The organism is Frigoribacterium sp. RIT-PI-h (genome assembly GCF_001297205.1).
Lineage (GTDB): Bacteria > Actinomycetota > Actinomycetes > Actinomycetales > Microbacteriaceae > Frigoribacterium.
In genome coordinates, this window is sequence record NZ_LHOZ01000076.1 from 56938 (window position 1) to 171567 (window position 114630).

Annotated in this window: 104 protein-coding genes, 2 tRNA genes, 1 other RNA gene and 3 pseudogenes (2 of these 110 cut by a window edge); 45 read left to right on the forward strand and 65 right to left on the reverse strand. The window is 71.0% G+C overall.

Annotated features, from left to right (window positions below; translation table 11 throughout):
• Positions 1–310 carry the final stretch of an acyl-CoA carboxylase subunit beta gene (locus AEQ27_RS10625; RefSeq protein ID WP_054146631.1) on the forward strand. Its footprint begins 1304 nt before the window's first position, so only the last 310 of its 1614 coding nucleotides appear in the window; its start codon lies beyond the left edge, outside the window; it ends in the stop codon at positions 308–310.
• On the forward strand, positions 307–588 hold the full coding sequence (locus AEQ27_RS10630) for an acyl-CoA carboxylase epsilon subunit (RefSeq protein WP_235451061.1): 282 nt from the start codon (positions 307–309) through the stop codon (positions 586–588). The genes AEQ27_RS10625 and AEQ27_RS10630 overlap by 4 nt, the downstream gene beginning before the upstream one ends.
• A 277-nt stretch (positions 589–865) precedes the next feature.
• Here AEQ27_RS10630 and AEQ27_RS10635 read toward each other — a convergent pair whose 3' ends face one another.
• The 4 genes from AEQ27_RS10635 to AEQ27_RS10650 form a co-directional block, all read right to left on the reverse strand.
• A complete protein-coding gene (locus tag AEQ27_RS10635; RefSeq protein ID WP_054146632.1) occupies positions 866–1912 on the reverse strand; it encodes a hypothetical protein in 1047 nt (348 codons plus the stop codon).
• Positions 1909–3216 (reverse strand): sensor histidine kinase, encoded by a 1308-nt coding sequence (locus AEQ27_RS10640; RefSeq protein ID WP_054146633.1) that lies wholly within the window; start codon positions 3214–3216, stop codon positions 1909–1911. The genes AEQ27_RS10635 and AEQ27_RS10640 overlap by 4 nt, the downstream gene beginning before the upstream one ends.
• The gene (locus tag AEQ27_RS10645) at positions 3206–3916 is read right to left on the reverse strand and encodes a response regulator (RefSeq protein ID WP_369813638.1); all 711 of its coding nucleotides are present in this window, start codon (positions 3914–3916) and stop codon (positions 3206–3208) included. Before AEQ27_RS10645 ends, AEQ27_RS10640 begins: the two co-directional genes overlap by 11 nt.
• A gap of 71 nt (positions 3917–3987) precedes the next feature.
• On the reverse strand, positions 3988–5229 hold the full coding sequence (locus AEQ27_RS10650) for a class I SAM-dependent RNA methyltransferase (RefSeq protein ID WP_054146635.1): 1242 nt from the start codon (positions 5227–5229) through the stop codon (positions 3988–3990).
• A gap of 26 nt (positions 5230–5255) precedes the next feature.
• Between AEQ27_RS10650 and AEQ27_RS10655 the strand changes: the two genes are divergently transcribed.
• The 4 genes from AEQ27_RS10655 to AEQ27_RS10670 all read left to right on the forward strand — a co-directional run bounded on the left by AEQ27_RS10655 (position 5256) and on the right by AEQ27_RS10670 (position 10562).
• Positions 5256–5945 carry a nucleoside triphosphate pyrophosphatase gene (locus AEQ27_RS10655; RefSeq protein ID WP_054146636.1) on the forward strand — a complete coding sequence of 230 codons (690 nt, stop codon included), beginning with the start codon at positions 5256–5258 and terminating at the stop codon, positions 5943–5945.
• A gap of 79 nt (positions 5946–6024) precedes the next feature.
• Positions 6025–7782, forward strand: a complete 1758-nt coding sequence (locus tag AEQ27_RS10660) for a biotin carboxylase N-terminal domain-containing protein (RefSeq protein ID WP_054146637.1) — start codon at positions 6025–6027, stop codon at positions 7780–7782.
• A 60-nt stretch (positions 7783–7842) separates the two neighbouring features.
• Entirely contained in the window at positions 7843–8676 is an 834-nt protein-coding gene (locus AEQ27_RS10665; protein ID WP_054146638.1) for a purine-nucleoside phosphorylase, read from the forward strand.
• A complete protein-coding gene (locus AEQ27_RS10670; protein WP_235451062.1) occupies positions 8673–10562 on the forward strand; it encodes a phospho-sugar mutase in 1890 nt (629 codons plus the stop codon). Before AEQ27_RS10665 ends, AEQ27_RS10670 begins: the two co-directional genes overlap by 4 nt.
• On the opposite strand, the gene AEQ27_RS10675 is transcribed toward AEQ27_RS10670, so the two are convergent.
• The 10 genes from AEQ27_RS10675 to AEQ27_RS10720 form a co-directional block, all read right to left on the reverse strand.
• Entirely contained in the window at positions 10501–10773 is a 273-nt protein-coding gene (locus AEQ27_RS10675; RefSeq protein WP_054146639.1) for a PTS sugar transporter subunit IIB, read from the reverse strand. The genes AEQ27_RS10670 and AEQ27_RS10675 overlap by 62 nt on opposite strands.
• A 28-nt stretch (positions 10774–10801) precedes the next feature.
• Positions 10802–11248: a PTS sugar transporter subunit IIA gene (locus AEQ27_RS10680; protein WP_054146640.1), complete on the reverse strand. Its 447-nt coding sequence runs from the start codon at positions 11246–11248 to the stop codon at positions 10802–10804.
• Between the two features lie 2 nt (positions 11249–11250).
• Positions 11251–12372, reverse strand: coding sequence for an adenosine deaminase (locus AEQ27_RS10685; protein WP_054146641.1), 1122 nt, complete (start codon positions 12370–12372; stop codon positions 11251–11253).
• A 135-nt stretch (positions 12373–12507) separates the two neighbouring features.
• Positions 12508–13803, reverse strand: coding sequence for a thymidine phosphorylase (locus tag AEQ27_RS10690; RefSeq protein WP_054146642.1), 1296 nt, complete (start codon positions 13801–13803; stop codon positions 12508–12510).
• Between the two features lie 87 nt (positions 13804–13890).
• Positions 13891–14328: a cytidine deaminase gene (locus tag AEQ27_RS10695; RefSeq protein ID WP_054146643.1), complete on the reverse strand. Its 438-nt coding sequence runs from the start codon at positions 14326–14328 to the stop codon at positions 13891–13893.
• Positions 14325–15614 (reverse strand): ABC transporter permease, encoded by a 1290-nt coding sequence (locus AEQ27_RS10700; protein ID WP_054146644.1) that lies wholly within the window; start codon positions 15612–15614, stop codon positions 14325–14327. The genes AEQ27_RS10695 and AEQ27_RS10700 overlap by 4 nt, the downstream gene beginning before the upstream one ends.
• Positions 15611–16885, reverse strand: a complete 1275-nt coding sequence (locus AEQ27_RS10705; RefSeq protein ID WP_054146645.1) for an ABC transporter permease — start codon at positions 16883–16885, stop codon at positions 15611–15613. Before AEQ27_RS10705 ends, AEQ27_RS10700 begins: the two co-directional genes overlap by 4 nt.
• Positions 16882–18402 carry an ABC transporter ATP-binding protein gene (locus AEQ27_RS10710; protein ID WP_054146646.1) on the reverse strand — a complete coding sequence of 507 codons (1521 nt, stop codon included), beginning with the start codon at positions 18400–18402 and terminating at the stop codon, positions 16882–16884. Before AEQ27_RS10710 ends, AEQ27_RS10705 begins: the two co-directional genes overlap by 4 nt.
• A 157-nt stretch (positions 18403–18559) precedes the next feature.
• Entirely contained in the window at positions 18560–19645 is a 1086-nt protein-coding gene (locus AEQ27_RS10715) for a BMP family protein (RefSeq protein ID WP_054146739.1), read from the reverse strand.
• A 167-nt stretch (positions 19646–19812) separates the two neighbouring features.
• The gene (locus tag AEQ27_RS10720; protein ID WP_054146647.1) at positions 19813–20931 is read right to left on the reverse strand and encodes a mannose-1-phosphate guanylyltransferase; all 1119 of its coding nucleotides are present in this window, start codon (positions 20929–20931) and stop codon (positions 19813–19815) included.
• Positions 20932–21027: 96 nt separating this feature from the next.
• On the opposite strand from AEQ27_RS10720, the gene AEQ27_RS10725 reads away from it, so the two are divergent.
• From AEQ27_RS10725 to AEQ27_RS10745, 5 genes are all read left to right on the forward strand, one after another.
• The gene (locus AEQ27_RS10725) at positions 21028–22170 is read left to right on the forward strand and encodes a glycosyltransferase family 1 protein (RefSeq protein WP_054146648.1); all 1143 of its coding nucleotides are present in this window, start codon (positions 21028–21030) and stop codon (positions 22168–22170) included.
• Positions 22171–22354: 184 nt separating this feature from the next.
• On the forward strand, positions 22355–22807 hold the full coding sequence (gene sdhC, locus AEQ27_RS10730; RefSeq protein WP_082059901.1) for a succinate dehydrogenase, cytochrome b556 subunit: 453 nt from the start codon (positions 22355–22357) through the stop codon (positions 22805–22807).
• A gap of 4 nt (positions 22808–22811) precedes the next feature.
• A complete protein-coding gene (gene sdhD, locus AEQ27_RS10735; protein ID WP_054146649.1) occupies positions 22812–23261 on the forward strand; it encodes a succinate dehydrogenase, hydrophobic membrane anchor protein in 450 nt (149 codons plus the stop codon).
• Positions 23262–23319: 58 nt separating this feature from the next.
• Entirely contained in the window at positions 23320–25128 is a 1809-nt protein-coding gene (gene sdhA / locus AEQ27_RS10740) for a succinate dehydrogenase flavoprotein subunit (protein ID WP_054146650.1), read from the forward strand.
• A gap of 1 nt (position 25129) precedes the next feature.
• Entirely contained in the window at positions 25130–25885 is a 756-nt protein-coding gene (locus AEQ27_RS10745; RefSeq protein WP_043594421.1) for a succinate dehydrogenase iron-sulfur subunit, read from the forward strand.
• A gap of 101 nt (positions 25886–25986) precedes the next feature.
• On the opposite strand, the gene AEQ27_RS17835 is transcribed toward AEQ27_RS10745, so the two are convergent.
• Both AEQ27_RS17835 and AEQ27_RS17840 read right to left on the reverse strand, forming a co-directional pair.
• Positions 25987–26334 (reverse strand): hypothetical protein, encoded by a 348-nt coding sequence (locus AEQ27_RS17835; protein WP_054146651.1) that lies wholly within the window; start codon positions 26332–26334, stop codon positions 25987–25989.
• Positions 26334–27446, reverse strand: a complete 1113-nt coding sequence (locus tag AEQ27_RS17840) for a DUF6177 family protein (protein ID WP_054146652.1) — start codon at positions 27444–27446, stop codon at positions 26334–26336. The genes AEQ27_RS17835 and AEQ27_RS17840 overlap by 1 nt, the downstream gene beginning before the upstream one ends.
• Positions 27447–27659: 213 nt before the next feature.
• Here AEQ27_RS17840 and AEQ27_RS10760 point away from each other — a divergent pair, with 213 nt between their 5' ends.
• Positions 27660–28403 (forward strand): hypothetical protein, encoded by a 744-nt coding sequence (locus AEQ27_RS10760; RefSeq protein WP_054146653.1) that lies wholly within the window; start codon positions 27660–27662, stop codon positions 28401–28403.
• A 55-nt stretch (positions 28404–28458) separates the two neighbouring features.
• Here AEQ27_RS10760 and ptsP read toward each other — a convergent pair whose 3' ends face one another.
• On the reverse strand, positions 28459–30108 hold the full coding sequence (gene ptsP / locus AEQ27_RS10765) for a phosphoenolpyruvate--protein phosphotransferase (protein WP_255349764.1): 1650 nt from the start codon (positions 30106–30108) through the stop codon (positions 28459–28461).
• A gap of 164 nt (positions 30109–30272) precedes the next feature.
• Between ptsP and AEQ27_RS10770 the strand changes: the two genes are divergently transcribed.
• The 9 genes and pseudogenes from AEQ27_RS10770 (at position 30273) to AEQ27_RS10810 (ending at position 40519) form a co-directional block, all read left to right on the forward strand.
• On the forward strand, positions 30273–31448 hold the full coding sequence (locus AEQ27_RS10770; RefSeq protein ID WP_152970316.1) for a YihY/virulence factor BrkB family protein: 1176 nt from the start codon (positions 30273–30275) through the stop codon (positions 31446–31448).
• A 10-nt stretch (positions 31449–31458) separates the two neighbouring features.
• Entirely contained in the window at positions 31459–32304 is an 846-nt protein-coding gene (locus AEQ27_RS10775; protein ID WP_054146655.1) for an exodeoxyribonuclease III, read from the forward strand.
• A 47-nt stretch (positions 32305–32351) separates the two neighbouring features.
• A complete protein-coding gene (gene trpS, locus AEQ27_RS10780; RefSeq protein WP_082383447.1) occupies positions 32352–33356 on the forward strand; it encodes a tryptophan--tRNA ligase in 1005 nt (334 codons plus the stop codon).
• A 2-nt stretch (positions 33357–33358) separates the two neighbouring features.
• Positions 33359–34063: a GNAT family N-acetyltransferase gene (locus tag AEQ27_RS10785; protein ID WP_054146656.1), complete on the forward strand. Its 705-nt coding sequence runs from the start codon at positions 33359–33361 to the stop codon at positions 34061–34063.
• Positions 34064–34101: 38 nt separating this feature from the next.
• Positions 34102–35103 (forward strand): bifunctional diaminohydroxyphosphoribosylaminopyrimidine deaminase/5-amino-6-(5-phosphoribosylamino)uracil reductase RibD, encoded by a 1002-nt coding sequence (gene ribD, locus AEQ27_RS10790; RefSeq protein WP_082383461.1) that lies wholly within the window; start codon positions 34102–34104, stop codon positions 35101–35103.
• A 17-nt stretch (positions 35104–35120) separates the two neighbouring features.
• Positions 35121–35741: pseudogene (gene ribA, locus AEQ27_RS10795) on the forward strand (GTP cyclohydrolase II); the annotation flags it as partial.
• Positions 35742–35955: 214 nt separating this feature from the next.
• Positions 35956–37302: an MFS transporter gene (locus AEQ27_RS10800; protein ID WP_054146659.1), complete on the forward strand. Its 1347-nt coding sequence runs from the start codon at positions 35956–35958 to the stop codon at positions 37300–37302.
• Positions 37303–37476: 174 nt separating this feature from the next.
• The gene (locus tag AEQ27_RS10805) at positions 37477–39429 is read left to right on the forward strand and encodes an ABC transporter ATP-binding protein (RefSeq protein ID WP_054146660.1); all 1953 of its coding nucleotides are present in this window, start codon (positions 37477–37479) and stop codon (positions 39427–39429) included.
• A 55-nt stretch (positions 39430–39484) separates the two neighbouring features.
• Positions 39485–40519, forward strand: coding sequence for a 3-hydroxyisobutyryl-CoA hydrolase (locus AEQ27_RS10810; protein WP_054146661.1), 1035 nt, complete (start codon positions 39485–39487; stop codon positions 40517–40519).
• Between the two features lie 111 nt (positions 40520–40630).
• Here the strand turns inward: AEQ27_RS10810 and AEQ27_RS10815 are convergent, their stop codons facing one another.
• The 14 genes and pseudogenes from AEQ27_RS10815 to AEQ27_RS10880 form a co-directional block, all read right to left on the reverse strand.
• Positions 40631–41683: a Gfo/Idh/MocA family oxidoreductase gene (locus AEQ27_RS10815; protein ID WP_054146662.1), complete on the reverse strand. Its 1053-nt coding sequence runs from the start codon at positions 41681–41683 to the stop codon at positions 40631–40633.
• Positions 41680–43157, reverse strand: a pseudogene (locus tag AEQ27_RS10820) (NAD-dependent succinate-semialdehyde dehydrogenase). The gene AEQ27_RS10815 and the pseudogene AEQ27_RS10820 overlap by 4 nt, the downstream one beginning before the upstream one ends.
• A gap of 11 nt (positions 43158–43168) precedes the next feature.
• Entirely contained in the window at positions 43169–43774 is a 606-nt protein-coding gene (locus AEQ27_RS10825) for an isochorismatase family protein (RefSeq protein ID WP_054146663.1), read from the reverse strand.
• Between the two features lie 38 nt (positions 43775–43812).
• Entirely contained in the window at positions 43813–45234 is a 1422-nt protein-coding gene (gene dacB / locus AEQ27_RS10830; RefSeq protein ID WP_235451063.1) for a D-alanyl-D-alanine carboxypeptidase/D-alanyl-D-alanine-endopeptidase, read from the reverse strand.
• A gap of 144 nt (positions 45235–45378) precedes the next feature.
• Positions 45379–46362, reverse strand: coding sequence for a Gfo/Idh/MocA family protein (locus tag AEQ27_RS10835; protein WP_054146664.1), 984 nt, complete (start codon positions 46360–46362; stop codon positions 45379–45381).
• Positions 46363–46430: 68 nt separating this feature from the next.
• Positions 46431–47159: a hypothetical protein gene (locus AEQ27_RS10840; protein ID WP_152970317.1), complete on the reverse strand. Its 729-nt coding sequence runs from the start codon at positions 47157–47159 to the stop codon at positions 46431–46433.
• Positions 47160–47369: 210 nt separating this feature from the next.
• Positions 47370–47445: transfer RNA gene (locus tag AEQ27_RS10845), tRNA-Thr, on the reverse strand.
• A 57-nt stretch (positions 47446–47502) separates the two neighbouring features.
• Positions 47503–48165, reverse strand: coding sequence for a TetR/AcrR family transcriptional regulator (locus tag AEQ27_RS18085; RefSeq protein WP_054146666.1), 663 nt, complete (start codon positions 48163–48165; stop codon positions 47503–47505).
• An 84-nt stretch (positions 48166–48249) separates the two neighbouring features.
• Positions 48250–49398 (reverse strand): DNA polymerase III subunit delta', encoded by a 1149-nt coding sequence (locus tag AEQ27_RS10855; protein WP_054146667.1) that lies wholly within the window; start codon positions 49396–49398, stop codon positions 48250–48252.
• Positions 49399–49438: 40 nt separating this feature from the next.
• Entirely contained in the window at positions 49439–52408 is a 2970-nt protein-coding gene (gene topA / locus AEQ27_RS10860; RefSeq protein WP_054146668.1) for a type I DNA topoisomerase, read from the reverse strand.
• Between the two features lie 535 nt (positions 52409–52943).
• Positions 52944–53234 (reverse strand): TadE family protein, encoded by a 291-nt coding sequence (locus AEQ27_RS10865; protein ID WP_152970318.1) that lies wholly within the window; start codon positions 53232–53234, stop codon positions 52944–52946.
• A gap of 92 nt (positions 53235–53326) precedes the next feature.
• Positions 53327–53587 carry a DUF4244 domain-containing protein gene (locus AEQ27_RS10870; RefSeq protein ID WP_054146670.1) on the reverse strand — a complete coding sequence of 87 codons (261 nt, stop codon included), beginning with the start codon at positions 53585–53587 and terminating at the stop codon, positions 53327–53329.
• Positions 53588–53689: 102 nt separating this feature from the next.
• Positions 53690–54751 carry a type II secretion system F family protein gene (locus AEQ27_RS10875; protein ID WP_054146671.1) on the reverse strand — a complete coding sequence of 354 codons (1062 nt, stop codon included), beginning with the start codon at positions 54749–54751 and terminating at the stop codon, positions 53690–53692.
• Positions 54748–55746 carry a TadA family conjugal transfer-associated ATPase gene (locus tag AEQ27_RS10880; RefSeq protein ID WP_255349765.1) on the reverse strand — a complete coding sequence of 333 codons (999 nt, stop codon included), beginning with the start codon at positions 55744–55746 and terminating at the stop codon, positions 54748–54750. Before AEQ27_RS10880 ends, AEQ27_RS10875 begins: the two co-directional genes overlap by 4 nt.
• Positions 55747–56198: 452 nt before the next feature.
• On the opposite strand from AEQ27_RS10880, the gene acs reads away from it, so the two are divergent.
• Complete coding sequence (gene acs, locus AEQ27_RS10885; protein ID WP_054146673.1) at positions 56199–58151, forward strand: acetate--CoA ligase; 1953 nt, start codon at positions 56199–56201, stop codon at positions 58149–58151.
• Positions 58152–58175: 24 nt separating this feature from the next.
• Here acs and AEQ27_RS10890 read toward each other — a convergent pair whose 3' ends face one another.
• Positions 58176–58691 carry a RidA family protein gene (locus AEQ27_RS10890; protein WP_054146674.1) on the reverse strand — a complete coding sequence of 172 codons (516 nt, stop codon included), beginning with the start codon at positions 58689–58691 and terminating at the stop codon, positions 58176–58178.
• Positions 58691–58849, reverse strand: coding sequence for a hypothetical protein (locus AEQ27_RS18090; RefSeq protein WP_167599048.1), 159 nt, complete (start codon positions 58847–58849; stop codon positions 58691–58693). The genes AEQ27_RS10890 and AEQ27_RS18090 overlap by 1 nt, the downstream gene beginning before the upstream one ends.
• A 50-nt stretch (positions 58850–58899) precedes the next feature.
• Here AEQ27_RS18090 and AEQ27_RS10895 point away from each other — a divergent pair, with 50 nt between their 5' ends.
• The 3 genes from AEQ27_RS10895 (at position 58900) to AEQ27_RS10905 (ending at position 62575) form a co-directional block, all read left to right on the forward strand.
• Positions 58900–61458: a transglycosylase domain-containing protein gene (locus AEQ27_RS10895; RefSeq protein ID WP_054146675.1), complete on the forward strand. Its 2559-nt coding sequence runs from the start codon at positions 58900–58902 to the stop codon at positions 61456–61458.
• Positions 61459–61502: 44 nt separating this feature from the next.
• Positions 61503–62423: a metallophosphoesterase gene (locus AEQ27_RS10900; protein ID WP_137846672.1), complete on the forward strand. Its 921-nt coding sequence runs from the start codon at positions 61503–61505 to the stop codon at positions 62421–62423.
• A 78-nt stretch (positions 62424–62501) separates the two neighbouring features.
• Positions 62502–62575 (forward strand) — tRNA-Pro (locus tag AEQ27_RS10905).
• A gap of 132 nt (positions 62576–62707) precedes the next feature.
• Here the strand turns inward: AEQ27_RS10905 and AEQ27_RS10910 are convergent.
• The 8 genes from AEQ27_RS10910 to AEQ27_RS10945 all read right to left on the reverse strand — a co-directional run bounded on the left by AEQ27_RS10910 (position 62708) and on the right by AEQ27_RS10945 (position 71991).
• A complete protein-coding gene (locus AEQ27_RS10910) occupies positions 62708–63313 on the reverse strand; it encodes a thymidine kinase (RefSeq protein WP_054146677.1) in 606 nt (201 codons plus the stop codon).
• The gene (locus AEQ27_RS10915) at positions 63313–64062 is read right to left on the reverse strand and encodes a response regulator (RefSeq protein ID WP_082383451.1); all 750 of its coding nucleotides are present in this window, start codon (positions 64060–64062) and stop codon (positions 63313–63315) included. Before AEQ27_RS10915 ends, AEQ27_RS10910 begins: the two co-directional genes overlap by 1 nt.
• Positions 64049–65221, reverse strand: a complete 1173-nt coding sequence (locus AEQ27_RS10920) for a hypothetical protein (protein WP_152970319.1) — start codon at positions 65219–65221, stop codon at positions 64049–64051. The genes AEQ27_RS10915 and AEQ27_RS10920 overlap by 14 nt, the downstream gene beginning before the upstream one ends.
• Positions 65218–66450, reverse strand: coding sequence for a sensor histidine kinase (locus tag AEQ27_RS10925; protein WP_054146679.1), 1233 nt, complete (start codon positions 66448–66450; stop codon positions 65218–65220). Before AEQ27_RS10925 ends, AEQ27_RS10920 begins: the two co-directional genes overlap by 4 nt.
• Before the next feature lie 199 nt (positions 66451–66649).
• Complete coding sequence (locus AEQ27_RS10930; protein ID WP_082383452.1) at positions 66650–67834, reverse strand: Rv2578c family radical SAM protein; 1185 nt, start codon at positions 67832–67834, stop codon at positions 66650–66652.
• 106 nt (positions 67835–67940) lie between these two features.
• Positions 67941–69422: a malate:quinone oxidoreductase gene (locus AEQ27_RS10935; protein ID WP_082383453.1), complete on the reverse strand. Its 1482-nt coding sequence runs from the start codon at positions 69420–69422 to the stop codon at positions 67941–67943.
• Positions 69423–69551: 129 nt separating this feature from the next.
• Positions 69552–70604, reverse strand: coding sequence for an aspartate-semialdehyde dehydrogenase (locus tag AEQ27_RS10940; protein ID WP_054146680.1), 1053 nt, complete (start codon positions 70602–70604; stop codon positions 69552–69554).
• A 121-nt stretch (positions 70605–70725) separates the two neighbouring features.
• Positions 70726–71991 carry an aspartate kinase gene (locus AEQ27_RS10945; RefSeq protein ID WP_054146681.1) on the reverse strand — a complete coding sequence of 422 codons (1266 nt, stop codon included), beginning with the start codon at positions 71989–71991 and terminating at the stop codon, positions 70726–70728.
• Positions 71992–72169: 178 nt separating this feature from the next.
• On the opposite strand from AEQ27_RS10945, the gene AEQ27_RS10950 reads away from it, so the two are divergent.
• On the forward strand, positions 72170–72979 hold the full coding sequence (locus AEQ27_RS10950; protein WP_054146682.1) for a DUF1206 domain-containing protein: 810 nt from the start codon (positions 72170–72172) through the stop codon (positions 72977–72979).
• Positions 72980–73040: 61 nt separating this feature from the next.
• On the opposite strand, the gene recR is transcribed toward AEQ27_RS10950, so the two are convergent.
• The 4 genes from recR to ffs all read right to left on the reverse strand — a co-directional run bounded on the left by recR (position 73041) and on the right by ffs (position 85876).
• Positions 73041–73640 carry a recombination mediator RecR gene (gene recR / locus AEQ27_RS10955; protein ID WP_054146683.1) on the reverse strand — a complete coding sequence of 200 codons (600 nt, stop codon included), beginning with the start codon at positions 73638–73640 and terminating at the stop codon, positions 73041–73043.
• 3 nt (positions 73641–73643) lie between these two features.
• Entirely contained in the window at positions 73644–76163 is a 2520-nt protein-coding gene (locus AEQ27_RS10960; protein ID WP_054146684.1) for a DNA polymerase III subunit gamma and tau, read from the reverse strand.
• 136 nt (positions 76164–76299) lie between these two features.
• Entirely contained in the window at positions 76300–85350 is a 9051-nt protein-coding gene (locus AEQ27_RS10965) for a hypothetical protein (protein WP_054146685.1), read from the reverse strand.
• Positions 85351–85779: 429 nt separating this feature from the next.
• Positions 85780–85876: signal recognition particle sRNA small type (ffs, locus tag AEQ27_RS16670), an RNA gene on the reverse strand.
• A 54-nt stretch (positions 85877–85930) separates the two neighbouring features.
• Here ffs and AEQ27_RS10970 point away from each other — a divergent pair.
• Entirely contained in the window at positions 85931–86611 is a 681-nt protein-coding gene (locus AEQ27_RS10970; RefSeq protein WP_054146686.1) for an SDR family oxidoreductase, read from the forward strand.
• Positions 86612–86744: 133 nt separating this feature from the next.
• Here AEQ27_RS10970 and AEQ27_RS10975 read toward each other — a convergent pair whose 3' ends face one another.
• Both AEQ27_RS10975 and pta read right to left on the reverse strand, forming a co-directional pair.
• On the reverse strand, positions 86745–87938 hold the full coding sequence (locus AEQ27_RS10975) for an acetate/propionate family kinase (RefSeq protein ID WP_054146687.1): 1194 nt from the start codon (positions 87936–87938) through the stop codon (positions 86745–86747).
• Complete coding sequence (gene pta / locus AEQ27_RS10980; protein ID WP_054146688.1) at positions 87935–90085, reverse strand: phosphate acetyltransferase; 2151 nt, start codon at positions 90083–90085, stop codon at positions 87935–87937. The genes AEQ27_RS10975 and pta overlap by 4 nt, the downstream gene beginning before the upstream one ends.
• Positions 90086–90169: 84 nt before the next feature.
• On the opposite strand from pta, the gene AEQ27_RS10985 reads away from it, so the two are divergent.
• From AEQ27_RS10985 to AEQ27_RS10995, 3 genes are all read left to right on the forward strand, one after another.
• Positions 90170–90661 (forward strand): GNAT family N-acetyltransferase, encoded by a 492-nt coding sequence (locus AEQ27_RS10985; RefSeq protein ID WP_054146689.1) that lies wholly within the window; start codon positions 90170–90172, stop codon positions 90659–90661.
• 127 nt (positions 90662–90788) lie between these two features.
• Entirely contained in the window at positions 90789–91436 is a 648-nt protein-coding gene (locus tag AEQ27_RS10990) for a LysE family translocator (RefSeq protein WP_054146690.1), read from the forward strand.
• 117 nt (positions 91437–91553) lie between these two features.
• Entirely contained in the window at positions 91554–92111 is a 558-nt protein-coding gene (locus tag AEQ27_RS10995; protein ID WP_054146691.1) for a hypothetical protein, read from the forward strand.
• Between the two features lie 71 nt (positions 92112–92182).
• Here the strand turns inward: AEQ27_RS10995 and AEQ27_RS18365 are convergent, their stop codons facing one another.
• Positions 92183–92377, reverse strand: coding sequence for a hypothetical protein (locus AEQ27_RS18365; RefSeq protein WP_235451064.1), 195 nt, complete (start codon positions 92375–92377; stop codon positions 92183–92185).
• A 55-nt stretch (positions 92378–92432) separates the two neighbouring features.
• Between AEQ27_RS18365 and AEQ27_RS11005 the strand changes: the two genes are divergently transcribed.
• Together AEQ27_RS11005 and AEQ27_RS11010 are read left to right on the forward strand one after the other, a co-directional pair.
• Complete coding sequence (locus AEQ27_RS11005; protein WP_235451065.1) at positions 92433–92951, forward strand: SDR family oxidoreductase; 519 nt, start codon at positions 92433–92435, stop codon at positions 92949–92951.
• Positions 92952–93068: 117 nt separating this feature from the next.
• Positions 93069–93695 carry an SDR family NAD(P)-dependent oxidoreductase gene (locus tag AEQ27_RS11010; protein WP_054146692.1) on the forward strand — a complete coding sequence of 209 codons (627 nt, stop codon included), beginning with the start codon at positions 93069–93071 and terminating at the stop codon, positions 93693–93695.
• 82 nt (positions 93696–93777) lie between these two features.
• On the opposite strand, the gene AEQ27_RS11015 is transcribed toward AEQ27_RS11010, so the two are convergent.
• Positions 93778–94356, reverse strand: a complete 579-nt coding sequence (locus tag AEQ27_RS11015) for a TetR/AcrR family transcriptional regulator (RefSeq protein ID WP_054146693.1) — start codon at positions 94354–94356, stop codon at positions 93778–93780.
• Positions 94357–94455: 99 nt separating this feature from the next.
• Here AEQ27_RS11015 and AEQ27_RS11020 point away from each other — a divergent pair, with 99 nt between their 5' ends.
• Positions 94456–95337 carry an SDR family oxidoreductase gene (locus AEQ27_RS11020; RefSeq protein ID WP_054146694.1) on the forward strand — a complete coding sequence of 294 codons (882 nt, stop codon included), beginning with the start codon at positions 94456–94458 and terminating at the stop codon, positions 95335–95337.
• A 220-nt stretch (positions 95338–95557) separates the two neighbouring features.
• On the opposite strand, the gene AEQ27_RS11025 is transcribed toward AEQ27_RS11020, so the two are convergent.
• Together AEQ27_RS11025 and AEQ27_RS11030 are read right to left on the reverse strand one after the other, a co-directional pair.
• Positions 95558–96058 carry a VanZ family protein gene (locus AEQ27_RS11025; RefSeq protein ID WP_054146695.1) on the reverse strand — a complete coding sequence of 167 codons (501 nt, stop codon included), beginning with the start codon at positions 96056–96058 and terminating at the stop codon, positions 95558–95560.
• Positions 96055–96771 (reverse strand): TetR/AcrR family transcriptional regulator, encoded by a 717-nt coding sequence (locus AEQ27_RS11030; RefSeq protein WP_054146696.1) that lies wholly within the window; start codon positions 96769–96771, stop codon positions 96055–96057. Before AEQ27_RS11030 ends, AEQ27_RS11025 begins: the two co-directional genes overlap by 4 nt.
• A 95-nt stretch (positions 96772–96866) precedes the next feature.
• On the opposite strand from AEQ27_RS11030, the gene AEQ27_RS11035 reads away from it, so the two are divergent.
• From AEQ27_RS11035 to AEQ27_RS11045, 3 genes are read left to right on the forward strand one after another with little or no spacing between them, the layout of a single operon-like run.
• Positions 96867–97607, forward strand: coding sequence for an SDR family oxidoreductase (locus AEQ27_RS11035; protein ID WP_152970320.1), 741 nt, complete (start codon positions 96867–96869; stop codon positions 97605–97607).
• Positions 97607–98509, forward strand: coding sequence for an SDR family oxidoreductase (locus AEQ27_RS11040; RefSeq protein ID WP_054146697.1), 903 nt, complete (start codon positions 97607–97609; stop codon positions 98507–98509). The genes AEQ27_RS11035 and AEQ27_RS11040 overlap by 1 nt, the downstream gene beginning before the upstream one ends.
• Positions 98510–98547: 38 nt before the next feature.
• Positions 98548–98754: a tautomerase family protein gene (locus AEQ27_RS11045; RefSeq protein WP_054146698.1), complete on the forward strand. Its 207-nt coding sequence runs from the start codon at positions 98548–98550 to the stop codon at positions 98752–98754.
• A gap of 95 nt (positions 98755–98849) precedes the next feature.
• Here AEQ27_RS11045 and AEQ27_RS11050 read toward each other — a convergent pair whose 3' ends face one another.
• Positions 98850–99476, reverse strand: coding sequence for a TetR/AcrR family transcriptional regulator (locus AEQ27_RS11050; protein ID WP_082383455.1), 627 nt, complete (start codon positions 99474–99476; stop codon positions 98850–98852).
• A 51-nt stretch (positions 99477–99527) separates the two neighbouring features.
• On the opposite strand from AEQ27_RS11050, the gene AEQ27_RS11055 reads away from it, so the two are divergent.
• Both AEQ27_RS11055 and AEQ27_RS11060 read left to right on the forward strand, forming a co-directional pair.
• Positions 99528–100406, forward strand: coding sequence for an SDR family NAD(P)-dependent oxidoreductase (locus AEQ27_RS11055; RefSeq protein WP_054146745.1), 879 nt, complete (start codon positions 99528–99530; stop codon positions 100404–100406).
• Positions 100403–101347, forward strand: a complete 945-nt coding sequence (locus AEQ27_RS11060) for a hypothetical protein (RefSeq protein ID WP_152970321.1) — start codon at positions 100403–100405, stop codon at positions 101345–101347. The genes AEQ27_RS11055 and AEQ27_RS11060 overlap by 4 nt, the downstream gene beginning before the upstream one ends.
• Before the next feature lie 101 nt (positions 101348–101448).
• On the opposite strand, the gene AEQ27_RS11065 is transcribed toward AEQ27_RS11060, so the two are convergent.
• From AEQ27_RS11065 to AEQ27_RS17310, 4 genes are all read right to left on the reverse strand, one after another.
• Positions 101449–101736, reverse strand: a complete 288-nt coding sequence (locus AEQ27_RS11065; RefSeq protein ID WP_054146701.1) for a hypothetical protein — start codon at positions 101734–101736, stop codon at positions 101449–101451.
• Positions 101737–102135: 399 nt separating this feature from the next.
• A complete protein-coding gene (locus AEQ27_RS11070) occupies positions 102136–102540 on the reverse strand; it encodes a hypothetical protein (protein WP_054146702.1) in 405 nt (134 codons plus the stop codon).
• A gap of 67 nt (positions 102541–102607) precedes the next feature.
• A complete protein-coding gene (locus tag AEQ27_RS11075) occupies positions 102608–103036 on the reverse strand; it encodes a hypothetical protein (protein WP_054146703.1) in 429 nt (142 codons plus the stop codon).
• Between the two features lie 209 nt (positions 103037–103245).
• Positions 103246–103599 carry a hypothetical protein gene (locus AEQ27_RS17310; protein ID WP_152970322.1) on the reverse strand — a complete coding sequence of 118 codons (354 nt, stop codon included), beginning with the start codon at positions 103597–103599 and terminating at the stop codon, positions 103246–103248.
• Positions 103600–103944: 345 nt separating this feature from the next.
• Between AEQ27_RS17310 and AEQ27_RS11080 the strand changes: the two genes are divergently transcribed.
• On the forward strand, positions 103945–104379 hold the full coding sequence (locus AEQ27_RS11080) for a hypothetical protein (protein WP_054146704.1): 435 nt from the start codon (positions 103945–103947) through the stop codon (positions 104377–104379).
• Between the two features lie 361 nt (positions 104380–104740).
• On the opposite strand, the gene AEQ27_RS17315 is transcribed toward AEQ27_RS11080, so the two are convergent.
• Both AEQ27_RS17315 and AEQ27_RS11085 read right to left on the reverse strand, forming a co-directional pair.
• Positions 104741–105031, reverse strand: a complete 291-nt coding sequence (locus tag AEQ27_RS17315; protein ID WP_152970323.1) for a hypothetical protein — start codon at positions 105029–105031, stop codon at positions 104741–104743.
• A 91-nt stretch (positions 105032–105122) separates the two neighbouring features.
• Positions 105123–106184 (reverse strand): hypothetical protein, encoded by a 1062-nt coding sequence (locus AEQ27_RS11085; protein ID WP_152970324.1) that lies wholly within the window; start codon positions 106182–106184, stop codon positions 105123–105125.
• A gap of 437 nt (positions 106185–106621) precedes the next feature.
• On the opposite strand from AEQ27_RS11085, the gene AEQ27_RS11090 reads away from it, so the two are divergent.
• The 3 genes from AEQ27_RS11090 to AEQ27_RS11100 all read left to right on the forward strand — a co-directional run bounded on the left by AEQ27_RS11090 (position 106622) and on the right by AEQ27_RS11100 (position 108256).
• Positions 106622–107173, forward strand: coding sequence for a phosphoribosyltransferase family protein (locus AEQ27_RS11090; RefSeq protein ID WP_082383456.1), 552 nt, complete (start codon positions 106622–106624; stop codon positions 107171–107173).
• Positions 107174–107258: 85 nt separating this feature from the next.
• Positions 107259–107771: a hypothetical protein gene (locus AEQ27_RS17320; protein WP_152970325.1), complete on the forward strand. Its 513-nt coding sequence runs from the start codon at positions 107259–107261 to the stop codon at positions 107769–107771.
• Between the two features lie 143 nt (positions 107772–107914).
• Complete coding sequence (locus AEQ27_RS11100; protein WP_054146707.1) at positions 107915–108256, forward strand: hypothetical protein; 342 nt, start codon at positions 107915–107917, stop codon at positions 108254–108256.
• A gap of 97 nt (positions 108257–108353) precedes the next feature.
• Here AEQ27_RS11100 and AEQ27_RS11105 read toward each other — a convergent pair whose 3' ends face one another.
• On the reverse strand, positions 108354–108665 hold the full coding sequence (locus tag AEQ27_RS11105) for a hypothetical protein (protein ID WP_152970326.1): 312 nt from the start codon (positions 108663–108665) through the stop codon (positions 108354–108356).
• 292 nt (positions 108666–108957) lie between these two features.
• On the opposite strand from AEQ27_RS11105, the gene AEQ27_RS11110 reads away from it, so the two are divergent.
• Positions 108958–109497: a hypothetical protein gene (locus tag AEQ27_RS11110; RefSeq protein ID WP_054146709.1), complete on the forward strand. Its 540-nt coding sequence runs from the start codon at positions 108958–108960 to the stop codon at positions 109495–109497.
• A 77-nt stretch (positions 109498–109574) separates the two neighbouring features.
• Here the strand turns inward: AEQ27_RS11110 and AEQ27_RS17325 are convergent, their stop codons facing one another.
• From AEQ27_RS17325 to AEQ27_RS11125, 4 genes are all read right to left on the reverse strand, one after another.
• Positions 109575–109772, reverse strand: coding sequence for a hypothetical protein (locus tag AEQ27_RS17325; RefSeq protein WP_152970327.1), 198 nt, complete (start codon positions 109770–109772; stop codon positions 109575–109577).
• Between the two features lie 360 nt (positions 109773–110132).
• Positions 110133–110720: a hypothetical protein gene (locus AEQ27_RS11115; RefSeq protein ID WP_054146747.1), complete on the reverse strand. Its 588-nt coding sequence runs from the start codon at positions 110718–110720 to the stop codon at positions 110133–110135.
• A 97-nt stretch (positions 110721–110817) separates the two neighbouring features.
• On the reverse strand, positions 110818–111462 hold the full coding sequence (locus AEQ27_RS11120; protein ID WP_054146710.1) for a DUF6226 family protein: 645 nt from the start codon (positions 111460–111462) through the stop codon (positions 110818–110820).
• A 172-nt stretch (positions 111463–111634) separates the two neighbouring features.
• Positions 111635–112408 carry a helix-turn-helix domain-containing protein gene (locus tag AEQ27_RS11125; protein WP_054146711.1) on the reverse strand — a complete coding sequence of 258 codons (774 nt, stop codon included), beginning with the start codon at positions 112406–112408 and terminating at the stop codon, positions 111635–111637.
• A 188-nt stretch (positions 112409–112596) separates the two neighbouring features.
• Here AEQ27_RS11125 and cynS point away from each other — a divergent pair, with 188 nt between their 5' ends.
• Together cynS and AEQ27_RS11135 are read left to right on the forward strand one after the other, a co-directional pair.
• Positions 112597–113049 carry a cyanase gene (gene cynS, locus AEQ27_RS11130; protein WP_054146748.1) on the forward strand — a complete coding sequence of 151 codons (453 nt, stop codon included), beginning with the start codon at positions 112597–112599 and terminating at the stop codon, positions 113047–113049.
• Between the two features lie 19 nt (positions 113050–113068).
• Positions 113069–113891, forward strand: a pseudogene (locus tag AEQ27_RS11135) (formate/nitrite transporter family protein).
• An 87-nt stretch (positions 113892–113978) separates the two neighbouring features.
• On the opposite strand, the gene AEQ27_RS11140 reads toward AEQ27_RS11135, so the two are convergent.
• Together AEQ27_RS11140 and AEQ27_RS17330 are read right to left on the reverse strand one after the other, a co-directional pair.
• Complete coding sequence (locus AEQ27_RS11140; protein ID WP_369813635.1) at positions 113979–114341, reverse strand: transcriptional regulator; 363 nt, start codon at positions 114339–114341, stop codon at positions 113979–113981.
• Positions 114301–114630, reverse strand: partial view of a hypothetical protein gene (locus AEQ27_RS17330; protein ID WP_152970328.1) — the 3' portion only. The gene runs 129 nt beyond the window's last position; 330 of the gene's 459 nt are visible here — the last part of the coding sequence; its start codon lies off the right edge, out of view; it ends in the stop codon at positions 114301–114303. Before AEQ27_RS17330 ends, AEQ27_RS11140 begins: the two co-directional genes overlap by 41 nt.

The window sequence follows — 114630 nt, forward strand, 5'->3', positions numbered from 1 at the left end:
GGACATCAACCTTGCCTGGCCGACCGCCGAGATCGCCGTCATGGGCGGGCAGGGTGCCGTCAACATCCTCTACCGCAACGAGATCAAGGCGGCGGCCGAGGCCGGCGAGGACGTCGCGGCCGTGCGCACACGGCTCGCGAACGAGTACACCTACAACGTCGCGAGTCCCTTCCTCGCCGCCGAGCGGGGCGAACTCGACGGTGTGGTCGAACCGGCGGCGACCCGGGTCGCGGTCATCAAGGCGCTCCGTGCCCTCAAGACCAAGCGGGCGAGCTTGCCCCCGAAGAAGCACGGGAACATCCCCCTGTGAGCGGGCGTCACGCAGCCGCGTCCCCCGACGCGACGGAGCCCTCCCCCGACGCGGACGAGCAGTCGACGGCGCCCCTGCTCAGGGTCGTCTCCGGAGACCCGACGCCCGACGAACTGGCGGCGGTGACGGCGCTGCTCGCGGCCGTCCAGGTCGGCCGGGCCGAGTCGGACGCGACGACGTCCTCCCGGCCCACGACGTCGGCCTGGACCCGTTCGGCCCGCGCACCCCGTCCGACCATCGCGGCCGGCGACGGCCGGTGGCGGGGTTTCGAGGGCTGACGCCCCGGGAACGGGGTGGACCTGGTCATCCTCCCCCACCTGTCCCCCTAAATGACTACTGCACACGCGGCCCCGACCGGCCATGCTTGCTGATGTTGGGTGTCTCCCTCGGAGCCACACCACCGAGCAGGGGCCGACCAGGGTGAACGGGCTCCTGCCGGGGGGAGTCAGGGCGGCATTCGGGTTGCCGCCCTGGCTCAGGGTCTCGGAAGGGCCGGACGATCGTCCGGCCCTTCCTCATGTCGTGGGGCCCGTCGCACCGGGGGCCGTCCGACGATCAGGGGGCCGAGCGAGGGATCTGCAGCCACAGCTGGACTTCGTCGCCGTCGTCGTCCTCGTCCGCGTCGGCCGAGACCCCCCGGCCGAGCGCGCTCGACGACAGGTCTGCCGAGCCGAGTCCGACGACCGTGACCGCGTCCTCTCCCCCGCCCTGGACGGTCCGGACGATGATGCGATCGGCGAGCGAGTCGCGCAGGGCCCCGGCGAGCACGGCATGGACCCGTCGCAGATCCGTCGGTCCGAGGTCGTCGATGCCTCCCTCGTCGAGGAGACTGACGACGGCTCCGCGACGGCGCGCCGCCATGACCTCGTGACGGACGTCGTCGTCGAGGAGGCGCCGCCCCCGGATCTCGTCCCGGATCGCTCCCTCGAGGTTGAGGCACTCCTGCCGCTCGGCCGCGGTCAGGTCGCCGTGTCGGCGGACGATGGTCTGGAGCATCGGCCGTGCCGTCCGACCCGTCTGCAGCAACCGGTACTGACGCTCGTTCACGTGGGCTTCCTGTGCGGCCTGCCAGTCCGCCGCCTCGTGCTCGGCGAGGATGAACTCGCGCGTCTCGCGCCCCGCCCGGGTGAGCGTGCTCGACATCGCGTGGCTGAAGGCGACCCAGACCCCGCTGCCGACGATGCCGAGGTCGGCGATCTGTTCGACGCCGGCCCACAGCACGCCGTGTACCGCCATGAAGCCGGCGCCGAGCCAGGCGAACCCCTGTCGACGCCTCGTGGACACGATCACCATGAGCGTGCCCACGGCGGCCACGTACCAGGTGGCGTAGCCGTTCTTGACCGAGCTGTCGAGCTCGGAGGTCACGACGAGCGGCAGGACGATGCTCACGGCGAGGCAGAACGAGGCCATCCACACGGGCATGATGACGTGCTTGCTGGGCCACAGCACGGCCACGGTCGCGGCGGCGTACAACGCCATGCACGCGACGACGGGCAGCGGATCGCTGAACCGGTCCAGCGACGCCGCGGCCAGGACCAGGTGGTACGCCGAGAAGACCGCGGCCAGCGACACGATCAGCCACCGCGGCACGGAGACCCTCACGCGGCGCCCCCCGAGGTGCCGGCCTCGTCGGCGGGGTCGGGCGAACGGTCGGGGGTCCGGCCTCCGTCGAGGAGCGCGTCGACGGGCCACCGCAGGCGCACGAGGGTTCCGTGCCCCGGTGCCGAGTCGATGGTCGCGAGCCCGCCGGCGTTGTGTAGCCTCTCGTGGATCGACACGCGGACCCCGAGACGCTCCGTCGGCACCGTCGTCGGTTCGAAACCCTTGCCCGTGTCGCCGACCTCGACGGTCGTCAGACCCGTCGGGTCACGGGTGACGCGCACCCAGCGCCTCACACCGGGCCCGTCGCCGGCGTGCTGCGAACTGTTGACGAGGGCCTGCACGGCAGCCGAGTAGAGCGCCTCGGCGGCGGTGGACGGGATGCCGTCGCCCTCGATCGGGCCCCGGCGCAGCTCGACCGCGACACCCAGGTCGGCCACGGCGGCCTCGATGCGGTCCACCATTCCGGCGATCGTGGTGTCGGACTCGTCGAACGGCGTGGTGCTCGCCGCGGCGGAGAGGTGGGACATGGCGTTCCGGGCCATGTTGGTCGACAACTCGCGCTCGTCGGGCGACCACGCCCTGGCCGCCTGGATGAAGGTCGTGAGGACGCTGTCGTGGACGATGGCGTCGACCTGCACCCGCTCGAGCTCGGTGGCGTGCTCGCGGATCGCCTCGGAGTACCGCGCGACGGCGGTCGCCTGGGCCTGGTCGACGTTCGCGGCCGCCTGGCGCAGGATCACCACGAGGATCAGGACGGCGCCGCCGAGCAGGATGGCGTAGACGGAGTCGAGGGTCGCCCGTTGCGGGGAGACCGCCCCGCCCGACGGCGTCAGGCGGATGAAGCCGTAGACGGCCGGAGCGACGAAGAGGTAGCCGGTGGCGATCCAGGTCGAGAACGCCGAGGCGGCCGAGGCCGTCGCGACGGTGCACAGGTACCAGAGCCACGGCACGCTCGACTGGACCTCGCTGGGGTCGTCGACGGCGAGGGGCCACGTGACGAGGGCGATCAGGTAGGCGATGGCGACGAAGGCCTCGACCGTCGTGACGCCGCGTTGCACGAGGCTCGCCACGACCAACGCGGAGAACCCGCCGAACATCGCCAGGCCGATGACCCAGGCCCAGGCGAGTTGCATGCTGTCGACCTGACCGATCATGCCGGGCAGGGCTTGCAGGCCGAAGACGAGTCCCGCCGCGGCGATGATCCGCCCCAGCACCTTGTCGAGCAGGGCGCGGCTGATCGGGTTGCGCGGGGGCCGGAGCGCTCCGAGCGGGATCGGTGCGCTCAGCCGACCCTCACCGGCCATCGCCGCCGTCTGCGTCGAGCCCCGGCAGGATGCCGTCCTCGACGGCGCGACGGAGCAGGTCGACCTTGGTGGGTGCCGGTCGGCCGACCTCGACGTACTTGACGCGGATGCGGTCGAGGTACTCGCGGGCCGTCGAGTAGCCGATGCCGAGCTGCTGTGCGGCCAGCTTGAGCGGCAGGCCCGAGGCGTAGAGGTGCAGGATCTCGCGCTCGCGACGGCCGAGCTGGGCCTTGGCGAAGTCGCGGTCGGCATCGATCGCGCTCGCCCATTCGAGGTTGTTCAGCACGTCACCCCGGGCCACCGTCGCGACGGCGGCCATGACGGTCTTCGTGGCGGAGGACTTCGGGATGACCCCGGCCGCCCCCGCGGCGAGCGCCTCACGCACCGAGGCGACCCGGTCGGCGATGCTGTGCACGAGGACGGCCGACCCCGTGGCCTGGACGCGCTTGACGTTGTCCGTGACCGTCGAGCCGTCGCCGAGCGACAGGTCGAGGACGACGACGTCGACCTCGCGACCGGCGAGGTTCTCGACGAACTCCTGGACACCGGCCGCGGTGAGGATCACCTCGAAGCCCTCGTTCTGACAGGCGGCCTGGATGCCGAGCCGCACCGACTCGTGGTCGTCGACGACGGCGACCCGGACGGGCGCGGTCTGGCGGGGGGCGGTGGGGGTCTCGGTCGTGAGGTCTGACACGGTGATCCTTCGGTCGGCGTGTGCCCTGGTCCCTGAACCCCGGGCGTGCACGGGGTACATCGTAACGGGATCGCGGCTCAGGCAGGCAGCAGACGCACCACCGTCTCGACGTGGTGCGTGTTCGGGAAGAGGTCGTACGCCTGCAGGGCGTCGAGTGCGTAGCCGCGCTCGGCGAAGAGGGCGACGTCGCGGGCGAGGGCGACCGGGTCGCACGCGACGTAGACGACCTGGGCGGGGCGCAGGGCCGCGATCTCGGACACCACGTCGCGTCCCGCGCCCGAGCGGGGCGGGTCGAGCACGACCGTCGCGGCGGCGAGGCGCTCGCGCTCGGCGTCGCTCGCCTGCGACGCGGTCTGCCGCAACCAGCGCTCCACGCGTCCGGTCACGGCCGACGCTCCGATCCACTCGGCCAGGTTCTCGGAGGCGTGCTCGGTGGCCCGCTCGTCGCTCTCGACGCTCGTGATGCGCGTCCCCGCGCCGAACCGGTCGCCCACGGCGGCGGCGAGCAGTCCGACCCCGCCGTACAGGTCGAGGTTGGCACCCTTCGGATCGAAGCGCTCGGGGTCGATCATGGTCTGCACGGCGGCGGTGAGCGTGGCGGCGGCCTCGCGGTGGACCTGCCAGAACCCACCGTCGTCGGGGCGGAACTCGCGGGCCCCGACGATCTCGGTGATGGTCGAACGGGCCTGACGCCCGATGATGAGACGCGCGCCCCCCACGCTCGGGGCGACGACGTCGACGTGTTCCTCACCGGGGAAGGCGTCGCCCAGCGGCGCCACCTCGGCGACCTCCGGGGACGCGAGCGGCAGGTCGGGCACGTGCACGACCCGGTGCGAACGCGCGGCGTACTGGCCGGGACGCCCCTCGGCGTCGAGGTGCAGGCGCAGGCGCGTGCGCCACCCGGTGCCGCCGCGCTCGTCGTCGCCCGGGAGGGCCTCGACCGTGACCCGGCCGTCGGCGTCGGCGACCCCGCCCATCCGGGTGAGCGCGTCGACCACCACGCGCCGCTTCAGCTCGCGCTGGTGGGCGAGCTCGATGTGCCCGAACTCGGCACCGCCGGCCCGGTCGGCCGGATCGACCTCGAGGGCGGCCGCGCCCCACACGTGCGGTCGGCGGTGCTCGCTCGCCTCGAGGACGCTCACCGTGTCGGCACGCCAGAAGGCCTTCTTGCGGTCGTCGGCGATGCGCGCCACGACCTTCTCGCCGGGCAGGGTGTCGGTCACGAAGACCACCCGCCCGTCGAGTCGGGCCACCGAGATGCCCCCGTGTGCGATGCCCGTCACGTCCAGTTCGACCTCGCGGCCCAGCATGTCTCCCATGCGTCGAGTCTGACAGGCTGGGCGGCATGACCGTCCCGCTCTACCTGGCCAGCACCTCCCCCGCCCGTCTCGCGCTGTTGCGCGCCGCCGGGATCGAGCCGGTGCTGATCAGCCCCGGCGTCGACGAGGAGGCCGCGGTAGCGACCGAGTCCGCACGCCTCGGCCGCGACCTCACGGCGGCCGAGACGGTGCAGCACCTCGCCCGGCTCAAGGCCGAGGCCGTGCTCGACACCGTGGTCGACGGCCGCCCCCTCGACGGGCTGGTGCTCGGGGGCGACAGCGCCTTCGAGTTCGACGGCGAGGTGCACGGCAAACCGCACGAACCCGCGCTGGCGCTCGACCGGTGGCGCCGGATGGCCGAGATCGGCCACGGCACCCTCTGGTCGGGCCACTGGCTGGTCGACCACCGCGGCGGCGCTCCGCGAGTCACCGCCGACACCCCGTCAGGAGGCGCGGGCCGGGTCGCGAGCGCGTCCCTCACCTTCGCGGACGACCTCGACCCGCGCGAGCTCTCGGCCTACGTCGAGACGGGCGAGCCGCTCGAGGTCGCGGGTGCCTTCACGATCGACGGCCGTGCGTCCGCGTTCATCACGCACATCGAGGGCACCCCGAGTGCCGTCGTGGGTCTCTCGGTGCCCGTGCTGCGGTCGCTCGTCCGGGGCTTCGGCGTGCCGTGGCACGAACTGTGGACCTCGCCGACCGCCGGGTCCTTGTAGGTTCCAGCTCGCGCCTCCTGGTCCTTTTTGTGCACGTCAGCCAAAGGCAGGCGCTGAGCGCGCAATAGGGTGGGGAACTATGCCGCGTATCAGCAAGGTCCTCATCGCCAACCGTGGAGAGATCGCCGTCCGCGTGATCCGGGCCGCGCGTGACGCCGGAATCGGCTCGGTGGCGGTCTACGCCGACCAGGACCGCGACGCCCAGCACGCCCGCCTCGCCGACGAGGCCTACGCCCTGGGCGGAACCACGAGCGCCGAGACCTACCTCGTCATCGACAAGATCCTCTCGGTCGCCCGCCGCTCGGGCGCCGACGCCGTGCACCCCGGCTACGGCTTCCTCGCCGAGAACGCCGACTTCGCGCGGGCCGTCCAGGCCGCGGGTCTGATCTGGATCGGCCCGTCGCCCGAGGCCATCGAGCAGCTCGGCGACAAGGTCTCCGCTCGCCACATCGCCGAGCGCGTGGGGGCCCCGCTCGCCCCCGGCACCCTGAACCCCGTCTCGGGCGCCGACGAGGTCCTCGAGTTCGTCGACCAGCACGGCCTGCCCGGCGCCATCAAGGCGGCCTTCGGCGGCGGTGGACGCGGCCTCAAGGTGGCCCGCGCCCGCGACGCGGTCCCCGAGCTGTTCGACTCGGCCACCCGCGAGGCCGTCGCCGCCTTCGGACGCGGCGAGTGCTTCGTCGAGAAGTACCTCGACCAGCCGCGCCACGTCGAGACCCAGTGCCTGGCCGACGCGCACGGCACCGTCGTCGTCGTGTCGACCCGCGACTGCTCGTTGCAGCGCCGCCACCAGAAGCTCGTCGAAGAGGCCCCCGCGCCGTTCCTCACCGACGAGCAGACCGCCAAGCTGTACGAGTCCTCGAAGGCGATCCTGCGCGAGGTCGGCTACGTCGGCGCCGGCACCTGCGAGTTCCTGATCGGCAAGGACGGCACCGTCTCGTTCCTCGAGGTCAACACGCGCCTGCAGGTCGAGCACCCCGTGTCCGAAGAGGTCACCGGCATCGACCTCGTCCGCGAGCAGTTCCGCCTCGCCGAGGGCGGCGTGCTCGACTACGACGACCCCGAGGCCCGCGGCCACTCGTTCGAGTTCCGGATCAACGGCGAGGACGCCGGTCGCGGGTTCATGCCGGCCCCCGGCCCGATCCACGTCTTCAAGGCCCCGGGAGGCCCCGGCGTGCGCGTCGACAGCGGCGTCCAGGCGGGCGACGAGATCAGCGGCTCGTTCGACTCGCTCCTCGCCAAGCTGATCGTCACCGGCTCGTCGCGCGAGGACGCCCTCGAGCGCTCGCGTCGCGCCCTGGCCGAGTTCGAGGTCGCCGGCCTGCCGACGGTGCTGCCGTTCCACCGCGCGATCGTCGACGACCCCGCGTTCGCGCCCGCCGACGGCGCACCGTTCTCGATCTACACCCGCTGGATCGAGACCGAGTTCGACAACACCATCCCCGCGTGGAGCGGCGAGGCCGAGGCCCCGCGCCCGGCCGACGCACGCGACACCGTCGTGGTCGAGGTGGGCGGGAAGCGACTCGAGGTCTCGCTGCCGGCCGGTCTCGGGTCGCGCACCGCGCCTCCTGCGGTCGCCCCCAAGCGCCGAGGTGCGCCCCGGTCGTCGGTCGTGACCGCGACCGGTGCCGAGGTCAAGGCGCCGATGCAGGCCACCGTCGTGAAGCTCGCCGTCGAGGCCGGTCAGCAGGTCGTCAAGGGCGACCTGGTGCTCGTGCTCGAGGCGATGAAGATGGAACAGCCCGTCGCCGCCCACCGTGACGGCACCGTCTCGGGCATCGCGGCCGTCGTCGGCGAGACCGTCTCGTCGGGCCACGTCCTGCTCAGCATCGACTGAGCCCGCGCCGGGCCCCGTGGCGACCGGGGACGCGGGTCGGCAGACCCTAGAGTGGACGCCATGTCTGAGACCACCACGCACCCGCTCGACGACCGCGCCGCCGACCCCTTCGAGGTCGCCCGCACCGCCGCCGCCGAGATCGCCGACAAGACCGGCGTCGCCCGACACGACATCGCCCTGACGCTGGGCAGCGGTTGGGCCAAGGCCGCCGACCTGATCGGCGAGACCGTGGCCGAGGTCCCGGCGACCGAGATCACCGGGTTCGCCGCGTCGGCCGTCGTCGGCCACACGAGTTCGATCCGCAGCATCGCCCTGCCCTCGGGCAAGCACGCCCTCGTCATGGGTGCCCGCACGCACTACTACGAGGGCCACGGCGTGCGTCGGGTCGTGCACGGCGTGCGCACGGCCGCCGCCACGGGCGCGACGACGATGATCCTGACGAACGGTGCCGGCGGCATCAGGGAGACGTGGAAGCCCGGCACCCCCGTGCTGATCAGCGACCACATCAACCTCACGGCGGACTCGCCCCTCGAGGGCGCGACGTTCATCGACCTGACCGACCTGTATTCCTCGCGACTGCGCGACGTCGCGCGTGGCATCGACCCCGACCTCGACGAGGGCGTCTACACGCAGTTCCGCGGCCCGCACTACGAGACGCCGGCCGAGGTGCAGATGGCGAAGGCGATCGGCGGCCACATCGTCGGCATGTCGACGGCCCTCGAGGCCATCGCCGCCCGCCAGTCCGGCATGGAGGTGCTCGGCATGTCGCTGATCACGAACCTCGCCGCGGGCATCCAGAAGACCCCCCTCAGCCACGCCGAGGTGCTCGAGGCCGGGCGCGACGCCGAGGCCAAGATCAGCGACCTGCTCGCCCGCATCGTGGCGGCCCTGTGAGCGGCGACGTGCCGACGCCCGGCAGCGACGGCCCCCGGGTCTCGCCCGACCTCGACGGTCTGATCGCGACGGCCACGGCCTGGCGCGACCAGGACCCCGACGACGAGACGCGCGACGAGCTCGACCGCCTGCTCGCCCGTGCCGGGTCCGACGACTCCGACGCCGTCCTCGACCTCGCCGACCGGTTCGCCGGTCGCCTGGAGTTCGGCACCGCCGGCCTGCGCGGCGCCCTGGGCTCGGGCTCGAACCGCATGAACCGCGTCCTCGTGGCTCAGGCCGCGGCGGGCTTCGCGGCGTTCCTCCTCGGCCGCGAGTCGCACCCCTCGATCGTCATCGGCTACGACGGGCGCAAGAACTCCGGCGTCTTCGCCCGCGACACCGCCGAGATCATGGCGGCGGCCGGCGTCTCCGCGACGATCCTGCCGCGCGCCCTGCCGACGCCGGTGCTGGCCTTCGCGGTGCGCCACCTCGACGTCAGCGCGGGCGTCATGGTCACCGCCAGCCACAACCCGGCGCAGGACAACGGCTACAAGGTCTACCTCGGGGGCGTCGACGCCGGATCGCAGATCGTCTCGCCGGTCGACGGCGAGATCGCGGCCGAGATCGAGAAGGCTGCGCAGGCGCCCGTCACCCGGCTGGCCCGTTCCGACGACTACCGCGAGGCCGGCGACGACCTCGTCATGGAGTACGTCCGACGCACCGCCGCCGTGGCCGGGACGGCGGCGACCGGTCGTCAGCCGCGCGTCGTCTACACCGCGATGCACGGCGTCGGGTGGGAGGTCGCGCGACGCGTGTTCGCCACCGCGGGCTTCGCCGAGCCGATCCCCGTCAGTGAACAGAGCGCCCCCGACCCGGCGTTCCCGACCGTGGCCTTCCCCAACCCCGAAGAGCCCGGCGCCATGGATCTGTCGTTCGCCACGGCCGACCGTGTCGAGGCCGACCTGGTCATCGCCAACGACCCCGACGCCGACCGGCTCGCGGTCGCCATCCCCGTCGACGGCGGCTGGCGTCGACTGAGCGGCAACGAGGTCGGTTCACTGCTCGGCTGGCGCGCCGCCGAGCACGCGCGTCGGGACGACCGCGACGGCACCCTGGCCGCGAGCATCGTCTCCTCCCCCGCCCTGCGCGAGGTCGCCCGGGTGCACGGGCTCGACTACGTCGACACCCTCACCGGTTTCAAGTGGGTCTCCCGCGTCGGAGGCCTGCTCTACGGCTACGAAGAAGCACTCGGCTACCTCGTCGACCCCGACGTCGTCCGCGACAAGGACGGCATCTCGGCCGCGGTCGACCTGCTCGCCCTCGCGACCGAGTTGCACACCGCCGGGTCGAGCCTGGCCGAGCACCTCGTCGCCTTCGACGAACGGTTCGGCGCCTACGCCTCGTCGCAGATCTCGATCCGGGTCGACGACCTCGCCACCATCACGGCACTCACCGACGGTCTGCGCCGGCGCCCCCCGGCGACGATCGGCTCGCACCGCGTCGACCGCGTCGACGACTTCCGCGACGGATTCGGTGCCTTCCCCGCAGGTGACATCCTGCGCTACTGGCTGACCGACGGCTCGCGCGTCATCGTCCGCCCGAGCGGCACCGAGCCGAAGCTCAAGGTCTACACCGACGCGTCGAGCCCCGGGGGCGCCGCCGGCGCCCGCGAGCAGCGGCCGAGGCGGCCGTGGCCGACCTCGACGCGGGCATGCGGGCCCTGCTGGCCTGACGGTCGGGGCGGTGACCGCCCGGACGACGGACGAGACCCCGGAGGCGCGACCTGCGCCTCCGGGGTCTCTGACGTCCGTGCCGTGGCGGCTCGCCCCGGTGCGCCCGCCGGGCTCAGCCGAGCGACTTCTGCAGCTTCTCGGTCAGCTCGGCCTGGTCGAAGTGGTTCTGGATGACGATGACGTCGGCGAACGTGGAGCCGATGGCCTCGACGAACTCGGCCGACGTGAGGATCACTTGCGCGTCGTCGCCGACCGAGGCGATCGAGCCGATGTCGGCCGCGACGACGTCGGCCTCGATGTCGAGCTTGGCCAGGACGCGTTCGGCGTTGGCCTTGAGGATTCCGCTGCTGCCGATGCCGGCGCCGCAGATGGTGACGATCTTCATGGGGCTGTCTCGATCCGTCGTGGGAGGGTCAGGCGGGGACGCCCATCAGCCGACGCACCTCGTCGACCGAGGTGGCGGCCGCGAGGGCGGGGATGACGGAGGCTTCGTTGAAGACGTTCGCGAGGTCGGCGATCGATTCGAGGTGGCCCCCGACCGTGACGATCGCGAGGCCGAGGACCACGCTGACGGGGTCGTTGTGCGGGTGCCCGAACGGGACGGGCTCGGCCAGGGTCACGACCGCCAGCCCGTCACGGACCACGTCGTCGCCCGGACGGGCATGGGCCAGCACGAGGCCGGGCGCGATGACCACGTAGGGGCCGTGCTCGTCGATCATGCGGACCATCTCGTCGCCGTAGCCCTCGCGGGCGGCACCGGAGTCGACCAGCGCGTGCCCCGCGACACGGACGGCCTCACGCCAGTCGGCGACCTCGGCACCGATGACGACCGCCTCGTCGGGCAGCGGGGGGAGCGCCATGCTCAGACCCCCTCGAAGCCGGCGGTGATGCGGTCGGCCAGTGCTTCACGGTCTTCGAGCGGGAGGAAGCACGACGCGGCGGCGTTGAGCTGGAACGTCTCGTGGTCGTCGAGGTCGTAGTCGAAGGCCTGGCTGAGGAGGGCAAGCTCTTTGCAGAGGCTCGTGTCGCTCATCAGGCGGTTGTCGGTGTTGACCGTCACGCTGTAGCCGAGCTGGTAGAGCAGGTCGAAGGGATGGTCGTCGAGGTCCGTGCCCCAGGCGGCGACGGCACCGGTCTGCAGGTTGGACTGCGGTGACAGCTCGAGCGGGATCTCGCGGTCGCGCACCCAGGAGGCGATCGGCCCGATCTCGACCGTCGAGGTCGACCCCTTGCTCGCGACGACGCGGATGTCCTCGGCGATGCGGACTCCGTGGCCGAGCCGGAGGGCCCGCCCGTCGATCAACGCGCCGCGGATGCTGTCGAGACCGTCGGCCTCGCCCGCGTGCACCGTGACGGGCATGAACTCTCGTGCCAGCAGGTCGAAGGCGACCTTGTGGTCGGCGGCCGGGTACCCGGCCTCGGGCCCGGCGATGTCGAAGGCCAGCACGCCGTTCTCGCGATGGCGGACCGCGAGCTGGGCGATCTCGAGCGACCGCTCGCCCTGGCGCAGCGCACTGAGGATCTGGCCGACCGAGATCTCGTACCCGTCGGCGGCCAACGACCGTACGGCCGACGCGAAGCCCGTCTGCACGGCCTCGACCGCCTGGTCGAGGGTGAGCCCCTGCCGCTGGTGCTGCTCGGGGGCCCAGCGCACCTCGGCGTGGACGACGCCGTCGGCGGCCAGGTCGAGGACGAACTCGTGGGCGACGCGGGTCAACTGCTCGGCGGTCTGCATGACCGCGACCGTGAGCTCGAAGGTCGCGAGGTAGTCGACGAGGGTGCCGGAGTCGGCGTTCTCGACGAACCAGCGGCGCAGCGCCTCGGGGTCGGACGCAGGGAGGTCGATGCCGGCCTCGACCGCCAGGTCGACGACGGTCTCGGGCCGGAGGCCCCCGTCGAGGTGGTCGTGCAGCGACACCTTCGGAAGGGCCGCGAGCCGCGGGCCCCCGTTCGGAAGCCGGTAGTCCTTGTCGGGAGCGCTCATGCCCTCAATCTACTAGCGGTCCGGCCGACGACTCTGGACGCGCGCCACGAGAGAGGTGCGCGCGCCTCGAGAAGCGGCACCGCGCCTCCTGGACGAAGGCGCGGTGCCGGCGGGACGTGCGTCGGACGAGGCCGGTCAGCCGATCCGCTCGGCGACGATGGTGCGCGCGGCCGGAGCCTCGTCGCCGATCGTCCACGCCCCGTCGACGGCGTCGATGGCACGCTCGAAGCGCCCGGGCTCGTCCGTGTGCAGCGTGAACAGGGGCTGGCCCTCGGTGACCCGGTCGCCCGGCTTCGCGTGCAGCTCGATGCCCGCGGCCGCCTGCACCGGGTCCTGCTTGCGGGCACGACCGGCGCCGAGACGCCAGGCACCGATGCCGAACGGCAACGCGTGCTGCTCGGTCAGATAGCCGGTGCGCTCGGCGGTGACGACGTGCGTCTCGCGGGCGGTCGGCAGGGCTGCGTCGGGGTCGCCGCCCTGGGCGCGGATCATGCGCTTCCAGGCGTCCATCGCGCGGCCGTCGTCGAGGGCGGCCTCGACGTCGGCGTCGGGTCGACCCGCCAGGGTCAGCATCTCGCGGGCGAGGGCGACGGTGAGCTCGCGGATGTCGGCCGGGCCGCCTCCGGCGAGGGTCTCGACCGACTCGCGCACCTCGAGGGCGTTGCCGATGGTCAGGCCGAGCGGCACGTTCATGTCGGTGAGCAGGGCGGTCGTCGCGACGCCGGCATCGGTGCCGAGGTCGACCATCGTGCGGGCCAGCTCACGCGACCGCTCGATGTCCTGGATGAACGCGCCCGAGCCGAACTTGACGTCGAGGACGAGCGCCGCGGTGCCCTCGGCGATCTTCTTGCTCATGATCGACGACGCGATCAGCGGGATGGCCTCGACGGTGCCCGTGATGTCACGGAGCGCGTAGAGCTTGCCGTCGGCGGGGGCGAGACCCGACCCGGCGGCGCAGACCACGGCGCCGCTGTCGGCCATGATCTCGCGCATGCGGTCGTTCGAGATCGACGCCTGCCACCCCGGGATCGACTCGAGCTTGTCGAGCGTGCCCCCGGTGTGACCGAGTCCCCGGCCCGAGAGCTGCGGGACGGCGACGCCGAACGAGGCGACCAACGGGGCCAGCGGCAGGGTGATCTTGTCGCCGACGCCACCGGTCGAGTGCTTGTCGACGGTCGTCTTGCCGAGACCGGTGAAGTCCATCGTCTCGCCCGACCGGATCATGGCCATCGTCATGTCGCGGATCTCGCGGCGCTCCATGCCGTTGAGGAAGATCGCCATGGTGAGCGCCGACATCTGCTCGTCCGCCACGTAGCCGCGCGTGTACGCGTCGATCAGCCAGTCGATCTGCTCGGTGCTGAGGGCGTCGCCGCCCCGCTTGACGCGGATGAGGTCGACGGTGTCGAACGGTTCGACGGCGTTCTGGGTCACGGTGGGGCTCCTAGCGGTGGTGCGGTGGGTGGTGCGGCCGTCGGCGCGACGCGGACGCCGCGACGGGGACGGACGAGGAGGCGCGGGTCAGCTCTGCGAGGCGCGGTACTGCTCGAGTTGGCGCGGCCCGAACGCGTCGGGGATCACCTCGTCGATGGTCTTGAAGCCCGAGACGGTGTCGAGCACCATGGCCTCGTCGGAGTGTTCGTAGAGCAGCTGACGGCAGCGACCGCAGGGCATGAGGACCCCACCGTTGCCGTCGACGCAGGCGAAGGCGACCAGGCGGCCGCCCCCCGTCATGACGAGGTCGGACACGAGCGAGCACTCGGCGCAGAGGGTGATGCCGTACGAGGCGTTCTCGACGTTGCAGCCCGAGACGATGCGTCCGTCGTCCGTGACGGCCGCGGCCCCCACGGGGAACTTCGAGTACGGGACGTACGCCTTGCGCATGGCGTCGCGGGCGGCCTCGCGGAGGGCGTCCCAGTCGGTCTCGGCGACGACCGACTCGCTGCTGCGGCCCGTCACGACTTGATGTAGGGCTTGCCCGAGGCCGCGGGGCCCCGGGACTGCCCGACCAGGCCGGCGACCGCGAAGATCGTCACGACGTACGGCAGCATCAGCATGAACTCGCTGGGCACCGGCGAACCGATGGCCCCGAGCACGTTCTGCAGGTTGCTCGCGAAACCGAACAGCAGCGCGGCGAGCGTGGCCCGGATCGGGTCCCACCGGCCGAAGATGACCGCCGCCAGGGCGATGAAGCCCGCGCCCGCCGTCATCTCTTTCTGGAAGTTGCCGAGCGAGCCGAGCGTGAAGTACGCCCCGCCGAGGCCGGCGATGGCCCCCGCGAGCGAGACGTTCCAGAAGCGGGTGGCGTTGACCTTGATTCCCACGGTGTCGGCCGCCTGGGGGTGTTCGCCCACCGAACGGAGGCGCAGCCCCCACCGGGTGCGGAACAGACCGTAGAAGACGACCGCGATCGCGATGTACATCAGGTAGACGATGATCGTCTGGCGGAAGAAGACCGGGCCCACGATCGGGATCTGGCTGAGCACAGGGATGTCGAGCTGCGGGAAGCGCACCCCGCGGTTCAGCGACTCGGACTTCGACAGCACCTGCGAGTACAGGAAGCTGGTGAGGCCCGTGACGAGCACGTTGAGCACGACGCCGACGATGACCTGGTCGACGATGTAGCGGATGCTGAAGACGGCGAGCACCATCGACACGAGGACGCCCGCGATCATCGCCCCGACCAGGCCGACGTAGGCCGATCCGGTCGCCGAGGCGACCATCGCCGAGACGAAGGCCCCGGCGAGCAACTGCCCCTCGATCGCGACGTTGACGACGCCGACGCGCTCGCTGATGACGCCACCGAGGGCACCGAAGATCAGCGGGGTGCTGAGCGCGAGGGCACCGAGCAGCAGACCGGGCACCGGGATGGTCTGACCGGCGCTCGCCCACGTGAGGAAGCCGAGCAGGAAGAGGACGCCGAACACGGCGATCAGCCAGATCGGCACCTTCTCGAAGCGGACGGCCCTCAGCACCGCGACGACGGTGATGACGGCCAGGAGCACCGTGAGCACGATGCCCGTGCCGGCCGCCGGCAGGACCGCGTCGGGCAGGGCGAAGAAGTCCGTCGCGGTCGACAGGCGGAAGGTGCTCTCGCCGTCCCGTGCCAGGCCGAGGAACAGCACGGCGGCCACGACGGTGAAGATCGCGAACGCGATCGGGGCCTTGAGGCTGCGGGTCGTGGCCCGGGCCAGGTCGGGCGACGGCGCGGCGGGGACCGCGGTGTCAGGGGTGAGCGTGCTCACTTGGTGACCACCGCCTCCTTGTTCGAGGCCTTGCGCACCGGGCGGAGGCCCGGGGCCGGCAGACGGAAGATCGCTCGGACCAGCGGGGGCGCGGCCACGAACAACACGATGAGGGACTGCACGACGAGCACGATGTCGATCGGCACGCCGTTGGCGGCCTGCATGGAGTACCCGCCGGCCTTGAGCGCCCCGAACAGGACGCCCGCTCCGAAGACGCCCCACGGCCGCGAGCGACCGAGCAGCGCGACCGTGATCGCGTCGAAGCCGATGCCGGCGTCGATGCCCGAGGTGAAGCCGCTGGTCAGCGTGCCGAGCACCTGGGTCGACCCGGCGACGCCCGCGAGCGCACCCGAGATGAGCATCGCGTAGAGGTAGATGTTCTTGACGTTCATGCCGGCCGTGCGGGCCGCGTGCGGGTTCTCGCCGACGGCGCGGAACCGGAAGCCGAGCGTCGACCGGTTGATCAGCCACCAGACGACGGCCGTGATCACGATGACCAGCACGAAGCCCCAGTTGAGGTTGTACCGGGCGCCGAACAGGTCGGGCAGGATCGCCGTGTCGAGCGTGGCGGGCGACTTCGGGTTCGCGCTGCCCGGGGCCTGCAGCAGGCCCTGCGTGCGCAACATGAAGGCCAACAGGTAGAAGGCGATGTAGTTGAGCATGATCGTCAGGATCACCTCGTGGGCGCCGGTGCGGGCCTTGAGCAGACCGACGATGCCGCCCCAGAGCGCACCCGCGGCGATGCCGGCGGCGAGGGCGAGGGGGAGGTGCACGGCGAGCGGCAGGTGGAACGAGAAGCCCACCCAGCCGGCGGCCGCCGACGCCATCAGCATCTGCCCACGGGCACCGATGTTGAACAGTCCCACGCGGAAGGCCACCGCGACGCCGAGACCGGCGGCGATGAGCGGCACGGCGTAGTTCAGCGTCTCGGTCAGCGGACGGATGCCCGCCGCGAAGCCGTCGACCCGGAAGTTGTAGATCGCGCCCTGGAAGAGCGACGAGTACGACCCGCCGACCGCGGCCCAGAACGCCTGGAAGAAGTCCGCCGGGCGCGAGAAGAAGTAGCCCAGCGTGCCCTGCACGGTGGTGTCGGTGAAGCCGATCAGCAGGCCCGAGACGACGAGGGCCAGCACGACGGCGAGCACCGAGATGACGGCGTTGCCGGTCGTGATCTCTCGCAGGAGGCGCGAGCCGCGTCCCTCGGTCGACTCCGGTGACGACGGGGCGGGTGGTGTGCCCGGGCCCTGCGTGGTGGTCGTGGCGTCGCTCACGCTGCCTGCTCCGTTCCCTGCGGCATCTCGCCGGCCATCATGAGCCCCAGCACGTCGCGAGGGGTGTCCGCCGGCACGATGCCGACGATGGTGCCGCGGTACATCACGGCGATGCGGTCGGCCAGGGCGGCGACCTCGTCGAGCTCGGTCGAGACGACGATCACGGGCACGCCCTGGTCGCGGGTCTCGACGATGCGCTTGTGCACGAACTCGATCGAGCCGACGTCGATGCCACGGGTGGGCTGGGCGGCCACGAAGAGCCGCAGGTCGCGGCTCAGCTCGCGCGCCAGCACGACCTTCTGCTGGTTGCCGCCCGAGAGGCGGCCTGCAGGGGTCGTGATGCCCTGGGTGCGGATGTCGAACTCCTTCACCTTGGCCACGGCGAAGGCCGCGAGTTCGGCGAGCTTCAGCGAGCCGCGCGTCACGAAGGGGCCGGACTGCGAGCGGTCGAGCATGAGGTTCTCGGCGACCGTGAACTCGCCGACGAGGCCGTCCTGGTTGCGGTCCTCGGGGACGAAGCCGACGCCGGCGTCGAGCACCTGGCGCACGCTGCGACCGGTGATGTCGCGCCCGTCGAGTGAGACGCGGCCCTCGACACGCGGCTGCAGGCCGAGGATCGCCTCGGTCAGCTCGGTCTGGCCGTTGCCCTGGACGCCGGCGATGGCGAGGATCTCGCCTCGACGGACCGCGAACGAGACGTCGTCCACGACGACCTGCCCGATCGGGTCGACGACCCGGAGGTTCTCGACCACGAGGGCGGGCTCGCCGACCTCGGCGGGGGCCTTCTGGACGGTGAGCTCGACGGCGCGTCCGACCATGAGCGAGGCGAGCTCGGCGTTCGAGGCGGTCGGCTCGGCCTCGCCGACGACCTTGCCCAGGCGGATCACCGTGATGCGGGTGGCGACCTCGCGCACCTCGCGCAGCTTGTGGGTGATGAAGACGATGGCGGTGCCGGCGTCGCGCAGCTGACGCATGATGACCATGAGCTCGTCGGTCTCTTGCGGCGTCAGCACGGCGGTGGGCTCGTCGAAGACGAGCACCTTCGCGTCGCGGGACAGGGCCTTGATGATCTCGACACGCTGCTGCACACCCACGGGCAACTCTTCGACCAGGGCGTCGGGGTCGATGTCGAACCCGAACCGGCTGCTGATCTCACGCACCTTGGCGCGGGCCGCGGCGAGGTCGAGCCGGCCGCCGGACTTGGTCTCTTCGTGGCCGAGCATGACGTTCTCGGCGACGGTGAACACGGGGACGAGCATGAAGTGCTGGTGCACCATGCCGATGCCGGCACCCATGGCGTCGCCCGGGCCCGAGAAGTGCTGGACGGCGTCGTCGAGCAGGATCTCGCCCTCGTCGGCCTGGTAGAGGCCGTAGAGGACGTTCATCAGCGTGGACTTGCCGGCGCCGTTCTCGCCGAGAAGGCAGTGGATCTCGCCGGGCTCGACGGTCAGGCTGATGTGGTCGTTGGCGGTCAGTGCGCCGAATCGCTTGGTGATGCCCCGCAGTTCGAGCTTCATCTCAGGTGGCTACCTCGGGTCTTGGCATTCGGGTGGGGTCGGACGGCACCGGGTCGGCGGCCCGCCCACGGGCGTTGAGAGGGCCGGGAGCGACGGGGTGACCGTCGCTCCCGGCCCTGGGTCAGTCGATGCTAATCGATGACGGGAGGTGCTTTCGTCAGCTGGTGAGCGCCGACGGCGACTCGACCTCGATCGAGCCGTCGATGATGCCGGCCTTGATCGTGTCGAGCTCGTCCTGCAGACCGGGGTCGACCTTGTCGGCGTAGTCGTGGAACGGGGCGATGCCGACGCCGTCGTTCTCGAGCGTGCCCACGTAGGGCGTGCTGGAGAACTTGTCCTCGCTGGCCTGCGTGACGACCGCGTCGGTCGCCTGCTTGATGCCCTTGAGCACCGAGGTGAGGAAGAGGTCCTTGTTGGCGCTGTCGGTCTCGTAGGTGTCGCTGTCGGCACCGACCAGGACGACGTCCTTGCCGGAGTCGCGGATCGCCTCGGCGGCGCTCTGGTAGATCGGGCCGCCGACCGGCAGGATGACGTCGGCGTCCTGCTCGATCAGCGTCTGGGCGCTCTGCTTGGCCGTGGTGCCGGCCTCGAAGCCACCGGTGAAGGTGCCGGTCTGCGAGTCGACGTCCCAGCCGACGACCTTGACGTCCTTGCTCTTCTCCTCGTTGTAGTACTTCACGCCGTCGGCGAAGCCGTCCATGAAGATGGTGACGGTCGGGAACTGCATGCCGCCGAAGGTGCCCACGACACCCGTCTTCGAGTAGCTGGCCGCCGCGTAGCCCGCGAGGAAGGCGGCCTCGGAGGTGTTGAAGGTGATCGGCTGCACGTTGTCGGCCGTGATCGACGCGTCGTCGATGGTGGCGTAGTTGATGCCCGAGTTCGCCTCGGCCGCCGACTTGGTGGCGTCGGCGAGTGCGAAGCCGACCGTGACGATCAGGTTGCAGCCCTGGTCGGCGAGGTTCGACAGGTTGGCGTCGTAGACCGTCTCGTCGGCCGACTCGACCGTCTTGGGGGTCGACCCGATGGCCTTGGCGGCCTCGGTCAGGCCCTCGTAGCCGAGCTGGTTGAACGACTTGTCGTCGAAGCCGCCGGCGTCGGAGACCATGCAAGGGACGAAGTCGCTCGAGGCGCCGCTGGTCGAGCCAGAGCCGCTCTCGGGGGCCGAGGCACAGCCGGCCAGGATGACGGCGGTGCTCGCCAGGGCGAGGCCGCTGAGCACGGCCTTGCGCGCAGTTGTAGTCAAGTTGTCCTCCAGGGTGCAGCCCGGCACGAGGCGCGCCGGGTGGGTATGGCTGACAGGTTACCTATTGTGACGAGCGCCGCCGACCGTCGGGTGGTAGTGATGCCGAGGCGTTACACAGTCGCGACCACGACTTAACGAACACGAAACGTCCACGACCCCGGAGGGGCTCAGAGGACGTCGCTGCGCCCGCTGAGCTTGAGGGCGTCCACGACGCTCTTGACGCGTTGCGCGTTCGCCGTCGTCGTGACGAGCAGCGCGTCCGGGGTGTCGACCACGATGATGTCGTTGACGCCGATCAGCGAGATCAGGCGGCCGCTGTTGCCGACGACGATTCCGCTCGAGCTGTCGGCCAGCACGCGGGCGTTCTCGCCGAGGATGGCCAGGTCGCTCTTCCGGCCGCCGGCGTGCAGCTTGGCGATGGACGCGAAGTCGCCGACGTCGTCCCAGTCGAAGTCCCCGGGCACGACGGCCAACCGGCCCGCCGCGGCAGCCGGTTCGGCGACCGTGTAGTCGATGGCGATCTTCTCGAGGCCGGGCCACACCTTGTCGACGACGGCACCGCGCTTCGGGGTGTCCCATGCGGCCGCCCGCTCTTCGATGCCCTCGAGCAGGGCCGGCCGGGTCTCGCCCAGCTGCTCGAGCCGCCGGTCGGCGCGCGAGATGAACATGCCGCCGTTCCAGAGGTAGTCGCCTCCGGAGACGTAGCGTTCGGCCGTCTCGAGGTCGGGCTTCTCGACGAAGGACTCGACCGTGCGGGCGCTCGGTGCCCCCTCGATGTCGAGGGGCGCCCCGACGTGGATGTAGCCGAACCCGATCGCGGGCTCGGTGGGGGTGATGCGGATCGTGGCGATGTATCCCTCGTGGGCGGCGACGATGGCCTCGCGGACCGCGCGGCCGAAGCCGGGGGTGTCGGAGATGACGTGGTGGGGGGCGGACGAGCCGATGATGACGTCCGGCTCGCGCCGACGGAGCACGGCGGCGGCCAGACCGATGGCCGCGGTGCTGTCCTTGGGCTCGCTCTCGAGGCCGCCGTTGTGGTCGGCGAGACCGGGCAACTGCGACTCCCCCGCGGCGCGGTGCGCCCGCCCGGTGACGACCATGATGCGCTGGTCGCCGTTGAGCGGGGCGAGGCGGTCCCAGGTGCCGCGCAGCAGGGGCGAGCCGCTGCCCGTGAGGTCGGGCAGGAACCTCGGCGCGTCGGCCCGGCTGAGGGGCCCGAGCCGGGACCCGATGCCGCCCGCCGGGATGATGCTGTAGAACCGGTCGAGGCTTTCCTGGATCGTCATGCGTTCACCTTATCGACGCCCCTCCTCCATGCCGCCGATCCCCTCCCGCCACCGTCGCCGGTGAGGCTCGCAGCACGAGCAGTCCGAGGAGGACCGATGCGAGTCGTGATCGTGACCGAGAGCTTCCTTCCCACCGTCAACGGGGTCACCACGAGCGTGCTGCGCGTGCTCGACCACCTGGCCCGACGCGGGCACGAGGCCCTGGTCATCGCCCCGGCCGGGCGCGGGACCACGAGCTACGCCGGCTTCCCGGTCCACCGGGTGCCGTCGGTGGCCTACCGTCAGTTCCCGGTCGGCCTGCCGAACCCGCAGGTCGCGGCCGCCATCGCCGGCTTCCGACCCGACGTCGTGCACGTCGCCTCGCCGTTCCTGCTCGGCGCCCAGGCCATCGCCGCGGCCGCCCGCCTGGGCGTGCCCTCGGTCGCCGTCTTCCAGACCGACGTCGCCCGGTACGCGGGGACGAACGGGCTCGGGCTCGGCTCGGCCGTCGCCTGGCGGCTCGTGCGCCGCATCCACGACCAGGCCACGACGACGCTGGTCCCCTCGCGCGCCTCCCTCCGCGACCTCGAGACGGCCGGCGTGGGCCGGCTCGCCACCTGGGGCCGGGGGGTCGACTCGGCCCTGTTCCACCCGAACCGCAAGTCGGGCGACGCGGTCCGTGCCCTGCGCGAGAGCTGGGGCGCACCCGACCGCGTGCTCGTCGGCTACGTGGGTCGTCTGGCCCCCGAGAAGCAGGTCGAGCGACTCGCCGCCCTGCGCCCCCTGCGGGAGGCGCGCCTCGTGGTCGTCGGCGGCGGCCCCTCACTGCCCGCCCTGCGCCGCCGCCTGTGGCACCTCGACCCGGTCTTCACCGGTGCGCTGCACGGCGAGCACCTCGCCGACGCCTACGCGGCCCTCGACGTCTTCGTGCACACGGGCTCGACCGAGACCTTCGGCCAGACCGTGCAGGAGGCCCACGCCAGCGGACTGCCGGTCGTGGCCCCGGCAGCGGGCGGACCCCTCGACCTGGTGCGGCACGGCGTCGACGGGTTCCTCTTCGACCCCCGCCACGACCATTCGCTCCGCCGGAGCGTCCGCAGCCTGGTCTCCTCGGACGAGCTGCGGGCCCGCTTCGGAGAGGCCGGGAGGCGCGTGGTCGTCGGACGCACGTGGGAGACCCTCGGCGACGAACTCGTCGAGCACTACCGACGCGCGGTGGCGGGCGTCCGCGACCGGGCCGAGCGCGCCTCCGTCCGCTGATCGCGTGCGGGCCGACGGGTCCGTCTTGTCTCGACGTCGAACGACTTCGGCGGGGCGGGGCGGCGGCCCCGCTCGGCGGGAACATAGACTGGACGGGTTCTGAGAACGCCACCAGCGGACACGGCTGTCCCTCGTACCGACCGAGCGAGAGCGTCGTCCGCCCCATCCGCGAGGAGAAGTGCTCATGGCCGAGCAGTCGACGGGAACGGTCGCATCACCGGCAGGCAGACCGGGTGCACCGAAGATCAGCGCGCCCAAGGCGCCCGGGAAGATCGCCGGCACCCTCTACCGGGGCCGTGAGGGCATGTGGTCGTGGGTGCTGCACCGCATCACCGGCGTGAGCATCTACTTCTTCCTGCTCGTGCACATCCTCGACACCGCCCTCGTGCGGATCAGCCCCGAGGCCTACAACGCGGTGATCGGCACCTACAAGAACCCGATCATGGGGCTCGGCGAGACCGGCCTGGTGGCGGCGATCCTGTTCCACGCCCTGAACGGCCTGCGGATCATCCTGATCGACTTCTGGGGTCCGGGCACCAAGTACCAGCGCGTCATGTTCTGGATCGTCATCGGCCTCGCCGTGGTCCTGTTCGCCGGTTTCGCGCCGCGCCACCTGATGAACGTCTTCTCGGAGTAGAGCCATGACCACCCAGACCGTCGAAGCCCCGCGTTCGGCCCGTGCGGCCCAGCGCTCCACCAACTACGAGAAGTGGGGCTGGATCTACATGCGCGCCAGCGGCCTGCTGCTCGTCGTGCTCGTGTTCGGCCACTTGTTCATCAACCTGCTCGCAAGCGAGGGGGGCGTCAAGGCGATCGACTTCGCGTTCGTGGCCGGCAAGTGGGCGAGCCCCTTCTGGCAGGTCTACGACACCCTCCTCCTGTGGCTCGCACTGATCCACGGCACGAACGGCATGCGCACGATCGTCAACGACTACGTGTCGAAGCCCACGGTGCGCAAGGTGTTGCTCGTGACGCTGCTCGTCTCGACCGTCGTCCTGCTCGTCCTCGGCACGCTCGTGATCTACACGTTCGACCCGTGCCCCGCGAACGCCCCGGCCGACCTGCTGCCGTCGTTCTGCTCCGCCGGCTAGCCACCCGGCCCACCGTCCACTCCGGCCCCCGGCCGCACGTCCCCCACCGGAAAGAACCGTGACCACACCCTCCCCCGCACCCACCAGCACCGTCGTCGACGGTGTCCACTACCACCAGCACGACATCGTCATCGTCGGGGCCGGGGGTGCGGGCATGAGGGCGGCCATCGAAGCCGGCCCGAACGCCAGCACCGCAGTGATCTCGAAGCTCTACCCGACCCGTTCGCACACCGGTGCGGCCCAGGGCGGCATGGCTGCGGCCCTCGCCAACGTCGAGGACGACAACTGGGAGTGGCACACGTTCGACACCGTCAAGGGCGGCGACTACCTCGTCGACCAGGACGCCGCCGAGATCCTCGCCAAAGAAGCGATCGACGCCGTCCTCGACCTCGAGAACATGGGCCTGCCGTTCAACCGCACACCCGAGGGCAAGATCGACCAACGTCGCTTCGGCGGCCACACGGCCGAGCACGGCAAGAACCCCGTCCGACGGGCTTGCTACGCCGCCGACCGCACCGGGCACATGATCCTCCAGACCCTGTACCAGAACTGCGTCAAGCACGGCATCAACTTCTTCAACGAGTTCTACGTCCTCGACCTCATCATGGGCGAGATCGATGGCGAGGAGCGCCCGGCCGGTGTCATCGCCTACGAACTCTCGACCGGCGACCTGCACGTGTTCCAGGGCAAGGCCGTCATCTTCGCCACCGGTGGCTTCGGCAAGATCTACAAGACGACGTCCAACGCGCACACCCTCACGGGTGACGGCGTGGGCATCATCTGGCGCAAGGGCCTGCCGCTCGAGGACATGGAGTTCTTCCAGTTCCACCCGACCGGCCTCGCCGGGCTCGGCATCCTGTTGAGCGAAGCGGCCCGTGGTGAGGGTGCGATCCTGCGCAACAGCGAGGGCGAGCGCTTCATGGAGCGTTACGCCCCCACCATCAAAGACCTGGCGCCCCGCGACATCGTGGCGCGCTGCATGGCCACCGAGATCCGCGAGGGCCGTGGCGCCGGGCCGCACAAGGACTACGTCTACCTCGACATCACGCACCTCGACCCGGCCGTGATCGACGCCAAGCTGCCCGACATCACCGAGTTCGCCCGCACGTACCTCGGCGTCGAGCCCTACACCGAGCCCGTACCCGTCCTGCCGACCGCCCACTACGCCATGGGTGGCATCCCGACGAACGTCAAGGCCGAGGTGCTGCGCGACAACACCACGGTCGTGCCGGGCCTCTACGCCGCCGGCGAGTGCGCCTGCGTCAGCGTGCACGGATCGAACCGGCTCGGCACGAACTCGCTGCTCGACATCAACGTCTTCGGCAAGCGGGCCGGCAACAACGCCGTCGAGTTCGTGAAGGACGCCCCGTTCGTGCCCCTGCCGGCCGACCCCGCCGGCTTCGTGCGCGGTCTCGTCGAGGACGTCCGCAACGCCACGGGCACCGAGCGCATCGCGACGCTGCGCAAAGAGCTGCAGGACAGCATGGACCGGAACGCCCAGGTGTTCCGCACCGAAGAAACGCTGGACGAGGTCACCCACGTGATCGCCGACCTGCGCGAGCGGTTCAAGAACATCTCGGTGCAGGACAAGGGCAAGCGCTTCAACACCGACCTGCTCGAGGCGATCGAGCTGGGCTTCCTGCTCGACCTGGCCGAGGTCGTCGTCTACTCGGCACGCTCGCGTCAAGAGAGCCGCGGCGGACACTTCCGCGAGGACTACCCCACCCGCGACGACGAGAACTGGCTCGTCCACACGATGGCGTACCTGACCGGCGACGCCCACTCGTCGTTGGCCGGCGACCACATCCGGCTCGACACCAAGCCCGTCGTGATCACGAACTACCAGCCGATGGAACGGAAGTACTGACATGAGCACCGCTGTCCTCGAGAACAAGCCCCAGGGCTCCGACGCCGTCCCCACGTTCACGGCCACGCTGATCATCCGTCGTTTCGACCCCGAGGTCGACGACGAGCCCCGTTGGCAGGACTTCGACGTCCAGGTGCTGCCGACCGACCGTGTGCTCGACGCCCTGCACCAGATCAAGTGGGAGCAGGACGGCTCGCTGACCTTCCGCCGCTCGTGCGCCCACGGCGTCTGTGGCTCGGACGCGATGCGCATCAACGGCCGCAACCGGCTGGCCTGCAAGACCCTGATCAAGGACCTCGACATCTCGCAGCCGATCTACGTCGAGGCCATCAAGGGCCTGCCGCTCGAGAAGGACCTCGTCGTCGACATGGAGCCCTTCTTCCAGTCGTACCGCGAGATCCAACCGTTCCTCATGGCGTCGTCGAAGCCCGAGAAGGAGCGCCTGCAGAGCGCCACCCAGCGCGAGCGTTTCGACGACACGACGAAGTGCATCCTCTGCGCCGCGTGCACGTCGAGCTGCCCCGTGTTCTGGACCGACGGGCAGTACTTCGGCCCCGCGGCGATCGTCAACGCGCACCGCTTCATCTTCGACTCGCGCGACGAGGGCGCCCAGGTCCGCCTCGACATCCTCAACGACAAAGAGGGTGTCTGGCGCTGCCGCACCACGTTCAACTGCACCGAGGCCTGCCCGCGGGGCATCCAGGTGACCCAGGCCATCGCCGAGGTCAAACAGGCCGTGCTACGCGGTCGCGCCTGACGGCGAGACGCCGACACGCGAGAGGGCCCGACCACTTGGTGGTCGGGCCCTCTTCTCGTGTCACCCGTCGTGGCGGTGCCTGGGTGACTGTCGCCGCCCGGTCAGTCGTCCTCGACGATGCACGCGGCCTCGAGGCCGAGAGCGAGGCGCAGCGCGACCGACACACCCGTCTCGCCCTCGTCGCCCCACGGGGCGACGGCGTCGATCCAGAACACCGGGAGGCGCACCGAGGGCGGATCGGGCAGCAGGCGTTCGAGCTCGCCCGCCTCGGTCAGCTCCGCCGCCTGGTAGACGGTGAGCAGGGGCACGCCGCCCACCGCGAACACCTGGAGGGCGTCGCCGCCGTCGATCTCACGCACACCGAGCGACCCGTCGACCGCGTGGGCCGCGGAGGCGAGATCGAGCTGGTCGTACACGTGCGGACTCAGGATGGTGATGTCGCGGGGCATCAGGCCTCGCCCTCGGCCGGACGCCCGGTCTCGATCTCGGTCTCGGCCTCGGCCTCGGTCGTGGTCTCGTGCAGCAGGTCGAGTTCGTGCAGGTCTTCCTCCCACGCCTGGAGCAGCGGGCTGGCGCCGAGTTGGGCGAGCCGCTCGGGGCCGACGGCCTCGAGCGTGCGGTGCAGGGCGTTCCAGCCCGAGGTGGCCGCGTCGCCCAGGGGCACGACGAAAGCGGGGAGGCGAGGACGGCCGACCGCGACGACGGGCCGTTCGGCGTCGAGGGCGGAACGTTCGAGGCCGAGCCGTCGGACGGACGGCGCCCCGATCAGCAGGGCGACCGGGTTCGGCGGCGGGTAGGTGACCGCCCGGACGCACCGGTCGGACTCGCCCTCGCGGGCGATGACCAGGGCGAAGGGCGGCAGCGACGACTCGGCGGTGTGGCCGAGGGCGTCGGTCAGTCGCGCGATCGCGGCGTCGAGCGACCCCTCGGTCACGTCGACCGTCAACGCCGTGGTCTCTTCGATGCCGTGGTCGGGGACCCGAGCGGTGATCGTCGCCGAGAGATGCGGCCCCTCGACGCCGACCCGGGCGGTCTCGGGGGCCTGATGGCGCGCGTGTTGGGCCAGGACCCAGCGGTCCCAGACGTGCCCGGGGGGCTCGGTCGTCCCCCACCGGGTCGGGACGGAGCCCGAGACGGCCGCTCCCAGGGTCTCGACCGCGCCTCCGAGGCTCGTGTCGTGTGACGCCCGGTGCAGCACCGTGAGGTCGACGGTGAGCTGGCAGGTGGTGTCCACCGCATCGGCGATGATCGGCGGCGGCTCCGAGGCGGGAACCGCGGCGGCCACGTCCTGTTCGGTGGCCGCGGCGTCGACGTCGCCGTAGGGCACGCCCGTGAGGCCGTCACGGAGACGGTCCTGGTCGTCGTGGATCGCCCAGACTCCCCCGGCGGCGACCAGCGCGGCCCGGAGCCCCACCGTGAGGCGCGACCGTTCGCCGGTGACCAGGACGACACGTCGACCCGTGGCGGGTCGACCGAGGAGGTCCGCGAGCGGACGACTGAGTCGGACGACGCGAGCCCTGCTGTCGACCCGGACGGCGCGCGACGTGATCGCGTCGACCATCGGATGTCGTATCGGGATGCCCACCCGTCGATTCTGCTCCGTGACGCACGGCCGCGACCGGATGCACGGCGGACTCGGACCAGCGCGGCCCGGGACGGCCCTCGCAGCCTAGGCTTGGTCCCCGTCATCGCCACCGACCCTCGAGAGGCACGCCATGCACGACGTCCGACGTCTCGACCGACGACCCCGCCGGTCCGACCCTCGAGCGATCTCGTGAGGCGCCGCCCGTACCGCAACGGCGAACGCCCCGACGACCAGCGCGAACGCCGCCGCGCCTTCGCCGCCGCCGTGCGGACGAGACCACCCCTGCGCCCCACCGGCGCCCGCGACCCCGGCCGGGCCCCCGCCCGCCTCGACGAGCTCGTCGAGAAGACCCTGCTCTCGGGCGAGCACGACCGCCTGCTGGACGAGACCCGGGTGTCGGTCTGGCCGCGAGAACTCGACGCCGTCGTCACGGTCGTGGTGGACCGGCTCGATGCGCCGCCGTCGGTCGACCGTGCGGCGGTGGCCGCCGCCGTCGCGGACAACCTGGAGGCGCGGTTCGGCCTGCGAGCCGGAGCCTCGCCGACCGAGAGGGCGGTCGTCCTCTGGCAGTCCGTGGCCGGCGCCGATCAACGACTCGCCGAGAACGGGTGGGAGCGTGACGTCCTGTCGGACGACCGGGAGGCGCTGGCCGAGTTCTTCGCGTCGGACGGCGACCCGGTGCGGGCGCGCCTGACACGGTCGTCGGGTCGCCTGCACCTCGAGCTGCGGGGCACGAACGCACCCGTCGGCGACCGGTCGTCGTCGTCCGCCGTGCTGTCGCGGTCGAGTGCGCTCGTCCTCGTCGCCGATCCTCGTGGGCTCGTCTCAGTGCTCGACGAGGGCACGGCCGGAGCGCTCCGCGACGCGGTCGTCGCCTGGGGCGAACTCGCCGACCACCTCGACGAACGCCGGGCGGAGATCGATCCGCGCTGAGGCCGAGTCTCGGACCGACGGCGTCGACCCCCCGAGGGCCGACGCCGCGCGGGCGTCAGACGGTGGCGGCTTCGGCGGCCTGGCGGGCGCCGGCGGCCGTGGTCGCCGCGACGGCGGCGGTCGCGAGTCCACGGGCCTGGTCGAGCGTGTACCGCGAGAGCTCGAGACGCACGTCGGCCAGCGCGGCGGGCGTCATCGAGAGCGTGGTGGCCCCGAGCCCGACGAGCACGACGGCCAGCAGCGGGTCGGCCGCGGCCTCGCCGCAGATGCCTACGGGCTTGCCGGCGGCCGCGCCGGCGTCACCGAGGGACTTGACCAGGCGAAGCACGGCGGGGTGCCAGGGGTCCTGGTAGGCGGCCACGGAGCCGAGCATGCGGTCGGCCGCCATCGTGTACTGGGTCAGGTCGTTCGTGCCGACGCTGACGAAGTCGGCGCTGGCGAAGATCTGGTCGGCGAGCACGGCGAGCGAGGGGACCTCGGCCATCACGCCGACGGTCTTCAGCCCGAGTTCGCGGCCGAGGGTGACGAAGTACTCGGTCTCTTCGGCGTCGCTGACCATGGGTGCCATCACCCAGAGGTCGGCGGTGGTGGCGGCCTGCGCCGCCGCCAGGGCGGTGAGCTGGTCGCGCAGGATGTCTTCCTTGACGCGCAGGGCCCGGAGGCCGCGGAGGCCGAGGGCGGGATTCTCTTCGTGGGCGTCGTTCAAGAAGCTGAGCGGCTTGTCGGCGCCGGCATCGAGGGCGCGGACGACGACCTTCTTGCCCGGGAAGGCCTCGAGCAGCGCGGTGTAGCTCGCGGTCTGGCTCTCGACGGTGGGCGCGGAAGAGTTGCCGAGGAAGAGGAACTCGGTGCGGAACAGGCCGACGCCTTCGGCACCCAGCTCGATCGCCCCCGCGGCCTCGGCCGGCGCGCCGAGGTTGGCGAGCAGCGGGACGGCGTGGCCGTCGGCCAGTGCACCGTCGGTCAGGGGGGCGGCGGCCGCGGCCGCACGGTCGGCGATGCGCTTCTCGGCGTCGGCGACCTCGTCGGCGGAGGGGTCGCCCGTCACGACGCCGCTCGCGGCGTCGGCCACGACGACGGGGCCGTCGGCCCGGTCGAGGGCCCCGGTGCCCCCGACGATCGCGGGGGTCGGCTTGGACCGGGGGAGGATCGCCGTGTGGGACGTGGGCCCGCCGTCACGCGTGACGAGCGCGAGCACCTTGTCGAGGTCGAGCAGGGCGGTGTCGGCGGGGGCGAGGGCGGGGGCGGCGAGGACGAACGGGGTGTCGCTCTCGGGCCCACCCGGGGCGGGGGCGCCGCGCCCCGAGGCGATGACGCGCTGTGCCACGTCGCCGAGGTCGGTGGCCCGCTCGGCCATGTAGCCACCCATGCCGATGAGGAGGTCCTGGAAGGCCGCGAACGCCTCGTGCACCGCGCGTTCGCCGGTGCGCCCGTCGTCGATGCGGGCCTTGACGTCGTCGGTCAGGGTCGGATCCTGTGCCATCAGCGACTGGGCGTCGAGGACGTCCTTCGCCTCGCCGCCGGCCTTCTCGCCCCGAGCCGTGAGGTCGGCGGCGAGCGTGGACAGGGCGGTGGGCACGGCGTCGTACTCGAGGGCCGCGTCGGCCGTGCGCGGGTCGGTGCCCGGCTCGGGCAGCGGATCGGGCATCTTCTTGACGGGGCCGACGGCCACTCCACGTCCGACGCCAACGCCCTGTAGTGCCACGGTGAACCTCTTCGAGTCTCGATGGGGGGACGTGCGGCAGGACGCCGGGCACGCCCACGGTCGGTCCATCGTAGACGGAACGCCCGGACGTCCGGTCAGTGCCGATCCCGGCGTCGACCCCGGCGACCCGGGCCGCCTCGCCCGGCCACCCCTACCCTTGGGGAATGCGCGCGCCGTGGACCCGAGAACCGACGCCCGACCCGGCCGAGGCGACCAGCGCCTCCTCGGTCGGCGGCCCGACCGGACGCGCCCGTCGGGCCGGGTCGCGCGTCGTGGGGTCACGCCCGACCCGCGTGCTGGCGCGGCACGTCACGGCGAAGGGACCGCTGCTCGCGGCCGGGCTGACCTATCAGGCGCTCTTCGCCCTCTTCGCCGCCCTGTGGGTGGGTTTCTCGGTCGCCGGGTTCGTCGTCTCGGGTGATCGACTGCTGCGCGACGAGTTGATCGTGTTCATCCGCTCGGCCGTGCCCGGACTGATCCAGGACGTCGACGGCACGGGTGTCGTCGACCCCGAGCTGCTGCTCGACGCGTCGGTCTTCGGCTGGACCGGCGCCGTCGCCCTGCTCGGTCTGCTCGTGTCGTCCATCACGTTGCTCGGCAGCATGCGCGACTGCGTCCGGATCGTGTTCCGGGCGCCCCAACCCGTCACGCCCCTCGGTCGACTGATCGTGCGCGACCTCGGCCTGGCGCTCTGCTTCGGCGCCGCGGTCGTCGTCTCGGCGACGCTGTCGCTGCTCAGCACCACGGCGGTCTCGGGCCTGCTGTCCGGGGTCGGCGTCTCGACCCGGTCGACCGTCGGCGAGGCGACCCTTCGCGTGGTCGGCGTCGTGCTCGTGTTCGTCTTCGAGACCGCGGTGCTCGCCGTGCTGTTCCGCGTGCTGGCGGGGCTCCACATCCCCTTCCGTCGACTGCTCTCGGGGGCGACGATCGGCGCGGCCGGGTTCGTCTCGCTGACCGTGGTCGGCGGCGTCGTGCTGCGGGCCACGGGCTCGAACCCCCTGGTCGCCTCGTTCGCGGCGATCGTCGGACTGCTGATCGTGATCAACCTGCTGTGCCAGGTACTGCTGCTCAGCGCCGGCTGGATCGCCGTCGGCATGGACGACCTCGGCGTCCGCGCCGACCCGCACGAAGAGGCGGCCCGCCTGCGACGCCTCGAGGAGGAACGGCGAGCCCAGGAGGCGCGGGCCCGGTCGCGCGGCGGTCGTCTCGTCGACGGCGCCCGCGGCCTGCTCTCGCGGTCGCTGCGTGCCGTCCGCCGGGGCGACCCGTCCGACGTCCCACGCACGGACGCCTCACCCACGGGCCCTCCGGACGGCACCCGTGACGGTGCCCGCCGCTAGTCTGGAGCCCATGTCCACGCGCCTCCGTCTCGCCACCGTCAACGTCAACGGCGTCCGCGCCGCCTTCCGCAAGGGCATGGGCGACTGGCTCTCGGCGCGCGACGTCGACGTGCTCACGCTGCAAGAGGTGCGCGCCTCGACCGACGACCTCGAGGGCCTGCTCGGCCCGGAGTGGAACGTCGTCCACGACCCGGCGACCGCCAAGGGCCGGGCCGGGGTCGCCATCGCCAGTCGGGGCAAGGCCCACGTGCACCGCGTCGAGCTCGGGCCCGACGACTTCGACAGTGCGGGCCGCTGGCTCGAGGCGGACTACGAGATCGACGGCACCGTGGTCACCGTGGTCAGCACCTACGTCCACTCGGGCGAGGTCGACACCCCCAAGCAGGACGAGAAGTGGAAGTTCCTCGACGCCATGTCGGCGCGGCTCCCCGAGCTCGCCGCCCACAACGAGCTCTCGGTGGTCACGGGCGACCTCAACGTGGGGCACCGCGAGCTCGACATCAAGAACTGGAAGGGCAACGTCAAGCGCGCCGGCTTCCTCCCCCGAGAGCGGTCGTACTTCGACCGCTTCCTCGGCCCGGCGGGCGAGCAGGTCGAGACGGTCGACGGCACCGGCGGACAAGGCCTCGGGTGGGTCGACGTGGGTCGGCGCTTCGCGGGCGAGGTCGAGGGGCCCTACTCGTGGTGGTCGTGGCGGGGGCAGGCCTTCGACAACGACACCGGCTGGCGCATCGACTACCAGTTGGCCACCCCCGCGTTGGCCGACAGGGTCGAGCACTACGTGGTCGACCGGGCCGCTGCCTACGACCAGCGATGGTCGGACCACGCCCCGGTCGTCGTCGACTACCGACTCTGACCCGCGTCCCACCTCTTCCTTCTCGCACCACCCCGACCGAGGACCTCATGACCAAGCCCCGTCTCTTCTCCGGCATGCAGCCGTCCGCCGACTCGCTCCACGTCGGCAACTACATCGGCGCGCTGCAGCAGTGGAAGTCGCTGCAGACGACGCACGACGCCCTGTTCTGCGTCGTCGACCTGCACGCCATCACCGTCCCTCAAGACCCCGCCGCGTTGCGGGCCCAGATCCGCGGCACCGCGGCGCAGTACATCGCCGCGGGCATCGACCCGGCCCGGTCGACCCTGTTCATCCAGTCGCACGTGCCGGCCCACACGCAGCTGGCCTGGGTGCTCAACACCCTGACCGGCTTCGGCGAGGCCAGCCGCATGACGCAGTTCAAGGACAAGGCGGCGAAGCAGGGGTCCGACGCGGCCTCGCTCGGCCTCTTCGCGTACCCGACGCTCATGGCCGCCGACATCCTGCTCTACCAGGCCGAGACGGTTCCGGTGGGTGACGACCAGCGTCAGCACGTCGAACTCACCCGCGACCTCGCCACCCGGTTCAACTCCCGCTTCGGCGAGACGTTCGTCGTTCCCGAGGCGACGATCCAGAAGGAGTCCGCACGCATCTACGACCTGCAGTCGCCCGAGTCGAAGATGAGCAAGTCGGCGGCGACCGACTCGGGTGTCGTGTGGATGCTCGACGAGCCGAGCCGGACCGCCAAGAAGATCAAGTCGGCGGTCACCGACGCCGAGCGTGAGATCCGCTTCGACCGCGGGGCCAAGGCGGGCGTCTCGAACCTCCTCACAATCCTCTCGTCGTTCTCGGGCGACAGCGTGGCCGACCTCGAAGAGCGCTACGCCGGTCGCGGCTACGGCGACCTGAAGAAGGACGTGGCCGAGGTCGTCGTCGAGACCTTCGCGCCCGTCCGCACCCGGGCGCTCGAACTGCTCGACGACCCGACCGAGCTCGACCGCATCCTCGCGGTCAACGCCGATCGGGCGAACGAGATCGCCCAGGCCACGATCGACACCGTGTACGACCGCATCGGCTTCGTCCGCAAGGCCTGATCGTGCTGCCGTTCGTGCTCGCGTCACCGACCCTCGAGTTGGTGGTGCCGAGCGCGGCCGACGTGCCGGCGATCGTCGACGCCTGCCGCGACGAGACGCTGCAGCGGTTCACCACGGTGCCCGTCCCGTACGCACGGTCCGACGCCGAGTTCTTCCTGCGTCGCATCGTGGACGACGGGTGGGCCACCGGGCGCGAGTTCACCTGGGGGCTGCGCCGCCCGGGGTCCGGCCTGCTCGAGGGCGTCATCAGCGTGCGGCTCCGGTCGTCCGACGTCGGCTTCTGGACGGCCCCGGCCTCGCGGGGTCACGGCCTGATGACCGAGGCCCTCGGGCTGGTGGCCGACTGGGCCTTCGGTGCCGGCGGGCTGCGCGAACTCTTCTGGGAGGGCTACGTCGGCAACGACGCCTCGGCCGCCGTCGCCCGTCGCACGGGCTTCACGTATCAGGGCGTCGGCCCCGGGCTCCACCCCGACCGCGACGGGGGCCACCCCCTCTGCTGGAAGGCCCGCCTGCGGCCGGGCGACGCGCGGGTGGCGCGACCGGGCTGGCCCGACCTGGGGCGTGCCGGGACGCGTCCCGGCCGCTCGACGGAATACCCCGTCGCCGACGGCGTTGACTCCCTCACCGATGCCGTCGACGGCATCGTCCGCCCGTCCCCCACCGCGTACGCCCCGGCGCGCGACCGTTCCGTCCCGGAGGCCCCGTGAGCATCGACTCGATCGACCACGATCTCCTCGAACACGTCATGCGACGGGCCGTCTCGCTGGCTCGACGCGGACCGGCCCGCGGGGTCAACCCCCAGGTCGGTTGCGTCCTGCTGCGCCCCGACGGCAGCACGGCGGCCGAGGGATGGCACCGGGGTGCCGGCACCCCGCACGCCGAGGTCGACGCCCTCTCGCACCTCGCCCCCGGTGAGGCCCGCGGCCTGACCGCCGTCGTCACGCTCGAACCCTGCGACCACGTGGGCCGCACCGGGCCCTGCAGCGTCGCCCTGATCGAGGCGGTCGTCTCCCGCGTCGTCCACGCCGTCGCCGATCCCGGCGCGTCCTCCGGTGGCGGGGGCGACCGGCTGCGGCGGGCCGGTGTCGAGGTCGTCGCCGGCGTGCTCGCCGACGAGGCCGCAGAAATGGCTCGCCGGTGGTTGGTGACGGCCCGGACGGGCCGACCCTTCGTGACGCTCAAGTGGGCCTCGAGCCTGGACGGCCGCACCGCCGCGTCCGACGGCAGCAGCCGGTGGATCACCGGCACCGCGGCACGGCAACACGTCCACGAACAGCGGGCGGCCCACGACGCGATCCTGGTGGGCACGGGCACCGTGCTGGCCGACGACCCCAGCCTGACCGCCCGGGGCGACGGCGGAGAACTGCTCCCCGACCAGCCGCTGCCCGTCGTCGTCGGCACGCGCCCCGTGCCCCCCGACGCCGCCCTGCGCCGGCATCCCCGCGAGCTCGTCGAGACAGGCACGCACGACCTCGAGGCCGTGCTCGACGACCTCGGACGCCGCGGGGTCCGCAGCGTGTTCGTCGAGGGCGGACCGACCGTGGCGAGCGCGTTCGTCCGGCTCGGACTCGTCGACGACTACGTCGTGTACCTGGCGCCCACGCTGCTCGGCGGCCCCCGGACAGCCCTCGACGACCTCGGCGTGGACCACATCGACGGGCAACGACGACTGCGCGTCACCGACGCGCACCCCCTCGGCGACGACCTGGTGGTCGTCGCCCGCGACACCTCCAGGAGACACGCATGACCACCACCCCCGCCGCCTCGTCCCAGGTGTCGTTCGAGGTCGAGACCACGGTCCCCACCAGCCACGGCACCTTCCGCATGAGGGCCTACCGCGACACGGTCACCGGGGCCGACCACGTGGCGATCATCGCGAGCGATCCGACGGGCCTCCGCCCGGCGGACGGCGCCCTCGTGCGCGTCCACTCCGAGTGCCTCACCGGCGAGGCGTTCGGCTCGCTCAAGTGCGAGTGCGGCCCGCAACTCGACGCCGCGCTCGACACCATCCGGGACCACGGCGGGGTCGTCGTCTACCTGCGCGGCCACGAGGGTCGTGGCATCGGCCTCGTCAACAAGCTCCGGGCCTACCGCCTGCAAGAGGACGGCCTCGACACCCTCGACGCCAACCTCGCCCTCGGGCTGCCGGCGGACGCCCGAGACTACGGGGCCGCTGCCGACGTGCTGCGTGACCTGGGGCTCACCCGCGTCCGGTTGCTGAGCAACAACCCCGAGAAGCGACGTCAGCTCGGCGAGCACGGCATCGAGGTCACCGACCTGGTGCCGCTCGTCGTCGGCGTCGGCGCCTTCAACGAGGGATACCTCGACACCAAGCGCGACCGCATGGGTCACGAGCTGCCCGGCCACCTCGGCGCCGACGACTGAGCCCGAGCCGGCTGACCCCGGGGCCCGGAGCGCGTCCCCGCCGGGGTACAGGCGGGAGTACCATGGACGTCGGCTGTCACGAGCGGCCACCGTCTCACCCGGCCGAGCGATCCGCAGATCCCTGCACCGCGCCTCCGTCCGACCCGTTGCGCCGCATCACGCGCCCGGTCGTCGACGTCCGCCGGGACCTCGACCCCTGCCTCGGAGTGCCCCCGTGTCCGTACCCACCGTCGATCCGTCGACGTCGTCCGCCCCCACCACCAACAAGCGCTCGCGCGTCATCGTCGCGAGCCTCATCGGCACCTCGATCGAGTTCTACGACTTCTACGTCTACGCGACCGCCGCGGTGCTGGTCTTCCCGACGATCTTCTTCGCCAACGACGACCCCGCCGTGGCGCGGCTCGCCTCGTTCGCGGTCTTCGGCGTCGCGTTCATCGCCCGGCCGGTCGGGTCGATCGTCTTCGGTCACTTCGGCGACCGCATCGGCCGCAAGGGCACCCTCGTGGCCTCGCTGCTGACGATGGGCATCGCGACGGTGCTGATCGGCTGCATCCCGGCCGGCACCACGCCCGGCTGGGCGGTCGCCGGCCCGGCCTGCCTCGTCGTGCTGCGCTTCTGCCAGGGCCTCGGCCTCGGCGGCGAGTGGAGCGGCGCCGCGCTGCTCGCGACCGAGAACGCCCCGGCGAACCGCCGTGCCATCTACGGCACGTTCCCCCAGCTCGGTGCGCCCATCGGATTCATCATCGCCAACCTGCTCTTCGTGCTGCTGAACACGACCCTCACCGAGGAGCAGTTCCTGGCCTGGGGCTGGCGCCTGCCGTTCCTGGCGAGCGCCGTGCTGGTCATCATCGGCCTGTACGTGCGGTTCAAGCTGATCGAGACCCCGGCGTTCCAGAAGGTCGTCGACTCGGGCAACGTCGCGACGCTGCCGCTCGCCCGCGTGGTCCGGTCGAGCTGGCGCCCCCTGCTGCTCGGCACGTTCATCATGCTCGCGACCTACACGCTCTTCTACCTGATGACGACGTTCACGCTGACGTTCGGCACGGCCGACGCCGCGGGCGACCCGGCGGGTCTGGGCATCCCCCGGCCGCAGTTCCTCTGGATGCTCATCCTCGGCGTGGTGTTCTTCGGCATCTTCACCCTGGTGTCGGGGCCGCTCGCCGAGAAGTACGGGCGCCGCGCCATGCTCATCTGCGTGACGGCGGGCATCCTCGTCTTCGGCTTCACGTTCGCCCCGCTGTTCGCGGCCGGGGCCCTCGGGGCGCAGGCGCTGCTCATCATCGGCTTCGTCCTGATGGGGCTGACCTTCGGACCCATGGGTGCCGTGCTGCCCGAGCTGTTCCCGACGAGCGTGCGTTATACCGGCTCGGCGATCAGCTACAACGTGGCCAGCATCCTGGGAGCCGCCGTGGCCCCGTTCATCGCCGTGGCGCTCTGGACGGCGGCCGGCGGCAGCACGTGGCTCGTCGGCCTCTACCTGTCGTCGATGGCGGTCCTGACCCTCATCGCGCTCGTGCTCAGCCGGGAGACCCGCGACGTCGACTACGACACGGCCGGCTGACCGGACGCGACGTACCCTGCCGCCCGGCCCGCGCCTCCTGACCAGAGGCGCGGGCCGGTCCCGTGACGCAGGTGGAGGTCACCCGGACGAAGTACGGTCGTAGTCGGCGGTGGCACCGCCCGCGACACCGACCGCCGCACCCCGCGACGCCGGTCACCAGGCACGAGAGGCATCATGAGCTCCGACACACGCGCGCGCACGACGACGTCCGACGGGCAGGAGGCGCGGGTCGACCCCCCGGCCGCGCCCCGGTCACGGTGGGGTCGCCGCCCGCAGCCCGAGGGCCCCCGCGCCACGTTCCGTCAGCTGCTGCCCTACCTCTTCGAGCACAAGAAGGTCATGGCCTTCATCATCGTGCTCAGCGTCCTGGGTGCCGCGGCCTCGCTCGGTCAGCCGCTGCTCGTGCAGCAGGTCATCTCGGCCGTGCAGCAGGGCGTGACGCTCGGGCCCCTCGTCTGGGCGCTGGTCGCGCTGGTCGTCGTGGCCGGGCTGATCAGCGGGTTCCAGCACTACCTGCTGCAGCGCACCGGCGAGGGCGTCGTCCTCTCGAGCCGTCGTCGCCTCGTGGGACGCATGCTCCGGCTGCCGATCAGCCAGTTCGACACGCGCCGGACGGGCGGCCTCGTGTCGCGGGTCGGCTCGGACACCACCCTGCTGCGGGCCGTGCTCGCCCAGGGGCTCGTCGAGGCGATCGGCGGCAGCCTGACCTTCGTCGGCGCCCTGGTCGGCATGTTCCTGATCGACCCGGTGCTGCTCGGACTGACCGTGCTCGTCGTCGCCGTCTCGGTCGTCGTCGTCGTGCTGTTGTCCGGCCGCATCCGCGTGGCGAGCCGCCAGGCGCAGGAGAAGGTGGGTGACCTGACGGCCGCCGTCGAACGTGCCATCAGCTCGGTCCGCACGATCCGCGCCTCGGGCGCCACCGACCGCGAGATCGTGGCCGTCGAACGGGACGCCGAGGGGGCCTACCAACGGGGGTTGCAGGTGGCGCGCATCTCGGCCCTCGTCGTGCCGATCTCGTCCGTCGCGCTGCAGGCGTCGTTCCTCGTCGTGCTCGGCGTCGGGGGGTACCGGGTGGCGAGCGGTGCCATCGAGATCGCCTCGCTCGTCTCGTTCGTGCTCTTCCTCTTCCTCATGATCATGCCGCTCGGTCAGGCGCTCGGTGCCGTGCTCAGCGTCAACCAGGCCTTGGGGGCGCTCGGGCGCATCCAGGAGATCCTCGACCTGCCGAGCGAGACCGACGGGGACGAGCGCCTCGCGGCCGAGGTCGCGTCCCGCGAGGTCGGTGCCGGCGACGGTCCCGACACGGGGGACGACATCGCCGTCCGGTTCGACGACGTGCACTTCCGCTATCCCGATTCGCCTGTGGCCACCGGGACAGCGACGGGCGACTCGCGGGTCTCCGACGAACCCGGCCACGACTCGGGCGTGGGCCCCGTCGACGACGACCTCACGGTCCTGCGTGGCGTGAGCTTCTCGGTGCCCGTCGGCAAGCGCACGGCCCTCGTCGGCCCCTCGGGAGCCGGCAAGAGCACGATCCTGTCGCTCATCGAGCGCTTCTACGACCCGACCTCGGGTGCCGTGCGCGTGGGCGGGGCCGACGTCCGCACCCTCGACCGGCGCGACCTCCGCTCCCGCATCGGCTACGTCGAACAGGACGCACCCGTGCTCGCCGGGACGATCCGCGACAACCTCACCCTGGGGTCGCCCGAGGCGACGGACGACGACTGCCGTCGGGTCCTCGAGGCCGTGAACCTGACCGCCGTGCTCGAACGCGGCGACCAGGGTCTCGACGCCCAGGTGGGCGAGGACGGGGTGATGCTCTCCGGGGGCGAACGCCAGCGCCTGGCCATCGCCCGCACGCTGCTCAACGCGCCGCCGATCCTGCTGCTCGACGAGTCGACCTCGAGTCTCGACGGCCTGAACGAGCAGCGCCTCCGCGAGGCGATCGACGCGGTCGCCGAGAACCGCACGCTCATCGTCATCGCCCACCGGCTGTCGACCGTGGTCGACTCCGACCAGATCGTCGTCGTCGAGGCCGGCCGCGTGGTGGGCGTGGGCACCCACTCCGAACTGGTGCAGACGACGCCGCTCTACAAAGACTTGGCGAAGCACCAGCTCCTCGTCTGAGACCGGGGTGCGCGGGCGTCGGCGCACGGCCGCGACGCCGTGCGACGATGGCCCGATGAGCGACGTCGCCCCCACCGTCCTGACCCACGTCGACCGCGGGGTCGGTGTGCTCACCCTCAACCGCCCGCAGAAGATCAACGCGGTGACGCTCGAGATGCTGGGGCTCGTCGAGCAGGCGCTCGACGTCTGGGAGGACGATCCGGGGGTCTCGTCGGTGCTGCTGCGGGGCGCCGGGCCCCGGGGGTTCTGTGCCGGGGGCGACATCGCGTGGATCCACGCCAACGCCACGACGGACCCGCGACGCAGCGGCGACATGTGGCGGCGCGAGTACCGGGGAACGCTGCGTCTGGCGCGCTGGTCGAAGCCGATCGTGTCGCTCCTCGACGGCATCGCGCTGGGGGCGGGCGTCGGGCTCGGCGGTCACGTCACGCCCCGCATCGTCACCGAACCCAGCTCGGTGGGCATGCCGGAGACCCGCCTCGGGCTCTCCCCCGACGCGGGCGGCAGTTTCTTGCTGTCGCGGGCCCCGGGCGAGCTCGGCACCCCTCTCGCCCTGACCGGTCGTGCGATGACGGCTGCCGATGCCCTGCACACGGGCTTCGCCGACCTGTTCGTCCCGTCGTCCGAGCTGACGCGGGTCCTGCCGGCCCTGGCCGACGGGGGCCCCGACGCCGTGCGGGCACTCGGCGCGGACGCGGGACCGTCCGACCTCGCCGCGGCCGCCGAGTGGATCGACGACGCCTATCGGGGCGACGACGCGCGGACGATCGTGGGACGACTCCGCGACCTCTCGTATTCGGGTCTCGCCGATGCCGGAGCCGTGGCCGACGACCTCGAGGCGGCCTCGCCCACGTCGGTGGTGCTGACCCTGGAGGCGCGGCGGCGGGCGGCCCGTCTGCCCGACCTCGAGGCGGTGCTGGGGCAGGAACTGGGCATCGTCACCTCGCTCGCCGCCTCGCCGGACCTCGTCGAGGGCGTCCGCGCCCGGGTGATCGACAAGGACCGCTGCCCCCGATGGTCACCGCCGACCCTCGCCGAGGTCGACGTCGCCGCGACCATCGCGACGGTCGACTGGACGACTCGCCTCTGACCGAGGGGCGAGCGTCGTCCGCCCGTCGCAGACCGCGGCCGCTGCTGCCGACCGCAGACCGGCGGGCCACCCCGGCAGCAGCCCGAAGGCCGCGCGACGACCGCCGCCGGGTTAGAGGCGGATCACGCGTCCCTCGTCCGCGGAACGACGCGCGGCCTCGATCACTTCGAGTGCCCGGACGGCGTCCCAGGGGTCGACCGGCAGCTCGCCCTCGCCCCGGAGGGCACCGGCCAGCTGCGAGTAGAACGCGGGGTAGCACCCCGGATCGGTGGGCTCGTCGCGGCGTGCGCCGTCGCTGACCACGACGCCCGCACGGCGGCCGGCGTCGACACCGAAGGCGGGGTCGGTCGGCGCGACCCCCGACGCCAGCTGGGCCTCTTGCGGGTCGAGACCGTGCACCTCGTACGCCCCCGCCGACCCCAGCACACGGAACCTCGGCCCGGGCAGGGCCGCCACGTGGCTCATCGCCAGCCGCGACCGCCGACCGCCCTCGTGCTCGAACGACAGGAACACGTCGTCGTCGGCCGTGCCGGTCGGGCGGCGGGTCGCGATCTCGGCGTGGACCGCCCGGACCGGCCCCAGGAGTCGCATCACCTGGTCGACGAGGTGCGGGCCCAGGTCGAACAGGATGCCCCCACCGTCGGCCGGGGTCGCCCGACGCTTCCAGCCGGCGCGGTTCTCGAGCTTCCAGGGTTCGAAGCGTGACTCGACGGTGTGCACGTCGCCCAGCTCGCCCGACCCCGTGAGGCGCGTGGCCGTCAGGAAGTCGCCGCCCCCCCGCCGGTTCTGGTAGACGGTCAGCGGCCGGCCCAGCGATTCGGCGAGCCCGACGAGCCCGCGGGCGTCGGCGGCCGAGGTCGCGAGCGGCTTGTCGACGACGACGGCCGCTCCGGCCCGCAGGGCACGCGTCGCGGTCTCGACGTGGGTGTCGTTGGGGGTGGCCACGACGACAAGGTCGAGTTCACGCCGCCAGAGCTCGTCGACGTCGGCGACGACCTCGGCCCCGGGATGCGCCGCGGCGGCCTGGCCTGCACGGTCGGGGTCGCGCGTGACGACGGCGTCGACCTGCCAGGCCGGGTCGGCGGCCAGCAGCGCGCCGTGGAACACCCGGCCCGCGAGTCCGTAGCCCACGATGCCGACACGCAGCGGCTCGACGGCCCTCATGCGGCGGCGAACGGGTCGGGGGTCAGCACGTACACCGTCTCGAGGTACTCGTGGATGCCCTCGGCACCGCCCTCACGGCCGAGGCCCGACGACTTGACGCCGCCGAACGGCCCCGAGGCGTTGGACACCACGCCGACGTTGAGGCCGAGCATGCCGGTCTGCAGTCGTTCGGCGAGTCGCTGCCCCCGGGCGAGGCGCGGGTGAAGGCGTAGGCCACGAGCCCGAACTCGGTGTCGTTCGCGAGGTGGACGCCCTCGGCCTCGTCCCGGAACGTCGAGATCGCCAGGACCGGGCCGAAGATCTCGGTGGTCAGGATCTCGCTGCCGGGGGCGACGCCCGACACGACGGTCGGCTCGAAGAAGGTGCCGGGCCCGTCGACGGGGGGGCCGCCGGGCTCGACCACCGCCCCGCGGTCGACCGCGTCGCGGACGAGCCGGTCCGCCTTGTCGCCGGCCCGGCCGTCGCTCAACGGGCCCCCGGCGACCCCGCCGCCGGTCCCCGCGCCCACCCGGAGTCCGCGCACGCGCTCGACCACCCTGGCGGTGAACTCGTCGGCGACCGACTCGTGCACGATGAACCGGTTGGCGGCCGTGCACGCCTGGCCGACGTTGCGGAACTTCGCCTGCATCGCACCCTCGACCGCGGCGTCGAGGTCGGCGTCGTCGAAGACCACGAAGGGGGCGTTGCCGCCGAGCTCCATCGAGGTGCGCAGCACCTGCGCGGAGGCCTGCGTCAACAGCGGCGAGCCGGGCGGCGTCGACCCCGTGAAGCTGAGCTTCCGGAGGCGCGGGTCGCGGATCAGGGGCTCGCACACGTCGTTCGCCGACGGCGTCGTCACGACGTTCACCACCCCGTCGGGCACGCCCGCCTCGGCGAGCAGGGCGGCGAAGGCGAGGGTGGTGAGCGGCGTCAGCTCGGCCGGTTTGACGACCACCGTGCAGCCGGCCGCGAGGGCGGGCGCGATCTTGCGGGTCGCCATGGCGAGGGGGAAGTTCCAGGGGGTGATCAGCAGGCAGGGGCCCACCGGGCGGTGCAGCACCGTCGTCCGGCCGGTGCCCTCGGGGTTGGTGCCGTAGCGACCCGAGACGCGCACGGCCTCTTCCGAGAACCAGCGGAGGAACTCTCCGCCGTAGGTGACCTCGCCGAGCGACTCGTCCAGCGGCTTGCCCATCTCGAGCGTCATCAGCAGGGCGAAGTCGTCGCGCCGCTGCATCAGCAGCTCGAAGGCGCGGCGCAGCACCTCGCTGCGGTGCCGGGGAGACGTCGCCGCCCAGTCGTCCTGCGCGGCGACCGCGGCGTCGAGGGCCCGCAGGCCGTCGGCGGGAGTCGCGTCGGCCACCGCGACGACGACCTCACCCGTGGCGGGGTCGACGACGTCGATGGTGTCGCCCGAGGACGACGGGCCCCACGAGCCCCCCACGAAGAGACCGGTGGGCACGGCCTCGATCACCCGACGAAGCTCGGCAGCCGTCACGACCGGGCTGTTCACGCCGAGGCCCCGGTCGAGCCGTCGACGTCGGACGACGTCATGGTGCGGACGCCGGCCGCGCGCAGCTCGGCCAGGGCGGCCTCGCTCGGCGCCGGGGCCACACCCGCCACGAGGTCGGTCAGCACGGTCACCGAGTGACCCGCGGCGACGGCGTCGAGGGCCGAGGCCCGGACGCAGTGGTCGGTCGCCAGACCGACGACCTCGACCTCGTCGACGCCCGTCGCGGCGAGGACGTCACCGAACGGCCGCCCGTCGTCGCCGAGCCCGTCGAACAGCGAATAGGCCGGTCGCCCGTCGCCTTTGAGCACGTGGACGTCGACGAGCGCGGTGTCGAGCTCGGGGTGGTAGTCGGCGCCGGTCGAACCCTGCACGCAGTGCGTCGGCCACGAATCGACGAAGTCGGGCTCGGTGCTGAAGTGGCCGCCGTTGTCACCGTCGGGCGCGTGCCAGTCGCGACTGGCGACCACGAGGTCGTACCGGTCGCGGTGGGCGCGGAGGTGGTCGGTGACCGCCTGCGCGACGTGGGCGCCGCCGGTGACCCCGAGCGCGCCTCCTTCGGTGAAGTCGTTCTGGACGTCGATGACGAAGAGTGCTCTGGTCATGCGACCATTCTCGCGCGCCGCACCGACAGCGGCCCGCCTCAGCTGTTGGCCAGGTTGTCGCCGCAGCTGTAGACGGCCGTCGTCAGGGTGTCGAGGGCGGCCCGCGCGTTGTCCTGCACGGAGCCGATCGCGTAGAAGGCGAAGGTGAGCTTGGTGCCGTCCGCCGCGTCGACGGTGCCCGCGAGCGTGTAGGCCGTGTCGATCCAGCCGGTCTTGGCGTGCACGGCGCCTCGCGCCACCGCGTTCGAGCCCGTGAAACGGGAGGCGAGCGTGCCCGTCTTGCCCGACACCGGGAGGGCGTCGTAGACGACGCCCAGGCCGTGCTCGCGGTTCAGCACCTGGATCATGAGCCGCGCGACGAAGGTCGACGGCACGGCGTCGTTCTCGCTCAGGCCGGACCCGTCGATGATCGTGAGCGACGACGTGTCGAGACCGTAGGTCGACGAGAGGACGGTCTTGTAGAGGGTCGTGAGCGACGCGGCCGACCCGTCGGCACCGGACGCCTTCGACGAGACGCGCGCGAGCATCTCGGCGAGGGTGTTGTCGGAGGTCGGCAGCAGCTGCGAGATCAGGCGGCTGACCGGCTGGGACGACACCTGGGCGATGACGGTGCCGCTCGTGGCGGTGCCCTGGGTCATGGTGGCGGAGTCGGCGCCGACCACGCCCGCGGTGACGAGCGCGGACCGGAAGGCGTCGCCCGCGCGGGCGACGGGATCGGTGCTGCGCGGACTCGTCTGGGCCGCGGGGTTCGCCCGGTCGCCGTCGACCATGAGCGCGGTGACCTCGGAGTGGTAGCCGATGGTCTGCTCGGTGCGCTTCCAGGACGGGTCCCACTTGTCGGCGGGGTTCCAGAAGGTGGCGTCGAGCGTGATCTGCGTGAGGGGCTGCTCGCCGAGCGACGCCTTCACCTGGGTCGCGAGGTCGGCGACCGTGGGGGCCCCGGCGTACACGCTCGAACCCGTGGCACTGAGCGTGGCGTCGCCGCCGCCGACCAGGGACACGGCACCCGTCCCGGCGTCGCCGGTCACCCGGGTGGTGAGACGGGCGTCGGGCCCGAGGACCGACAGGGCGACCGCGCTCGTCAGGGTCTTCAGCACGCTGCCCGTGCGCGCCGGGGTCGAGCCGTTGCGGTCGAAGAGGACCTCACCCGTGGTGGCGTTGACCACGCTGCCCTCGAACTGGGCCAGACGGGCGTCGGACGCGGCACCGGCGACCGAGCAGGTCCGCAGACGCGTGGCCGCCGGGATGACGCCCGGTACCGACCGTGCGGGGTCGGCCGTGGGGGCCGCGGTCGGTGTGATCGTGACCGCCGGCTCGGGGCCCGGGGCGGCGGCCCGCGCCGTCGTGGCCCGGGCGCGGTCGCTGCCCCGGCGGCGACGGCGCCTCCGCCGAGCAGGGCGAACACGAGGACGCCCGCCGTCACGAGGACCCCTCGCGGCCGCGACGAGACCCAGCGCCACACGGACGAGCCCGACCCGGTGGACGGGACCGGGGCCGCATCGCGGGGCCCGGCGCCGACACCACCCGTGGTCGCCTCGGGACGGTCGTGACGTGGCTCACCCTGATCACTCATCGAGGACATCATACGGAGCGTCGCGCCGACGTCATCCCTCGGAGGGGTACCGCACGCCGATCTGCCGTCGGACCTCGTCCATCGTGCGCATGCCGCCCACGCCGTCGGCGGCGGTCAGCAACGGACTCTCGGGCTCGCCCGCCGCGACGACCCGTTCGAGCTCGAGCGCCTGGTGGTGCATGCCGCGCAGTCCGCCCTCGTCGGCGTCGAAGCGCTCGACCACGGCGTCGTCCGAGTCGCGCACGGTGAAGCCGCCGGGCGCGTAGAACGTGTCGTCGACGTCGATGCGACCGGCGGTGCCGAGCAGCGTCGCCGTGTTGCGGCCCGAGGTGTCGAGGGCGGCGTACAGCTGGGCCGTCGCACCCGACGCGTGACCGAGCTGGATCGCGACGCGGGCGTCGACGCCCTGGTCGCTGAGCGTGGCGGAGGCCGAGACCGTCGAGGGCGCCCCGAGCAGGTCGTCCGCGAACGACACCGGGTACACCCCGAGGTCGAGCAGGGCCCCGCCGCCGAGGGCCGGGTCGTTGATGCGGTGGTGGGGATCGGTGGGCAGCGACTGGACGTGCACGGCCGTCAGGAGGCGCACCTCGCCGATGACGCCGGAGCGCACGACCTCGCGCAGTCGCGCGCTCTGCGGCGTGTAGCGCGTCCACATCGCCTCGAGGACGACCACGCCGGCCTCGCGAGCGGCCGCGTAGACCCTCTCGGCCTCGGAGGCGTTCACGGTGAAGGACTTCTCGACGAGGACGTGCTTGCCGGCGGCGACGGCCGAGAGGGCGTTCTCGGCGTGGAACGGGTGCGGGGTGGCGACGTAGACCACGTCGACCTCGGGATCGGCCACCAGGTCGTCGTAGCTGCCGTGCGCCCCCGGGACCCCGGCACGGTCGGCGAACTCGCGCGCCTTGGCCAGGTCGCGGGACCCGACGGCGGAGACGGACAGCCCCGCCCCCAGCAGGTCGGAGGTGAAGGTGGCGGCGATGCCGCCGGCGCCGAGGATTCCCCATCGAAGTGTCATGCGGACTGTCTACCAGCCACCGCCGACGGCGAGGCCCTCCGGTACGAGTCCCTGGACCACCTCGCCGGTCAGCAGGCGTACCAGCGACTGGCCGAGCGGACGAAGTCCGGGCTGTCGTCCGGCGCTCCCCCGTGCACGGCGGCGAACCCGACGCAGGCGTGGGCGAGGTCTCCGCGGAAGTCCGGTCGATAGACGGCCGCGCGGTGCGGAGCCGAGGCCCACCACTTGGCGGCGGCGACGTCGCCCGTGGTCGCGGTGCCGCCGGCGAGGTTGCCGTCGCAGCCGACCGGGGGCACCCCGTCGCTGCGGACCACCTCGCCCTTGTGCCCCCAGGCGCTCAACGGATCGGGGCTCGGGTCGCCGGCGACCCAGAAGAGGTACTGCTCGAGGCATGCGTCGTGGCGCACGTTCGCGGCCGGCAGCAGTCCGAGGCACGCCGCCTCGCGCTGCTCCTCGTAGGCCGTGCGGAACGCGTCGAGGTCGGCGGCGGTGGTGCCCGTCGCGCCGCTCGCGGCGTCGGAGGCGCCCGTCGCGCCGCTCGGGGCGCCGGCAACGGGCTGCGCGGGCGAGGGGACGGAGGCGCTGGTGGCGTCGTCGACGCACCCCGCGCCTCCTGCGTCCTCGGCCGTGGACTCGGCCCCGGGTCCGGGGTCGCCACTCGCGAGGACCACCGTCGTCGGCCCGTCGGCCACGCCGGCCGTCGCGAGGGCCGAGGAGTCGCCTCCGGCCCAGACGACGAGGAGGATGCCTGCCAGGACGGCGGCGAGCAGCGCGGTGCAGATCACACGGAGGGGCATGCGGGCCACCTCCTTCCGGGGACCGGTGGGCGTCGCAGATCGACCGTAGGGCGACGGGACGAGGCCCGTGGGCCGTTCGGGGTACAACCCGGCCACGCGCTCACCACTACTGGGGGCGCAGGGACCGGGGACGAGGGCCTCGGAGCAGCGCACCCTCGGCACGGCCCACGGACGAGAACAGCCCCGGGTCGTCGTGACCCGGGGCTGTGGTGGAGCCGCTTATCAGAATCGAACTGATGACCTTCTCATTACGAGTGAGACGCTCTACCGACTGAGCTAAAGCGGCGGGACCGACCTCGGTCGGCTGCCCGTGCCTCGCGGCACGATTAGACACTGTACAGGATCAGCGGACCTCGCGTGTCACGAGGCGACCGAGCTCGACGAAGCTGGCCTCCATGCGGGCACGCAGGCTGTACCGCATGTCGCTGAGGTGGTCCCCGTCGTCGTCGTCGATCCACTCGGCCCAGGCGTGGCGGAGGGTGGCGATGCTGACCAGGGACACCAGGTGCGCGCGGCTGAGCAACGAGGCGTCGACGGCGTCGTCCGCCACCCCTTCGTCGGCCGCCATGCGCTGCGCGACGACGGTCGTCAGGCGCTCCTCGAAGACCCGCGTCGACGCGATGCGACGGGCCAGCAGGTCGGGGTGCGCCCGGAGCACCCGGCGGCGGAGGACGACCAGTTCGCGATCGACCGTCGCCGACTCGACGGCGTGCGTCAGCAGCTGGATGAGGCTCGACAGCACGGGCTCGTCGCGCTGGGCCACGAACCGCTCGAGGTCGCGACCGTCGGGCAGCGCCGGCGGATCGCCGACGACGGCCTCTTCCTTGGACGGGAAGTAGTTGAAGAAGGTCCGCGGCGAGACGTCGGCCCGGCGGCTGACCATGTCGACCGTGACCGCGTCGAGCCCGTGTTCGACGATGAGGTCGAGGACGGCGACCTGGATCGCTCGTCGGGTGGCCAGACGTTTGCGCTCGCGCAGGCCGGGGGCGGCGTTCGGGTCGCTCATCAGGCCATCATCGCGCATGCACCCGGGGAAAGGGGTGGACGGCCACCTCGCCGACCCGGTGCTCGTGGCGCTGCCACGCGCCGGTCAGCGGGTGGCGTGACGACTGACGACGACCAGCATGGCCTCGAGCGCCATGGCCGGCGACACGTTGGCCTCGATGCGGCGGCGGGCCAGAGCGATCGCGTCGAGCACGGCCAGGGTCGCGGCCGGGGTGGAGGCGGCCGCCGCGGCGTCGAGCTGTGCCCGGATGGCCTCGTTGATGGGCTGCTCGTCGACGCCGAGCTGCAGCAACAGGACGTCGCGGTACAGCGAGAGGAGGTCGACCATGATGCGGTCGATCCCGTCGCGGAGGCTCCGGGTCGCCCGGCGCTTCTGGTCGTCCTCGAGGGCACGCAGCTGGCTGCGCAGGGCCGGAGGCACGGTGCCACCCGGTTCGACGCCCAGCGACCGCAACGCACTCGCCCGTTCTTCGGCGTCGCGCTCTTCCGTGATCGCCTTCGCGTCGTCACCGGCGACCGCGAGCAGGGTGGCCGCCGCGATGACGGCGTCCGAGACGCTGCGGATGCCCAGGGCGGTCTCGAGGGTCTGTCGACGTCGCGACCTCGCCGAGGTGTCGAGTGCCAGGCGCCGCGCCATGCCGATGTGGCTCTGGGCCTCGCGGGCCGCCACGAGCGCGATCTCGGGGTCGACGCCGTCACGGGCCTCGAGGAGCGCGGCGACGTCGCCCACGGCGGGCATGCGGAGGCGCACGCTGCGGACGCGGGAGCGGATCGTCGGGATGAGGTCGGCCTCGCTCGGGGCGCACAACAGCCAGACCGTCCGCGGCGGCGGCTCTTCGAGCGCCTTGAGCAGGAGGTTCGAGGTGCGTTCGGTCATGCGGTCGGCGTCCTCGATGACGACCACCCGGTAGCGACCCACCGACGGCGAGAACTGGCTCGCCGCGACCAGCGACCGGACCTCGTCGATCGTGATGATGATGCGCTCCGTGCTCAGGACCGCGAGGTCGGGGTGCGACCTGGCGGCGACCTGCCGGAGGGTGGCCTCTTCGTCGGCCGGTTCTCGTGAGAGCAACGCGGCCGCGAAGGCGTAGGCGAGGTTCGAGCGGCCCGAGCCGGGCGGCCCGGTGATGAGCCACGAGTGGGTCATCGAGGCGTTGCCGGGCTGCGTGGAGGCCGCCGCGGTCAACGCCTCGATGGCATCGGGCTGACCCGTGAGGTGTTCCCAGAGGGGCATGGTCAGCGTGCGCCCTCGGCTCGGGGACCGACCGCGCCGGTCACTCGGCCGTGGCCTCCGGCGCCGCCGCCGCCTCGGCCGCCGGAGCCTTCTTGGCCGGCGCCTTCCGGGCGGCCGTCGTCGACGCCTTCGCGGTCGTCGCCTTCGCGGTCGTCGCCTTCGCGGTCGACGCCTTCGCGGTCGTCGCCTTCTTGGCCGGCGCCTTGGTGGTTGTCGCCTTCTTCGCCGGTGCCTTCTTCGCGGGTGCCTTCTTGGCGGCCGTCTTGGGCTTGGCCGGCCCCTTGGCCCGCTTGTCGGCGAGCAGCTGGACGGCGCGGTCGAAGTCGACCTCTTCGACCGTCTCACCGCGCGGGATGGTGGCGTTCGTCTCGCCGTCGGTGACGTAAGCGCCGAACCGCCCGTCCTTCACCTTGATGGGCTTGCCGCTGACCGGGTCGGCCTCGAACTCCTTCAAGGCGCTGCTGGCCTTGCGGGCGCCGTACTTCGGCTGGGCGTAGAGCTCGAGCGCCCCGGGCAGGTCGATCTCGAAGATCTGGTCCTCGCTCGTCAGCGACCGGGTGTCGGTCCCCTTCTTGAGGTAGGGGCCGTAACGCCCGTTCTGGGCCTGGATCTCGTCGCCGCTCTCGGGGTCGGTGCCGACGGTGCGGGGCAGGTCGAGCAACCGCAAGGCCGTGTCGAGGTCGATCGTGTCGACGCCCATGCTCTTGAAGAGCGACGCCGTGCGTTCTTTCGGAGCGGCGGCCTTCTTGGCAGGGGCTTTCTTCGCCGGAGCCTTCTTCGCCCCGGTCGTGGTCGTGGCGGCAGCCGCGGACTCGGTCACCTCGCCGGTCGCCGGGTCGGCCACGATCTCGTCGGTCGCCGACTCGGGAGTCCGCTCGGTGACGTACGGGCCGAAGCGGCCGTCCTTGGCGATGACCTCCTTGCCGGTCTCGGGGTTGAGCCCCAGCACGCGGTCGCCGACGACGGGGGCATCGATCAACTCACGCGCCTTCTCGGCGGTCAACTCGTCGGGAGCGAGGTCTTCGGGCACGTTCACGCGACGCGGGGTCTCGGGGTCGTCGCCGGGCGCCTCGAGGTAGGGACCGTAGCGACCGATGCGCAGGGTCACGCCGTCGGCGAGCACGATGGAGTTGATGTCGCGCGCGTCGATCTCGCCCAGGTTGTCGATGACCTTGCGGAGACCACGGTGCGACTCGTTGCCGAAGTAGAAACCGTTCAACCAGTCCACGCGGTCGGCGTCGCCGCCGGCGATGAGGTCGAGGTCGTCCTCCATGCTGGCCGTGAAGTCGTACTCGACGAGGTCGGCGAAATAGTCCTCGAGCAGACGGACCACCGAGAACGCGATCCAGTTCGGGACGAGGGCCGTGCCGCGCGGCGTGACGTAGCCACGGTCGACGATCGTCGACATGATGGCGGCGTAGGTCGAGGGGCGTCCGATGCCGAGCTCTTCGAGGGTCTTGACCAGGCTCGCCTCGGTGTAGCGCGGCGGTGCCGACGTGTCGTGCCCCTTCGCCTCGACCTCGTCGAGGCCGAGTGCCTGACCGGCGGTCAGTGGGGGCAGCTTGGCCTCGGCGGGTTCGGCCGTGCCGTGGCGGTCCTCGTCGCGACCCTCTTCGTAGGCGTTGAGGAACCCGCGGAACGTGATGACCGTGCCGGATGCGGCGAACTCGGCGAGCGTCCCGGTGGCGGCGCGGGGAGCGATGCCCTCGACCGTCCCCGAGGTCGTCGCCGACACGACGACCGACGCGGTCGATCCCTTGGCGTCCGCCATCTGCGAGGCGACCGTGCGCTTCCAGATGAGGTCGTAGAGCTTCCAGTCGTTGCCCCGCAGGACGTTCTGCATCTCGGACGGCGTCTTGAAGGTGTCGCCCGAGGGCCGGATGGCCTCGTGCGCCTCTTGGGCGTTCTTGCTCTTGCCCGTGTACAGCCGCGGCTTGTCGGGGACCGTGTCGGACCCGTAGAGCTTGGCGGCCTGGCTGCGCGCCGCACCGATCGCCTGCTGGGACAGCGCCGGCGAATCGGTGCGCATGTAGGTGATGTGGCCGTTCTCGTAGAGCGACTGCGCGACGCTCATGGTCTGCCGGGCGGAGAACCGCAGCTTGCGCGCCGCCTCCTGCTGGAGGGTCGACGTCGTGAAGGGAGCAGCCGGACGACGGGTGTGGGGCTTCGAGTCGACCGAGCCGACGACGATCTCGACGTCGGAGGAACTCAACGCCTCGGCGAGCGCACGCGACGCGGCCTCGTCGAGCGCGACGGCCTCGCCCTTCAGCCGACCCCGGTCGTCGAAGTCGCGCCCGGCGGCGACGCGTCCCCCGTTGACTCGGACGAGGCGCGACCCGAAGGCGACCTTCGCCTCGCCCTCGGCCGCGACGGGCTCGAAGGTCGCGGTGAGGTCCCAGTACGACGCGGAGACGAACGCGAGGCGTTCGCGTTCGCGGTCCACGACGAGACGCGTCGCGGCCGACTGGACGCGGCCGGCGGACAGCCCCGGTCCGACCTTGCGCCACAGCACGGGCGAGACCTCGTAGCCGTAGAGGCGGTCGAGGATGCGGCGGGTTTCTTGCGCGTCGACGAGGGCGGTGTCGAGGTCACGCGTGTTCTCTTGCGCCTTCTGGATGGCGTCCTTGGTGATCTCGTGGAACACCATGCGCTTGACCGGCACCTTGGGCTTGAGTTCTTGCAGGAGGTGCCACGCGATGGCCTCGCCTTCGCGGTCCTCGTCTGTCGCGAGGTAGAGCTCGTCGGCGTTCTTCAAGGCGCGCTTGAGGTCGGAGACCGTCTTCTTCTTGGCGTCCGAGACGACGTAGTAGGGCTCGAATCCGTTCTCGACGTCGACGGAGAACTTGCCCATCGACCCCTTCTTCAGCTCGGCCGGGAGGTTCTTGGGCTCGACGAGGTCGCGGATGTGGCCGACGGAGGCCAGCACCTCGTATCCGTCGCCGAGGTACTGCCCGATCGTCTTGGCCTTGGCGGGCGACTCGACGATGACCAGTTTCTTCGTGCCTGGCACGGGACTCCTTGGGTGGTGGTGCGGCGACCCGGTCCGACGGACCGGGCGAGGGGCTGCAGGGCGAGGACGGGGTGCTCGATCGCTCCCACCGACCCCGAGGAACGTCGGGAGCCGTGCAGCCGACAGCCACACCATACACACCCGACGCCCGGGCCCTCTTCACGGACCGCCACCCCGGGGCGGGGCCGTCGGGGGCGGCGAACCGGCCGTCGCCCGGGCCCTGACGGCGAGGGGACCGAGGGCCGTCGAGACCTCTACGGTGACCTCCGCGCCGGTGACGACGCAGGCCGAGAGCGCGACGCCGTTCGCCTCCGCGGTCGCGGCGGCCCGGTCGCAGACGGCGCCGACGACGGCCCCCGACAGGGCGTCGGCGGCCGCGAGCGCCGGGCGTCGGCCGCCCCGGCCGTGCGCGACCGGATGGCGAGGGCTGAGTGCGATCCGACGAGCGCGACGGCGAGGACCGTGATCGTCACGAGCCCGGCGGCCGACAGGACGCTCGAGCTGCCGCGGTCGCTCGCCAGCACGTGGCGGACGGTCATCGCCCGGCCGTCGGTGCGCAGCTGCGGGAGGTCAACGTGACCTCGCCGACGGGGCCGACCCGCACCTCCCGGCGGAGGTCGACGCAGACGAGGTCGGCGCCGACGGACTCGGACATCGCGGCTCCCGGCGCGAGCCTCTCCAGGGTCGCCCCGACCGAGCCGCGATCGCCCCGGGCGGTCTGTCGTGCCACCACGGCCGCGGCGTCCGCGAGGCGGACCGACTGCGAGGTGACACCCAGACTCGCGACGACGAACGCGACGACCAGGATCACGGCGGGCATCGTCATCGCGAACTCGACCGTCGCGCTTCCCCTCTCACCGTCGACACGACGGACCAGACGGACGAGGCACCCACGGACCCTGGGCGTCGCGACGGCGATCATCCGACCGACAGGGCCGACCGGACCAGGTCGGACAGGATGCCCCGGACCTCGTCCGACCTCATGATGGTGACGAGCAGGCCGGCGAAGCCCACCGCGGCCATGATCACGATGGCGTACTCGGCCGTGGCCGCACCGTCGTCGGCCCGGACGACGCGACGGGCGACGGAGGCGAGGCGGCACGCGGCCGAGGTACGGCAGGTGGAGGACGGAGCGCTCGTCGTGGGGACGGCGGGCGAAGGGGTCGCGGCAACGGTCATGATGTTCCTCTCGTGGGTGTCGGCACCTCTCCGGTGACGATCCGAGCCTGGCGGCATTGCGCGGACGGCCCACCGCCGTCGTCCTCTGCTGGGGACGGCCGGTCACCACGAGCCCGCTGTGGACGACACGAGTGACACCACCAGCGGGACGACGCCGATGACCAGGAACGCCGGCAGGATGCACACGCCGAGCGGCAGCATCAGGGTGACCCCGAGCCGCCCCGCAGCGGTCTGCGCTGCCGTGCGGGCCTCCAGTCGCAGCTCTCGGGCCTCGGAGCGCAGGAGCAACCCCGCCGGCGCCCCGGCACGACGGGACAGGTCGAGGACCGCCTCGCACCGACGCCGCTCGACCCGGTCGGCGGTCTCGTCGACCGAGCCCGCGGCTCCCCGTGGCCCGGGCACGACGGCCTCGAGCCCGCACGAGGCGACCGCCTCGTCGACGGCGGCGAGGCCGGACGACCACGAGGCTCCCCCGGACAGCGCCACGGCGAGGAGCTCGGGGCGCAACCCCGGCACCCTCGACGACGGCAGGGCACGACGGACGAGTCGGGCGTTCCACCGACGCGCCACGACCACGAGACACCCCGCGACGCCGACGCACGCCCATCCGATCGGGGTGCCGACGAGCACCGCGCCGGTGTCGAAGCCCAGCCCCGAGGAGAAGAGGAGGCCCACGGGCGGGAGGGCGAGGACCACGTTCGCCGTCGCCCGTGGTCCGCTCAAGGCCACCTGGACGTCGCGGCGGGCCTCGTCGGCCGCCCGGAGGGCCGACACGAGGGAGTGGAGGCAGTCGGCCATCGGTGCACCGCTCGTCTCGGCCACGCGCCAGGCGCAGGCGACCTGTCTCCACGTGCGGTCGTGCCCGTCGGAGTCCACGGCATCCTCGAAGGGTCGGGTGTCGAGCCACGACACGAGGCTGGTGGAGACCGCGACGCCGTCGCCGCCGTCGAGCGCGACCGCCTCGGCCAGCCGTCGGACGACCCCCGGGGGTTCGACCGCGCCGACGCGGCCCCAGGCGCGGGCGGGCGCGAGCCCGGCCCCGCCGCGGGCGGCGGCGCGGTCGACCCGGGCGGCGGGCGGGGGGGGTGGGGCCCGCCTCGTCCGCGGGCGCCCGGGCTCGAAGCGTCCGGTGCCCAGACGTCCGGGACCCGGGCCGCCGCTCACCCTCGTGATCCCGCCCGAGCGATCAATCGCCCGTCGGGCGTCACGGCGAGGTGGCCGATCTCGGCGAGCCTCCGGTGGCCACCTCGTCTCTCGAGGTGGAACACCGCGTCGATCGCGCTGACGGCATGTCGGGCGAGCGCGTCCACCCCCAGTCCCGCGAGCGCCCCGAGCGCCTCGAGCCGTGCGGGGACGTCGTCGAGACCGTTGGCGTGGACGGTGCCCGCGCCTCCGTCGTGCCCGGTGTTCAGGGCCGAGAGCAGGTCGCGGATCTCCCGCCCCCGGACCTCGCCGACCACGAGACGGTCGGGTCGCATCCGCAGCGCCTCACGGACGAGACGGGACAGATCGCCCCCGCCAGCTCCCTCGAGGTTGGGCTGACGCGTCTCGAGTGCCACCACGTGAGGATGACGGGGTCGCAACTCGGCGACGTCCTCGATGGTCACGATGCGGTCGGAGCCGGGGGCCTCGGACAACAGCGCGGCGAGGAACGTCGTCTTGCCGGCCCCGCCCGACCCGCTGACCAGGCCGTGGGCCCGTCGCTCCACGCAGCCGTTCACCGTCTCGAGGGCTCCCGCCGGGAAGAACCCGCGCCGATCCAGGTCGACGAGCGACATCGCCTCGGCCCACGGCACGCGGATCGAGAGAGCCGTCCCCGAGACCGCCAACGGAGGCAGGACGACGTGCACCCGGAGACCGTCGCCCAGGCGCACGTCGACGCAGGGACTCGACTCGTCGACGTGGCGTCCCCCGAGCGAGACCAGTCGGACGGCCACCTGCCGCGCCGAGGCCTCCGAGAGGTGGAGGCTCGTCTCGGGCTCGGCCCCGTCGCCGCGATCGACCCAGACGCCCACGCCGCCGGTCACGAAGACGTCGGTGACGGCCGGATCGTCGAGGAGGCGCCCCAAGGGTCCGAACGCGGAACGCTCGTGTCGGGTGAGCCTTCCTTGTACCCCGAATCGAGATTCTGTACCCCGGCCCGTACCGAGCGCCGCCACGGGAGGCAGGGCGAAGCGGGAGGGAGGGTGATCGAGGGTGAGGGACGGGTGACGGGCGGTGCCGACCTGAGGCGCGTGGGACATGGTCTCGACCGTAAGCAGGGCCCGACCGGAACAGACAGATCGGTAGAGCACCGTGGGGACGGATCGCCCGTCGCCACCGTTGGGGACGAGTCGACCGACCACCCGGGCGACGACCGGGTTAACGAGAGGGGCGGCACCGGTTGGGGGGAACCGGTGCCGCCACGTGCGTCGGGCGATTGGGGGGAATCAGCGCGACGCACGTCGGAATTGAATCCGACTCGTTCACTGTACCCCAGAACGCTCCGGGAACACCACGCCGCGCTCTCCTGTCAGGCGTGTCGTCCGCCCTGGCCCGGCGCGGCCTCCGGAGTAAGGTCGTCCGCGCGGCCCCGTGCCGCGGTTCACGCAACGAAGCGAGAGGACTTGCGATGCTCGACGGCACCGACGACCAGCCCACCGAAGGACGCACCTTCGCCCCGCCCGCCGCCTTCGTCCGGACGGCCGTGGCCGGCTCCGACCTCGCCGGACGAGCCGCTGCCGACCGCCTCGCCTTCTGGGGCGACCAGGCCCGCGAACGACTCACGTGGGGGCAGGTCCCCACCGAGACGCTCGACTGGTCGGACGCACCCTTCGCCCGGTGGTTCGCCGACGGCACGCTCAACGTCGCGTACAACTGCCTGGACCGTCACGTCGAGGCCGGGCACGGTGATCGCGTCGCGCTGCACTGGGAAGGCGAGCCCGGCGACGCCCGCTCGCTGACCTACGCCGAGCTGACCCACGAGGTCAAGCGCGCGGCGAACCTGCTGATGTCGCTCGGCGTGCGGGCCGGGGACCGCGTCGTGGTCTACCTCCCGCAGATCCCCGAGGCCGTGGTGACCATGTTGGCCGTGGCCCGGATCGGGGCCGTGCACTCGGTCGTCTTCGGCGGCTTCAGCGCCGAGAGCCTGCGGGCGCGCATCGACGACGCCGGCGCCCGCTTGGTCGTGACGGCGGACGGCGGCTGGCGCAAAGGGGCGGTCTCCCCTCTCAAGGCCGCCGTCGACGGGGCCCTGGCGGTGGACGGCGACTCCACGGTCGAACACGTCCTCGTCGTCCGGCGAGGCGGCAACGACGTCGACTGGACCGACGGCCGCGACGTCTGGTGGCACGACGCCATCGAGACGGTCGACGGTGAGCACGTCGCCGAACCCTTCGAGGCCGAGCACCCGCTCTTCATCCTCTACACGAGCGGCACGACCGGGAAGCCCAAGGGCATCCTGCACACCTCGGGCGGTTACCTCACCCAGGTCGCCTACACGCACTCCGTCGTCTTCGACCTGCACCCCGAGACCGACGTCTACTGGTGCACGGCGGACGTCGGGTGGATCACCGGGCACAGCTACGTCGTCTACGGCCCGCTCGCCAACGGTGCGACGCAGGTGCTCTACGAGGGCACCCCCGACTTCCCCGAGCCGGGCCGCTGGTGGGACCTCGTCGAGAAGTACGGCGTGACCATCTTCTACACCGCCCCGACGGCCATCCGGGGCTTCATGAAGTCCGGGAGGGAGATCCCGGGGGCCCGCGACCTCACGTCGCTGCGCCTCCTCGGGTCGGTCGGCGAGCCGATCAACCCGGAGGCCTGGCTGTGGTTCCGCGAGGTGATCGGCGCGGGCCGCACGCCCATCGTCGACACGTGGTGGCAGACCGAGACGGGTGCGCAGATGATCTCGCCGCTGCCCGGCGTCACGACCACCAAGCCCGGGTCGGCCCAGAACCCCCTGCCGGGCATCTCGGTGGACGTGGTCGACGACCACGGCACTCCCGTGGCGAACGGCGAGAGCGGCCTGCTGGTCGTCTCCGAACCCTGGCCGTCGATGCTGCGGGGCATCTGGGGCGATCCCGACCGCTACGTCGAGACGTACTGGAGCCGGTTCGGCGACCGCTACTTCGCCGGAGACGGCGCCCGCCGCGACGAGGACGGAGACATCTGGCTGCTCGGCCGCGTCGACGACGTCATGAACGTCTCGGGGCACCGTCTGTCGACCGCCGAGATCGAATCGGCCCTCGTGTCGCACCCGATCGTCGCCGAGTCCGCGGTCGTCGGCGCGGCCGACGAGACCACCGGTCAGGCGGTCGTGGCCTTCGTCATCCTGCGGAACAAGGCCAAGACCATGCAGACACCCGAGGAGGCGGTGGCCGCGTCGCGTGCGCACGTCGCCCACCAGATCGGCGCGATCGCGCGTCCGCGCCCCGTCGTGCTCGTCGACGGACTGCCGAAGACGCGCTCGGGGAAGATCATGCGTCGCCTGCGGCGGGACGTGGCGGAGGGACGCGGGGTCGGCGACACGACCACGCTGGCGGACACCTCGGTCATGTCGGTGATCGCCGCCGAGATGCGCTGACCCCGGCACGACGACGGCCCCTCCTCACGCTGAGGAGGGGCCGTCGTCGTGACAGGACGAGGAGGCGCGGCAGCGGACCGCGGGGGCGAGCGCGGCCTCGACGGGCGAGGCGAGCGGCAGCACCGCGACCCCCACGGCGCTGCGGGCGTGACGCCCGGCCTCGCCGAAGATCTGCCCGAGGAGGTCGGAGGCGCCGTTGATCACCCCGGGCTGGCCCGAGAAGTCGGGATCGGAGGCGACGAATCCGGTCAGCTTCACGACGCGGACGACGTCGTCGAGCGAGTCCAGGACCGTCCCCGCGGCGGCCAGGGCGTTCAGCACGCAGGTCGCCGCCATCGCCTGGGCGTCGGCGGGCCGGGCGAGGCCGTGGCCTTCGCCCACCTTGCCCGTGGCCGGCAGCTGACCGTCGACGAAGGGCAGCTGACCCGCCGTGTAGACGAGCGACCCCGTGCGGAGCGCCGGGACGTACGAGCCCGCGGGCGCCGCGACGGGCGGGAGGGCGAGACCGAGCTCGGCCAAGCGCTCGTCGACGGGAGCCATCAGGCGTCCTGCCGGGGGCGCTTGAGCCACGCGACGGGACCACCCTCGGGGCCCTGGGTCACCTGGACGAGTTCCCACCCGTCGGAACCCCAGTTGTTGAGGATCGCCGTGCTGTTGTGCACCAACAGGGGCGTCGTCGTGTACTCCCAAAGGACCATTTCGGCTTCCGTTCAGCTTGAAAATCGGCGATGTCGCTTACCCTGATCCTATGTCTGCCCAAAAATCGAAGCCCACGTCCGCCATCGGGGCACTCTTCGGATTCGTCGGCTTCAGCGTCCTGGCCGGCCTCCTGGTGACCATCGGCGTGACGCCGGCCATCGCGGTCGCCGGCATGACGGCCTCGAGTTCGATCGGGGTCTTCGAGTCGATCCCCGAGTACATCGAGATCGGCAAGCTGCAGCAGCGCAACACGCTGTACGCGACCCAGGGCGGGCAGCAGGTGCCCTTCGCGACCCTCTACAGCGAGAACCGCGTCGAGCTCTCGTGGGACGAGGTCAGCCCGAACCTGAAGACCGCCGTCGTCGCCGGCGAGGACCGCCGGTTCTACGAACACGGCGGCGTCGACGTCACGTCCCTCGTCCGAGCGGCCGTCGGTTCGGCGGGCGCCGGCGAGCTCGGTGCGAGCGGTGGTGGCTCGACCCTGACGATGCAGCTCGTGCGCAACATCCGCATCGCGCAGTCGCAGCAGCTGCCGACCGCGGACGAGCGGGACGCCGCCTACAAAGAGGCGACCACCACGACCCTCGACCGCAAGCTCGAAGAGATGAAGTTCGCGATCGGGCTCGAGAAGAAGTACAGCAAGGACGACATCTTGCTGGCCTATCTCAACATCGCCTACTTCGGCGACCAGACCTACGGTGTGCAGGCCGCCGCACAGCACTACTACAACAAGAGCGCCGCCGAGCTGACGGTGCCCGAGGCCGCCAGCCTCATCGCGATCGTGCAGTACCCCGACTCGCGCAACATGTCGACGCCCGAGAAGTACCCGGCCAACAAGGCCCGGCGTGACGTCATCATCAAGTCGATGCTCGCCGAGAAGGACATCGACCAGGCCACGGCCGACGCCTCGCTGGCCACGCCCGTCGAGAGCTACGTCGTGCTGACGGCTCCCTCGCAGGGTTGCGGCGCGGTCACCGTCCCCTCTGCCGCCTACTTCTGTGACTACGTCAAGAAGAGCATCAAGGACCTCGCCGTCCTCGGCTCCACCCCCGAGGAGCGTCAGACCAACTGGAACACCGGTGGCTACGACGTCTACACGACGCTTAACCTCGACCTCAACGAGAACGCCAAGGCGCAGGTCGACAAGTACGCTCCCGCCACCGAGAGCAACTTCCAGCTCGGCAGCGTCGTGGACTCCGTCGAGGCCGGTACCGGCCGCGTCGTCGTGATGGCACAGAACACCACGTTCTCCGAGACGTCGAGTCCCGACCGCACCCTCACCTCGGTGAACTACAGCACCGACCGGGACTACGGCGGATCGATCGGCTTTCAACCCGGTTCGACCTACAAGCCTTTCACCCTGATCGACTGGCTCGAGCAGGGGCACGGGATCTACGAGAGCGTCAACGCCAAGCCGCGGACCTTCAACATGACCATCGACGGCAGCCGGGGCAACAAGTACACCCCCAAGAACGACGCGGGTGAGCAGCCCGGCCAGATGAGCGTCGCGGACGCGACGGCGAAGTCGATGAACACGGCCTACGCAGCCATGGCCGAGAAGCTCGACATCGCCGACATCAACGGCGTCGCCAAGAAGCTCGGGGTGCACCGCGCCGATGGAGGCGAGATGCACGACTACGCGTCGTCGATCCTCGGCACCGCCGACGAGATCGCCCCGCTGACCATGGCGACCGCCTACGCCGGGATCGCCGCGGGCGGCGTCTACTGCTCGCCGATCATCGTGGACAACATCAAGGACGACAAGGGCGTCGACCTCGGCGGACAGCCGCAGTCGTGCAGCCAGGTCGTCGACCCGCAGGTGGCCGCGGCCGCCGCGGTGGCCATGCAGGGGCTGTGGCGGAACGGCACCGGCGTCGGCGGTCTGCCGGCCGACGGCTACCCCGAGATCGGCAAGACCGGTACGACCGACCTCAAGGACCAGATCTGGATCATCGGCGCCACGTCGAAGATCGCCACCGCCGTGTGGCAGGGAGTCGCGGACGGTCCCAAGAAGAGCCTGCGGTCGTACAACTCGCCGAACCTGGCCGGGTCCACGAGCTACGCGACGGCGCGTGTGCAGTACTTCAAGGCCGTCCAGAGCGTGAACAACACCGTGTATCCGGGAGGCGCCTTCGGTGAGGCCTCCGGTGCCGTGCTGCGCGGCTCCGGCGTGGCCGTCCCGGACATGGCCGGCACGACCCCGTCGGCAGCCCAGGCGCTGCTGAGAGGCGTGTCCCTGGCCTACGAGGACGGCGGCACCCAGCCTTCGGCCCTGCCCGCCGGTCAGGTCATCGGCTCGGACCCGGCCGTCGGCAGCGTCGTGTCGAAGGGCACGACCGTGAAGGTCTTCACGAGTGACGGCAGCGGTGCGGCAGCGGTCCCCGACGTGACGCGGCAGAAGGTGGGCGACGCGGTGAAGTCGATCGGTGGAGCCGGCTTCGACACGTCCAAGGTGTCCGTCGCAGGATTCACCCCCGGAGACGGGAAGAACGCCTGCCAGGTCGCCTCCACGAATCCCGCCGCCAACACGTCCGTCGCGAAGGACTCGGCCATCGGGCTGACGGTCTACGGCGACAAGGACGGCAACGACCCGGGCAACTGCGCGTGAGCCCACGAAGCACCGGAGGGCCGAGCGCCCTCCAGACGACGGCCGTGACCGCAGCAGCGGGTGCGGCCGTCGGCCTCGGAGCGCTCGCCTGGGGCGTCTTCGTCGAGCGCAACCGGTTCACGGTACGACACGAAGTGTTGCCCGTCCTCGAACCCGGCTCCCGGACGCTGACGATCCTGCACCTGTCCGACCTCCACCTCGCCCCCTGGCAGTCCGAGAAGCAGGAATGGGTCCGCGGCCTCGCCGTGCTCGAACCCGACCTGATCGTCAACACCGGCGACAACATCGGCCACGAGGACGCCCACACCGCCCTCGAATACGCGCTCGAACCCTTCCGCGGCGTACCCGGGGTCTTCGTCAACGGTTCCAACGACTACTACGGTCCCTCCCCCAAGAACCCCCTGGCCTACTTCGGCGGGCCGAGCAAGGCCCACCGAGCACCCGTCGACCTCGACATCGACCGGATGCAGTCGTTCTTCACCGACCAGCTCGGTTGGCTCGACCTGAACAACAGGGCACGAGCGCTCGAGCTGCGGGGCTCGCGACTCGAGCTGTTCGGCGTCAACGACGCCCACCGCGGCTGGGACCGTCTCGACCGCATCCCCGGCGCCCTCGACGACCTCCGCGAGAACGTGGGTTGGCAGGACGATCGCGGCGGGCCCGATCCCATCAGCATCGGCGTCACCCACGCGCCGTACCAGCGTGTGCTCAACTCGTTCGTCAACAACGGTGCCGACGTCATCTTCGGCGGTCACACGCACGGCGGACAGGTCCAGGTGCCCGGCTACGGCGCCCTCGTCACCAACTGCGACCTGCCCCGCAGCAAGGTCAGCGGCCTGACGACCTGGAGCCACGCCCGCAAGACCGCACACCTCGAGATCTCGGCCGGCCTGGGCACCTCGATCTACGCCCCCGTCAGGTTCTCGTGCCGGCCCGAAGCCGTGATCGTGACCCTCACGGCCTAGGTTCCACACGAGTGACACGAGCAGGCCCGAACATGGGCTATTCTTGTCAGGTTGCTTCACGTGAGAACGCGAAGACATCGGGGTGTGGCGCAGCTTGGTAGCGCGCCTCGTTCGGGACGAGGAGGTCGTGGGTTCGAATCCCGCTACCCCGACAAGAAATTGGCTCCACCCTCGGGTGGGGCCAATTTTCTTTGTGCTCGTTGGTTCGCCCTTCGGGCGACACAGCAAATGGCTCCACCTTAGGGTGGGGCCACTCGTCGTTCTGAGCCTGTGGAGCGGCCGGGTCAGGCGAGGCGGCCGCCGGACTCGGCGAGGTAGCAGGCCCCACAGAGCGACTCGTAAGTGACCTGCTGGCCGTCGATCGCGACCTGGTCGCCGTCGAAGACGAACCGGTCGCCGACCGTGCGCGCCGTGAAGACGGCCTTGCGACCGCAGCGGCAGATCGTCTTGAGCTCTTCGAGTGAATGCGCCACCTCGAGCAGCCGTCGGCTGCCGGGAAAGGCGACGGTACGGAAGTCCGTCCGGATGCCGTAGGCCAGCACCGGGACGTCGTCGAGGATCGCGATGCGGAGCAGGTCGTCGATCTGGTGCGGCGCCAGGAACTGCGCCTCGTCCACCAGGAGGCAGGCGAGGCCCGAGCCGGTCTCGCCGCGCACCGCGTCACGTCGGGCCAGGAAGACCTGCCGGACCTCGTCGTCGGGGGCGAAGGTGACGTCCGCGGCCCGGGTGACTCCCAACCGCGAGACGATGGCGTCGTCGCCCTTGGTGTCGACCCCCGGCTTGGCGAGCAACACGCGCTGACCGCGTTCTTCGTAGTTGTAGGCCGCCTGCAGCAGAGCCGTGCTCTTGCCGCTGTTCATCGCGCCGTAGCGGAAGTAGAGCTTGGCCACTACTGGAGGTAACCGTCTTCGGCCGCCCGACGGATGAGCTCGGACTTCTTGCTGGCCGGTCGGTTGGCCTTGGCGTACTTCTCGCGCACCCGGCGGAGGAAGGTCTTCGCCGTCTCGTACTGGACGTTCATCTGCGCGGCGACCTCGTTGGTGCTGAAACCCGAGACGTACAACCGGAACGCCTCGGCCTCGCCGGCGCTGGGCTTGGGCCTGGTCTGGTTCGCGGCGCCAGCCGGCAGCGGGCGCCAGTCGCGCTGAGGCGAGTTGTCACGGGCGACTCCCATGACCTGGCGGGCGGCGTCCATCACCTCGCGCATCGGCAGGGTCTTCGACAGGAAGGCCGACGCCCCTGCCTCGAGGGCCCGTTCGCGCGACTCGCGGGTGTCGAGACTCGACAGCACGACGACCTTGGCCCCGGCGGCCCGGCAGGTGCGGACCCGGGCCTCGATCGAGACCGGCTCTTTCAACTGGAAGTCGAGGAAGACCAGGTCGGTCGGGAAGTTGTCGCTGTGCACCAGCTGCAGCCAGGTGTGCGCAGTGAGGACGAGGTCGAAGTCGTAGGCGTTCACGTTGATCCAGCTGCTCAGGCTGTCGAGCAGCACCTCGTGGTCGTCGAGGAGGGCGAGCCGGACGCGACGGGCGGGCGGTGCGTCGGAACCCGGGCCGACGGTGGCCCACGAGGGTGCTGCGACGGGCCTCCCGAAGCCCGGACGATGGGACGAGCGACCGCTCGACTCAGTGCTGGTCATAAGAAAACCTTAGTGTCAGATGCGAGGGTTTCCGGTCGACCCGCAGGTCGCCCGAGACGAGGCGGAGCACGGTCAGACAGGGGGCGAGCGACCGCTGTGCGGCGGCGGCCGACGACTCGACCGCGAGCTCGATCGCGATGTCGACCCGCGCCTCCTCGGCCTCGAGCTCGACCCGGAGCGAGCGGGCGTCGACGACCTCGACGTCGTCCACCGCGGCGAAGAGCGCCCAGAGCGCGGTGCGGTGCTCGGGGCCGAGGCGATCGGCGAGACGATCGGGGTCGACGACCTCGGTCGGCACCCGGCGGCCGGGCGCGGCGAGACGCCGGGCCAGCCACGTCGCGTCGGCGTCGGCCACCAGGGAGGCGCGCAACGAGTCGGCCACGCGCCGTGCCTCGTCGGCGTCCCCCTCGCCGATCCGACCGGACTCGACCAGCCGCGCGAAGAACGGCACGACCTCGCGGTTGAGCACGGTGACGCGGTCCTGCTGGACCGACCGGGCGAGGGTCACCCTGAGGTCGTCGGTGCTGGCCCGGCGGAACCCCGTGGCCCGGGACACCCACCCCTCGACGTGCCCGACGAGGACGTTCGAGAAGGTCGCCGAGGCGGCCGTCAGGGCGAGCAACGGCGTGAGCGCGACCACGACGTACGACGCGGTGGGCACGGGTGTGACGAAGCCCGGTGCCTCGACGAGGACCACGACGGCGAGGACCACGGCCACGGCACCTCCGGCGGCGAGGATCTCTCGCGCCGAGCGGTACGGGGCGACTCCGAGCAGGAGGACGCCCGCGGCGATCCCCGCCCAGTCGTCCCGCACGAACGGATTGCTGCCGGCCGTGGCCAGGGCGGACAGGACGCCCGACGCCGCACACGCCCCGGCCACGCACCAGAGCGCCCCGGACCCGAACGGCGCGCGCAGGGGCGTGGCCGCCACGACGAGAACGACACCCCCTGCGGCGACGGCGGCGGGCGCGCCCGCCGCCGTCCACGGCGAGGACCCGCCGGTGGCCCGCAGCCCCGCGTCGACGCCGGCGACGCGCCCCGCGGCGAGAGCCGCCCCGAGGGTGAGCGGTCGGGCCGCCAGGGCGCCGAGGGGGTCCACCTGCTGAGGAGACCGACCGGAGGCGCGGCCGCCGGGTCGAGGAGGGGCGGCGAGGGTCATGCGGGCACACCGTCGTCGGCGACGACCACCGGTGCCGTGACGGCGAACGGGACCCGCAGGACGATCGACGGGCCGCTGCCGGGGGACGACCAGATCGGCACGGGACCGCCGACGCGCGCGAGACGCGCCTCGACGGACGCCGTCAGGCCGGGACGGTCGGGGGCCACCGCCGCCGTGTCGAAGCCGACGCCGTCGTCGATGACCATCACGGTGAGGTCGGTGCCGTCGCCGAAGACGACGAGCTCGGCCCGGTCGGCTCCGCTGTGGCGGTTCACGTTGACGAGGCACTGCGCGACGGCCAACCCGAGTGCGTCCCCGGTGACGGGGTCGAGGCGGCCGACCGCCGAGACGTCGCCCGTCACGGCCACCTCGAGACCGCCCGACCGCGACCGTTCGACGGCCTCGTGCAGTCGACTGCGCTCCCAGGCGTCGGCGGCCCTCACGGCGACCTCGGGCGGCACGGAGCCCGGCGAGAGCCAGTCCCGCCCCACGAGCACCTCGAGGTCGGCCGCGATCGACCGGGCGATCTCGGGCGACAAGGGACCGGGGCGGGCGGTCGCCAGGGCCGCGAGGTGCCCGAGGATCGTGTCGTGGACGAGGGCGGCCGCCTGTTGCTCGATGTCGACGCGGATGCCCTGGACCTGCTGCTCGAGCGCCGCCCGGTGCAGCCGGGGCTGAGCTTCGCGGGCACGCCCCCGGGACGCCTCGGCGTGGCCCGTCACCACGGCCACGAGGACGAACGCCAGCAGGGCGGTGACGTCGAGCCGGAGGGAGGCTCCCGTGTGCCAGGTCGCCAGCTGCGTGGCGAGCTCGCCCGCCGCGTATCCGGCCGTCGACCAGAGGAGACCCCGGCGTGGGCCGACGGCGGTGCTGCCGACCATGATGAGGGCGATCTTGGGCAACGACAGCGAGAAGGCGTCCGACGCCTGCACCGCGGCCACCTGCGAGAAGAGCGTGACGGCGTACCAGTACAGGGCTGCGGTGCCGACGATCAGGTAGGCGAGGTGGGCCGTGGTCGACCGGGTGCGCTCGACCACGACGAGCAGGACCACCAACGGCACGAGTGAGACCAGGGCCGGCCAGAGCAGCAGGTCGGGTGTGACGGCCTGTTTCGTGAGCAGCAGGGCGGCCGCCGCCGCGAGGACCGTGGCCGCGATCGCGTGACACGCCCTGGACACCGAGTCGCCGACGGCCGCGGGCGCGAGGTGGGCCGGGAGGCCGAGCAGCATGCGGCCTCCTCGGCTCGTTCGGGTCAGGAGAGATCATGGCAGAAGGCGGACCGGGGCTGTACCCCGACATGTGGGGCCAACGACCACGCCGGGCGGGCAGGTGGCTCGTTTTGTGCCCCGTTCCACTCGACCGGGGAGTGACCCACCGGCCTCATGGCTTACCGACCCCGTGGCCCGACGGCCTCTGGCTCTCGCAGGCTCAGAACAGTCGCGGCTGCGACCGTGCCCCACCCGGCAGCTCGTGCGCGATCAGGGCCCGAGGGACCGCGGAGCCACCGGCACCGGACGTCAGGTCGGGGATGCCCGGAAGGGCGGCGGTGCCGCCGGCTGCCGTGCGGACGCCGGTGCCGTTCAGTCCCATCAGCCGCAGGGAACGCGCGCTGTCGTCGAGCGCCGCGGAGCGCATCGACCCCGTGGCCGGGTCGGCCTGCCCCTTCTCGAGGCCGTACTCGCGCAACAAGGGCCGCAGACGTGCGGCCAGCCAGGAGCGGTACCCCGTCGGCGCGTAGGTGCCCTGGGCGTAGAGCGCCCGGTATTTGGCCACGAGCTCGGGGTGCTCACGCTCGAGCCAGGCGAACCACCATTCTTTGACCCCGGGTTTGAGGTGCAAGGCGCTGTACATGACGCTCGAAGCACCCGAGTCGCGGACGGCGGCGAGCGCCGCGTGCAGGTGGTCGAGCCCGTCGGTGAGGTACGGCAGCACGGGCATCATGAAGACCGAGCAGGACAATCCCAGCTCGCGGGCCGCCGAGACGGTGGCCAGGCGGGCCGCCGTCGTCGGCGTGCCCGGCTCGACCGACTGCTGCAGGTCGTCGTCGTAGACGGCGATCGACATGGCCAGGTCGACGGGCACGTGCTGCGCCGCCTCGGCGAGCAGGGGCAGGTCGCGCCGCAGGAGCGTGCCCTTGGTCAGGATGCTGAAGGGAGTGCCCGAGTCGGCGAGGGCGGCGATGATGCCGGGCATGAGCCGGTACCGACCCTCGGCACGTTGGTAGGGGTCGGTGTTCGTGCCGAGCGCGACCGGGTGGTGCTGCCATGTGGGACGGTGCAGCTCGCGGGCGAGCACCTCGGCGACGTTCACCTTGACGACGATCTGCCGGTCGAAGTCGTCGCCGCCGTCGAGGTCGAGGTACTCGTGGGTGGGACGGGCGAAGCAGTAAACGCAGGCATGGCTGCAGCCGCGGTAGGGATTGATCGTCCACCCGAAGGGCAGAGCCGAGTCGCCGCCCGGGACGCGGTTGAGGGCGCTCTTCGCGACCACCTCGTGGAACGTCACCCCCGCGAACTCGGGCGTGGTGACGGAGGTGATCAGGTTGTTCAACCGCGCCAGACCGGGCAGCGCCGAGGCGTTCTCGGTGTCGACCGCTTGCTCGGACCATCGCATGCCCCCATTCGAACACACGTTCGAAGTGGGGTCAACCCGGGGCGCTCGCCCCGAGGACGCGAGGCCCGGCACCAGGCCTCGGGCCTCGGGCCTCAGGCCTCGGGCGTCAGGCGTGGATGTGCAGCGCCTCGGCGGTCGCCCCGATGGTCGAGGCGGCCCGCCGCTCGTCGGACGAGAGGTCGTCGCCGTACGTCGGGATCATCGCGTTCAGTCGGGGCTTCCACGCCGCGATGCGGTCGGGGAAGCACCGTTCGAGCACGCTGAGCATGATCGGCACGGCCGTGGACGCCCCGGGGGACGCGCCGAGCAGACCCGCGATGGTGCCGTCGCCCGCCGTGATCACCTCGGTGCCGAACTGCAGCACCCCGCCCTTCTCGCGGTCCTTCTTGATGACCTGCACCCGCTGGCCGGCGGTGATGCGGTACCAGTCCTTCGGATCGGCGTCGGGCATGAACTCGCGCAGCGCCTCGAACTTGGTCTGCTTGCTCGCCGCCAGCTGCCCCACGAGGTACTTGACCAACGAGAGGTTGGCGAGCCCGGCGCGGATCATCGGGTAGAGGTTGTGGGCCCGGATCGACGCGAACAGGTCGAACATCGAACCGTGCTTGAGGAACTTCGGGCTGAAGCCAGCGTAGGGCCCGAACATCAGGCTGGCCTGCCCGTCGACGACACGGGTGTCGAGGTGCGGCACCGACATCGGGGGCGAGCCGACGGCGGCCTTGCCGTAGACCTTGGCCTGGTGCTTGCCGACGATCGCGGGATCGTCGCAGCGCAGGAACTCGCCACTGACCGGGAACCCGCCGAAGCCCTTGATCTCGTCGATGCCCGACTTCTGCAGCAGGTGCAGTGCTCCCCCACCGGCGCCGACGAACACGAAGCGTGCGTCGACGGTCGTCGGCGTGCCACCGACCTGCTTGCGGAGGGCCACCCGCCACGTGCCGTCGGCGAGCTTCGTGAGGTTCGTGACGCGGTGGTCGACCTCGAGGATCGCCCCCTCGCCCTGCAGGTACGTGAAGAGCAGGCGCGTGAGCGACCCGAAGTCGACGTCCGTCCCGGCGGCGATGCGCGTCGCCGCGATGGGCTGCCCCTTCGCCCGCCCGGGGATGAGGACCGGCGCCCACGACCGGATGACGGACGCGTCGGTGCTGAACTCGAGCCCCTGGAACAGCGGGTGCTCGCGCAGCGCCTCGTGGCGCTTGCGGAGGTACTCGACGTTCTTCTCTCCCCAGACGAAGCTCATGTGCGGGGTGGAGTTGATGAAGGCGTCGGGCTGGGGCAGGGCCCTCTCGGCCACGAGGAACGACCAGAACTGCCGCGACACCTGGAACTGCTCGTTGACCTTGACGGCGCTCGAGGTGTCGATGGTGCCGTCGGACCGCTCGGGCGTGTAGTTGAGCTCGCAGAGGGCCGAGTGGCCCGTGCCCGCGTTGTTCCAGGGGTTGCTCGATTCGAGGGCGACGTCGCCCAGCGCCTCGTAGATCTGGATCGTCCAGCTCGGCTCGAGCTGCTTGATCATGGCACCGAGGGTGGCACTCATGATGCCGGCCCCGATCAGGGCTACGTCGACGGGCTTCTTCGCATCGGTCACGGGGTCAGTCTAGGCCCGGCCCCCTCGGCACCCCCGGGTGGCCACCAGACGACGACACCCCGGTGTCTCGATGTCGAGAGACCGGGGTGCGACGCGTCACCGGCCCCTCGGGTCACCGGCGCCGAGCGATCAGGCGACGGCGCGCTCGGCGGCGACCAGCTCCGCGATCTGCACGGCGTTCAGCGCCGCACCCTTGCGGAGGTTGTCGTTGCTGATGAAGAGCGCGAGCCCACGGTGGCCCGGGACGCCCTCGTCGTGACGGATGCGACCGACGAAGCTCGGGTCGGCTCCCGCCGCCTCGAGCGGAGTCGGGACGTCGGTGAGGGTGACCCCGGGGGCGTCGCGCAGCAGTTCTTCGGCGCGCTCGACCGTGATGTCCGAGGCGAACTCGGCGTTGATCGAGAGCGAGTGCCCCGTGAAGACCGGCACCCGGACACACGTGCCGCTGACCAGCAGGTCGGGGCGCTCGAGGATCTTGCGGCTCTCGTTGCGCAGCTTCTTCTCTTCGTCGGTCTCGTTCGTGCCGTCGTCGACGATGCTGCCCGCGAGCGGGATGACGTCGAAGGCGATGGGACGGACGTACGTCACCGGTTCGGGCAGGTCGACCGCGCGACCGTCGTGCACGAGGCCGATGGTGTCGCCCTCGATCGCGGCACGGGTCTGCTGCAGCAGCTCGTCGGCGCCGGCGAGACCGCTGCCCGACACGGCCTGGTAGGTGCTGACGATCAGGCGCTGCAGGGTGGCCTCGGTGTCGAGCACCTTCAGCACGGGCATGGCCGCCATGGTCGTGCAGTTGGGGTTGGCGACGATGCCCTTCACCGCGTCGCGGAGGGCGTGAGGGTTCACCTCGCTGACCACCAGGGGCACCTCGGGGTCCATGCGCCAGGCGCTCGAGTTGTCGATGACGAGCGCACCGGCCGCGGCGAACCGCGGCGCGTGGGCCCGCGAGCCCGTGGCCCCGGCCGAGAAGAGGGCGATGTCGAGACCGGCGGGATCGGCCGTCTCGACGTCCTCGACGACGATCTCGACCCCACGGAACGGCAGGGTCGTGCCCGCCGACCGGGCGGTGGCGAAGAAGCGGATCTCGGCGACCGGGAAGTCGCGCTCGTCGAGCAGCGTGCGCATGACCTTGCCGACCTGTCCGGTCGCGCCGATCACGCCGACGCGCAGTCCTTCGGCCATGGGTGCCTCCTGGGGTTCGGTGGTGCAGGGTTCGGTGGTGCGGGCTCCGGTACGGCGGGCGCAGGGGCGGGAGGGGCGGGGCGGGAGCCGCGCGCGCCTCCTGGTCGACGGCCTGGTCGCGTCAGCGGCCGGCGCCGCCGTGGACGACCGCGGCGCCCTCGGCGTCGAGGCCGAAGGCCGTGTGGACGACACGGAGGGCGTCGTTCAGGGTGTCGGCCCGGGTGACCACCGAGATGCGGATCTCGCTGGTCGAGATCATCTCGATGTTGATGCCGGCCTCGAACAGGGCCGTGAACAGTCGCGCCGAGACGCCGGCGTTGGTGCGCATCCCCGCACCGACGAGCGCGAGCTTGCCGATCTGGTCGTCGTACTGCAGCGACTCGAAGCCGATCTCGGCCCGGTCGGACTCGAGGGCCTGGAGCACGACGGCGCCCTCGGACTTCGGCAGGGTGAACGAGATGTCGGTGCGGCTGGTCGACGCCGCCGACACGTTCTGCACGATCATGTCGATGTTGGCGCCGGTCTTCGCGACCGTGCGGAAGATCTGGGCGGCCTTTCCCGGCACGTCGGGGACGCCCACGACGGTGATCTTGCCCTCGCTGAGGTCACCCGCGACCCCGCTGATGATGGGTTCTTCCACGTTCTCTCCCTCTTTCGGGTTGACGACGAGCGTGCCCTCGTTGTTGTTGAACGACGAGCGGACGTGCAGGGTGACCCCGTGACGCCGGGCGTACTCGACGGCACGGATGTAGAGCACCTTCGACCCGGCGGCGGCGAGCTCGAGCATCTCTTCGCTGGTGACGCGGTCGAGCTTGCGAGCCTTGGGCACGACGCGCGGGTCGGCCGTGAAGACGCCGTCGACGTCGGTGTAGATCTCGCACACGTCGGCGTCGAGCGCCGCGGCGAGGGCGACGGCCGTCGTGTCGGAGCCGCCTCGGCCGAGGGTCGTGATGTCGCCCGTGGACCGGTTGAACCCTTGGAAGCCGGCGACGATCGCCACGTACCCGGCGTCGAGGGCGTCACGCACCCGGCCGGGCGTGACGTCGACGATGCGGGCCTTGCCGTGCTGGGCGTCGGTGATCATGCCGGCCTGGCTGCCCGTGTACGAGCGGGCCTCGACGCCCAGGCTGCGGATCGCCATGGCGAGCAGGGCCATGCTGATGCGCTCGCCCGCGGTGAGCAGCATGTCGAGCTCGCGGCCGCCGGGGAGCGGACTGACCTCGTTGGCCAGGTCGAGCAGCTCGTCGGTCGTGTCGCCCATCGCGCTGACGGCCACGACGACGTCGTTGCCCGCCTTGCGCGTTTCGACGATGCGCTTGGCGACGCGCTTGATGCTCTCGGCATCGGCGACGGACGACCCGCCGAATTTCTGCACGATCAAGCTCACGGTGACTCCTGAGAAGGGGACTGGGCGCGCCGGAGGACGGCTCACGCCTGCGTCCGGCGATTCTATTCGGTGTCGAGAGCGTGTGACGCACACGGCTCGGTGTCTCGCGGACGAGCACGAGGGGTCGCGCGTCGGAGCACCGAGGGCGGCGTCGACGCCTCTCCCCTACGGTGGACCGATGCCCGACACCACCGACCAGGCCCGGGGCGCCGCCAGCCGCCTCCAGGACAGCCGAGCCCTCACGACCGCCGCCCGCATCGGGTTCGCCATGAACGGCCTGCTGCACGTCGTGATCGGCGTGATCGCGCTCGGCGTGGCGTTCGGCGGTGGCGGCGAGGCCGACCAGGGAGGCGCCCTCGGGCAGTTCGCGTCGCATCCGGGCGGGGTCGTCCTGCTGTGGCTCATCGTCGTGGGCCTGTGGGGGCTCGGCCTCTTCCAACTGCTCGAGGCCGCTCTCGTCCGGGGCACGGACAAGGACGCCTGGGCCGAACGCGCGAAGGAGGGCGGCAAGGGCGTGGCCTACCTCGCGGTGGGCTTCACGGCCTTCACCTTCGCCCGGGGCTCGTCGTCGGACAGCTCGGGGCAGACCCAGACGCTCAGCGCACGGCTGCTCGCCGCGCCCGGGGGCGTCGTGCTGCTCGTCGTCGTCGCGCTCGCCATCGTGGCCATCGGGGCGTACTTCGTGGTCAAGGGCGTGAAGCAGAAGTTCCGCGAGGACCTGTCCTTGCCGGGCGGTGCCACCGGGCGCGGCACGGTCGCCCTCGGGGTGACCGGCTACGTGGCCAAGGGCATCGCCCTCGGCGTCGTCGGCGTGCTGTTCGCGGTCGCGGCCGTCACCTCGGACCCGAGCGAGGCCACGGGACTCGACGGCGCGCTCAGGGCCCTCGCGGCCCTGCCGTTCGGCGTGGTGGTGCTGACGGCCGTCGCCCTGGGGCTCATGGCCTACGGCGCGTACTGCGTCGTGCGGGCGCGGCGCGCCCGTCTCTGACCGACAGGCGTGCGCAGGGCGGGTTCAGGAGGCGCGGGGCGGGTTCAGGAGGCGCGGGTCGTCATTCGGAGACGAGGCGACGGCCCTCGAAGGCGCGGCCGAGCGTGACCTCGTCGGCGTACTCGAGGTCGCCGCCCACGGGGAGGCCCGAGGCCAGCCGGGTGACCCGGAGCCCGAAGGGCGCGAGCATGCGCGAGAGGTACGTCGCCGTCGCCTCGCCCTCGAGGTTGGGGTCGGTCGCGATGATGACCTCTTGCACGGTGTCGTCGGCCAGGCGCTGGACGAGTTGGCGGATGCGCAGGTCATCGGGACCGATGCCGTCGATGGGGCTGATCGCACCGCCGAGCACGTGGTACAGCCCGCGGAACTCCCGCGTGCGCTCGATGGCCTGGACGTCCTTCGCCTCTTCGACGACGCAGATCGTGGCGGGCGGACGACGCGGGTCACGGCAGATGTTGCAGGTCTCTTGCTCGCTGACGTTGCCGCAGATCTCGCAGAAACGCACCTTGGTCTTGACGTCGACGAGGAGTTCGGCCAGGCGGGACGTGTCGAACGACTCGTTCTGAACGATGTGGAACGCGATGCGCTGCGCCGACTTGGGCCCGATGCCCGGCAGGCGACCGAACTCGTCGATCAGCTCTTGGACGATGCCTTCGTACACGCGCTACTCGCTTCTCTGAGGCGTGACCCGGGGGGCGATCGTCTCTTCTTCGATGAACTGGGCGCCGAGGATCTCGCGCACGACGGCCTCGCCGTAGCGCGACCCGGTGGGGATGCCCCGACGCGGGTCGCCGGTGGCCGCGCGACGCTCGGCCACCGACGGGCCGGCACTCGTGGAGGCGGCCGGAGCCGCCGGCGCCGGGGTCGAGGCCGTGGCTGCGGAAGACGGCGCACCGGCGACGGAGCGGCCGACCGGGGACGCGTCGGCCTCGGGCGGCGGAGGCGCAGCGTCGACCGTCGGGACGCCCCCCGGCGGCTCTTCGGTGATGTGCTCGGGCTCGTCGGGCTCGGGAGGCGGGGCCTGCGGGATGGTGGCGACGTCCCACCCGGTGACGGGCGCCGGGGCGCCGGGCCGGGCGACGGACGCGGACGCCGGGGCGCTGGACCGCTCGGCGGACGCAGACCTCGTGGCCGGTGCCGGCGTGCGGGGAGGACTCGCGGCCGGCGCCGCGGAGTCGTCGGGCGCTGCCGGTTCTGCGGCGGCGGCCGTCGTGCGGCCCGTCTCGGCCGGCGTCGACCCCTGAGGTGACGGAGCGGAAGCCTGCCGCCCGCCGTCGGTCGCCGGTGCGGCCGACCGGCCGGTGTCTCGTCGGGGGGTCGACGCAGCGGTCGGGACGGACGCGTCGACGGGCGGCGCACCGGTGGGGGTGGGCCCCGCGGGCCCGTCACCCTCGACCCGGGCGATGTACTTGACCTTGACGCCGAGCACGTCGACGATCGCCCGTCGCAGGTACTCGCTGACGCCCTCGGCCGCCCCCTGGGGACGCTTGAAGCTCTCGACGTCGTTGGCGCTGGGGAAGGCCAGCGTGAGCACGTCGTCGGCGAAGTCGACGACGGTGGCCGTGACGACGACCATCCAGGCCGTGCGCCTCGCCTTCTGGACGACCTCGACGATCTCGGGCCAGCTGTCGCGCATCTGCTGGAGCGTGACGGGGGCCGCGCCGGACCCGGCGCCCTGGCCGGAGTCGGGGGTCTGTGCCCAGGCGGCCGAGTGCGGCGCGGACGGAGGCGCGGGTTCGGTCGTCGCCGGAGCTGCGGAGCCGACGGGCTCGACAGGGGCCGACGGGGCCGCCGTCGCCCAGGACGCGGTCGCGCTCTCGACGGCCGACGGACCACCGGCCGCCTCGGTCGACGGAGTGGCCTCGACGGGCGCTGCGGAAGGAGACGTCACGGCAGGAGCGGTCGAGACCGGAGCCGACGACACGACGGCGGGCGCCGATCGACCCGAGGCGGGCCCGACCTCGGTCGGGTGTGCCGCGGTCGACGGACCGGATGCCGACGACGAGGCGGAGCCGGGACCCTCGACGCCGACGCGTCGTTCGAGACGCTCGACCCGGGCGAGGGCACCCCGGCCCGTCTGGTCGCTCTCGGGGACGAGGACGCGCGCGATCATCAGTTCGAGGTGCAGGCGAGGCGACGTCGCCCCGGTCATGTCGGTGAGGGCGCGGTTGACGACGTCTGCCGATCGCGACAGCTCGGCGGCACCGAAAGCGTGCGATTGGTGCACGAGACGGTCGAGCTCGTCGGCGGTGACGCCCCGCAGCACGGCCGACGCGCCCTCGACGGTCGCCCCGACGACGATGAGGTCGCGCAGGCGCTCGAGCAGGTCTTCGACGAACCGCCGAGGGTCTTGCCCGGTCTGGACGACACGGTCGACGGCCGCGAAGGCCGCGGCACCGTCGCGGGCGCCGAGCGCCTCGACGACGTCGTCGAGCAGCGAGGCGTGGGTGTACCCGAGCAGGGCGACGGCGCGCTCGTACTCGATCGCGCCGTTCTCGCTGCCGGCCATCAGCTGGTCGAGGAGGGAGAGGGTGTCGCGCACCGACCCGCCGCCGGCACGGACCACGAGCGGGAGCACGCCGGGGGCCGCCTCGACCGACTCGCTCTCGCAGAGTTCGTGGACGTACTCGAGCATCTGGGCCGGGGGCACGAGTCGGAACGGGTAGTGGTGCGTGCGCGACCGGATCGTGCCGATCACCTTGTCGGGCTCCGTGGTCGCGAAGATGAACTTGACGTGCTCGGGCGGTTCTTCGACGACCTTCAGCAGGGCGTTGAAGCCCTGCGGGGTGACCATGTGGGCCTCGTCGAGGATGAAGATCTTGAACCGGTCGCGGGCCGGGGCGAACACGGCCCGGTCGCGGATGTCGCGGGCGTCGTCGACACCGTTGTGACTGGCCGCGTCGATCTCGATGACGTCGAGCGAGCCGCCGCCGTCGCGGGAGAGCTCGACGCACGACGCGCAGACGCCGCACGGGGTGTCGGTCGGGCCCTGGGCGCAGTTCAGGCAGCGGGCCAGGATGCGGGCCGACGTGGTCTTGCCGCAGCCGCGGGGGCCGCTGAACAGGTAGGCGTGGTTGACGCGGTTGGTGCGGAGCGCCGTGCGGAGCGGATCGGTCACCTGCGTCTGCCCGATGAGCTCGGCGAAGTTCTCTGGCCGGTAACGGCGATACAGGGCGGTGACCACAGAGCAAGAGTAGTCGGGGCGACCGACAACGGTCGACGGCGCCGGCCTGCTCCGCCCGGTCCGGTGCGGGGCCCGCCCGGACGCACCGGAGGGCCCGTCGAGACGACGGACCCTCCGGTGCGACGCGCCGTTCCGGCTACTCCGTCACGTTGCTCCCCCGTCGACGCAGACGCACCAGCGCCAGCCCGAGCAGGAGGGCGAAGGCCCCGAGCGAGAACCCACCGAGGACGTCGGAGCCCGTGTACGCGAGCCCCATGACGCCCGTGGTCGCGACCCCGCTGATCCCGTCGCCGGAGCCGCCGCCCGCACCGGGCAGACCCGGGAAGCCCGGGGTCCCGGGCGTACCCGGCGTACCCGGCGTACCCGGCGTACCCGGCGTACCCGGCGTACCCGGCGTGCCCGGCGTGCCCGGCGTGCCCGGCGTGCCCGGCGTGCTGGCCGCCGCCGTCACCGTGAAGCCGGTCGTGACCGGGGCCGAGGTGGCTCCCGCCACGGTCTGCGTCGCGTCGACCACGTGCGGCCCGACGGCCACGTCCTCCCAGACGACCGTCCAGTCACCCGCCGCGTCCGCCGTGACGACCAGGACGCGATCCGCGGCGAGGACCGCGGCCGCGGCGACGTCGTCGACCGTGACGCCCTCGGCGTCCCCCGCGTCGAGCTGGACCGTGACGGTCGCGCCGGGTTCGGCCGTACCCGTGGTCGTCACGGTCGCGGTGCCGTCCTGACCGGCCGGGAACACCGATCCCGGCAGCGGGCTCGTGATCACGATCGGATCGATCGCGGCGATGACGAGGTCCTGGGTGGCCGTCGTCGTGCCCGCGTCCGCGGTCTGCGTGGCGGTGAGCACGTAGGCGGCGACCGGGACGCCCGCGAACGTCACCGTCCAGGTGCCGTCGTCGGCGACGATCGTGATCTGCGTCGTCCCCTCTCCGAGGTCGACCGTGACGAGCGCACCGGGTGTGCCGGTGCCCGTCACCGTGACGTCCTCGACGCCGTCGTCGTCGGCGTCGGCGATCAACGCGTCCGGAGCGGGCGAGGTGATGACGACGGCGTCGGTGTTCGCGGCCGCGGTGACCGTGAACACGACGGTCTCGGGTGCCGACACCGCGCCTCCCACGGTCTGGGTCACGGACAGGCTGTGCTGCCCCGGCTCGACGCCCACCAGCGTGGTCGACCAGACGCCGTCGGCGTCCACGTCGACCGTGACCGGCAGACCGCCGTCCAGGCTGACGGCCACGGAGGCGTTCGGCTGGGCCGAACCGTCGACCAGGACGTCGGCCGTGCCCTCCGTGCCCGAGGGCAGGATCGACCCCTGCTCGGGCGAGGTCACCACGAGCGGGGCGACCTCGGCGGCGGGGGCGAGGACGACGTCCACCGACGCACTGCCGGTGACCACGCCTGCGACCCTCTGCTCGACGATCGCGGTGCGCGTGCCGACCGGGACCGCCGGCAGGGTCACCGACCAGGTGCCGCCGTCCGTGACGATCGCCGTCCGCGTGGTGCCGCCGACGGAGACCGTGACGGTGGCTCCGGGCTCGCCCGTGCCGGTGACCGGCAGGTCGACGAAGCCGTCACCGTCGGCGGCGGTCACGAGCTGCCCGTCGGCGGGCGAGGTGATGGTCGGGGCGACGGCGGGGTCGGCCGGGGCGGGCACGATGACGACCTGCACCTCGACCGGGACGCTGGTCTCGTCGCCGACGGTCTGCACGACCGAGACGGTGTGCGTCCCGGTGGCGAGCACGACCGGCACCTGCCACGAGCCCGCGTCGTCGACCGTCGTGGTGACGGGGTCTCCCCCGTCGACCGTGACGGCGACGGGCGCGCCCGGCTGTCCCTGGCCGCGGACGACGACCGGCGCGGTGCCGGAGTCGCCCGCCTGGTACTGCTGCCCGTCGGTCGGTGCCGTGACGGTCAGCGCGGCGGCGGCCTCGACGACGACCGTGGTCGTCACCGGAGCCGACTCGGCCCCGGCGACGGTCTGCGTCGCGGACACCACGTGCTCGCCCACGCCGACCCCCGCGAAGCTGGTCGTCCAGGTGCCGTCGTCGTCGACGTCGACCGTGACGGCCGTGCCGTCGTCGAGCGTCACCGCGACGGTCGCGCCGACCTGCGCCGAACCGGTCACCGGCAGGTCCACCGTCGAGTCGGCGGACAGCACGAGGAGGCGCGTGCCCGTCGCCGGGTCGGTGATCTCGATCGGGGCTGCCGCGACCACCGCGACCGGCCGGGGCACGGGGACCGTCGTGCCGGTGCCGTACTGCTGCACCCCCGAGATCGGTCCGGCGCCCCCCGGCACGGCGTCGAAGGTCGCGGTCCACGCCCCCGTCGTCGGGTCGGCCGGGACGGCCTGGGTCAGGTCGTCGCCGAGCGAGACCGTGACGGTCGCGCCGGGCTGGGCGGTGCCCGACACCGTGACCGGCGTCGTCTGACCGTCGAGGACGACGACGGTGGCACCCGGGGCGGGCTCGGTGATCGAGACCGGCGTGCCGACCAGGACGTCGAGCTGCTGGGTGGCGGGAGTCGTCGAACCGGCCGGGACCGTCTGCGTGACGACGACCGGGTACGAGCCGACGGGCACGTCGCCCACCGTGACGGTCCAGGTGCCCTCGGGGGTCACCGTGGTCGTCTCGGAGAGGTCGTCGCCCACCGCGACCACGACCGTCGCACCGGGCTGACCCGTGCCGACGACCGTGACGTCCGTGGTGTCGTCGGCGTCCTCCACGACGATCGACGACCCGGCGGGCGGCGAGGTGATCGTCACGGGAGCGGCCACGACGACCGACACGTCCCGCGTTATCGGGGTCGACACGGCGCCGTCGACGGTCTGGGTGACCGAGGCGGTGCGGTCGCCGACCGGCACGCCGTCGACCGTGACGCTCCAGGCACCGGTCGTCGGGTCGGCCACGACCGTCCCGACCAGGCCGTCACCGAGGTCGACCGTGACGGTCGCTCCGGGCTGGGCCGGGCCGGCCGCGCCCCCCGGGGCCGTGTCGCCCGCGGCGAGCACGACGACCGTCGTGCCGTCGGGGGGCCGGTCGACGACGAGCCCCGCCGCCGCCGCGACCGTGAACGGTTGCGTCGCTGCGGCCGAGGTCGCGCCCCGGATCGTCTGCGTGGCGGTCAGGGTGTGGTCGCCGACGGGGACTCCGTCGACGGTCGCCTGCCAGTCGCCCTCGGGCCCGACGGTGGCACCGGCCGTGAGGCCCGTGCCGAGCGAGACGGCGATGGTGGCGCCGGGCTCACCGGTGCCCGCGACGACGACCGACGTGGTGCCGGCCGGGTCGAGCAGGGAGACCGTCGCACCCGGGGTCGGGGTGACGATCGTGGGCGCGGCGGGGGCCACGACGATCGACACGTCCCGCGTGACCGGGGTCGAGGTCGAGCCGTCGACGGTCTGGGTGACCGCGATGGTGCGGTCGCCGACCGGGACTCCCGGCACGGTGACGCTCCACGCGCCGGTCGTTCCGTCGACCGTGGTCGTGGCGGTCAGGCCGTCGCCGAGGTCGACGCCGATCGAGGCGCCCGGCTCGGCCGTGCCCGAGACGACCAGGTCGGTCGTGGCGTCCGGCGTGGCCACCGCCACGACGGTCCCGACGGCGGGGGCCTCGATGACGACCGCGGCGGCGGGGACCACCGAGAGGGGCTGCGTGACGGCGGGCGACACCGAGGTGCCGAGCGCCTGGGTGGCGGTGAGCGTGCGCTCGCCGACCGTGACGCCCGCCACGACGACGCTCCAGGCGCCGGTGGTCGGGTCGGCGGTCGTCGAGGCCACGAGGTCGTCGCCGAGGTCGACGCGGACGGTCGCCCCCGGCTCGGCCGTGCCGCTGACCGTGACGGCGGTCGAGGCGGTCGCGTCGGCGACCGTCACGACGGCACCGGGCGTGGGCTGCAGCACGGTCAGCTCGTCGCCGACCACGATCTCGAAGGTCGCCAGGACCGGGGTCGAGGTCGTGCCGGCCACGGCCTGCGAGGCCGTCACCTGGTAGGTGGCGACGGGCAGGTCGGCGAAGACGACGGACCAGTCACCCGAGGCGGGGGCGGCGGGCGTGGTGACGGCCGCTCCCCCGTTCAGCCGGACCGAGACCTCGGCACCCGGGGACGCCGTACCCCAGACGGGGACGTCGATGGTGCCGGCCGGGTCGAGCACGGTGAAGACGGAGTCGTCCGGGTCGACGATGACGACCGGGGCGGCCGCGCGGACCTCGAACGAGCTCTCCTGCGCCGGCGAGGTGGTCCCGCCGATGCTCTGCGTGGCCGACAGGCCGACCGCACCGACGGGCACGCCGGCCACGTCCACCGACCAGGCGCCGGTGGTGGGGTCCGCCGCGACGGTCGCGACGAGGTCGGCACCGGTCACGGGGTCCAGGACCACGTCGACGGTGGCACCCGCGGCCGCGGTTCCCGAGACCGTCACCGTCGAGACGACGTCCGGTCCGGCCACGTCGACGACGGAACCGTCGGCGGGAGCGACGACGACGAGGGGGGCACCGGCGAGGATCTGCACCACCCGCGTCTCGGGGGCCGAGACCGAGGTGCCGACCGTCTGGGTCGCGACGATCGTCCGTGTGCCGACGGGGACGTCGTCGAACGAGATCGACCAGGCGCCGGTCGTGGTGCCGGCCGTGACCGTGTCGGAGACGCCGTCGCCGAGGTCGACGCGGACGACCGCGCCCGGCTCGGCCTGGCCCGACACGACGAGGGTCGTGGTCGAGGTCGGGTCGGCGAGGACGATCGGGACGCCGTCGGCCGGGGCCACGATGGTGAGCGGGGCGGCCGGGTCGATCGTCACGACGCGCGTGTCGGCCTGCTGGACGGTGTCCCGCACCGTCTGAGAGGCCCCGAGGACCCGCTCGCCGACGCCGATGCCGACGAGGGTGACCGCCCAGGCGCCCGGCGTGGGGTCGGCGAGGGTGCTGCCGACCGCGACGCCGTCGAGGGTCACGGGGATCCGAGCGCCCGGCTGGGCGGTCCCGGCGACCGGGACGTCCTGCGTGGCCGCGGGCGAGGCGACGACGTAGCGGACGTCGGCGTCAGGCGTCGTGATGACCACGTCCGCTCCGGGGACGACCTCGAAGGCCCGGGTCACGGGCTCGGTGCTCGTCGTGCCGCCGACCGTCTGGGTCGCGGAGGCGACCTGGTCACCGACGGGGACGCCGGGGACCGTGACGGTCCAGAGCCCGTCGGCCCCGGCGGTCGTCGGGGTGCTCACACCGGCCAGCGTGACCACGACGGACGCACCGGGGTAGGCCGTGCCGGTCACGACGACGGCGGTGGTGCTGCCGGTGCCGGCGACCGTGATGACGTCGCCGTCACCGGGTGCGGTGATGGTGAGGTCGGCCTCGGCCGAGACCACCGAGAAGTCCGTCGGCTCGGCCTCGAGGAGGTCGGGGCCCTGCTGCTGGCTCGCGCCCACGACGTGGTCGCCGACGGCGACCCCGGTCAGGACGAGGGACCAGGCGCCCTGCGGGTCGGTGGCGACCGGGGCCTGGTCGACGCCGTCCACCGTCACGGTGACGGGCAGACCGGCCACGCCGGTGCCCGCGATGGTGACCGGAGCGGGCCCCTGGTCGTCGGCGACGACCAGCTGGGTGCCGGGGACGGGCGGCGTGATGACGACGTCGCCGCCGACGCCGACCTGGATGTCCCGCGTGGCGGCGTCCGAGGTGGAGCCGTTGACGCTCTGGGTCACCGAGACCGTGTGCGGACCGACCGGGACACCGGCGACGGTCACGGACCACTGGCCCGAGGCCGGGACGACCACCTGGCCGACGAGCCCGTCGCCGAGGTCGACCGCGACGGTCGCCCCGACCTGGCCCGTGCCCGAGACGACGACGGGCGTCGTGTCCTGCGGTCCCGGGACGAAGTACTCGGCGCCGTCGAGCGGTGCCGTGACGGCCAGGGGCGTGCCCTGCGCGATCGTCAGCGGCTGGGTCACCGGCGCGGAGGTGGTTCCGCCGAGGGTCTGCGTCGCACCGAGCGTGCGGACACCGGCGGGGACGTCCGGGATGACGACGGTCCAGGCGCCCGTGGCGGGGTCGACCGTGGCCGGCACCTCGAAGCCGGCGCCGAGGCCGACCGTGACGGTCGCCCCCGGGTCGGCCGTGCCGGTGACGGTCACGTCGGCCGTGGTGCCGCCGACGATCGGGATCGTGGCCCCGGGGGCCGGCGTCGAGATGGCGACCGGGGTCCCGGCGACGATCGTCACGACGCGCGTCTGCGCAGGCGACACGGTGCCGCCGACGGTCTGCGTCGCCGAGATCGCGCGCTGACCGACGGGCACGCCGGCGACGTCCACCGACCAGGCGCCGGTCGTGGCGTCCGCCGTGACCCGGCCGGTCAGGCCGTCGCCGAGGTCGACGCGGACGTCGGCGCCGGCCTGGGCGGTGCCCGAGACGGTCAGGGTGGTCGAGGAGGCGCTGTCGGCCACGCGCACCGTGGTGCCCTCGGCCGGGGCGTCGATGACGAGCGGCGCACCGGCGGCGACCGTCAGCGGCTGCGTGACCGGCACCGAGACGACGCCGGCGACCGTCTGCGTGACGCTGACCGTCCGGGGCCCGACGGGCACGGACGAGACGGTCGCCGACCAGGCGCCCGTGCCGTCGGCCGTCGTCGTGGCCACGTAGCCGTCGCCCAGGTCGACCCGGACGGGGGCGTTCGGCTCGGCGGCTCCCGTCACCGTGACCGGGGTGGTCGAGGTGGCGTCGGCGACCGTGAGGGTCGCACCGGGCGCAGGCGTCGAGATCGTCACGCCGGTCGCGGCCACGAGGGTGAAGTCGGTGGTCTGCGGGGCGGACACCGCGCCTCCCACCGTCTGCGTCGCGCTGGCCGTGTAGGCGGCGACCGGCAGGGCCGGGAAGGTCACGGACCAGGTGCCGTTGGCGGCGACCGTCGCGGTGAGGTCGCGGCCGCCGCCGAGCGAGACGGCGACGGGGGCATCGGCCTGACCGGTGCCCGAGACGGTGACGTCACGGGTCGAGTCGGCGCCGGGCAGACGGTACTGCGTGCCGGAGGTCGGGCTCGTGATCGTGAGGCCCGCGCCGGCGACGACGCTGAAGGCCCGCGTCACGGCGGCGGAGACGTCGGCACCGACGGCCTGCGTCACGGACGCGGTGTAGCCGCCGACGGGCACGCCCGGGACGGTCGTCGTCCAGGTGCCGTCCGCGGCGACGAGCGCGGTGGCCGTGCGGCCGCCACCCAGGTCGACGGCGACGGTGGCCGTGGGGGTGGCGGTGCCCGAGACGATCACGGGGGTCGTGGAGTCGGCGTCGAGGACGGTGAAGACGCGTCCGGCGGTGGGTGCGGGGACGACGAGCGGCTGTTGGGCGACGACGGTGAGGTCGCGCGTGACCGGACCGGTGGTCGCGGTGCCGAGGGCCTGGGTCACGGAGGCGCTGTACGCTCCCGCGGGCACGGTCGCGACGGTCACGCTCCAGCTGCCGTCCGCGGCCACCGTGCCGGTGCCCGTGAGACCGGCGCCCAGGTCGACGCTGACGGTGGCGCCGGGCTCGCCGGCACCGGTCAGCACGACGCTGCGGGTGGCTCCGGGAGCGGTCGGCACGACGAACACCTGACCGGCGGTGGGCGTGGGGATGCTCAGGGGGACGAGGGCCGCAGCCCGGACGGTGGAGGTGGCGAGGTCGACCCGGGACGCGTTCACGAGCGGCAGGACCGAGAGGCTGACCGCGTGGACGGAGCTCGAGCCCGCGTCGGTGCCCCGCCCGTCACGGAAACCGTCGCCGTCCTGGGCGTTGATCGTGACGCGGACGAGCTGGTTCAGCAGGGTGGTCAGCGGAGCGAGGGTCGTGACGACGGCGGCGGTGGTGGTGCGCAGGGTGGTCGTCGGCGCGGCGAGCGCCGTGCCGTTCACGAGGGGCGAGTACACACCGCCGACCGAGGTGAGCAGGGTGCCGACGACGGGCAGGAGGGCTCCCCGGAGGACGGTGACGCCGAGTGCGCCGACGAGGCCGGTGCCCTGGACCGTCGTCGAGGCGGCGGGCGTCGTGCCGTCGAGCAGCTGGCCGATGGTCGTCACGGTGCGGGTGGTCAGCGTCTCGTTCGCGGTCGCGAGTCCGAGGTCGATGCGGACGGGGACGCTGAGGTCGACGGTCACGGCGGGGGGCCGGGTGGCCGCGTTCGCGGCCGCGACGAGGTTCGTCGGCAGCTGGTTCTGCAGGATGTCGGTGATGCCGTTCGTGATGGCGGTGATCGTCGCGGGCCGCAGGAGGTCGCTGTTCGCGGGCAGGCCGTTGAGGGCACCGAGGTCGATGACGACCCGACCCGTGCTCGGTGTGATGGTGACCGGCCCGCTCGTCAGGGGGCGGGCGAGTTCCGTGCTGATGGTGGAGTCGAGGTCGACGGTGGCCCGCGCGCCCCCCGTGGGCTGGCCGAGGGTGACGGCGCCGCCGAGGGGCAGGCCGTTCACGGCCGTGGTGAGCGGACCGGTGATCGAGGTCGCGAGGCCGCTGACGGCCGCGCTGCCGGTGACGCCGTTGACCGTGGTGCCCAGACCGGTGACCGTGGTGCGCAGCGACGAGGTGACTCCCGCGACCGCGGGGCTGGTGAGCGTGTACCGGGCTCCGGCGACCTGGTAGGCCGTCGTGGGTGTGCCCGCGGTGGCCCCGCGCTGCTGGGTGATCTGCGACGAGAGCGCACCGAGCTGCAGGGTGACGTCGCTGACGACGCCCTGGGTGGCCGGCACCTGGGCGAGCAGAGGCTGGAGGCGCAGGGTCGTCTGCTGCCCCGCGCTGCCGTTGCCCGCGGCGATCGAACCGTCGGCGCCGATGAGGCCGGCCGAGGCCGTGGCACCGGTCGCGGTGGCGTTCGCGTACTGCCCGTTCCCGCCGAGGGTCAGCAGTCCGTTGCCGCCGAGGAGGCGGATGCCGTTGCCGAGCCCGACGTCCAACAGCTGCAGCGCCCGGAGGTTCAGCGGGTTGACCGACGTCGGCGGGTTCTGCGTCGTGCCGAAGGCCGAGTAGGCCCCGCCGAGGGCGGCGACCTGGTCGAGCGAGACGATGCCCGAGCCCCCGACCAGCGAGGCCTCGGCCTCGCTGCGGTCGGTCGTGGCCGCCTGGGCGGGGACGACGACGACGAGCGCGCCGACCACCGCCGCGACGACGGCCGCGGCCGTCGCCTTCAGTGCGCGGGACGCGTGGGAGCGCCGGGGACGCTCGATCGCCTGGCTTCGCATGGGTGTGCCTCTTCCTGACGGGACGAGCCCGCCGCCTGATCCGAAGAACTCCCGCTGGTGAGGCGGGAGGTGCTGCTGTTCTGTTGTGTGCCGCGGTGTCGCTGTCCGGGGACGACGACGAGGCGAACGGGACTACCGCGCGGTGCGCGGGCTCGTTCGCCTGGTGCGGGTGCTGCTGACGTGCCGTGGTGAGGGGCTCATCGGTCCTGATCCTGATCGTGTGCTGCGGGTGCGACGGCGCCGTCGCGCGGGGTCGCACCGTGGTGAGGGGTGCGGCCGGAGCGGTGGTTGGTCGCTCCCGACGAGCTGGTTCGGTCTCGTCGTGCTGCCGAGCATAGACGGCCAGCGCCCGGATCGCGCACCCCCACGAAGGGGGGACACGGAGGGAGGCCTCGAGGCCTCGGGCCCAGGAACTCAGGCCCCAGAAAGAGGAATGACCCCTCACGCACCCGCCAGAGCCCGGTTACCCTTGCTGCATTTCTGCCCTGGGGGAGTTGGCCTGGATGACGCCACGTGAGGAGCCTCGACGAGTTTAGCGGCAACTGAGTGGTCGCCGCGACCCGGGGTGTTGCCTGGGGTCATGAGAATCGTCATCGCCGGAGGACACGGCAAGATCGCCCAGCTCCTCGAACGCCGACTCGCCGACGCCGGGCACGACCCCGTCGGCATCGTCCGCAACCCCGACCACACCGCCGACCTCGAGACCGCGGGGGCCCGTGCCCTCGTCCTCGACCTCGAGAAGACCGACGTCGACACGCTCGCCGGCCACCTCGACGGAGCCGACGCCGTCGTCTTCGCCGCGGGTGGTGGCGGCGGCAGCGGTGCCGAGCGCAAGCTGACCATCGACCGCGACGGGGCCGTCCTGTTGGCCGACGCCGCCGAGAAGGCGGGCGTCACGCGCTACGTGATGGTCTCGGCCATCGGCACCGACGACTTCGACCCGGCCCGCGCCGAGCTCCCCGCCGCGAACGACGACGACGTGTACCAGGTGTACATGCGCGCGAAGAGCGAGGCCGACGCCGACCTGCGCCGTCGTGAGGGCTTGGACTGGACGATCGTGCGTCCCGGTGGCCTGACCGACGACGCCGGCACCGGCCAGGTCACGGTCGGCACGACCGTCGAGCGTGGCAGCATCCCCCGCGCCGACGTGGCCGAGATCATCGCCACCGCGCTGATCGAGGGCACCGCCGTCAAGACGCAGTTCGAGGCCGTCTCGGGTGACGTCCCCGTCTCGGACGCGCTGGCGACCATCAAGTACTGACCCGCGCCTCCTGGTCGTCGTCCGACGGCCCGGAGGCTGCAGACCGAGACACGAGAGCCCCGGAGGCGCGACCTGCGCACCGGGGCTCTCTCGCGTCGTCGGAGCGGCCGGGTCGTCCACCCGGCCCGACGTCTCAGCTGACGGCGGCGGCCTGCCGGGCGATCTCGAGTTCTTCGTTCGTCGGGACGACGAGGACCGAGACCTTCGAGCCCTCGGGCGAGATGTAGCGCGCGTCGCGGGAGGCGAGCTCGTTGCGGTCGTCGTCGACGTGGATGCCGAAGAACTCGAGGCCCATCAACGTGCGCCGACGCAGCAGGGCGTTGTTCTCCCCCACACCCGCCGTGAAGACCACGGCGTCGAGGCCGCCGAGCTGGGCGACGTAGGCCCCGATGTAGTGCCGCAGGCGGTGCCGGTAGACGGCGAGCGCCGCCTCGGAGACGGCGTCGCCGCGGGAGGCGCTGTCTTGCACGTCGCGCATGTCGCCGCTGCCGGTCAGCCCGAGCAGCCCGCTCCCCTTGTTGAGCAGCGTCTCGAGCTCGGCGAAGTCGAGACCGGCCTCGCGGTGCAGGTGGAAGACGGCGGCGGGGTCGATGTCGCCCGAGCGCGTGCCCATGACGAGCCCTTCGAGGGGCGTCATGCCCATGCTCGTGTCGATCGACCGACCGCCGTCGATCGCGGCGGCCGAGGCACCGTTGCCGAGGTGCAGCACGATGGTCTTCAGCTCGGCGAGGGGGCGGCCGAGGAACTCGGCGGTCTTCTCGCTGACGTACTTGTGCGACGTGCCGTGGAACCCGAAGCGGCGCACGTGGTGCTTCTTCGCCAGCTCGGCGTCGATCGCGTACGTGTAGGCCGCGGGGGCGAGCGTCTGGTGGAACGCCGTGTCGAAGACCGCGACGTGGGGCACGCCGGGGAAGGCCTCCTTCGCCGCGCGGATGCCCTGCAGGTTGGCCGGGTTGTGCAGCGGGGCGAGGGCCGACAGACGCTCGATCGCCTTCTCGACGTCGGCCGTGACGGCCGTGGCGCGGTCGAACTCTTCTCCACCGTGGGCGACGCGGTGGCCGACCGCGACGGGCGGGTACTCGGCGAACGACGGACCGTGCGCGTCGAACGCGGTCAGCATCGCGGCGAAGCCGGCGGCGTGGTCGGCGATCGGTTGCGTGTCGTTGCGCGTCTCGTCGCCGGTGACCTCGTTGCGGTGGCGGGTCGACCCGACCGCCTCGCCGATGCGCTCGACGAGGCCGCTGGCGAGAGTGCGCTCGCCTTCGAGCTCGATCAGCTGGTACTTGAACGACGACGAGCCGGAGTTGACGACGAGGACGGTGCTCACGAGGAGGCTCCTTCGGTGCTGGTGGCGGTGGCGGCCTCGGCTGCGGCGGCCTGCGTGCCGGCCTGGATGGCGGTGATGGCGACGGTGTTGACGATGTCGCCGACGAGCGCCCCGCGCGACAGGTCGTTGATCGGTTTGCGGAGGCCCTGCAGGATGGGGCCGATCGCGACGGCGCCCGCACTGCGCTGCACGGCCTTGTAGGTGTTGTTGCCCGTGTTGAGGTCGGGGAAGATGAACACCGTCGCCCGGCCGGCGACCTCGGACTCGGGCATCTTGGCGGCGGCCACGGTCGGGTCGGCCGCGGCGTCGTACTGGATCGGTCCCTCGACGAGCAGGTCGGGTCGGCGTTCGCGGACGAGGGCCGTGGCGGCGCGGACCTTCTCGACGTCGGCACCGGAGCCGCTGTCGCCCGTGCTGTAGCTCAGCATCGCGACGCGCGGCTCGATGCCGAACTGCTGCGCGGTCTGCGCCGACGAGATGGCGATGTCGGCGAGCTGTTCGGCGGTGGGGTCGGGGATGACGGCGCAGTCGCCGTAGACGAGCACCCGGTCGGCGAGCGCCATGAGGAACACGCTCGACACGACGCCGACGTCGGGCAGCGTCTTGATGACCTCGAACGCGGGCCGGATGGTGTGCGCCGTGGTGTGCTTGGCACCCGACACCATGCCGTCGGCGAGGCCGAGCTTCACCATCATGGTGCCGAAGTACGAGACGTCGGTGACCGTGTCCATCGCCTGCGAGACCGCGATGCCCTTGTGCGCCCGCAGCTTGGCGTACTCGGTCGCGAAGAGCACCTGCAGGCTGGGGTCGAACGGGTCGAGCACGCGGGCGGCGGCGAGGTCGAGACCGAGCTCGGCCCCCCGGGCGCGGATGGCCGTCTCGTCGCCGAGCAGCGTGATGGCGGCGACGCCGCGCTGCAGCAGGGTCGACGCGGCCCGGAGCACCCGGTCGTCGTCGCCCTCGGGCATGACGATGTGCTTCTGCGCCCCGCGGGCCCGCTCGAGCAGCTGGTACTCGAACATCAGCGGGGTGACGACGCCGGACGGGCTGACCTGCAGCAGGCGCAGCAGCTCGGCCCCGTCGACGTGGGTCTCGAAGAGGGCGAGGGCGAGGTCGTACTTGCGGGGCGAGTCGGCGGCGAGTCGACCGCGGGTCTGGGTGATGGCGAGGGCGGTGTCGTAGGTGCCGGTGCTCGTGGTGGCGATCGGCAGGGGGCTGTCGAGCCCCTCGAGCAGGCGCTCGACCTGGGGGGCGAGGGCGAACCCGCCGTTGAGCACGATGCCGGCGAGTGACGGGAAGGTCTCGGAGGCGTGCGCGAGCACGGTGGCGACGAGCACGTCCGAGCGGTCGCCTGGCACGACGACGACGGCGCCTTCGGTGAGGCGCGGCAGCACGTTCTCCATGGACATGGCGGCCACGACGACCCCGAGCGCCTCGCGGTCGAGCAGGGCGTCGTCCCCGCGCAGCAGGGTCGCGCCGGTGGCCTGCAGCACGGCGCGCATCGTGGGGGCGACGAGCACACGGTCCTCGGGCAGCGTCCAGATCGGGACGCGACCGGTCGGCGACGCCTCGAGGGCGTGCCCGATGCCGTCGACGACCTCGTCGAGGTGGTCGGGGTCCACCCGGTTCGCGACGACGGCCAGCAGGCTCGCGTGCTCGGAGCGCAGTTCGGCGGTGGTGAGCTCGGCGACCTGGCGCATGTCGGCACCCGAGCGCCGCGTCTGGCCGTCGGCGCTGCGGCCGCCGAGCACGAGCAGCACGGGCGCGCCGAGGTTGGCGGCGATGCGGGCGTTGTACGAGAGCTCGGTGGGGCTGCCGACGTCGGTGTAGTCGGAGCCGATCACGACGACCGCGTCGCACTGCCGCTCGACGGCGGCGAAGCGGCTGACGATCGTGGCGAGCGCCGCGTCGGGGTCGGCGTGGACGGCGTCGTAGCTGACGCCCACGCACTCGTCGTAGGCGAGGTCGACGCTGTCGTGCGACAGCAACAGCTCGAGCACGTAGTCGCGCTCGTCGGTCGACCGGGCGACGGGGCGGAACACCCCCACGCGGCCCACCTCGTGACTGAGCGTGTCGAGCACGCCCAGGGCGATCGTGGACTTGCCCGTGTGGCCTTCGGCAGAGGTGATGTAGATGCGTGTCGACACGCTCGCCAGCCTAGGGCGGCAGCCTTCGAGCCGCCGGGGAAGCGTGCTTCCGCAACACGCGGCCCCTCTCCTAGGCTCGTCGGCATGCCGATCCGCACCGCGACCGAAGCCGACCTGCCCGGCGTCCTCGAGATCCACGCCGACGCCGTCGCGCACTCGAAGGCCATCTGGACCGACGTCACCCCGACCCTCGAGGGCCGACGAGAGTGGCTGACCGGCCATCAGGAGGCGCGGCGCAGCGCGATCGTCGCGGTGGACGGCGACGAGGTGGTCGGCTACGGCAGCTACGGGCCGTTCCACGCGAAGGACGGCTACCGGCACACCTGCGAGAACTCGGTGTACGTCCGGCCGGGGCAGCAGGGTAAGGGCCTCGGCCGCGCGCTGATGACCGAGCTGATCGAGCGCGCGACGCGGGACGACCTGCACGTCATGGTGGCGCTGATCGAGGCGGGCAACGAGGCGTCGGTGCGGTTGCACGCGTCGCTCGGCTTCGAGGACGCCGGCGTGCTGCGCGAGGTCGGCACGAAGTTCGGCGAGTGGCTCGACCTGAGGTACATGACCCGCCGCCTCGCCTGAGGGCCGTGCGACGCGCCCGCCAGGGGTTCGCTTCCGGACGCCAGGAGTTGTGGTCGCGCATGCACCAAGCTAGGAGCACGACGGGTGCCGCCGACGCCACCTCCACACCCTCGAGAAAGACACCGGCATGATGTCGCTGACCGCCGCCTCCGCCATGGCCCTCGTCGCCCTGGGCATGGTGCTCACCCCGGGCCCGAACATGATGTACCTCGTCTCGCGGAGCATCAGTCAGGGCCGCCGCGCGGGCCTCGTCTCGCTCGCCGGCACCGCGGTCGGCTTCGTCGTCTACATGACGATGGCCAACGTCGGCCTCGCCGCGGTGTTCCTCGTGGTTCCCTGGCTCTACACGGCACTGAAGGTCGCCGGCGCCGCCTACCTGCTCTGGCTGGCCTACAAGACGCTGCGACCCGGAGGCGCCTCCGTCTTCGACACCCGTGATCTGCCCCGCGACTCCACGGCCGAGCTCTTCCGCATGGGGCTCGTGACGAACCTGCTGAACCCGAAGGCGGCGATCATGTACCTCGCCCTCATCCCCCAGTTCGTCGACCAGAGCGCCGGCAGTGTCGTCGCCCAGGGCTTCCAGCTCGGCGCGGTCCAGATCGCCGTGAGCCTCGCCGTCAACGCCGGCATCATCGTCGCCGCCGGGTCCATCGCGGTCTTCCTCCGCCGCAGACCGAGCTGGATGCGCTGGCAGCGGTGGGCCACCGGCACCCTTCTCGGCGCCGTGGGCGTCAGGCTCGCCCTGGACGCGCCCGCCCCGGCTGCGGCCGGATAGCCATCGGCTCACGGGACTCGCACGACGTCGGCTGGTGGTGTCGAACACTGCCGACCTCCGGGCCGCGGAAACATCATCAAGAACCCGTGTCGATGTACCGAGCCCTAACCTGATGGCATGGGGATGCAGAAGAAGGCGTTGGCCACCCTCGTCGCACTGGTGGCCGTCACAGGTTTGCTGTCCAGTTGCGCGTCGACCGCGCCAGCGACCGGGACGCCGTCAGAAGAAGCAAGCGCGACGTCCGCCGCGCAACCGAGCGACGGTACCGAGGAGTGGCCGGCAGGCGCCGACACCGACACCCCGTCGTGCCAGGACGCCTCGTCGGCCGTCCTCGCAGTGGTCAACGACTCGTTGCTCCAGACGGCCTCCTCGAACGGCACCGTCATGTCCGCACTGCCCTGGCTGAGCGCCCACCCCGATCCTGACCTCGGGACATGGACCCTCACCGGCCTGGTCGAGACCACCCAAGGCACCGAGGGCGGATACTTCGTCGTCTTCGCCACGGCGGACGACCCCACCTCAGCTGCATTCGACGGGGCAGTATTCGCACTGGGCGCCGCAACCGGGGTGACGAACCTCCCACCTCTCGAGCCGGCCTACGTGGGACCGACCGACATGGACGATGTACCGCCCGCCGCACTCAGCTGCGGAACGCAACGGTCGCAGAATCCGTAAGCCTCACCTCCCGAGCCCCCACTTTCCCTCAGGGCCCGCTCAACGATGCCCTTCCGGGCCTTACTTCGACGTCAGCGATCGTATCCAGCGAGGACGTAGACGGAGATACTGGTGATCGCTGCGTCGGCGATGCGGTTCCGGGTGGCCGGGTCGACCCCGGCTTTCGCGAGCGCTTCCAGACCACGGTGTGTCGTCAGGATGAGGCCACCCAGGGCCGCCGCGTCCGCCTCCGGATCGACGAGTCCGGCGCGCTGCGCCTGTTCCACGAGCTGCCGGCAGCTGTCGAGCAGTGTGTCGTACGCGGCTGACGAACGAGCGGCGATGTCTTCATCCTCGGAGGCGAGTTCAGCGGTCCCCTTCGCAAGGAGGCAGCCGGACGAGGAATGGATCGATGCCCTCGACCTCAACTACCTCTCCGCCGTCCGCCTCACCGGCGCTCTCTTGCCCGCCCTCCGCGAGGCCGGCGCCGGCAGCGCGGTCGTCAACATCTCTTCCGGCGCCGCAGTCACCCCGCAGGGCCCGATGGCGCACTACGGTGCCGCCAAGGCCGCCCTCGCCGGCTACGGCAAGGCGCTAGCCTCCGAGCTCGCCCCAGCCGGCATCCGGGTCACCACCGTCACTCCCGGCAACGTCCTCACCCCGGGCGCCGACGCTCTTCGTCAGACGATCGCCGACGCGATGGGGGTGCCCCTCGAAGCGACGACCGCGGGCGTTCCCCTCGGCCGCCCCGGCGATCCGCGCGACGTCGCCGAAGCGGTGGCGTACCTGGCCTCCGACCGCGCCCAATGGGTCACCGGCGCGAACCTCGTCGTCGGCGGCGGCGAACTCCCCACCTTCTGACACGTCCGGACCCTCACCGGTCCGACGACCTCCCGGCCGGAGGTGCAGGGCTCGACCCGCACCTCCGGCCTCCCTCCGCACGAGAACGTCGGGGCACCGCCCCGCGAAAGGCATCCGATGAACACCACCTCCACCACCGGTTGCCTCGCCGGTCGACGCGCCCTGGTCACCGGTGCATCCCGCGGCATCGGCGCGGCCATCGCCCGAGCCCTCGCGGCCGACGGCGCGTCCGTCGTCATCACCTACTGGTCCTCTGCCGACGCCGCCGACGAGCTCGTCCGGGGCATCCGCAACGCCGGCGGCCACGCCGACGCGATCCGTGCAGACGCCGGCGATGCCGCAGACGCCGTCCGCAGCGTCCAGCGCGCAGTGGAGATCCTGGGCGGCCTCGACATCGTCGTCCCGAACGCTGCCACCGCATGGAACGAAGCCTTCGCAGACGCCAGCGCCGAGCACATCGAGAAGACCCTCGACCTCAACCTCCGCGGTCCCGCGTACACCGTCCAGGAAGCGCTCCGACACATCAGCGATGGGGGCCGCATCATCCTGATCAGCTCGCTCAGCGCGCAGATCAGCCCGTTCCCCGGCCAGACCGCCGACGGGATGAGCAAGGCCGCGCTCACCGCCCTCGGCCGGTACGGCACACCCGACGAGGTCGGCAACCTCGTCGCCTGGCTCGCCTCCGAGCAGTCCTCTTACATCACCGGCAGCGTCATCAACATCGACGAAGGCGTCACCGCCTAGACAGAACCGGGCCTTGCTTCCCGCCGGCCGTCTTGATCACCGATCCGCTATCGGACACGCGAGAACGGGTACCCGTAGCAGCTCAGGCGAGCGATGCCGCCGCGCTGCGCAGACCCTCGAGTGCTGTCAGCACATGGGGCGCGAGCCCTGCGTCCTCGGACCCGTCTTCGTCCGACCACCGGGCGTATCCCTGCTTGAACGCCAGCACGCCCATCTCGCTCGCGAGGTGCGCCGTCGCCTCGGGCACTCCGCGAGTCTCGAGGGCGGCCGTCATCGCCGCGGCCATGCCGACACTCTTGAGCGCATCCCTCTCCTGCAGCTCACTGCTCGCCGCGACGGCTGCCTTCAAGCGGGGACCGAGGGCGCGGTTGCGTGGCCCCATCTCGGCGGAAGCGCGCTCGAGTCCGACAGCGACGGCCTCGAGAGGAGTCGCGTCGGCCGGCGCCTCGGTGATGCCGTCCGCCAAGAGCTTGCTGAGACTCTCCTGCCCGGCGACGAGCAGCTCTCGCTTGTCCGGGAAGTGACGGAAGAACGTGCTCTTGGTGACCCCGGCCCGCTCGCTGATCTGAGCCACCGTGGTGTCGTCGTAGCCGCGCTCGACGAAGAGGTCGACCGCGGCGACGACGAGCCGCTCGCGTGCTCCCGGTTCCCATCTGGACATGAGGCCATCCTACGTGATGCGACACTTGTCCCATCAGAGGTGCTACGGTGATGGGACATGAGTCCCATCAGGGGCCGGACGACCTACGAGGAGCACCCCATGCACGTTTTCGTCACCGGAGGTACCGGCACCATCGGCACGCCCGTCGTCGCCGAGCTGCTGGCCAACGGCCACACCGTCGTCGGACTGGCTCGCTCGGAGGCTTCCGCGGCAGCACTGGAGAAGGCTGGCGCGACGACCATCCGGGGCGGCCTCGCCGACCTCGACGCGCTCCGCGAAGGCGCTGCGCAGGCGGACGGCGTCATCAGTCTGGCCTTCGGCAGCGACTACAGCACCGCCGATGCCTTGATGCTGAGCATCGCGGAAGAGGCGACCGCCATGAGCACCCTCGGCGAGGCCCTCGTCGGCACCGACAAGCCGTACGTCGTCGTCTCGGGCACGCCGTCGACTGCCGGTCGGCCGTCCATCGAGTCCGACCCGCTGCCCCACGAGGGGCCGGTGGCTGGCCGGGCACTGTCGGTCGAGGCTGCCCTGGCCCTGTCGTCACGCGGCGTCCGCTCGTCCGCCGTGCGGATGCCGCGCACCGTCCACGAGGACGGCGAAGGCGGGTTCGCCGGCCTGCTCGCGCAGGCGGCCCGTGCAGCTGGGGTCGCCGGCTATCCCGGCACCGGTACCCAGCGCTGGCCAGCCGTGCACGCCCGTGATGCCGCGGTGCTGTTCAGGCTCGCGCTCGAGAAGGCTCCGGCCGGGACCGTCTGGCACGCCGTGGCCGACGAGGGCGACGCCGTGATCGACATCGCGAGGGTCGTCGGGCGTCGCCTCCGCCTGCCGGTGGAGCACGTCCCGGATGAGACGTTCGGACCGTTCGGTCCGATCTTCGCAGCCGACCAGCCGTCGTCGAGCGCGTACACACGCAAGGCGCTCGGCTGGAAGCCGAAACACCCCAGCCTCCTCGCCGACCTGGAGAACCTCCAGCCCTAGACCCAGCGCGAGGCCTGCGGCAAGGCATTCCCTATCGGGCCACCGTCATCGTGACGCGGTCCTGCCTGGGAGCCGTACTAGGTCCTTCCTACATCGAGCGCCCCACTTGCAGAGGAAAGACCACCATCCTCACCGTGGCCGATGAGCCCGTGCACATCGCGCCCAGATCGCCAGTAGGCATACAGGCCACTGGTCGCGTGCACCGCTGGTGGCCAGTGGCTCACCCGGAGACCGCGATGGGCCTGCGGCGCCGCTCGAGCGCGCAGATGACGAGAGCGATGACCGCGCCCAGGACCGCTCCTACGGTGTTCATGAACCAGTCGTTCGTGTCGCAGCGGCGACCGAGGACGGGTGCCAGGGCCTGTACGAATTCGACGACGGCGGAGAGGGCGACCGCACCGGTGAGGACTGTGAGCGGCCGGTTCGTTGCCGTCCCGAGGAAGAGCACGAGCGGCAGCAGCATCGCGACGTTGGCGAGCGTGTCGATCCCCCGGAACGGAACGCTGAACTGCACGGTGCAGGTGACACCGCCGGGCCGAGCCCCGTCGGGCAGCAGGGTCAGGACGAGCACCGCGGCGAGTGCCACGGCAGAGAGGGAGAGGAGGACACGCCGGAGCCGGAACCGGAGCAGGCCCCAGGCGAGCAGGGTGGCGGCCGCGACGGCGACCCAGAACCCGATGCGGACGAGGGGCGCGTGTTCGACGAGGAACGTGGAAATCACCGGGGGCCGTCGCTTTCTCGGTCGAGGCGCGTGAGCCAGACGTTCATGAGCGCGGACTCCTCGGGGAGGAGGGCGCCAGACCCGCCCTCGGCGAGCTGCGCACGGAGCTGCCGCCGGGCGGCTGTGGCGGCGTCGAACGACGCCGGCGGGGAACCCGCGACGAGGACGGCACCGAGGACGGCGTCGCGGAGCGCGTCAGCGACCGCATCCGCCTGTCGCGCGGGACGCGGGGCCGTCATCTCGTCGAGGGCGAACCCGATGTTGGCCGCCAAGATCATCCCCGATGCGACGTCGACTTCGAGACGGAGAAGCCCCGCGGCCGCGCACCGAGAGAGCGTCCGCTCGAGCAGCGCCCTCACACCGTCCGCTGCGCGACCGCCCGCCCAGGGTCGCGGCGCGAACATCAGGCGATAGAGGGCGGGGTTCTCCCTCGCGAAATCGAGGTGGTCACCCCACCCGCGGCGCAGGTCCGCCGCCGGGTCGTCGGTGGCCTCGAGCTCGGCCTTGCGGGCGGCGTAGCGCTGCAGGCCCGTCTCGGCCAGGGCGTCGAGGAGACCCCGCTTGTCGCCGAACACCCGATACAGCACCGGCTGGGTCACACCGACGGCCTCACAGACCGCTCGTGTGGCGATCTCGCCGTCGGACGCGGCGACCAGTTGTTCCTCGGCCGCCGCGAGCAGCGCGCTCCGGAGGTCGTCGTCGGATCGGATCATGCCCTCAGCTTAGGGCACTTGCTATCAGTTGTCGTATCTGTGATAGTTCTTACGTATCGGCGAAACTGCTGAGCAATAGCAACGAAAGGCAGATCATGAGCACTGATTCCCAGCGCGTCGCCGTCGTCACGGGTGGCTCCCGCGGCATCGGCCGCGCCATCTCCACCCGACTCTCCCGTGACGGGTTCACGGTCGTCGTCGCATCAGCCAGCGGGGGTGCCGCGGCCGCCGCGACCATCGACGAGATCGAGATTGCCGGCGGCCACGCTGTCGCCATGCAGGCCGACGTCGCCGACGAGCATGCCGTGGCGGCGATCTTCGACAGGGTCGCGAACGACTTCGGGGGCGTCGACGTCGTGGTGCACTCGGCCGGACGCCTCGGCTTGTCGACCATCGCCGAGCAGGACCTCGAGGCCCTCGACGACCTGCACAGGACGAACGTCCGCGGCACCTTCGTCGTCGCACAGCAGGCAGCACGTCGACTGCGCCCCGGGGGTGCCTTCGTCGGCATGTCGACCTCCGTCGTCGGAACGCAGTTCCCCACCTACGGCGCTTACGTCGCGAGCAAGAGCGCGGTCGAGGGCATGGCGCTGATCCTGGCGAAGGAGCTCCGTGGCCGGGACGTCACGGTGAACGTGGTCGCTCCGGGCCCGACCGCGACGGAGCTGTTCCTCGACGGCAAGACGCAGGAGCAGATCGACGCCCTGGCCAAGGTCCCGCCGCTCGAGCGCCTCGGCACCCCGGAGGACATCGCCGGCGTGGTGGCGTTCCTTGCCGGGCCGGACGGGCGCTGGGTGAATGGCCAGACCATCCGTGTCAACGGCGGCATGGTCTGATGACGACACCACCGGTCATCCTCGTCACCGGCGCCTCCACAGGATTCGGTCGGCTCACGGCAGAGTCGCTGGCACGCGCAGGCCACGTCGTCGCGGCGGGCATGCGCGCCGTCGACGGGAGGAACGCGGCTCATCGCGACGCCCTGGCCGACCTCGCCTCTCGTGAGGGGCTGACGCTTGGCGCCGTCGAGCTCGACGTCCAGTCGCAGGAATCCGTGGACGCTGCTGTCGACACCGTCATCAAGGCGCACGGCCGCATGGACGTCGTCGTGCAGAACGCCGGCCACATGGCCTTCGGTGCCGCTGAGGCTTTCACACCGGAACAGTTCGCGCACCTGTACGACGTCAACGTGATCGGCGGCCACCGGGTAGCCCGCGCCGCCCTGCCGCACATGCGCTCCCAGCGCTCGGGCTTCGTCGTGTGGGTGGGCAGCTCCTCGACCCGCGGCGGGCACCCTCCGTTCCTCGCCCCGTACTTCGCCGCCAAGGCCGGCATGGACGCTCTCGCCGAGAGCTACGCGGCCGAGACGATCCGGTTCGGCATCGACAGCTCGATCGTCGTCCCCGGAGCGTTCACCTCGGGCACGAACCACTTCACCAACGCCTCCACCCCGGCGGACGAGGCGCGGGTGACCGACCACGACGCCGAGTACGGCACGCTCCGCCGCGAGCTGACCGACCGCCTCGCCGCGATCGTGCCGCCCGAGGCCGACGTACAGGACGTCGCCGACGAGATCGTGCGCCTGGTCGGCCTGCCCCAAGGGACGCGCCCGTTCCGGTCGCACGTCGACCCATCCCGCGACGGCAGCGAAGTCGTGTCCGCGGTCGCCGACCGCATCCGTGCCGAGTTCTACCGCCGCGTCGGCATCGAGGACCTCCTGCCCTCGAACGCCGCCCTCTGACCCCCGGAACGTCCGGGCCACCACCGAAAGGAAACACCATGCCCTTCGCCAACCTCAAGGTCCCCGCGGACACCCTCACGCCTGAGTCCAAGAAGAAGCTGCAGGACGCCGTCACGGACGCCATCGTCGACGTCTACGGAGAACGAGCACGCCCGACGACCCTCGTCATCCTCGACGAGGTCGCCGACGGCGGCTGGATGCTCGGCGGCACCATCCTCGACGAAGCGATGCTCGGCCGCGTCTAGTAGCGCATGTCACAGGATGAGGGGCCCGGGCGACCGGGCCCCTCATCCTGTTCGCGGCACCGAGCCTGCCGCGACTCAAGCGCGCCGGTCCCTGTTCACCCGTCGGGGGCGGTAACCGGCCCGTGGGCGGCCGTGCCGAGCTGCTGCTCGATCTGCGGCAGGAGCGCCCGCACCGCCGCGACGACGACTTCGTCCACACGATCCTCGGGAAGCCGGCCGGTGGCCGTCAACGCACTGATGCCCTCCGTCGTCGCCGCGACCAGGAACGGCATCGGACCCATCGACTCCGAACTGCGCTCCCCGAGCAACTCCGCGCCCAAGGCGAAGAAGCGCTCGGCCGAAGACTGCGCCTCGGGGTCGCGCCCCGCATTCGTGCCGTCGCCGGTCGACGCGAACATCAGCTGCATCAGGGGGCCGTTTCGCTGCGCGAAGCGAGCATGAGCGCGGATGTACTCCGTAAGCCGGCGCTCGAGGGTGCCTACTTGCCGCGCGGCCTCGAGATAGCCACGCAGCTCATCGAAACCGTCCGCCGCGATCGCGGCGAGGACGGCATCTCGGTCACGGAAGTGACGGAGCGGCGCACCATGGCTGACGCCGACGCGGCGCGCGAGCTCCCGCACCGTCACCGCCTGCCGCCCCTCTTCGATCAGAAGTGCGCGCCCCTCTCGCACGAGCTCCTCACGCAGCGACCCATGGTGATAGGAGCGTGCCTGCTGTGCCATTCCATCAGTGTAGACGTTGACAACAATGTGGCCACTGTCTACATTGGGGGCATGGACGACACCAGAGCAGGCCAAGCGCCGACCAACGAGACCGTCATCATCACCGGCGGCACCAGCGGCATCGGCCGAGCGACCGCGGTCGCCCTGGCCAAGTCCGGATCACGCATCATCCTCGCTGTCCGGAACCAGGAGAAGGGGCAAGCAGTGGCAGCGACCCTCCCGGGCACTCCGGGGACGCACCGCGTCCTGCCACTCGACCTCGCGCGGCTTGAGACGGTGCCGGACTTCGCAGACCTTATCGACGAACCGATCGCCATCCTCGTCAACAACGCAGGCGTCGAGTCCAAGGACCTCCAGCGGACGGCCGACGGTCACGAGCTCCAGTTCGGTACGAACCACCTGGGGCACTTCCTCCTGACGACGCTGCTTCTGCCGCACATCACCGACCGCGTCGTCACCGTCGCCTCCCAGGCGGAGCGCATGGCTCGGCTCGACCTCGACGACCTCGATTGGCACAGGCGCCCGTACCATGCGAGCCGGGCGTACGCGGACTCCAAACTCGCCAACCTGCTGTTCACGTCGGAGCTGGACCGGCGGCTGCAGACGTCGGGCTCTCGAGTGCGGGCGCTGGCCGCCCATCCGGGGTTGGTCAAAACAGCCATCTACGACCGGCCGGCCGGTCAGCGCCCCAACCTCTGGGACCGGCTCGTCCCGATCTTGGGGCAGGAGCCGGAAGACGGTGCGCTGCCGTCGCTGTTCGCTGCCTCCGCCGACCTCCCCGGCGGCACCTTCGTCGGACCCCAGCGGATGATGCACATGCGAGGCGGAGCTGAGGTGATCAGCCAGTCGAAGCAGGCCCGGAACTCGGAGACCGCAGCGAGACTCTGGTCCATCTCCGAGCGGATGACGGCAGCGGGCACCCGCCCGTGAGCCTCGTCCAGGATCGTCCCCGCGCACTCTGGACCGGCGTACGCGGATGGCACCGACCGCTCGTCGCCTTCACCACAGTGATGTGCTTCTGGGCTGTGGTGTGTCTGGTCGGGCTGATCCTCGATCCGCGGACATTGGCAGGAGACCCGATCTGGGCCAAACCTCTCAAGTTCTCGATCTCCCTCGCGCTCTACGCGATCACCCTTGCGTGGATGCTCTCGATGGTGCAGCGGCCCGTCCTGCGTCGGATCGGTTGGTGGGCCGGAACCATCGGCGCAGCCGCGTCTCTCTTGGAGATCGTCGTCATCTCGATCCAAGTGATTCGCGGCGTGGGAAGCCACTTCAACGTCTCGACTCCGACGAACCAGCTCTTCTACCAGCTCATGGCCGGTGGGGTCACCCTCATGTACTGCGCGACACTGGTCATCGGAGCCTTTCTGACCATGTTCTCCCGGAACGAGGACAGGGCGCTGGCGTGGTCCCTGAGGCTCGGACTGATCATCGCCCTGGTCGGCCTGTCCGTGGGGTTCCTCATGGTGATCCCCACCGCGGGCCAGCTAGCCGACCCGACATCGTCGACCTACGGCTCCCACTCCGTCGGCGGCGACGACGCGACCGGCGGCATCTTCTTCCTCGGCTGGAACACCTCCCATGGAGATCTCCGCGTGTCCCACTTCATCGGCATGCACGCACTACAGGTCCTGCCGATCCTCGCGATCGCGCTCCCCCGGACACTCCGTGACGCCGATCGGCTCCGCATCGTCGTCGTGGCCGGAGCGACGTACGCTGCCGTCACGGCGATCGCCCTGTGGCAGGCGTTGCGCGGACAATCGCTCATTCACCCCGACGCCGTGACCTTCACAGCAGCCGGGATCGCCGTCACACTGGCCGCGATGGGCTTCGTGACAATTGCCATGCACAGACGCAACCAGCACAGGTAGCGCTAGGCCACGGCGGAACGGCACGCCGATGGACGAAGTCGAAGTCGAGGTCGCGCTCGATGAACGTCGGGTCTCTCCTCCAGGTCCCTCTGGACCATCGCCTAGCGAGACGCCTCGTCAAGGCTTGCCCGCACACCCTTTCGGTAGCCGAGCCATGCTGCCAGCAGGAGCAAACCGATGACGAAGATGACGGCGCCCACAAGGCTGTCGGTCGAGAACACGTGCACACCCTCGGCGGTGAACGTCGTGTCCGACAGGGGCGCATAGGCGAACCACCCGAAAGACACCGGCTGCGCCGCGGCGATGGCAACAACGACGACGCCCACAGCCAACGCGGCCAAACCGGCAGTAAGAACGAGGCGGGAAGTCAGGCCGGCGCGACGCATCATGCCTGGACCATAGCGCGCCGGTCCGTGCACCAGGATTTCCCGAGAGTTGCCCGCCGTCCAAAAGACTGATGGATGTGGTCGATGGCCGATCGTCTACCGGGCAGACGCCGGTTGCTACCTAACGACGCGGTCGCTTAGTCCGGTCGTGCCAAGGAAAACCGCGCATGAGGCGGTCGAGTGGACGAAGGCGGACCGGTTCAGGCCGGTGCTCAGTTCGGGGAGCATCTCCACGATGATCCACATCGTTCGCCGAGTCGGCGGGCCTAAGCGCTCTCGCGTCAGCCTCAGCGAACCACCCGCGTTCTTCGAACATGACGACCTCCATCGGTCCCAGGAAACATCTCAGCCGGAGAGGTCGCGGTCAACGATCGTCATATGAGACGACTCAGCACCAGGCCATCAGACGCGCTCCCATCGCCCTTTTCGTAGGGCGCGGCTCGTCACGCCGGTCATCGTCACGACGAGGAGGATGAGTAACGCGATGAGGAGGACGCGCTCGTCAGCGGCGAATCCGCTCGCGAAGAGCGTCCAAAGCGGTGCGACAGTGCAGCTCAGTCCGAGGAGCGTTACCGCCACGACGCGTACCGCACGTTCGTTCCTCAGCGCGTCGAGAACGATGGTGAGGGCGGAAAGCGCAGTGAGGATGACGGTCCAAGTCGTGGCGGGGGCGATTCGCGCTCCGGCTCTGCACGACTCGGGTGCCGGGTAGATCGCTGGGCAGATCTGTTCTGCGCCCGTCGCAAGCCATGTCGCGGCGAGCCCGCATGCTGCGATCGCCGCGAGTCGAAGCACGAAGGTCCCCATGCCGGCATCGTCTCAATCGAGACCCAGGAGCCGTCAAGGGATTGGCTCCCTCCTATTAGCCGATCCCCTATCGGACGGTGACGCGCCAAGCGCCTTTCTCGGTGCTCGCCACCGAGGAGAAGCTGACTTTCGTCACGCCCTCGCGGGACGACTCCGGGATGTCCAGCTCGAGCACGCCCTCGGCGCAGCTCGCACGGGCGGGCGTCGTGTCGACCGCACCCGCAGCCGACGTCAGACCGAACAGCCCCTCGACAAGTCCGTCGCCGAAACACTCAAGTTCGACTCGCCTGATCGTCGCGGGCTCCTTGAAGGTCGCCGAGATATCGTCGCCGGCTGCTTCCTCGCCCTGCTCGACAAGCGATGCCAAGACGGCCAGCTCGTCGCCGTCGTCCTGCACTGCTGAAGGCGCCTGGTCAAGCCACAGAGCGATATCCCCGGCCTGCTCACCGGGATCGTCCTCGGAGCACCCGACGAGGCTGACAGCACAGAGGGTCACGACGACTAGGGAGAGCGATCGAGGGCGCACGGTCGAAGGATGGCATGAAGCGCACTTCGTCGCGACGCCCCACTGCGAGGGCCCGGCCATCGATTCCCTACCGGGCACTCCCCTTCGCCGTTCAGATTTCCCCGTGACAGACGTCAAAGGCAACTCTGACGCATTCGCATTACGCACAACGTCTGATGCGGCACTCGAGCGTGATGGAATCAGAAGTAGACGCCGTCTTCGCGCAACAGTGTTCTCTCCTGCGTTCGAGCGCCGCGTGATCGCCACGACCATTCGACGTACTGCCGCGGGACGACCTGCTGATCACCGATCTCAAGCCACCAATAGACGTGGCCTCCTGTGGTGGACGACAGGACCACAAAGGCCTCGTCTCGATCAAAGTGACGGAACAGGTCGTGCAGGCCATCGAATCCGGCAGCAGATTCGACGACGAGCGAGTTTGCCAGTGTGATCAGCAGGTATGGCCCCCGCAGGCACTCGAATTCAAGAGAAACTTGAGTTGCACGCCCAAACAGCCGCCAGGAGCGCCCTCCGCTCTGAGGAGACTCCTCCACGGTGGCAGCTAGGTCACCCACAACGGACAGCCGCAGAGATCGCATATCAGTGGTCTCAGCTTTGCTCCGGGACGTTTCTGGCCTCATTTCCCCTTATCCCGGCGACCCTGTCGAGGGCTGCCTCTGGCTCAAGCCTATTCAGTGGGCACAGCTGAGCATTGGCCCAGTCGGCCTAGTCCTGTCCGATCGTCCATCCCCTACCGGGCAGCGCGAGCAGGTCCAGAGTTGCAGCTCGTCCCACGGGATAGATGAAGATGAGACGTGATCTTCCGCAGACGGCACCCGAACCCGGGAAGCCCGCCCAGGTCAGCTGACCCAGGGCCGGGCATCCCGCGAAGCGCGGCCGTGCCACGTTTCGAGACATGGCCTGACGCAGGTATCGGCGGACGCATCGGGCGGGGTGACTACACGGGCTGCTGGGTTGTCGCGGAGTGCGACCAGGTCCCGTTTCTTCCGCCGTTCGAGTATCACCTGATGTTGCCGGCCAACGAGCTCCGCAAAGAAGACGGTTCCTTTCTCCTCGTCTTTGGATGCGAGGACGAACTGCATCCAGACGGCGGCGGTCTCATCGACCTCCTCACCGACGAGCTGGACGTGGCCTGGAGCACTGAACGCGCTGATTACCTCGCTGCCCTCGACGCCTTGTCCGAAGACTTGGAGCATCGCATCGACGAGGAGAGGAAGCAGCAGGGCCTCCGACCCTTCGACTGGACCACCCCCGAGGGGGCACGCAGACAGGGCCACTGGTGGCAGGGCTGGCTGAGCTCCCGGCGACCGTAACCGCGGCCCTATAAGCGATCGCCTATTGGGACTGGCATCGACCTCTTCGGCGCACCATAGCGGCGGTGGCACCATGTCCCCTAACTCGTCGGTGCTCAGGTGTCTTGACGCCCCCGCTTGCGCCAACCCCGAACACGCCTAAGCCAACCAGCGGTATCGATGGCAGCCGGGACCCCACCTCCAGCTAGAAGGCCGGCGGCGTGACCTTGGTAAGCCTCGAAGCAGTCGTCGCACAAGCTCCGTGTGGCTGTCTGGCGGGGCAATCCAGGCAGGCTTTTCAAGCATTGATCGCACCGGAATGGCATGACCCCAGCCTAGGAGCACCGAGGCGCGCAAGCCTTGCTGGCTGCCTCGCCTTCCGCTAGCGGCGCACCTCTTGAGCCCATGCTGGCCAGGCCTCAGCGTCCGCATCGAGGTCGATACCTTCGAGGCGAATGAGAGTGACGTTGATCATGGTGCTTGTCACGGCCCAAAGGCTGTGTCGACGGCCACCTGAACTTGTCGCGACCCAATCCAAAACCTCTCCCAGGTCAGCCTCCGAGAGTTCCCACTCCTCTTTCGCCGCGCCATCTGCCGACCAGAAGTACACGCGATAGGTCGGGTCATCCAATTGCGAGGTCTGATCTCGCGGATCAATTGGGACAGCTTTCATGGAGCGACCGTAACTTCCGCGACTACGACCGCCAAGGCTGCCGATGAACGATCCCCTTTTGGGACGGCGGGCCTTCAAACTTTTGCGGGTTTCAGGTAGACGCGAGATCCGATCCGTCGATGCCGTCGTAACTGTGCCGTGGGCTCCAGAAACGCTTCGGAAGATGGCCGTCTTTGGCTTCGGCGGGATGACGGTAGGCCTCTTCGTCGATGAACTCATCGAGACCCGCCAAGGGGTCCTGTCCCTCTTCGATTTCCTCCCGCACCATGGCCGGGGTCATCTCGCGACCTTCGCCCGTGAAGTCGTCCACGACGAGGCCCGGCGCGTCAGTAGCGAGCACTCGGAGGCGTTGCCCCTGCTCTCGAGACAGGGTCAGCATGTGATCGTCTCGAGGATCAACGAGGCGTCCACCTGCTGGCCATTCCAGAAGCCCCTGGGTCTCTGCCATGTCCAAGATGCGCGAAGCAGTCCGCTCGTCGAGATACGAGAAATCGATCTGCCAGTCGCGTTGGTCTTCCAAGCGGGCATTCGATGGCCTCACGCGGGTTGCCCGCCCGACCCATTCAGGGAACTGAGCCACCAATTCGGCAGCTCTGTCCCCGTCAGTCCGGACAAAGGCCCCGTCCTCCTTAAGGGTGAACACCCACGAGGCATCTGACGGGTAGATCGCCAACGATTCCCCATCCTTCCCTGAGGAAAGCGCCAACGCGGCTGCAAGGCCAGGATCGTCTAGTCCGAGCTGGGTAACGTACGCGTGCTCGTAGATAGGAAGCTCTTCGGGACAGTCTGGATCGGCCATCCACGTCGCGCTGATGTCCGAGTGCCATAGGCGTGCCGGGAAGAAACGCTTGAGCCACGAGTCACGATCTCCAGGCTCCGGTCCACGAGACCATGCAAAGGTCGAGACGAAGACGCTGGCGTCGGTTGCGCCTTGCCTCAGGGCTCGAAGAAGCGTCAGGTCGCGGAAGATGATCTCGGCGTATTGCATGGCCTGCTCGGCATGCTGATGCAAGGTCGGGAGCCTGTCGAACTCCAGGAGGACCCCACTGCCGAAGCGGTAGTCCTCCACCGAACCAGGCGGCGCCGGCGACCAACGCTGACCCCAATGTGTGGATAGCTCCGCGAGTGTTTCCATCGAAGGGAGGTCAGCCATGCCGCAACACTAGAGAATCCAAGCAATCCCTAAGGCCACCGAACCGGACTCCTTCGCGTCCCCCATGAGCCGAAATGGCCGCTGCACCATTCCCTATCGGGCTACTCGACAGGCATTCTGCGGCTGCGCATCTCTGCGTCTGCCATTCTCAACAGATGCTGAGCAGTGTTGCCATCGTGTCGCTGGGATTCTTCGTGTGGTCCATAGTTCGACTGGTTCACGTTCGCAGGTCCCGAGCAGCCGGCCAAACGCCGGACAAGAAGTTCGTTCGAGACAGCAGGATTGTCCTAGCCCTGTCTGCCCTAGCGGTGATCGCAACCTTTGTCGTCGGCATGGTGTTGTTGCCTCGCCTCTAGAGTCGACTCGCGTTACAGCCACCGCTCCTCTATCGGGACGGCTCGAGCGAGGTCGCCACAGCTCACTGGCATGATCATTGTGTGCATGCCGAGCCCCCTGTCATTAAGCGACTCAAGCACGCTTTCGCGTGGCGAGGTGATCGAACAGACTCTGTTTCTCGGGCCGATGTCACGCGATGGTGGCGCGATGCAGACATACTCAACGAACTGGGGCCAGATCTGGCACAGCTCTTCTCTGACGCTTCTCCGACCGTCGTCATGGGGACCGAATCCAGAGGCAGTCTGCTCGGGGTCCTCACTGCCCGGCACCTTCACACCGGCTTCGCCGAGGTCCGAAAGAACCCGGAAAGATCAGCGGACAGCGACGCCTGGTGGGAGACCGTCGCGGGCCCCGACTACCAAGATCGAAACCTCCACCTCGGAGTGCGCCGGGCCCTTCTCAAAGCCGGCGACAGGGTGCTCTTTGTCGACGACTGGATCGCGACGGGGGCACAGGCCGAAGCGTGCCACCGCCTGGTCAAGATGAGCGGCGCGTCGTGGGTCGGGGCAGCGGTTGTCGTAGACGGCCTCGAAAGGACATCTCTTCGTCGATCCCTCACGCTTCGCTCACTGCTATCGGTTCGGGACCTCTAGCCCGGCCTTGTCCGGCCCGTAGAACGATCGTCCAACGGGACGGCTTTGTCCCCTGCGCCGCGGTTCTCCGGCTTGGTAACGCATCATGAACCTTGATCTTCCGCAAGCCCCGCCCCATTATGCCCGTCCCCCCGAACCAGTCATTCCCCGAAGCACCAGCGTTCCTAGCTTTGCGACCTGGCCAGCTGACGGTATCGCCGGACGGATCGGACGTGGGGATCACGCAGGCGAGTGGGTCATCGCCTGGTGTGATGACACCCCGTTCGTTCCACCATTCGGCTACCACCTGATCGCGCTGGAAGATGAGCTGCTCCGAGATGACGGGTCACCTCTTCTCGTCTCAGGATGCAGCGACGAAGAGAGATCTGACGGAGGGGGCCTGATCGACCTCCTGACCGAAGAGCTGGACGTGACCTGGAGCATCGACCACGACGACTTCCTGGCCGCTGACGCCGCGTGGAATGAGGCGTTCCAGCGAGAAGTAGACGAGCAACGGGAGCAGAAAGGCTTGCCGCCGTTCAGCTGGGAAGTGAAGCCAAATCCCCCGAAGGAAGAGTCGGGACGGTTCGTGCGGTGGCTCACCAGCTTGAGACGCTGATACTGAGCCTTCCCGGCACCATTGAGGGCAACTGGGCGTCCGCGCCACTTCCATTCGCACGGAAGAGGATCGTTTAACGGGCACCTTCTTGTGAGGCTCTGCGGGGCTGTCGGCGACGTTGACGAGCCGTCTAGGCTCGGGTCATGAGCACCGCCGAGCCGCTGGCGCCGCCGCGACTCTCAGCCAGGGTCGACGCGGGAGCGATCATGGTCCTGATCGTCGGCTTCGCAGCGACCTTGGTCGTCATCGTCGTCGCAGTTCTCTGGCGCGACATCATGGGCGACGTTTTCCTGTGGGCTAGGCCAATTCTGGTAGGCGTGCAGTTGTCGCTGTGGCTCCTGGCGTCTGCACTTTCTGGGCGCCGCATGCTGCGTGGCCACCGCGCACTTGTTCCGGCGCTCTGGCTGAATGGCGCTGCCGCTGTGGCCTTCCACGCGAGCATGTTTGTGCTCACAGCAAGCCTCCCCTGCACTTCTCTCTGTTAGGGGCCTGAGCCGGAGGGACGATCCGCGGGACGGGCCCCTCGGGCACCGACCGCTGACCGATCGCCAAGTGATACGCCGAAGCTGATAAGGCGAGTCCCTAACGTGGGTCCCAGTGCATCGACCAGAATGCGTCGATTCGTTCCCGGTCGGTCCACCAGGTGACATCGACCTCACGGGTCAGCGCGTCGATGAGGCCACCCTCTTCGCCGGGCACTCGATTGTCGGTAACCCAATCGCTCATGACGAACCGACCGGCCGCATCGAAGACCTGGTCGGGGCCGTCCCAGAACTCCAATTCATGGAAGTCAAGGCCACCGGTCTCTGTCCTGTAGCTGTGGGCGACCACGGTCGTTCCCGCAGCAGGTCCTGAGCCAATTGTGCCGACGATGCCGTGCTGATCCCAGTCCACAAGCTTCGGAACCCTGGGATCAACTTCCTCGCGGGGAGGTGTGATTGGAGAGGGTTTAGGCCAGAGCCGGAGGAACGAATGTTGTCACGGACAGTCGCGCCGGGCTGCCCAAGGGCACTACCAGCCAACGTCAGCCAGCGTCTCCCTTGCGGTCAACCGATCACCGATGACCGATCCCCTATCGAGACGACCGCGGCCGTTTCAGTCACCTGCCGACCGAGACCATCAGGTTGCTCAGTCGTGAATAGGATCAGCCAGTGTTCACGCGCTTACGTGATCGAAGGAGACCGCTATGAGCCAGAAGACACCACTCTTCAAAGGGCAAGGCTTCCGCCTAGCCAGCATCGGCGTCGGGCTGGTCATAGGTCTGGGCATCGTCCTCGTCGTGCGGGCAGCTACATCAAATGCACCGCTCTCGAGTGGCTTCCTCTTAGGCGGCGGAGCCGCCGTGCTGATCATCGCGGTAGTCGCCGTTGTCGTCGGCCTTCTGCTGGGTCGCAAGATCTTCGGGCAGCGACTCGAGATCGCCCTCCGCACCGCGGGAGAGACGCAATGGCAGCACGGTCGAGTCGAAGCGTCCCCGGGACGCATGCGTTTCCGCCGTTACAAGTGGCAGCCGCGGTTCATATCTGGCGAACCGGTCGACTACTTGGTGGATGAGGTAGGTGCCGACTCCGGAGCACGCCCGTCAAAGAAACAGATGTGGTCGGTGAACCCGTCCCTGCACGTGATCGACGTTAAGACCGACCGGGGCACCCTGCAGCTCGGCGTCCAGAGCCACCAGGTCGACGATTTGCGGTCCCAGCTCCAGCCAGCAACGACTGCGAGATGACGACGTACCAGCAAGACTCTCCGCGCATAGATCGACTAACGGGCACACGACGGCCCCGTGCTTGCTCGGCAGAGCAACTAAGACTGCACGAACCAAGCGACCATGCAAACCAGCCCCACAACAGCAATAGAGACCGTGAGCACAGCAGAGCGGATGCGACGCTCTTTCGACATCGCCTTGCCACCACTTAAACGAGCGGCCGTGACTATGTTCATCCCAACGGCGACGACGACGCACACAAGCCCGATCGCAAGAAGAAGGTCTGCGGGTGCCATGGCACTCATCTTGCCCTCCCATCTCGCCTGACCTCGCGTGCCCGCCCTCGTTCCACCTGCTTCTAGCTCACCCCGTCGGCGCATAGCCCGGGAGTCATTGGCTACCGGGCAGTCTCATCGATGTCATCGGACGGCGATCTAGGCCTTTTGCTCAGAAAGAACGTCGCGAACCCGAGCAGGCCTGACGCAGCGGCAAGTACACCGACGAGAATCACGGCCCCGTCGCCGTCCGCTAACGCAAAGGACAAGGTCGCCAAGACCAGGCCCAGAACCGACACAACGACCCCGAGCCATCTCAGCTTGCCGACACCTCTCACGCGCTCAGGCTAGCTACTGGACCTCGCCCCGGTGGCCGATCCCCTATCGGGCGTCCTGTTCGAGGGTGACCCACTCCTCGTCGCGGATGTAGCCCATGGCATCGTTCGCTCGCAGGATGACCGCGTTGTCGGCCGACCCTCCCGTTCGGAACCGGGTCACGCCGTACGAGAGGAGCGCGAGGACTGAGCAAGCCTTCACGGCGAGACCGAGCCCCCGCCCCCGCTGATCGCGACGGACGACTGTGAAATTGGTCTCGGCTGTGACCCCCTCGACATCGACGAAGGTCATGGCGACCAGCTCCCCGGCCGGCAGGAACACCCCAAAGGCGCGTCGAGAGACGGAAGGAGTCGCTCGGAGCCTGTCGAGTCGTTCATGACGTGTCGCAACGCTCCCGGGATAGTCGTCAAAGGTCGCCGCGTCCAGGCTCAGTACGGCATCGACGTCAGCCACCGTCAGCTCGCGAAGGGAACCGGAGCGCTCCACCCCGGCCACCAGTTGCTGCAATCGCTGCCGGTCGACGCGCAGCGCATCCAGCTGCGCCCCGAACGACCGGGCTGCAACGCTCCAGCCTTCCACCTCGAGGACGGCACGACGCGGATCGTCCAGGAGCAAGACGACGGCTTTTCCCATGCCGTCATCCTGACAGGCGCTAATCCATTTGAGCCAGTCTTGCACTCCCGCTCAAGCGGCCGGCCACCGATCCCCTATCGGGACGGAGCACCTCGCGTTAGGTGGCGCGGTCTCGATCGGTGTGACGCAGGGCCGGCGGGCGTGGGGTCCACCCGGACCAACGACCTTCGGGCAACTCAGTAAGTTGCTCAGCCCAGAGGCGTCGCTCACGCCTGCGAACGCCCTTGAGCGGCATGACGCCTGACCAGTCCCTGCTCGAGCTAGTCAGAGACCACCGAGCTCGTCGGGACCGTCCATGCTCGAGGCTCTCAGCGACGCCACCGCGGGCCAGCTGCAGGAACACTTCCTCCAGAGCGTCGGCGACCTCCTGCCAGGTCTCATCGCAAAAGTCACAACCGCAGAACCACATGTCGAACTGGCTGAAGAGCCCGGCGAAAACAGAGATGACTCCTGGCTCCGAACGGAATACCAGCCACACCGTGACCTCGCCGGAGCGACCCGACGAGATGCGAACAATGCGTGACACGTCGTGGCCGAGCCAACGCGCGTATGTGGGCGGCAGCACGACCGGAGCATCAATGACGACGTCGTACTCCCGATCGACATACTCGATGAGAGCCTGCGCAACAGCACCGACGGGGCGGAACCGCTCCCCAGAATCCCAGGTCGGCTGGTCGCCCATGTTGTGGGAACGCATCACTTCGCGGACGCCTTCAAAGACAGGACGGGCGTACTCGTTCACGGTCGGAAGAATAGCCCTCGAGAGCCCACCGTTGAGGCCGATAATCCAACGGCCCCCTCAATGGCGCCTCGTCGAGGGAAGCGTCCCCAGGACTGGCCGTCCTCACGACGGCATAGACCACGTCCCTCTTGGCGATCGTCTATCGGGACGCTGCGTCGCGTTTGGGGTTGGATCAGCCCGACAGCGGTGGCGATGGTAGTTCGTTGACGCGCAATGTACGGCTAGGAGGGAAGCCGAAGTGCTGCCGATACGCACGGGCGAACGTGCTGGCGTCGAGGAACCCGGACTCGTGGCAGGCCATTTGCACTGTCATCCCGCGCTCGAGAAGATATCGAGCATGATCCAGCCGTCGTCGACGAATTTCCGCGGCCGGTGACCGACCTCTCGCGGCGAAGATGACCTGAACCGATCGGACCGACAAGTGGGCAGCGTCAGCTAGTGACGCGGTCGAGAACGACGGATCGACGAAGCGCTCATCTATTACCTGGCTTAACTCGCGGTGGAGCCGCGTGTGGGACCCAGCCGTCGACATCTGACGGACCAGCGGGCGGTGGCTGTTCATCGTCTCGTGGTGCCGGCGGTGCGGCTGCGCGAAGGTCAGGAGTACGTGCCCGGACGTGCCGACGGGCTTGGTCGTCCAGCACACCTCCCGGACGTCGCCCGCGAGCGTGACGAACCACTCAGCTGAGGCCTTCGCGCTGCCTAGGCTGATGATTGGGCACTCGTGAGACGGGTACGGCGAACCATCCGGACGGTGTCTGTGCAGCAGGTCGTGGCTTGGCCCGCCCTGCAGGTCAGCGCCTCGGCGGTACCCGAGGAAGCGGGCCGCGGAGTCGTTAGCCAGCGACAACAAGCCTTTCTCATCGATGACCCACAGCGGTACGGGCGCATCTTGAACGACCGCCGCGAGGAGCGTCACGTCGTTCATCATCTCGCCGCCAGCCATGAGGGCCTCCCGAACTTCACGCTAAGCGAGGACACATGAACGCCGATTGCGGCGTTATTTCAAGCATGTAAAAGCTGCCCCGGTCTGCGCGATCTGCCGGGTCAACTTCGCGGAAAGCCTGTCCGCCAAGACTTGCGACCTCGACAGTGATCTGGCGAGATTCGATCGCTTATCCGAAGGAGACCGACATGACCGCATGGAACGACAGACGCGACGAGGCAACGAGCACAGTCAGGAAGGCTGCCGCGACGTCTGGTCGAACGTGGGCCGAGCTCGCCCACGAACTCGACCGCCCACTCCTCTGGACGATCGCCGCGCTGCTCGGCTCTCACGCCCTCCCCAAGGAGCTGGCAGCGAAGGCCGGCGAGCTGCTCGACCTGGACGAGGAGACCGTAGCCGCGCTGCAGGAACAGCCATACCGAGTGATGGGCGACGAACTCAAGTCCGACCCCACGATCTACCGCTTCTACGAACTTCTCGGTGTCTACGGCCCGGCCCTCAAGGAAGCCATCCACGAAGAATTCGGTGACGGAATCATGAGCGCGATCAACTGCAACATCGAACTCGCTCGCCGCGCAGACCCCGAGGGCGACCGTGTTCGGATCGTCATCGACGGCAAGTTCCTGAAGTACCAGTGGTGACGGCGGAGAGAACATACTCATGACGTACATCGCCCCCAAAGACTTCGCGGCCCGCATGATCGACGCCGGCCACGCCAAAGCCTTGCTCTCAACCCGAGACACTCTCATCCGCAGCTACATGGCCGGGGCGATCCTGGCTCTCGCGGCAGTCTTCGCCGTCACCATCAGCGTGCAAACCGGCTCCCCCTTGCTGGGCGCAGTCCTGTTCCCCGTCGGGTTCTCCCTTTTGTATCTGATGGGCTTCGACCTGCTCACCGGGGTCTTCACCCTGGTTCCTCTCGCTTGGCTCGACAAACGACCCGGCGTGACCCTCGGTGCGGTCCTGCGAAACTGGGGGCTCGTTTTCCTAGGCAACTTCGCCGGCGCCCTCACCACAGCACTTCTCATGGCAATCGTCTTCACCTTCGGCTTCTCCTCCGACGTCAGCGAGGTCGGACAAGCGATCGGACACATCGGCGAAGGCCGGACCCCGGGGCTACGCAGAACACGGGGTTGCCGGGATGCTCACCCTCTTTGTCCGCGGGGTCCTGTGCAACTGGATGGTCTCCACCGGGGTCGTCGGCGCCATGATGTCCGACAGCCTCCCCGGCAAAGTCATCGCCATGTGGATGCCGATCATGCTCTTCTTCTACATGGGCTTCGAGCACTCGGTGGTCAACATGTTCCTCTTCCCCATCGGACTCATGCTCGGCGGCAACTTCACGCTCGGCGACTACCTCGTGTGGAACGAGATCCCGACCGTTCTCGGCAACCTCGTCGGCGGGCTGACCTTCGTCGGCCTCGTCATCTACGCCACCCACGCAAAGACCGCCCCCGCAAGGCAACTCAAGGTCAAGGCCTGAGCCGGCGACCACGGGTGCGCCTCTCGCGAGGGGCGCACCCGGCCATGCCGACCTACAGTGACCGCTGGCCGATCGGCTATCGGGCAGTCAACGGTCGATTGCTGTAGCGCTCAGGTCCTTGGCTAATGCGAGGTCTTGGAGGGCGGCGAGGTGCCCGTCGATTGCGTCCCGGCCCGCGGGCGTGAGTGCGATGCGGGTGGTTCGACGCGCGTCCCGCCTGGTCGTGGAGGCTTCTTTTGTCGTACTCATGTATCCGAGTTCCGTGAGCGCGCGGACGGTCTTGGACAGGTTCGCGTCGCTCAGCCCTAGAGTCATGGCGAGGACCGAGAAATCGATGTGGTCGACGGGGCGGAGAAGAGCGCAAAGGCGGAGCCTCGTCGGAGCATGGATCGATTCGTCAAATTGTGCTCTAGACGCCACGCCGCAGCTCCTGGCCATAGAAGTGGTCATAGACGTATCCGCCCGGGAACATGACGAGGAAGCTCACCGTACCGGCCATCAACGCCCATTCCGTGGAGTCCGCATTCACGGCGAGGCCGGAAACGAAGACCATCGTGAGCACCACGATGCCCATTACGACGAGGACGATCAGCGATCTGGGGCCAGGGACCCTGTTCGTGGAGATCCCCGTTGTGAGCACGAAGGCCCGCTCGAGGCCGACGATCCCGAGACAAGCGAAAGCAATGACAACGAAGACCCATACGCCTCCAGCAAGGGGAGCCAGGGGTATCGCCGCCGT

Coding starts and splice junctions, on each gene's coding strand:
- AEQ27_RS10775 (WP_054146655.1), top strand. CDS start 31,459: ATGTCCACGCGCCTCCGTCTCGCCACCGTCAACGTCAACGGCGTCCGC.
- AEQ27_RS10665 (WP_054146638.1), top strand. CDS start 7,843: ATGTCTGAGACCACCACGCACCCGCTCGACGACCGCGCCGCCGACCCC.
- AEQ27_RS17835 (WP_054146651.1), bottom strand. CDS start 26,334: ATGCCCCGCGACATCACCATCCTGAGTCCGCACGTGTACGACCAGCTC.
- AEQ27_RS10825 (WP_054146663.1), bottom strand. CDS start 43,774: ATGACCAGAGCACTCTTCGTCATCGACGTCCAGAACGACTTCACCGAA.
- AEQ27_RS10655 (WP_054146636.1), top strand. CDS start 5,256: ATGACCGTCCCGCTCTACCTGGCCAGCACCTCCCCCGCCCGTCTCGCG.
- AEQ27_RS11055 (WP_054146745.1), top strand. CDS start 99,528: ATGGACGACACCAGAGCAGGCCAAGCGCCGACCAACGAGACCGTCATC.
- AEQ27_RS10805 (WP_054146660.1), top strand. CDS start 37,477: ATGAGCTCCGACACACGCGCGCGCACGACGACGTCCGACGGGCAGGAG.
- AEQ27_RS11100 (WP_054146707.1), top strand. CDS start 107,915: ATGAGCACCGCCGAGCCGCTGGCGCCGCCGCGACTCTCAGCCAGGGTC.
- AEQ27_RS10650 (WP_054146635.1), bottom strand. CDS start 5,229: ATGGGAGACATGCTGGGCCGCGAGGTCGAACTGGACGTGACGGGCATC.
- AEQ27_RS11035 (WP_152970320.1), top strand. CDS start 96,867: ATGAGCACTGATTCCCAGCGCGTCGCCGTCGTCACGGGTGGCTCCCGC.
- ribD (WP_082383461.1), top strand. CDS start 34,102: ATGCGACGGGCCGTCTCGCTGGCTCGACGCGGACCGGCCCGCGGGGTC.
- AEQ27_RS10745 (WP_043594421.1), top strand. CDS start 25,130: ATGAGCACCGCTGTCCTCGAGAACAAGCCCCAGGGCTCCGACGCCGTC.
- sdhC (WP_082059901.1), top strand. CDS start 22,355: ATGGCCGAGCAGTCGACGGGAACGGTCGCATCACCGGCAGGCAGACCG.
- AEQ27_RS10920 (WP_152970319.1), bottom strand. CDS start 65,221: ATGACCCTCGCCGCCCCTCCTCGACCCGGCGGCCGCGCCTCCGGTCGG.
- AEQ27_RS10895 (WP_054146675.1), top strand. CDS start 58,900: ATGTCTGCCCAAAAATCGAAGCCCACGTCCGCCATCGGGGCACTCTTC.
- AEQ27_RS11005 (WP_235451065.1), top strand. CDS start 92,433: ATGTCTTCATCCTCGGAGGCGAGTTCAGCGGTCCCCTTCGCAAGGAGG.
- AEQ27_RS18085 (WP_054146666.1), bottom strand. CDS start 48,165: ATGAGCGACCCGAACGCCGCCCCCGGCCTGCGCGAGCGCAAACGTCTG.
- AEQ27_RS10725 (WP_054146648.1), top strand. CDS start 21,028: ATGCGAGTCGTGATCGTGACCGAGAGCTTCCTTCCCACCGTCAACGGG.
- AEQ27_RS10815 (WP_054146662.1), bottom strand. CDS start 41,683: ATGAGGGCCGTCGAGCCGCTGCGTGTCGGCATCGTGGGCTACGGACTC.
- AEQ27_RS10965 (WP_054146685.1), bottom strand. CDS start 85,350: ATGCGAAGCCAGGCGATCGAGCGTCCCCGGCGCTCCCACGCGTCCCGC.
- AEQ27_RS10720 (WP_054146647.1), bottom strand. CDS start 20,931: ATGACGATCCAGGAAAGCCTCGACCGGTTCTACAGCATCATCCCGGCG.
- AEQ27_RS11125 (WP_054146711.1), bottom strand. CDS start 112,408: ATGGCTGGCGGCGAGATGATGAACGACGTGACGCTCCTCGCGGCGGTC.
- AEQ27_RS10840 (WP_152970317.1), bottom strand. CDS start 47,159: ATGCCCCTCCGTGTGATCTGCACCGCGCTGCTCGCCGCCGTCCTGGCA.
- AEQ27_RS10855 (WP_054146667.1), bottom strand. CDS start 49,398: ATGCCCCTCTGGGAACACCTCACGGGTCAGCCCGATGCCATCGAGGCG.
- AEQ27_RS10870 (WP_054146670.1), bottom strand. CDS start 53,587: ATGACCGTTGCCGCGACCCCTTCGCCCGCCGTCCCCACGACGAGCGCT.
- AEQ27_RS18090 (WP_167599048.1), bottom strand. CDS start 58,849: ATGGTCCTTTGGGAGTACACGACGACGCCCCTGTTGGTGCACAACAGC.
- AEQ27_RS11015 (WP_054146693.1), bottom strand. CDS start 94,356: ATGTCCAGATGGGAACCGGGAGCACGCGAGCGGCTCGTCGTCGCCGCG.
- AEQ27_RS17320 (WP_152970325.1), top strand. CDS start 107,259: ATGAACCTTGATCTTCCGCAAGCCCCGCCCCATTATGCCCGTCCCCCC.
- AEQ27_RS10930 (WP_082383452.1), bottom strand. CDS start 67,834: ATGCGATGGTCCGAGCAAGCGGTCGACACCGAGAACGCCTCGGCGCTG.
- AEQ27_RS11065 (WP_054146701.1), bottom strand. CDS start 101,736: ATGATGCGTCGCGCCGGCCTGACTTCCCGCCTCGTTCTTACTGCCGGT.
- AEQ27_RS10970 (WP_054146686.1), top strand. CDS start 85,931: ATGAGAATCGTCATCGCCGGAGGACACGGCAAGATCGCCCAGCTCCTC.
- AEQ27_RS10640 (WP_054146633.1), bottom strand. CDS start 3,216: ATGGCCGGTGAGGGTCGGCTGAGCGCACCGATCCCGCTCGGAGCGCTC.
- acs (WP_054146673.1), top strand. CDS start 56,199: ATGCTCGACGGCACCGACGACCAGCCCACCGAAGGACGCACCTTCGCC.
- AEQ27_RS11045 (WP_054146698.1), top strand. CDS start 98,548: ATGCCCTTCGCCAACCTCAAGGTCCCCGCGGACACCCTCACGCCTGAG.
- cynS (WP_054146748.1), top strand. CDS start 112,597: ATGACCGCATGGAACGACAGACGCGACGAGGCAACGAGCACAGTCAGG.
- AEQ27_RS10675 (WP_054146639.1), bottom strand. CDS start 10,773: ATGAAGATCGTCACCATCTGCGGCGCCGGCATCGGCAGCAGCGGAATC.
- AEQ27_RS17315 (WP_152970323.1), bottom strand. CDS start 105,031: ATGAAAGCTGTCCCAATTGATCCGCGAGATCAGACCTCGCAATTGGAT.
- AEQ27_RS10770 (WP_152970316.1), top strand. CDS start 30,273: ATGCGCGCGCCGTGGACCCGAGAACCGACGCCCGACCCGGCCGAGGCG.
- sdhD (WP_054146649.1), top strand. CDS start 22,812: ATGACCACCCAGACCGTCGAAGCCCCGCGTTCGGCCCGTGCGGCCCAG.
- AEQ27_RS10865 (WP_152970318.1), bottom strand. CDS start 53,234: ATGACGATGCCCGCCGTGATCCTGGTCGTCGCGTTCGTCGTCGCGAGT.
- AEQ27_RS11040 (WP_054146697.1), top strand. CDS start 97,607: ATGACGACACCACCGGTCATCCTCGTCACCGGCGCCTCCACAGGATTC.
- AEQ27_RS17325 (WP_152970327.1), bottom strand. CDS start 109,772: ATGGCACCCGCAGACCTTCTTCTTGCGATCGGGCTTGTGTGCGTCGTC.
- AEQ27_RS11030 (WP_054146696.1), bottom strand. CDS start 96,771: ATGATCCGATCCGACGACGACCTCCGGAGCGCGCTGCTCGCGGCGGCC.
- AEQ27_RS10685 (WP_054146641.1), bottom strand. CDS start 12,372: ATGAGCGCTCCCGACAAGGACTACCGGCTTCCGAACGGGGGCCCGCGG.
- AEQ27_RS10710 (WP_054146646.1), bottom strand. CDS start 18,402: ATGAAGCTCGAACTGCGGGGCATCACCAAGCGATTCGGCGCACTGACC.
- AEQ27_RS10940 (WP_054146680.1), bottom strand. CDS start 70,604: ATGGCCGAAGGACTGCGCGTCGGCGTGATCGGCGCGACCGGACAGGTC.
- AEQ27_RS10915 (WP_082383451.1), bottom strand. CDS start 64,062: ATGACCAGCACTGAGTCGAGCGGTCGCTCGTCCCATCGTCCGGGCTTC.
- AEQ27_RS10985 (WP_054146689.1), top strand. CDS start 90,170: ATGCCGATCCGCACCGCGACCGAAGCCGACCTGCCCGGCGTCCTCGAG.
- AEQ27_RS11085 (WP_152970324.1), bottom strand. CDS start 106,184: ATGGCTGACCTCCCTTCGATGGAAACACTCGCGGAGCTATCCACACAT.
- AEQ27_RS10990 (WP_054146690.1), top strand. CDS start 90,789: ATGATGTCGCTGACCGCCGCCTCCGCCATGGCCCTCGTCGCCCTGGGC.
- AEQ27_RS10995 (WP_054146691.1), top strand. CDS start 91,554: ATGGGGATGCAGAAGAAGGCGTTGGCCACCCTCGTCGCACTGGTGGCC.
- AEQ27_RS11140 (WP_369813635.1), bottom strand. CDS start 114,341: ATGACCACTTCTATGGCCAGGAGCTGCGGCGTGGCGTCTAGAGCACAA.
- AEQ27_RS10835 (WP_054146664.1), bottom strand. CDS start 46,362: ATGACACTTCGATGGGGAATCCTCGGCGCCGGCGGCATCGCCGCCACC.
- trpS (WP_082383447.1), top strand. CDS start 32,352: ATGACCAAGCCCCGTCTCTTCTCCGGCATGCAGCCGTCCGCCGACTCG.
- AEQ27_RS11110 (WP_054146709.1), top strand. CDS start 108,958: ATGAGCCAGAAGACACCACTCTTCAAAGGGCAAGGCTTCCGCCTAGCC.
- AEQ27_RS10810 (WP_054146661.1), top strand. CDS start 39,485: ATGAGCGACGTCGCCCCCACCGTCCTGACCCACGTCGACCGCGGGGTC.
- AEQ27_RS11070 (WP_054146702.1), bottom strand. CDS start 102,540: ATGGGGACCTTCGTGCTTCGACTCGCGGCGATCGCAGCATGCGGGCTC.
- AEQ27_RS11010 (WP_054146692.1), top strand. CDS start 93,069: ATGAACACCACCTCCACCACCGGTTGCCTCGCCGGTCGACGCGCCCTG.
- AEQ27_RS17840 (WP_054146652.1), bottom strand. CDS start 27,446: ATGGTCGACGCGATCACGTCGCGCGCCGTCCGGGTCGACAGCAGGGCT.
- AEQ27_RS10890 (WP_054146674.1), bottom strand. CDS start 58,691: ATGGCTCCCGTCGACGAGCGCTTGGCCGAGCTCGGTCTCGCCCTCCCG.
- AEQ27_RS10680 (WP_054146640.1), bottom strand. CDS start 11,248: ATGGCGCTCCCCCCGCTGCCCGACGAGGCGGTCGTCATCGGTGCCGAG.
- AEQ27_RS11020 (WP_054146694.1), top strand. CDS start 94,456: ATGCACGTTTTCGTCACCGGAGGTACCGGCACCATCGGCACGCCCGTC.
- AEQ27_RS10925 (WP_054146679.1), bottom strand. CDS start 66,450: ATGCTGCTCGGCCTCCCGGCCCACCTCGCGCCCGCGGCCGTCGGCGAC.
- AEQ27_RS10950 (WP_054146682.1), top strand. CDS start 72,170: ATGCCCGACACCACCGACCAGGCCCGGGGCGCCGCCAGCCGCCTCCAG.
- AEQ27_RS10660 (WP_054146637.1), top strand. CDS start 6,025: ATGCCGCGTATCAGCAAGGTCCTCATCGCCAACCGTGGAGAGATCGCC.
- AEQ27_RS11050 (WP_082383455.1), bottom strand. CDS start 99,476: ATGGCACAGCAGGCACGCTCCTATCACCATGGGTCGCTGCGTGAGGAG.
- AEQ27_RS11115 (WP_054146747.1), bottom strand. CDS start 110,720: ATGGGAAAAGCCGTCGTCTTGCTCCTGGACGATCCGCGTCGTGCCGTC.